Source organism: Rhodanobacter glycinis (genome assembly GCF_006438785.1).
Lineage (GTDB): Bacteria > Pseudomonadota > Gammaproteobacteria > Xanthomonadales > Rhodanobacteraceae > Rhodanobacter > Rhodanobacter glycinis_A.
This window is the reverse complement of record NZ_RCZB01000005.1, coordinates 171,636-282,296: the sequence shown is the minus strand read 5'-3', so window position 1 is coordinate 282,296 and position 110,661 is coordinate 171,636. Positions and strand designations below refer to the sequence as shown.

The window sequence follows — 110,661 nt, the reverse complement described above, 5'->3', positions numbered from 1 at the left end:
CGCGCCGCTTTCGCGTCGCGCTCAAAATCGCTCCTGCGATTTTGCCGAACCACGGCGATGGATCTCTTCCACCTCCACGGCCCTGCATGTCGGATCTCTACAAACTTGATTACCGATGGCACTCAAGCTGGTGGAGGGAGGTGGATTCGAACCACCGAAGGCGTAAGCCAGCAGATTTACAGTCTGCCCCCGTTGGCCGCTTGGGTATCCCTCCAACAAAGAACGCGTATTGTGTGGATCGGGCCCTGAGCTGTCAACACCTTGTGGCGCCAATCCGGCATGTGGAGGCGAATTTCCGCGGATATCCGGCAGCAATATCAGCCCGGTGATGCGCCGCGCAGGTCGACCAGTTGCTCCATGCCCTTGGACAATTCCAGCAACTGTTTCGCCTGCGACTGCAACCGGCGCTCATTGTCGTCGCGCGGTTCCCAATGCGGCACCGGAGTCGGCTTGCCGTCCGGGCTGTCCAGTGCCACAAACACCATCACGCAGCTGGTCGCCAGCCGCTGTTCGTCCTTGCGCAGGTCGCGTGCCAGCACGTCGACCGCCAGGTGCATGCTGCTGGTGCCGGTATGGATCAACCGCGCCCGCACCGTGACCAGGTCGCCGATGAGGATCGGCGCGACGAACTGGATGCCGCTGACCGATGCGGTGACGCAATACGCCCCGCTCCAGCCCACGGCGCAGGCGTATCCCGCCTGATCGATCCACTTCATCGCCATGCCGCCGTGCACCTTGCCGCCAAAATTGACGTCGGTGGGCTGGGCGAGAAAGCGGAACGTCACTTCGTGCTGCTGTCCTGACATCGGTCTGCTACTACCTGTGGGCAAGGTCCGAAAGCATGATTATGCATCGACTGCCGACCTCGCCACAGTTATCGCGCCTGCCGTCTTGCGGCCGGCATCGCTTCATGGCTAGATGCAAAGCGGGAGGGGGAAGCCGCATGGTCTTGCGCAGCATTGCATCGCGAATGGCGCTATGGGTTCTCGCCGGCTCGACCCTTGTGCTCGCTACCATAGGCGCGCTGTTGCTCAGCCTCACCCGTGCGCAGGTCCTGCAGCACACCCATCACGAAGCCGCCGCCCTGGCTGCCAGCGCCGGCAGCGAGATCCAGGCCCGGATCGACCGTGTCGCGATCTCGGCACAGATGCTCGCGACGATCATCGCCACGCGCCAGGACAATGCCGAGCCGCTATTGCGCGACACATTGCAGGCCAATCACGACATGGACGGGCTGGCTGCCGTATTCAGGCCCTCCTCGAACCCGGTCGACACCCCTCCCTACTCACCCTTTGTGAGCCGCGCAGACAACGGTGCGCTGGCCAGTCGCGATCTGTCCCGTGATGGCAGGCCTTACTGGAACAGCAACTGGTTCCTGGGCGGACTGAGCTGTTCGGCTGGTTGCTGGCAGCGTCCGTTCCTCTCACTGTCGCGACAACGCCAGCTGATCAACTATTCGGTCGCCATCAGCCACGAGGGGCATCCTGTCGGCATCATCAACGCCGACGTCACGCTCGACTGGCTGCATCAAATCCTCGGACATCTGGACAAACCGGAAGGCGCCTATGCCTTCGTGCTCGACAGTGATGGCAATTACCTGGCGCACGACAATCCTACCCTGGTGGGCAAGCGCGGCGCACCGGCCCTGCTCGAAGTATTGGCCAGCGACCAGGCTGAATCGGTGCGCCTGCCAGTGGCGCAGAACGCGCAGGTGCACGGCGCGGTGTGGGTGTACTCCGCGCCGATCGAAGGCACCCGCTGGCGGCTCGGCCTGGTGGTGCCGGAGGCCCAGATCTATGCCGGCGTGCGGCGCATCTTCCTGTGGAGCCTGCTGCTGGGCATGCTGGCGCTGCTGGGCGTTGCCCTGATCACCTTGCTGACCGTCCGCCGCACGATGGCGCCGCTGGGCATGCTGGCCGACCGCGCCGAACATGTCGCCCGCGGCGAACTGGATTTCGAGCTGCCTTCGACCAGCCGCCACGACGAAGTGGGACGGCTCACCCAGTCGTTCGACCAGATGCGCCACGAACTCGCGTTGCATCTGCAGGACCTCGCGCGGGTGGCACGGGAAAAACAGAGGCTGGCCAGTGAACTGGAAATCGCCCACCAGATCCAGATTGGCCTGTTGCCCAGCGAGCACTACCTCGACGCCGTCTGCGCCTACTTCGAACTGCATGCAGCGCTGCGCCCCGCGCGGGCAGTCGGCGGCGATCTCTACAGCTACTTCATGCTCGACCCGGAACGTTTCTTCGTGATGGTCGGCGACGTCTCCGACAAAGGTATCCCGGCGGCCCTGTTCATGGCACAGACCATTACCCTGGCCAAGGCGCTGGCGCCGCGCGCGCAGACGCCGCGGAATCTCCTGCGGTTGCTCAATCTCGAACTTTGCCGAGGCAACGACAGCTGCATGTTCGTCACCCTGCTGTGCGGCCTGCTCGACACCGGCAACGGCAGCCTGGAGCTGGCCAGCGCCGGGCATGAACCGCCCATCCTGTGTGGCCACGGTGCACCGCGGCTGCTGGATTTCATCACCGGCGCCGTGCTCGGTCTTTACGAAGATTCAGACTATCCCGAGCATCACCTGCGCCTGCGTCAGGGCGAGACCTTGCTGATGTATACCGATGGCATCACCGAAGCCAGCGACCACCATCAGCAGATGTACGGCATCGAACGCACCGTGGAATGCCTCGCGCAGGTTCCCCCAGCCGCCCCCACCGCGGGCTATATCGAACGGCTGCTGGGGGATGTCGATCGCTTCGTGGCAGACGCCGCGCAGGCCGATGACATCACCCTGCTGGCGCTGACCTGGCATGGTGCTGCGCAAGCGGACGCCGAGGTATGCGTCGCCAGCCGGCTGGCGGATGTATTCACCGGACTCGATCGCTGCGAACACCTGCTGCAGAAAGCCAATGTTCCATCCTCGCTGCGCGGCGACATGCGCCTGGTGCTGGAGGAACTCATGGTCAACACGATCGAATACGGCTACCCCGACGGAGGTGCCGGCCAGATCCGCGTCCTGCTGCAACCGCGGCCGGATGCCGTCATGGTCGAGTTGATCGATGACGGGATTGCCTTCGACCCGCTGCAATCCGTCTACCCGAGCCTCCCGGGCGATCTCGCTGACCGCGAACAGATCGGTGGCCTCGGCATTCACCTCGCACGCACCGTGACCAGCGAGATGCGCTATACACGGGACGCGCATGGCAACCATCTGCTGCTTCGTTTCATCTACCCGAACCAGAACGGATCTTCATCATGACGCTCAGTCTGCACAGCGAATTCCCGGCACCCGATCGTGTCATCGTTCAAGTGGGCGGTCGTCTCGACGCGATGACCTTCGGCGAACTCGACGAAGCCATGCTGGCCCTGCTCCCGCGGCTCGACGCCGGCGGCACCGTGGTGATTGATCTGGCCGGCCTCGAATATGTCAGCAGCGCCGGGCTGCGCAGTTTCGCCAAGATCCGCAAGAGCATGCGCGCCCGCGGCGGGCATACCTTGCTGCTGAACCCGCAGCCGCAGGTGCGCAAGGTATTCGACATCGTCAAGGCGGTGCCGGTGAGCGAGGTTTTCACCAACACGCAGGAGCTCGATGCCTATCTGGATCGCATGCAGCGCCAGATCATCGAAGGCGACAGCGACGCCTGATCAGCGTCGCGCCTGCCGTCAGCGCGACGACTGCGGCAAAACCAGTGGATCGCCGCTGTAGATCGCCACGTGCGGCACGCCATCGGCGCCGATCCAGCCGCGGTACATGCCTTCGGTGTTGAACGGCATCGACACGCTGCCGTCGGCACCCAGAATGATCGCACCGCCGTCACCGCCCATCTGCGGGATCTCTTCGTTGATCACCGCCTTGCCGGCCTGCTCCGCTGATTCGTTCAACTCGGTCATGCGCAGGCAGATCTCGCGTGCTGCGGAAACGCGGATGTAGAACTCGCCCCAGCCCGTGCCCGACACCGCGCAGCCGACGTTGGCGTAGGTACCCGCGCCGACGATCGGCGAGTCACCCACGCGTCCATACCGCTTGTCGGTCATGCCGCCGGTCGATGTGCCCGCCGCAAGCCGGCCCTGGCTGTCGCGGGCTAGCGCGCCGACGGTGCCGAAGTGCTTGAGCGCCAGCAGCCGTTCGGTCAGCGATACGCCGGCCGCATCGTCCTTCAATGCTTTCTGCAACTCCTGCCAACGCCGGTCGGTGCGAAAATACGACGGCTCGACCAGCTTGAATCCCTGTTCCGTGGCGAAGGTTTCCGCGCCGTCGCCGACCATCATCACGTGCGGCGAATGCTCCATCACGGCACGCGCCAGCAGGATGGGGTTTCTCACACGATGCACTTCCGCCACGGCGCCGGCGGCCATGGTCGAGCCGTCCATGATCGACGCATCCAGCTCGTTCTTGCCGTCGTGGGTGAAAACGGCGCCCTTGCCGGCGTTGAACAACGGATCGTCCTCCAGCACGGTGATTGCCGCCGTCACCGCATCGGTCGCAGCCTTGCCTGTCTTGAGTTCGGCGTAGCCCTTGCGCAAGGCAAGCTCCAGCGCCGCACGCGCGTCGGCTTCGATCCGTGGCGTCATGCTTGCACGTTCCACGCCCGCGCCACCATGAATCACCAGCAGCGGTGCGTGTTCGCCGTGCAGGGTCAGCTCGCCATCGTGGACATCGGCGATCGCGTCGAACACCGGCCGGCTGACCTTGAAATCCTTCAGGTCGATGCGGCTTTGCGCACCCACGCCGGTGATGTGCGTGCCGCGGTATTCGAGCGGCTTGCCGGCCTCGATCCGATCAGGCACACCCTTCGGCTGCACCAGCCAGGCGAAGCCGTTGTCGATGGTGAACAGCCGGCCGATGCCGTTGCCATCGACGCACAGCGCTGCATCCTGGTCCACGCCCAGACCGACGAGATCGGTATGCCCGGCATGGCGCAGGTTGGCGACGAATGCAATCAGCCGACCCAACCGGTCGCGCTTGTGAAAGTGCGTGTCGGTGACCACGCGCTGCATGTTCGGCAGGTGCATGAAATCGTCGACGAGTGTCATGGCCTTGCCGAGCGGATCGTGCATCGCCTCTTTCGAGGTGATGCTGCCGCCATCCATCGCACCATAGGCGTAAGCACCGAGGATGGCCAGTCCGGCGCTGGTGCCGCCGATCGGCTTGCCCTGCTCCACGTGCTGGTTCAGCGCCACGTTCAACGGCGTGCCCTTCCAGAAGTTCACGTAGTTGGACTGATCGCCACCGGCGATGAAGATGCCATCGGCATGCCGCACGATGTCCAGCACCTTCGGATCGCTGGCTGCCTCGCGACTGTGAAACACCAAGGTCTGCACCGAAGCGACGCCACCGACCTCGGTGTAGAGCTCCTTCTGCATGCCGTCTTCACCGGACGCGCGAAGGATCACGAAATGTCCGTGCCCGCCCTTGGCCGCGAACCAGGCGAATGCCTTGTGCGGCCATTTGCCCCCGCCCATCAGCATAAGAGCCGCCTCGGTGTGCCCCGGCGTCGGCGTTTTCAGATCACCGATCTGGTAGTACTCGTAGCCCTGGCGGACCGCCGCGGGATCCGGCGACGCCGCTGCCGCTGCGCTGCAGGTCATCAACAGGCACAGGGGAAACGCCAGGGGAAACGCCAGCGAAAAGCCGGTGCGGAAAAGGCGCTGCGAATGGCTGGGCGAAGTCATCGGTCAATGGTCCGTCGGGGGAGAAGACAAGTGGTTGTCCAAACGATTGCGCAATGCGAACGATCACGCGCAGTGCAATGGTCGGGACGAACGGGCGACGCATATCCCCCACCCGATGCACGTATCGCATGCCATGTGACCGGACTGGTGTCATGACGCTGTCATTGGCGCGTAGATTGGCGTTACTGTCCGCGCGTGGACGACTCACTCGACAACTGGTTCATACGCGAAATCCTCGTGCACGAGCGCGCGCTGATGCGCTATCTGCTGCGCAGCTGGTACCGCCGCGAGGAAATCCACGACCTGCGCCAGGACATCTATGTGCGCGTCTACGAGGCCGCCGCGAAAGCGCGCCCGGCGATGCCGAAGTCCTTCATGTTCACCACCGCGCGTCACCTGATGACCGACCGGCTGCGTCGCGCGCGTGTCGTTTCGATCGATGCCGTGGGTGATCTGGACGCGCTGAACGTCTTGGTAGATGAGATTTCACCGGAGCGCCGATTGAGCGCGCGGCAGGAGCTGAAACAGCTGACCGAAGCCTTCGACCGTCTGCCCGAGCGCTGCCGCGAAGTGCTGTGGCTGCGCCGGGTCGAGGAATTACCGCAAAAGGAAGTGGCACTGCGCATGGGTATCGGCGAAAAGACAGTGGAAAAGCAGGTTGCCAAGGGCATGCGGCTGATCGCGGAATATTTTTACGGTGGTGGCCACACGCACCGTTCGCGGCAACGCGCGACAGCGGACGCTGAGCATGGAGATGGCCATGGCCAGCAGCAGGCAGATTGAACTGATCGCCTCCGCGTGGCTGGCCAGGCGCGACGGAGATGGGTGGTCAACACAAGATCAGCTGCAGCTGGACGCGTGGCTGCGCGAATCCACCGCGCACCGCGTGGCGTATCTGCGCCTGGACGCCGCGTGGCGACAAAGCGATCGTCTGAAGGCGCTAGGCGCCGGCGTACCCGCAGGGGTTGTGCCCGAACGCGGAGCGTGGGGACTGGCCCCGCTGCCCGAGTCGCACGCGATGCCATCCGGATCCGGAACCGATGACGAGCCGTCTGCGCCGGCGAGAATCGCTGCGGCACATCGCTTCAGTGCTTCGTCGCGCGCCATGCGCAGGGCATCGAAGAGCCGGCCTCGCCGGCTGCTTCGCTACGCCGCGGCGGGCTTCGCGCTGGTCGTGCTGGCATCGCTGGCATGGGGCTGGCGGCACTACGCGGCGGTGGACCAGGCCTCGTATCGCACCGCCATCGGTGGCTTGCAGGATGTGCCGTTGCCCGACGGATCGATGATCACGCTGAGCAGCGACAGCCGCATCCTGGTCACGCTTTCCCGCAGCGAACGTCACATTGACCTGCAGCAGGGCGAGGCGTTCTTCAAGGTCGCCAAGGATTCCGGTCGTCCCTTCGTGGTCAGCGCCGGCGATCGCCGAGCGATCGCGGTCGGCACGCGCTACGATGTACGTCGCGACGCAGGCGATCTGCGCGTCATCGTGACCCAGGGCGTAGTGCGGCTGGAGTCGGACAACGGACCTGGCGGACACGATCGGCCGAGCACCCTTCTGCCTGCCGGCAGCATCGCATTGGCCAGCGATGCCGGCGTGATGGTGAATTCGGGATCGGTGCAGCGGGCGGAGGAATTGCTCAGCTGGCGCAGCGGCTTCATCTCCTTCCACGATACGCCGCTGGCTTCGGCTGCCGCGGAGTTCAATCGCTACAACACCCGCAAGATCGTCATCGGCGACGCCTCGATCGGTACCCTGCGGGTGGGTGGCAATTTCCGCTGGTCCAATGCAGAGACGTTCGTACGATTGCTGGAGCTGGGTTTTCCGGTTCGCGCCGTGCGCGGCAAGGACACCATCGTGCTGAAGAGTCGCTAACGGGCCTCGGACTTCACCGGCGGCTTTGGACCGCCGCGCGCACGAAGAAGCGACGGGCGGGATTTGCATCGCACGTTCGTCACGCTAATCAATCGGCGCCATCGTGCGCGCCGCCCTGGGGAGAGGGTGACCATGATCCGTTCGTTCCGCACTACCGTGCTCGCTTTGGCCTGCTCGCTATCGGTCGCCGCTTACGCGCAGACCAACCTTGTCCGGCCTGTCAGTATTCCCGCCGGAGATCTCGTCACGGCACTCGACAGCCTGGCCCGGCAATCGGGTGCGCAGTTCATCTATCAGGCGGATCAGCTGCGCGGCCTGCACACGCCGGGGGTCAGCGGCTCGCTGTCCACCGACGAAGCGCTGAAACGCCTGCTGGCCGGCAGCGGCTTCAGCGTGCACCACGATGCCTCCGGAGCCATGGTGATCGTGAAGGGCGATGGTCCGCGCGTTCCGCCGTCGTCGTCTCGTTCCACGTCAACGAGCCGACCCGTGCGCAGCGGTGCCGACCCGGCGTCGGCGACGAAGCTGCAGGCAATCGTTGTCACCGGCTCACGCATTCCGCGCGCGCAGATCGAGGGGCCGGCACCGGTCACTACCATCACCTCGCAGGACATCGCCCGCAACGGCTTTGCCACCGTCTCCGACGTGATGACCTCCCTGACCCAGAACCTCGGCGCGCTCGACAACAACCAGAGCACCGATGGTTTCTCGCCGGGTGCGCAGGCGGTCGATCTGCGTGGGCTCGGTCCCAACCACACGCTGGTGCTGGTCAATGGCCGGCGCATCGCCGACTACCCGCAGGCCTACGATGGCAACAGCAATTTCACCGACATTTCCAACCTGCCGACTTCGCTGATCGATCGCGTGGAAATCCTCAGCGGCAGCGCCTCGGCGATCTACGGCTCCGACGCGATGTCGGGCGTGATCAACTTCATCCTGAAGAAGAAGGTCGACGGCACCACCTTCGATTACCGCGTCGGCGACACCCAGCACGGCGGTGGCAGCTCGCAGCGGCTGCAGATCAGCAGCGGCTTCTCGAAGGGCAGGTTCGATTCGGTGTTCGGCCTGGAACTCTACGAGACCCAACCGATCTGGGACTACCAGCGCAGCTTCACCGATTCGCGTCTGGACAGTCCGGCCAAGCCTTCCCGTATCGTGGCCGGCCATACGTTCGTTCGCCAGGACGTCAACGGCAATTACCTCGATCCGGGCAAGGCCACCTGCGACAGCCTGTCCCATCTGGATCAGGGTTCGGTTTTCTATGCGTCGCGTTCCGGGTATGCGCCCGACAACAACGGCGGGCCCGGCTATTACTGCGGGAGCTACGACGACCTTGACTACGGCACGCTGGAGAACGGGCGCAAGTCCGCCAACTTCTTCGGCTCGGCCACCTACCACGTGAACGATCACATGGATCTGTTCCTGGACGTGCTGGCCAGCACGTCCCACCAGGACAGCTACAACACCTCCTTGAAGTGGCTGAACTGCGAGAAGCTCAACGGCGATTGCACGCCCACGCCGTTCTACAACCAGGCCACCGGCCAGGTCGAGCAGTGGGAACGCAACTATTTCACGCTCGAGGAAAACGGCGGCCTCAGGCCCGGCGAAATCCGCAACATCAACAACACGCTGTCGCTGACCACCGGCTTGAAGGGCAGCTTCGGCCACGACGACCAGTGGAATTACGAAGCCTCGTTCGGCCACTCGCAAAACCAGCTCAAGAGCAAATGGCCGGCGCTGATCGCAGCCAAGGCGCAGGCCCTGTACCTGGGACCGTCGCTGGGCGTCGATCCGGACAGTGGCTATCAGATCTACAACGCGCCGATCAGCCGCTTTTACACACCGCTGACCGTGGCACAGTTCCGCTCCATCACCCAGGACTCGATCGACCGGGACAAGAGCCGCTCCGAGGACTGGTCCTTCACCGTCAGCAACACCGAACTGTTCCATCTACCGGCGGGCTCAGTCGGTTTCGCTGCCGTGGCCGAATACGGCAACCAGTATTTCGGTTTGAAGCCCGATCCGCTCTCGCTCGATGGCAGCTATTACGGCCTGCACAACGCCGTCGCGGTCGGTTCGCGCGACCACTCCGGGCTCGGCGTGGAATTCAGCGTACCGGTGTTCTCGCAGCTGATGCTTACCGCTGCAGGCCGCTACGACAAATACGAGTACGGCGCCAACTCGTCGGGCAAGGCCACCTATGCGCTCGGCTTCGAATACCGCCCTTTCAAGACCTTGCTGCTGCGCGGCTCGCTGGGCACGGGCTTCCGCGCGCCCGATCTTGCCTATCTGTATGCCGGCGACAGCGGCTCCAGTTCCAGCGGAACGGACTATTACCAGTGCCGCCTCGATGAACCGGACACCGGCCCGGACTATTACGACAACTGCAGCAACGGCAATGTGGATTTCAACGGACGCAGCCACGGCAGTACCGCGCTGAAGGACGAAACCAGCAAATCCCTCACCTACGGCTTCGTGTATTCGCCGACGCCGAACCTGGACTTCACCGCCGACTACTACAACATCAGGGTGAACAACGAAGTCGAGTACCAGGACAGCGACAAGGTCCTGCGCGAGGAGGCTGATTGCCGCCTGGGTGTGGACGCCAACGGCGCCCCGGTCGACGGCAATTCGTCATTCTGCCAGCAGGTCGAAAGCCAGGTCGTGCGCAACTCACCGACCGCCGGCTACAACCCGAACGGCATCACCTCGGTGCTGGTACTTCCGATCAATGCCGCCACGGACCACACCGCGGGCGTCGACTTCGACACGCACTATCGCCTGGCCACCGACCGGTTCGGCAAGTTCGATTTCCACGCTGGCGCGACCTACGTGATCATGCATCGGACACGGCTTTCGCCCGACTCGCCGGTCGACAATGAAATGACTGACATCTACTACTACCTGATCCCGCGTACCAAGGCCAACGCCTCGGTGACGTGGACCTACCACGACTTCACCACCACGCTCTACGGCTCGCGCATGGGCGGCATACCGAACTACGACGGCACACTTCGCCTCGCTCCGAGCTTCAATTACAACGCGACGCTCAGCTACAACGTCACCAAGAACTTCAACCTGTCGCTGGCCATCGACAACCTGTTCGACACCAAGCCGCGGCGCGACCCCACCTGGACCAGCTACCCGTATTACTACATCCCCTGGAACAACCCGATCGGCCGCGCCATCTTCCTGGAAGCGAACATGAAACTGGGCGGCAGCCATAGTGAGTGAACCGGAGATGCAGCGAGATGCCTTGAGCGGCTTCTCGACCGGTGAATACGCATGAAATCCGCACGGTCTGCCATTCTCTGGATCGCATGTTTGCTGGCGTGCCCCGTGGGAGAGACGGCGGCAACGGCGCCCGTTTTCCAGCTGAGTGATCTGCAGCGGATCGTCTCCCTCGGCGATCCGCAGATTTCCCCTGACGGGAAAGAAATCGCCGTGATAGTTTCCACCCCGGATTGGAAAACGGATAAAGCCAAAAAAAAGATCGACCTGGTGGCTGTGGCGAACAGTACACGCCGCACGCTCGTCAGAAATCGCGAGAACCTTTCCTCGCCGCGCTGGTCAGCTGACGGCACGCGCCTGGCGTTCCTCGCGAAGGACCCGAGGACCGGGAAAACCCAGATCTTCGTGATGTCGATGAACGGTGGCCGCACATGGCGTGCGACCGACAACAAGCAAGGCGTGGATGACTATGCCTGGAGTCCGGACGGGAAAAGCTTCGCGTTCATCGCGCAGGATCCGCCGCTCCACGCAGAAGCCATCAAGGCGCACAACAAGGTGTTCCAGGTCACCAACGGCCATTTCCTGTTGACCAAGGATGTAGCGCCCTGGCAGTTGTGGGTGGCTCCGGCCGCGGGCGGGAAAGCCAGACAGCTGACCCGAGGCGCCTTCAGCCTCGGTACCGATCACGGAGGCGCGACGACGCCCATCTGGAGTCGCAACGGCAAGCGCGTCGCGTTCACCCGGTTTCCGGATGTGCATTGGGCGTCGTCGTTTCATTCCGTCATCGGCGAAGTGGATGTCGCGAGCGGCGAGATGCGGACGCTGGTTCCCGCGCCAGGCTCGGACCATATCGAATTCGCGCCGGTGGGCGACGCCCATGCGTTCTCGCGCCCGCGCGGCGGCGACCGGAACAATGGCGACGCCGTGTATGTGAACGTGGACGGCCGGACCTACGATGCAACGGCGGCACTGGCGCGCCATTTCAGCAACTACGTCTGGATGCCGGACGGCCGGACACTGATCGCCGCTGGTGGGCTGGGTACGCATACGGTGCTCTGGAAGCAACCGCTATCGGGGAAAGCCACGCTGCTCGACCTTGGCCACGTGGAAGCCAACAACGGCCTGGGCATCACGACGAGCAGCAGTACGACCAGCATGAGCGTTTCAGGAACCGGCGTCATCGCTTTTATCGGCACCACGGCCAATCATCCCTGTGAGTTGTACGTTCTGGATTCCATTAGCGCCAGGCCACGCCGACTCACCGACGTGAACGCCTTTACGGACAGTCTCGACCTGGGCCGCACCGAATCCATCGAATGGAGCGGCCCGGATGGTTTTCGCGAAGATGGCGTACTGGTCTACCCGGTCGGTTACCAGCAGGGCCGCAAGTATCCGCTGGTACTGGTGATCCACGGCGGCCCTCCGATCTCCTCCAACGCGGGTTTCCAGCAGCTGGCGCAACTGCTGGCGACCGCCGGCTTCCTGGTGTTCCAGCCGAACTATCGCGGCAGCACCAATCTGGGCGACGCATACCAGCACGCCATTTATCGCAATACGGGCGACGGCCCGGGCAAGGACGTGATGGCGGGTCTCGCCGCCGTGGAGAAGCTCGGCATGGTGGACGAGAGCCGCATCGGCGTGACCGGCTGGTCGTATGGCGGCTTCATGACCGCGTGGCTCACCAGTCATTACGACGTGTGGAAAGCTGCCGTCGCCGGCGCGCCGCTCACCGACTGGCTGATGGATTACAGCATCTCCTATTACCAGGAGGCCGACGCCCACCTCTTCGGCTCATCGCCCTGGACGAATGCCGGCTGGGACATCTGGCGTGCGCAATCACCGATCAACTACGTGCGCGACGTCAAGGCACCGACCCTGATCCTGGGCGACGCGATGGATTCGAACGTGCCGCTGGTGAACGCCGAGGAGTGGTACCACGGGCTGCGCGACAATGGCGTCACCGTCGAGTTCTACGCCTATCCCGAGACATCGCACCTGCCCCACGACATCGTGCAGGTCAGCGATGTCTACCGCCGGTGGGTGGGGTGGATGGAGAAATATCTCAAGTGACGGACGCCCCGCCTCGTCGCGAGGATCGGAGATCTGCGGTGCAGCCGACCTTCAGACGTTGAACAGGAAGTGCAGCACGTCGCCGTCCTTGACGATGTATTCCTTGCCTTCCTTGCGCAGCCGGCCGGCCGCACCGGCACCGGCTTCACCCTTGTACTGGATGAAGTCGTCGTAGCTGATCGTCTCTGCGCGGATGAAGCCGCGCTCGAAATCAGTGTGGATCACACCGGCGGCCTGCGGTGCGGTGGCACCACGCTTCACCTGCCACGCGCGCACTTCCTTCACGCCGGCGGTGAAGTAGGTCTGCAGATCGAGCAGCTTGTAGCCGGCACGGATCACCCGGTTCAGGCCCGGCTCGTCCAGGCCCATGTCCTTCAGGAACTCGTCGCGGTCGGCGTCTTCCAGTTGCGCCATCTCCTCCTCGATCGCCGCACACACCGGCACCACTTCGGCGCCCTCGGCGACGGCGCGCTCGCGCACGGCATCCAGCAACGGGTTGTTCTCGAAGCCGTCGTCGGCGACGTTGGCGATGTACATCAGCGGCTTCAGGGTGAGCAGGAACAGGTCGCGCACCAGCGCCTTCTCTTCCTCGTCCAGGCCCAGGCTGCGCGCCGACCTGCCTTCGTTGAGGCCGGCAGAGAGCTTCTGCAGCACCGGCTTCTTCGCCATGGCTTCCTTGTCGTTCGCCTTCGCCGCGCGCTCGGCACGGTTCAACGCCTTGTCGACCGACTCCAGGTCGGCCAGCGCCAGCTCGGTGTCGATGGTGTCGATGTCGGAGATCGGATCGACCTTGCCGGCGACGTGGATCACGTCGCCCTCGAAACAACGCACCACGTGGGCGATCGCGTCGACCTCGCGAATATGCGCGAGAAACTTGTTGCCGAGACCCTCGCCCTTCGACGCACCAGCAACCAGGCCGGCGATGTCGACGAACTCCACCGCAGTCGGAATCACCTTCTGCGGGTTGACGATGGCCGACAGCGCGTTGAGGCGCGGATCCGGCACCGGCACCACGCCGACGTTCGGCTCGATCGTGCAGAACGGAAAGTTCGCCGCGGCGATGCCGGCTTTCGTCAGCGCGTTGAACAGGGTGGACTTGCCGACGTTAGGCAGACCGACGATGCCGCATTTGATGCCCATGATGATTCCGGTGGGGAAACGCGTGTGGCGAACCGATCGAATGACCGGCCTGTAGCCCGCATTTGCCGCATGAATGGTGGTGTTACCTGGTTTTGCCGTCTTCTGTCGTATGCAACTGCTGCATTGCCTTGTCGAACTGGCCGTCGACCGCCAGCGGCAGCACGTCCAGCGCACGGGCGATGCCACCGAGGATCGCGTCTTCGTCCTGTGCCGATGGCCGGCCCAGCACCCATGGCGTGACCTGATCGCGGTGGCCGGGATGACCGATGCCCACGCGCAGCCGATGGAACTTGCCGTGACCCAGGTGGGCCATGATGTCGCGCAAGCCGTTCTGGCCGCCGTGGCCGCCGTCGAATTTCATCCGCACGGTGCCGGCAGGCAGGTCCAGATCATCGTGTGCCACCAGGCACTGTTCCGGCTCGATCTTGTAATAACGCAACGCCGAGACCACGGCGATGCCGCTCTTGTTCATGAAGGTGGCCGGCTTGAGCAGCCATACCTGCTGGCCGCCGATGCGTACCCGGCAGGTTTCGCCATGCAGTTTGCCGTCGAAACCGAAGCGCTCGCCCTGCCCGCTTGCCAGAGCGTCCACAAACCAGAACCCGGCGTTGTGCCGGGTTCTGAGATATTCGGCGCCGGGATTGCCCAGCCCGACGATGAGTTGCAATGCAGCCATGAGCGACCCGCCATGATGTCCCACGCTCGATGCGAGCGCGGGACACGGCATGACTTACTTCTTGTCGGCAGGCTTGGCGGCGGCCTTGGCGGCAGGCTTCGCAGCTGCAGCCTTGTTCGCCTCGGCTTCGGCCTCGGCGGCGGCGTCTTCGGCGGCGTCCGCGGCACTTTCCTTGACCACGTTCACCGTGACCACCGCGATATCGTGGGCCTCACCCAGCTGCAACGCCGGCAACTCGACATTGGCCGGCAGCTTGAGGTCGGACAGGTGAATGATGTCACCCGCCTGGAGCGCACCCAGATCCAGCTCGATGAACTCGGGCAGATGCTTGGGCAAGCAGAGGATTTCCACCTCGGTCAGGTTGTGCGAGATCACCACACCGGAGGTCTTGCCGGCGGTGGAAGTTTCCTGATTGAGGAAATGCAGCGGCACGTTCACGCGCAGCTTTGCATTCTCGTCGATGCGCAGGAAGTCCATATGCATCATCAGCTGCTTGAACGGATGCTTCTGCCAGTCGCGCACCAGCACCTTCTGCACCGCGCCGTCCACATTCAGATCAAGGACGGACGAGAAGAACCACTCGTGCTTGGCGGAGAGCAGGATGGTGTTGTGCTCGATCTGGATGCTTTGCGGATCCTGACCGGCGCCGTAAATGACGGCAGGCACGAAGCCGGCATGACGCAGGCGGCGGCTCGCACCTTTCCCCTCGTCCTTGCGGCTCTGCGCCTTGATTTCATGAGTCTTGGCCATTTCAGTATTACCTTGGGTTCTGAAGAACCGCCTCGCGGCGGTTTTGTGACTTTTCCGCGACCAGAAAAGCCGATAGTGCCGGGCGGCTACGCCGCCCCGGCGAAATCAATCCACGTACAACGAACTCACCGACTCGCCAAAGGCGATGCGGCGAATGGTTTCCGCCAGCAGCTCGGCGACCGAGAGCTGACGGATCTTGGCGCAGGCCTGCACTTCCGGGCGCAGCGGCAAGGTGTTCGTGACTACCAGCTGATCCAGCTGGGAGCCCTCGATATTGCTGATCGCGGCGCCCGACAGCACCGGATGCACGCAGTAGGCAACCACCTTGCGGGCGCCGCGCTCCTTCAGAGCTGCAGCTGCCGCACACAGCGTGCCGGCGGTGTCGACGATGTCGTCGACCATCACGCAGGTCTTGCCGTCCACGTCACCGATGATGTTCATCACGGTGGACACGTTCGCCCGGGGGCGGCGCTTGTCGATGATGGCCAGATCGGCGTCATCCAGCCGCTTGGCGATTGCGCGCGCGCGCACCACGCCACCCACGTCCGGACTGACCACGATCAGGTCTTCCATGCTGTGGCTGCGCCAGATATCGGCCAGCAGCACCGGCGAGGCATACACGTTGTCGACCGGGATATCGAAGAATCCCTGAATCTGGTCGGCGTGCAGATCCACCGTCAGCACACGATCCACACCGGCGGCGCCAATCATCCTGGCAGCCAGCTTGGCGGTGATCGGCACCCGCGCCGAACGTGGCCGGCGATCCTGCCTTGCATAGCCGAAATACGGAATCACTGCGGTGACGCTGGCCGCCGAGGCGCGCTTGAGCGCATCGGTGAGGGCCAATAGTTCGAACAGGTTCACTGCACTCGGCGCGCCGGTCGGCTGCAGCACGAACACTTCCTGCTTGCGAACGTTTTCCTCGATCTCGATCTGCACCTCGCCATCGCTGAACGTACCGACCAGCGCCTTACCCAGCGGCACGCCCAGACGATGGGCGACATCCTCCGCCAGGGTACGATGCGCGTTACCGGTAAACAGCATCATCGGGGTGGACGTGTCCACAGTGTTACCTCGAAACAAAAGCCATCATGAAGTGGCTGGGGCGGCAGGATTCGAACCTGCGTATGCGGGAATCAAAATCCCGTGCCTTAACCAGCTTGGCGACGCCCCAGTAGTATTTGTGTTCGCTCGTATCTGTCTCTGTCGACGGCCGTGATGCCCGTGGCCGTCAGGTTGTTCGTGTCGCTCGATCCGCGCCCCGGTGGCGCGCCAGTGCATCCTGCAAAGGTGAAACCTCGACACCCGTGGCCACCTGCGCCGTGAATGCCGTCGGACACTGTGCGGCCACAGTCCATGCCCGATGAAGTGAACCCGTTTCAAGAAACACGCAACCACCGCTACCGGATAGTCGCGCCTGACCGAAGCCACCGAGCCAGTCCAGTGCCGCTGCGACCCGCGGGTGCCGCGCCCGCACGACCGGCGTAAAGGCATTTTCCGTCGTTTCACCGGAAACAAAGGATGAAATTGTCGCCCGCGGGGCATTTCGTGTCAATTCAGGCGCTTGAAAAAGCGCAGCGGTTGGCACCGGCTCGTGCGGATCGAGCACGACATAGTGGCGTGGCGGCAAGGCCAGCGCAGTGAGCTTTTCGCCGATGCCTTCCGCCCAGGCCGAGCGTCCGCGCACGAACACCGGCACGTCCGCACCGAGCTGGCGGCCCAGTTCGGCCAACGCATCCTCACCCAGATCCAGTTGCCACAGCAGGTTGAGCGCCACCAGCATCGTGGCCGCATCAGAACTTCCGCCGCCCAGCCCGCCACCCATCGGAATGCGCTTCTCCACCTCGATATCCACGCCGGCGGCCGTGCCCGAATGCCGTTGCAGCAGCTGCGCCGCGCGCACCATCAGGTCGCTGTGCGCGGGCACACCAGGCACCTCATGCAGGCGGCGAATCGCGCCGTCCTCGCGCAAACGCAGGCGGATCTCGTCGCCCCAGTCGAGCAGGCGAAACACCGTCTGCAGTTCGTGGTAGCCGTCCGCTCGCCGCCCGGTGATGCGCAGAAACAGGTTCAACTTGGCCGGCGCCGGCCATACCGTCCACTCGTCGCGACCAGGCGCGGACAACGACCGGCTCATGAACACCCGCAAGTGATCGGGAAATCCATTCTCGCGATCGCGTTGGCGCGCATACGCAAATGCCGGACCGTCCTTGTCGACCACCGCGAAGCCGTGTTTTGCGTAGAACGGCGCATTCCAGCGCACATCGGCCAGGGTGCCCAGATCGACCCGTCGGTAGCCGGCCGCCCGCGCCCAGTCGCAGGCGTGCGCCAGCAGCGCCGCGCCGATGCCACGCTGGCCGTAATCCGGCAACACGTCGATTTCGGCGATGCCGATGGCACTACCGCCAGCGTCCGTATCCAGCCAGACAAATCCGACCGGGGCGGACGCTTCGTTCAACGCGACCCAGACCAGGCCACGACTGATCGCCTGCTGCAGCAACTCCGGCGGAATCGACATGACCGAGTAGCTCGCCCATGCCGGATGACCCCGGAACAACTGCACGGCCTTGCGCTCGATCGCGCACAGGGCGTCGACCTGACTCGGGTCTGCACGTTCGATGAGGAATGCCATCGTGATTCCGGAACTCGGGTAACGGTCGCGCCGCCTGAGGGGCGCAAAGCCTAACCCAATCGGAGCGGCGACGGGCTTACTGGAACTGCCACGACTCGATCGACAGCTTCACCTTGTACGGCAGTTTCTCGGCGTACACCTTCTTCGGCAGCGGCGGCTCCCGGGTGGCGTCCCATTCGCGATAATCGACCGCCCAGCCGTCCTGCTGCAGCAGCGACGGCAACCGATCCGCACCGAAACTCAATTCGGCCGGGCCGCTGTCGGCACGCAAGCCGAGCACCCAGGCACGCAGGTCGCGCAATGGCACTTCCCAGCCCAGCGCCTTGCGCATCAGCGCCTCGGCATCCGGCCCGCGCAGTGGGCCCGGATCGAGACCCTCCAGCAAGGCCCCAGCGGGATCGCCGCTCAATCGGAAACTCTTGCCGGTGATGGGCGCGCGCAGCACGAATTCGTATTGGTCGCCGTTCTGCGTCCAGCTGAAGCTGCCGCTGCCGCCGTCCTTGCCATCGGAAACACCGAGCCGGCCCTGCAGCACCCAATGATCGGCATGGGCCAGCGCCTGTTCGCGCGCCAGCTGGGCGTTGAGCAGGCCGGCGTCGCCCTTCATGCGTACGGCCGGCACGCAGGCGGCGAGCAGCAGCGGCAATGCGACTGCTGCGAGAACCCTCAATCGTTGCTTCATGGCTGCAACCGCTTCAGGGTTTCCTGCAGGCTGCGGCTCTTCGGATCGAGTTTGCGCACGTCGTCGAAGACCTTCTGCGCTTCCTGCTGGCGCCCCTGTTTCCACAACACCTCGCCCAGATGCACGCCGACATCGGCGTCCTTGCGCGCCGCCCACGCGTCACGCAAGGTCTGCGCGGCTTGCTCCAGATGGCCCTGGCGATACTGCAGCCAGCCCCAGGAATCGGCGACCGCCGGATCATCCGGCTTGGCCGCGCGGGCGGCACCGATCAGTCGCTCGGCCGCGGGCAGGTCGCGGTTCGCATCCGCCAGCGTGTAGCCCAGCGCATTGCTGGCGTCGACGTCACCGGGCTTGATCTTCAGCAACTGCTCGAAATCCTGTATCGCCAGATCGACCTGGCCGCCGTCGGCATAGGCCAGGCCACGGCCGTACAGCAGACCCGGATCGTTCGGCACCACCTGCAGGGCGCGGCTGAACGCCGTCTCGGCCTTGGCGTACTGCTGCTCGCCCAGATACAGCTCGGCGTCGGCCTGCCAGGCCTGGCGCAATTGCGCCGGCTGATCCAGAGAATCCAGCTGCAGCTGTTCCAGCAGCTGATGTGACTCGGCAAGCTTGCCTTGCGCATGCAGGATCATCGCGCTGCGCAGATCGGCATCGAACGCATGCACGTCGTCGTCGCCCACCTGGCCGTACCACGTCAGTGCTTCGGCGTCGCGATGCTGCATCTCGGCCAGTTGGCCGAGCAGATAGGCACTCTTCTCGCGCACGTCGGGCGCAGCCTTCTGCAAATCCTGATACAGCGCCGCCAACGCCTTGCCATCCTTGTTGTGGGCAGCGAGCCCCGCGCGCAGGGCATAGATATCGGCGTCCTGCGGGCCATGCTCAAGCAGTCTGGCCGCGCCCACGTAGTCACCAGCCTCGCTGAGCATGCCGGCGTAAGCCAGCCGCAGGCGAGCGTTTTGCGGCTCCTTGGCCAGTGCCTTCTGCAGCAACGCGCGAGCGCCCTCGCGATCGCCATCCCGGAACTTCATCTGCGCGGCCCACGCATAGGTTTCAGCGCTCTTGAAGCGCTGCATCGCCGCCTCGGCGATCTGCACGGCATAGGCGTGCCGGCCGAACTTGTCGCCCAGCTCGCTCATCGCCAGCCACGCCTGCACATCGCCCGGCAGGCGCTGCGGGGTTGCCAGTGCCTCCAGCAAGCGGCCAGCCTGGGCCTGATCGCGGGCACCCACCAGCACGCGACCGAACTGGCGCCAGGCATCCTTGGCGGTGCTGCCGGTCAGCAGTTCCAGCTGGCGCCGCGCCTCATCGGCGTCGCCACGATCCAGTGCCAGTTCGGCCCGCGCCTGCGCCATCTCGGCCGGCTTGGCATCCAGCACCTGCCAGCGATCCAATGCACGCTGGGCAGCCTCATTGTCGTGGATGGCGATGGCCAGACTGGCGGCCCGTTCAGCCACCTTGGGATCGCCGCTCAACAACATCGCCTTGCCGTAATGGCCTGATGCTGTCTTCAGGTCGGTGTGGTTCAGCGCCATCTCGCCCGCCAGCAACTGCGCCATCACGTCATGACCGGCGTCCGGCGTGGCGACCACCACCTGCGCCAGCGGCTGCGGCGTGGATGAGGTCTTCTGCGCGGTCCGCAGCGGCGTGGCGGCACACGCGCCCAACCCCAGCGCCAGCAGCGCTACTGCCGTAAAATGCCGCAGTTGCTTGAACTTGGTCGCCGCGCTGCGCACACTACTGTCCATCCACATGCCTGTTCTGGTCGCACTGGTCATCGCATGGCGACGTTGCGCCAAGCTTAGCCTACGCCGCCGGATCCCTGCCGCCGAGATGCTCCCCACACCATGCCGCTGATCGCCCTCGGGCTCAATCACCTCACCGCGCCGGTCAGCCTGCGCGAACAGGTGGCGTTCGACATGGACGCCGCCGGTGAGGCCCTGCTCGCGCTGACTCGCGAGCCAGGCGTGGAAGAGGCGATGATCCTGTCCACCTGCAACCGCACCGAGCTGTATGTCAGCGTGGCGGCCGGGGCCGAGGACATTCCGCGCGCATGGTTGAATCGTCATCATCATCTGACCCCGGGCAAACTGGATGAGTTCCTGTACCGGCACGATGAGCACGAAGCCGTGCGCCACATGTTCCGCGTCGCCACCGGGCTGGACTCGATGGTGCTGGGCGAGCCGCAGATCCTCGGCCAGGTGAAGGACGCCTACCAGCAGGCGCGCGAAGCGCAGGCGCTGAAGGCGCCGCTGGACCGGCTGATGCAGCACACCTTCGCGGTGGCCAAGCGGGTACGCACCGACACCCGCATCGGCGCGCATACGGTTTCCGTCGCGTTCACCGCGGTGCGGCTGGCCGAGCAGGTCTTTGCCGACATCAAGCAGGCCTGCGTGTTGCTGATCGGCGCCGGCGACACCATCGAACTGGCCGCCCGCCACCTGGCGGAAAAACAGGTGCGCCGACTGATCGTTGCCAACCGCACGCTGGAAAGTGCGCAGGAGCTGGCCGGCCGCTACGGCGGCTATGCGATCTCGCTGGCCGAGCTGCCGCAGCATCTGGCCGAGGCCGACATCGTGATTTCCTCCACCGCCGCGCGGCAACCGATCGTGACCCGCGCGATGGTCGAGCAGGCGATGGCGACGCGCCGGCGCAAGCCGATGTTCATGGTCGACATCGCGGTGCCGCGCGACATCGAGGAGGCCGTGGGCGAGCTGCCGGACATCTACCTCTACGGCATCGACGACCTGCATCAGGTGATCGACGACAACCGCCGTTCGCGCGCCGCCGCCGCGCACGATGCCGAGGCGATCATCGATCTGCAGGTGAATCGGTACATGGCCTGGCGCCGCGCGCTGACCCTGAAGAATCCGGCGATGGACATGCGCCAGCATGCCGAGGGTTACCGTGACGAAGTGCTGGGCAAGGCTCGCGCCATGCTGGCCAACGGCAAATCGCCGGAGGAGGCGCTGGCATTCCTCGCCAACACGCTGACCAACAAGCTGCTGCACCATCCCAGCGCGCGGCTGCGCGAGGCGGCGCTGAGCGGCGATCTCGACCTGCTCCACGCGGCCGGCCGGCTGTACGGGCTCGATGAGGAACAGGCAAAGCGGGACGCATAGCGAGAGCGGCTGGCTGCCGCTGTTCCGCTGTCATTCGCCACGGTGCAGGCTTCGCCTGCCCGTCACGCCACCCTCGCCCGTCGTCCTGTTCCCATGACTCCATCGATCCGTCGCAAGCTCGAAACACTGGCCGAACGCCACGAGGAAATCGGCCTGCTGCTGTCGCAACCCGACGTGCACGCCGACAACGTCCGTTTCCGCGAACTCTCGCAGGAATATGCGCAGCTCGAACCGGTCACGCGCTCGCTGCGCGAGCACGCTCAGGCCGAACGCGAGCTGGTCGATACCCGCGCCATGCTGGGCGACCCCGAATTGCGCGAGATGGCCACCGACGACGTGCGGCGGCTGGAACAGCGCCTGCTCGACCTGGATGGCGAGCTGCAACTGCTGCTGTTGCCGAAGGACCCGCGCGACCAGGCGAATCTGTATCTCGAAGTGCGCGCCGGCGCCGGTGGCGATGAAGCGGCCCTCTTCGCCGGTGACCTGTTCCGCATGTATCTGCGCTACGCCGAAGGTCGTCGCTGGCACGTCGAAATACTCAGCGAGCATGCCGGCGAACATGGCGGCTACAAGGAAATCGTGGCCCGCATCGAGGGTAACGGCGCCTACTCGCAGCTGAAATTCGAATCCGGCACCCACTGCGTGAAACGCGTACCGGCCACCGAGTCGCAGGGCCGCGTGCACACCTCCACCGCCACCGTGGCGGTGCTGCCGGAACTGGACGAGATCGAGGACATCACGATCAATCCAGCCGACCTCAAGACCGACACCTTCCGCGCCTCGGGCGCTGGCGGCCAGCACGTCAACAAGACCGACTCGGCGATCCGCATCACCCACCTGCCGACCGGCACCGTGGTGGAGTGTCAGGAGGAACGCAGCCAGCACAAGAATCGCGCCCGTGCGATGAGCTTGCTGAAGGCGCGTCTGCTCGATGCCGAACGCAGCAAACAGAGTGCCGAGCAAGCCGAGGAACGCCGGCTGCAGGTCGGCACCGGCGATCGCAGCCAGCGCATCCGCACGTATCGCTACAAGGACAATCTGGTCACCGACCACCGCATCGGCCTGAACCTCTACAGCCTCACCGAAATCATGCAGGGCGATCTCGGCGAACTGATCGACACGTTGACCCGCGAGCACCAGGCCGACCAGTTGCAGGCGCTCGGCAGCGTCTGAACCTCGCCGTCACGACAGGCTGGGTTACCCTGCGACGGCCCGTTCCCTTGTCGTCATTCCGGCGAACGCCGGAATGACCAGGCTGAGAGGTTTGGAGGCTGGACACTCATGAGCAAGCACTACCGCAAGACAATGAAGGAACTGCAGCTCGAACTGATCCGGCTGCAGCATGGTCTGCACTGCAGCGGTAAACGTCTGCTGGTGATCTTCGAAGGCCGTGACGCCGCAGGCAAGGGCGGCACCATCAAGGCCATCACCCAGAGCCTGGATACGCGCGGCTATCGCATCGCTGCGCTGCCGAAACCGAGCGAGCAGGAAACCACGCAGTGGTATTTCCAGCGCTACGTCGCCCACCTGCCCTGTGCCGGCGAGCTCGTGCTGTTCGACCGCAGCTGGTACAACCGCGCCGTGGTCGAGCCGGCGATGGGCTTCTGCAGCAAGGCGCAGTACGAGGCCTTCCTCGACGCCGTGCCCGCCTTCGAGAAGCTGCTTACCGACGACGGCATCATCGTGCTCAAGTACTGGCTGGCGGTGGATCAGGTCGAGCAGGAAAAGCGCTTTGCCGAACGCGCCGACGATCCGCTGAAGCGCTGGAAACTGTCGCCGGTCGATATGGTCGCGCGGCAGAAGTACGCCGAGATGGGCAAGCTGCGCGACGTGATGATCGAGCGTACGCAGCGCGAATACGCGCCGTGGTTCGTGGTCGACTTCAACGATCAGAAGCGTGGCCAGGTCAACCTGATCCACCACCTGCTGCAGCAAGTGCCACTGCACGACGAGCCAGTCCCGCAGGTGAAGCTGCCCAAACTCAAGGGCAAGCCGAAAACCGAGCACGTCACCGACGTGGCCGGGGGGGTGCCGAATACATTTTGACGCTCAGCCGGTATGGAACCCGCGCAGATCCTGCTCGGGCAACTCCTCGCGACTGACCGCCTCGACGCGCGCCGCCGGCGGTCCGCGCTGCAACCAGCGCTCCAGTGCATCGAGCGCGTGGGCCGGCCCACAGGCCAGCACCTCGACACAGCCGTCCAAACGGTTCTTCGCATGCCCGGTCAGCCCGAGGCTCAACGCCTGCTCACGGGCACTGGCGCGATAGCACACACCCTGCACCCTGCCGCTGACGATGAACCTCGCGCTCGGCATCACGGCATACCCATCACGGCTGGCCGATCAGGGCCGCCAGCGATGCCTCGGTGACCGGGCCCACGACGCGCTTGGCCACCTTGCCATCCGGACTGATCAGATAAGTGGTCGGCAGGCCACGCGGCTCGTCGAAATCCTTCAGCGGCTTGTCCAGGGTGACCTGCGCAATCGGATACACCACCGGATGCTTGGCCAGGAACGCCTTGATGTCGGCCGGCTCGCTGTCCTCGTAGGCCAGCCCGATCGCCGCGACATTTTTATGCGTGGCGACGAAGTGCGAGATGTCCGGCATCTCCTTGATGCACGGCACGCACCAGGTTGCCCAGTAGTTGACGATCACCCACTTGCCGCGCTGCGCGGCCAGATCGAAGGTCTTGCCATCCAGCGTGCTGACTTGCAGCGTGGGCTGGGTCGGCATGGCCGCTTGCACGGGCGCGGTCAGTGCCAGTGCGAACACCAGCGCGGCAGCCGATGTGGGGAGTGAGGGGAACAGGGTCATGCGGGAAGTACCTCGGTATCGGCTGCCGGTTCGGCAGTCGGGGGATAGATCTGGTCGAGCCGCGCACCCAGCTTGGCCTCGAGCGCCAGGGCCAGCTCCGCCAGCATGGCCAGCAACTCCGGCGGCAGGTCGATGCCCAGGGCAGCGGCCTCCTGCACCGGCTGCAGCGGCAGGCGATAGTCGGTATGCCGGTACACGCGCAGCAGGTCGGTACTGTCCAGGCTGCGGCAGAGCAGCCAGCCGCCCGCCTCGCCACGCCGGATCAGCTCGGCCTCCTGCAGATCCTCGAAATAGGCGGCGATCAGGGTGCTGCGCAGGTATGGTTCCTTCACGCGCACGTCGGCCGGATCCACGCAGTCGCCGCTCCGTTGCGCGTCGACGAAGTGCCGCAGCACCACCAGCAAGCCGAGGAACTCGGCGCCCTCGGGCAGCGTTTCCATCGGTGCGTGGTATTCGAACGCGGACGCCGAGGCAGCGATCGAAGCGGCCAGGATCACGATCACCCACGACAGGTAGATCCACAGCAGGAAGATCGGGATCGCCGCCAACACACCATAAATCTGCTGATAGGACTGCGCCTGCTGCACGAACACGGTGAAGCCCCAGCGCGCGATTTCGAACAGCACCGCGCCGAGCAGCGCGCCGATCGCCGCATCGCGGCGCGACACCTTGCAGTTCGGGATCACCGCATACATCAGCCACAGCGTGAAAAACGTCACCAGGAACGGCAGCACGCTCAGCAGACTGCGGGCGATGCCGCCCAGCTGGTCGGCGGCCGTGTGCAGCAACGGCGCCGCGGTCACGTAGGAGGTCACCGCAACGCCGCCGACGATCAGGATCGGTCCCAGCGTCAACGCCGCCCAGTACAACAGCAGGCGCGAACTCCAGCTGCGCGGCTGATGCACGCGCCAGATCCGGTTCAGCCGATCCTCGATGCTGATCATCATCGACAGCGCACTGAACAGCATCACCAGGATGCTGATGCCGGTGAGCTTGCTGGCGTTGGCGGCGAAACCCAGCATGGTGTTCTGCACCGCTTCGCCGGCCGACGGCACGAAGTTGTTGAACACGAAATTGACCAACGTGTCGCGCGCCGGCTGGAACACCGGGAACACCGAGAACATCGCGAACACCGCCACCGTCAGCGGCACCAGCGACACCAGCGTGGTGTACGACAGCGCGCCGGCCGTCTCGAAGCACTTGTCATCGACGAAGCGCTGCCAGATGAAGCGGCTGAAGCTCTTCGTGCGATCGCGATTGAAGCGTCGGACCATCGGTATCCTTGCGTCGGCAGCAGCACGCCACGGCCAACATGTGGGCATCGGTCGGTACACTAGCGTATTGCCGATGAATGTCCCAAGCACATGAGTCCCATCCCTATGAGCTGCAGCGCATGAACCAGGAAATCCTCGTCCTCTACTACAGCCGCAGCGGCCACACCGCCCAACTGGCGCGACTGATCGCGCGCGGCATTGAGGAAGTGCCCGGCATGCGCGCGCGCCTGCGCCAGGTGCCGCCGGTGGCGCCGGTGACCGAAGTCGCGCAACCGCCGGAACCCGAGGACGGCGCACCGTACGTGACCAGGCAGGACCTGCTCGACTGCGTGGGACTGGCCATGGGCAGCCCGACCCGCTTCGGCAACATGGCCGCGCCGCTGAAATATTTTCTCGACTCGACCGGTGCCGAATGGGCCAGCGGCGCACTGGTCGGCAAGCCGGCGGCGCTGTTCACTTCCACCAGCACCATGCACGGCGGCCAGGAATCCACCCTGCTGACGATGGCGCTGCCGCTGCTGCATCACGGCATGCTGATCGTCGGCCTGCCCTACACCGAGCCCGCACTCACCACCACGCAAAGCGGCGGCACACCCTACGGCCTCAGCCACGTGGCCGGCGCCAAGGGCGACAACGCGATCAGCGAACACGAACGCGAACTGGCCCGCGCACTGGGCCGGCGCCTGGCCGACGTGGCCCGCCGACTGGCGGACAGGCCATGACTACCGCCACGCGCGCACCCATCCTGCCGGTCTATCGCGTCGGCATGATCGCCTGGGCCTTGCTCATCGTGCTGCAACTCGTATGGCATGCCTGGCTGGTGCCGCCGCAGAGCATGCCGCTGACCTTGGTACTCGCGATCACCGTCGTCCCGCTGTTGCTGCCCCTGCTCGCCCTGCGCGACATGCGCCGCGCCCTGCTCTGGGTCGGCATCCTCAGCCTGTTCTACTTCTGCCACGGCGTGTCCGAGGCATGGAGTTCGGCAGGCGAGCGCTGGCTGGCGATCGCCGAAATCGTGCTGACCGTGTTGCTGATCGCGGCGCTGGGCGCCGGGGTGAAGCGGCGGCCGCCTGCTGCGCCGCCCGCGCGCGATTGACCGGCGGCGCCACGCCTGACCGCCGTCCGCACGGGAATCAGGGCGCGACGTCGGTGTTCGGCGATATGGCGTGCAACATGCTCCGATAGGACTCGAGCACGCTGTCGGGGATGTCCTGCGCCACCAGCAGCGCGTAAGTCTCCTCATGCTCCTGATGGAACTCGTAGATCAGCGCCGCCGGATTCGGATGCGACTTGGTCAGCGCCCGCAGTGACACCTGCAGGGCGGCCATCATTCCGTAGATCTTGTCGTTGGTCACCGGCTCGATGGGATCGGTCATGGCGGTCTCGATGCTGGAGTGGAATGGCGGGCGCTTGCGCGCACGGTGGAAGCTGGATGAATCCGGCGCCTGGTTTCCCCGACGTCGATTGAATTTCAATCGACGTCGAGTGCGTCGGCAGTCGAGCGCGAGTGCCCATCACCCGGCGCCGAGTGCCTGATCTCCGGCGTCGACAATGAAACCGTCGGCGCCGACTCCGCGCCAGTCGGCGGGGATGGAAAAACCCTCGACGGCGAGGTGCCGACACCCGGCGGGGAGTAGTGAACACTCGACACCGAGTGCGCCGCCCTTGGCGGGGATGGTCGAAGACTCGGCGGAGACTGCCGCGCGCTCGGCGGGGATGGCGCGATACCCGGCACCTGCTGCCTGATACCCGGCGCCGGGCACCCGATGCCCGGCAGGAAGCGGCAGCCGCCGCCCGCCGGGTCTGGCCGCTCAGGCGGTTGCCGGCTCCGGCGTGGCCTGGCTGGCGCGGGTGCCGGGGAAGCGCTGGCGCAGGTCATCGTAGATATCCTGCGCGCCGGCGCGGCTGCGGTGCGCCGCCTCGCGCACGCTCTGGTAGTAGGCCAGGTCGGCCATCCATACCTCGCTGGACACCAGCTGCACGGTGTCGTCCACGCTGGTCGCCAGCGTCTGCAGCTCCGCCGCAAAACGCAGCAACTGCGCACGCAGGGTGCGATCCTTCTGCACCTCGGCCAGCTCCACGAAACCGGGCACGAACTCCGCCCGGTTGCCCATGTAGGTCGTGCACTTCTCGTCGAAGCCGATCGACTTCGGCCCCATCTTCGGCAACTCGCGCCGCTCCTGCGCCGACAGCGTCACCAGAAACGGCAGCACCCCGCGGATCGCCGTCAACGCCCCCTGCACCGTCGCCACATCCTCATCCGACAGTACGGCGGAAATACGATTGTCATGGCTCATGAAAACACTCCCTTGCATCAAGAAAAAGCCGCCCGGATGGCGGCGTGGGGAGCGTAGCAATGAGGTGGCGTGGGGTAGGGGCGATGGGCGGTGTAGGGGGAGGAGGATGGGGTGTAGGCGGAGTGCCGTACCAGCGGCCTAATCAGGTCGCCGCGCTCAACACAGGTGCGTACTTGGTGAGCTACAGCCAGCCCACGCGTTTACGCCAAGCAAGCTCTTGTGCGTCTTTGGTTGCTTGATTCGTAGGGACGGGCGGCGGATTCATGCGGGCTCGAGCAATTATTTCTGACAGAGGCGGCAAGCCCAACGCTTGCCTCCGGGCATCCACGTTCTCTGCGTCCTCCAGGGGACGCGGCTCAACCCCGTTTTGACCTTCTTGCAGCTGTGTTCCGTACCGTTGAGGGAGGCCCTCGAAGAGTCTGATCCTGTCATCCATGTAAGCATGCTGCCATGGATGTGCATCACCGTTCGCGCTTGCCTGGCGCAAAAGATCGCGGCATTGACGCATGAACGCAGGTTCTCCGATTGAGTGTTGTGCAATACGCCAAGCCGCATGGGCGCCGCGCTCTCCAACTAACGAGAATCCGGGCCAGCCGTGATTCGCAATAATCTCCCGGAGTTGAGCGGCATTGGCGCGATGGACTGCCTCCATTTGCGGATGGTAGCCCTCAAACAGAGAACCGTCTGCCGCGAGATCTGCCCGCACTCGTTGATCCCAATCGTCGAGGTCGATTAGACGCTTTCCTAGGGCTTTATCCACAATGGTTCCTCTGCGCCCTGACGCCAGAATTAAGCCACGCCGCGAAGCGGCGTCGCCTGGAATGAATTGTTAGCGTCCACCTAGATATCCTGCCGGATCTGCTCTGTGGTGAGAATTCGCGTTGTAAGGCGGTCAATGTCTCTCTCAGAGTACTTCTTTCGCTTTGCGTTCCTGAGATGATCAACAAACTCATGTATCTCTGAGTCGTCCTTGATGATCACGTAGCGAATATCGTTTGGCTCGAACTCCAGGCGAACACTGTCGGCTACCTCACTAGATCGGGCCTGCCCTGCATCAGAGGTGAAGTGCTCCTCTGACATGATCGGGGTGACGCCATTCTGACTCGGCAGCACATAGCGCCACTCGCGCTCATCCGAGAACCGGTAGTCATTAGTTGTCGTCCCGTCTCTCCGGACGAGTTGTCCTTGATAGTTCTTGGTGTAGGAGAGCATTTCGCCGAGCGCTATTACAGCCCGGAAATAATCGTCTGATTTTGCCACTACATCTTTCTCTTCCCTGGCCCTTGCCAGGAAGTAGTTGGCAGCTGCCCGATAGCTTTCCGATAGTAGGGAATTTGGCTCCAAGTAGAGGACGGGGTTGAGCTTGTTGCGAATTCCCCACTCGCGAGTTAGCCCGATGCCGTAGTCACCGTACTTGGAGATATGGTCTTTGATTTGGGATAGCGGAATGTCACAAAAACTTACCATTGGAACATAGCACTTAGTCCCGAACCCGCCAAGCGTTGGAGCTTCCTTGCAGTATCCGACACGGAAGTTCTCAAGGAAGATTGATTTCAATCTCTCCTTGTCATTTGTGAAGTGAATTAGTGTGTTTGAACTGACAGGCATGGATCTCTCTGTGGGCGCTAACGCTGGAGTTAAGCGGAGGCGCAGCCGTCCGCCTTGAACGAGTAGTTAGATCTTGCTCTCACGCTTTGCCTGCATTGCGTCTGTGATGACCTTCATCATCTCAGGAGACATGGGGGTTTTTGGCTCATTGCGTGTCAACAACATGGAGATAACGTTGTCGATTGCGTCTGCCTTTCGATCATCGGGGAGATGATGCGTGGCCAGCCCCATGGCATACAACGTGTCCTGATGCCTTATAAGCTTTTCGTAGAAGACATTGAGTTGCTTGAGATTTTTTGAATAGAGAAGAAAGAATCCAGCGCCAATAAACTGAGTTAGTACGCCGCCAATTGTCACCAATTGTCCGGTGAGCCCCGCCGACCCCAAGAAGATTAAGCGGACGCCGATAACCAAGATTACTAGGCCAGTAGCTAGAGCGGCCAAGCTTGACCAGAAGGCAAATTGCAAGTGAAGTCTGTTGAGCTTGTAGTAGGCATTGAGCTTTTCTTCTTGATCCTTCTGATCCACGAAAATGTCTCCTGCAAGGTCTAACGCTATGTAGATTTCAAAATGAAGTGTATCCCTGCAGCCTATCCCGTGCTCGCCACCGTACACGACAGGGCTCAGGCATACACAGACCAACAAGTTGCTGCGCTTGGTGCAGCCTAATCCCGCCATTCAATCCCGCTGTGTTTCCACGCACACGATCACGGCACGAACGCCGTACGCGAAACACTCCGCCTCACCCAAACACAACCATACTCTGCCGGCTCAACGCCACCGGCTCCCCACCCGGCCCCCACAGCATCACGCTCTGGTTGGTGTAGCCGTCGCGGGCGGCGATCAGTTCCGCATCGACGCGCCAGTCGTCCAGGCCGAGGTCGTCGTAGCGATCGCGCAGCAGTTCGAGCATCCAGGTGAGCGAGCTGCCGGGGATGGGCGTGGCGAACATCGACAGGGCGATCGGCGGGATGAAGTCGGCGAAGGCGGGTACGTAGGTTTCGTCGACGGGGCCTTCGTCACGCAATGAAAGCTGCAGCACGTTGTCGCGCTGGCGGCCGCCGCTGAACGGCAGGTCGCCGCGCAGCCAGCTGGCGCGGAAGTGCTGGGTGAAGGCGGGCATGCGGCCTTCGACGTAACGCAGTTCCTGCGGCGTCACCGCCACGACGGGAGCTTGTTCGGGCTGGAAGTCCAGCGCCGAGGGGCGCGCACTGCCGAATACACCGAGCAGCCGGCATAGCGTCTGCTCGCCGTCGCACAGGCTGGCCTCGACCTGGATGACGCTACGCCCTGCGCGCAGGCATTGCGCGCGGATGGCCACGTTGCCGGCCGGCACCGGCGCGATGAAAGTCACCTGCAGGCTGCGTAGCGGCATGTCCGCCGGTACCAGCTCGCGCATCGCACGCAGGGCGAGTGCCGCCTGCAGTCCACCGAAGGCGCTGCGTCCCTGCAGCCAGTCCTCGCTGACCGTGGCCTGCCAGTGCTCGCCGTGGCGCGTCACGCTTCGCATCGCTTCGGAAAAGTGCATGGGTGGCGCCTGCGCCGGGGAATGGCTTTCGATGATGCCAGCGCAACGCGCCGAATGCCCGCATGCCTATACTCGACACCTCGACTCTGGGTGGAGCGCGCCATGGCCTTCCTGCAGGATTCACCGCAACTGTCGCACCCGTATCGCAGCGACCGTTTGCTGCTGGCCTTGCTCGATCGTGCGCTGCCGGCCGAGCGCCGCGCCGCGCTGGATGCCGACCTCGACGCGCTCGGCGACTACGCGCAGATGGCGTGGCAGCGCGCATGCACCACGACGCGGCGCAAGCCGGTGCTGACCCAGTGGGATGCGTGGGGGCAGCGCGTCGACCGGATCGAGCTGACACCGGCGTGGACGGAAGGCGCGGCGATCACCACGCGGCATGCGGTGCTGGCCGCCGGCCACATGGACAGCGAGCATGCGCGGCTGGAGGAGTTCGCCCGCGTCTACCTGTATCACCTGGCCAGCGAGTTCTATACCTGCCCGCTGGCGATGACCGACGGCGCCGCCACGGCGATCAAGGCGTCCGGCAATCGAGAGCTGACCGAGCGCGCGCTGTCGCATTTTCTCAGCCGCGATGCTTCGAACTTCTGGCTCAGCGGCCAGTGGATGACCGAGAACACCGGCGGCTCCGACGTGGGAAACACCGAGACCGTCGCGCGGCAAGATACGGGCGGCCAGTGGCGCTTGCATGGCCGCAAATGGTTCAGCTCGGCGGTGGTCGGCGAGGCCGCGCTGGCGCTGGCGCGTCCGCAAGGTGCACCGGCTGGCGCCGCGGCACTGGCACTGTTCTACGTCGAGACGATGGACGGCGCACGGCGCAAACCCGAGCTGATCATCGACCGGTTGAAGGACAAGCTCGGCACGCAGGAACTGCCCACCGCGGAGATCCATCTGGACGGCCTGCCTGCGTGGCCGCTGGGCGAGCTCGCCCACGGCGTGCGCCAGGTGGCGCCGATGCTCAACGTCACGCGCACCTGGAACGCGATCTGCGCCATTGCCAGCATGGCGCGCGCGATCAGCCTCGCGCGCGACTTCGCCATACGCCGGCAGGCATTTGGACGTCCGTTGATCGAGCATCCTCTGCACGCGCAGACGCTGGCCGACATGCAGGCCGAGTTCGAGGGTGCCTTCGCGCTGGCCTTCGAGCTCGCGCAATTGCTTGGTCGGGTTGAGCACGGCGTCGCCGCTCCGCACGAGGCCGCGCTGCTGCGCCTGCTCACGCCGCTGGCCAAGCTGTGGACCGGCAAGCTGGCGGTGACGATCTGCTCCGAGGCACTGGAGTGTTTCGGCGGCGCCGGCTACATCGAGGACACCGGCCTGCCGCAGTTGCTGCGCGACGCGCAGGTCTATGCGATCTGGGAAGGCACCACCAACGTGCTGTCGCTGGACAGCCTGCGCGCGCTGGCCGGCGACAGCTTTGCCGCATTGCGTATCGCGACGCAATCATGGCTCGACGGCAACGACGACATGCATGCAGCCAGCGCGATCCGACAAACGCTGGACGCTGCTGCGCGCTGGCTTGATCAGCACGCGACCACGCGCGAGATGCTGGAAGCCGGCGCACGCGGCCTTGCTTTCACGCTGGCGCGTTGCGCAGCGGCGGCATTGCTGGCGCGGCAGGCCAGCTGGTCGAACCGGCAAGCTGATCCACGCCCGTCTGCGGCGCTGCACCGCTTCGTCGGCCACGGCCTCGATCGACTGGTGTCGCCGGATGCTGCCAACACTGCGCTGCTGCTGGGCTAGCAACTTCCCGGTGGGAGCGGCTTCAGCCGCGATGCTCTTTGGGCAATTGGAAAAGCATCGCGGCTGAAGCCGCTCCCACAAACAAAAACCGCAGCGACCCGCTCTCTCCCGGCACGGGCTAAAATGCCCCGTCCCCCTCTTCGGCCAACCGCATGCAGCACCTGACCATCGTCACCACCGGCGGTACCATCGACAAGATCTATTTCGACGACAAGTCGGACTACAAGATCGGCGCGCCGCAGATCGGCGAGATCCTGGGCCAGCTCGGTGTGGCGTTCCAGTTCGACGTGATCCCGATCCTGCGCAAGGACAGCCTGCACATGGGCGCCGAGGATCGCACGCTGGTGCGTTCGACGATCGAGGCGCAGCCGCATCGCCATGTACTGGTCACCCACGGCACCGACACCATGGTGGAAACGGCGAAAGAACTGGCGACCATCAAGGGCAAGGTGATCGTGCTGACTGGCGCACTGAACCCTGCGCGCTTCCAGGGCTCCGATGCGGTGTTCAACATCGGCTGCGCGGTGGCTGCGGTGCAGACGCTGCCGGATGGGGTCTATATCACCATGAATGGACGCGTTTGGGATCCGGCCAAGGTGCGCAAGAACCGCGACGCAAACCGCTTCGAGGAAGTTGCCGGCTAGGCACGCATCGGCATTGCACGCTGCATGAGTTCTGAAAAAAGAAGGCCCGGTCATCTCGACCGGGCCTTCTGCATTGCAGTTGCGGTGTATGACACAACGGGTCATCCCTGACCCGTTGTGGGGCTTACCAGGTTGCCTTCAGCGACACGCCGGAGAACGCCGTGTAACCGCGCAGCTTGATGTAGTACGTGGCGGCTGCAGGCGAGTTGAACGTGCAGGTTTCCGTGTTGCCACTCACGTACGGACGGCAGTCGTAGCTGCTGGTGGTCGGTGCCGAACCCTTCTTGACGTACAGGTCCGCGTCACCGGTGCCACCCGAACTGGCGATGGTCAGCTTGGTGCTGCCGGCCGGGAGGACCACGGTGTAGCTCAGCTCCTGGCCCACGGCACCGGCCTGGCCGGTCACCGGCACGCCATTCTGCAGGCCGCCACCGCCACCACCGCCACCGACGGTATAGGAAGCCTTGACCGTGACACCGGAGTACGCCGCATAGGCATGCGCCTTGACGTAGTACTTGCCGGCGCTCGGCGCTGCCACGGTGCAGCTCTCGGCGTTGCCGCTCTTGTACGGGCGGCAATCGTAGACACTGGTGGTCGGCGCGGAGCCGAACTTGGTGTACAGGTCGGCATCGCCGGTGCCACCGGAGATCGACATCACCAGGTTGGTGGCGCCGGTCGGGACGGTGATGAAGTAGTCGTTGTCGGCACCCGTGGCTGCTGCCACACCCGTGACGCCCACGTTGTTCTGCAGCTCGGTGGTGGTGCCACCGCCGCCACCGCCGCCTGCACAGCTCACGCCCACGGCGCTGAATGCTGCGGTGACATCGGCCTTGGTGTAACCCAGATCGGTCGCTGCCGATTCCACGCCGCAGGCGCCGGAGTTGAACGTCGAGGTCGCCGTCCAGTACGACTTGTTCGCCAGTGCGTATACCTGGAACGCCTTCTTGGCATCCCAGCCGCTGGTCTTGGCCAGCAGGCAGAACGACTTGTTGTAGACGCCGCTGGAGTAATGCACGTCGAGACTGGAGTTGTAGTTGGCCGCGTTGTCGATCGAGCCGCCATCCTGCGGCGGGTTGCACATGTAGCGCAATGCGTCGCCGATACCCGCGCTGGTCTTGACGATGTCGCGACCGACCAGGAAGTCGGCAGCGCCACGGTCATAGAACTCGGCCGCTTCGCCGGCGATGTCCGAGTAGGCCTCGTTCATGCCGCCGGACTGACCGCTGTACTCCAGGCCCGAGTTCTGCTCGGTGTAGCCGTGGCTGATCTCGTGGCTGGTCACGTCCAGCGACACCAGCGGATAGAACGTGCTGGCGCCGTCACCGAAGTTCATCGCGGTGCCGTCCCAGAACGCGTTCTCGTAGTTGCTCTTGTAATGCACGTTCATGCGCAGCTGCATGTTCAGTGGAGCCGCGCCGGTGTACGCGGTGTACATGTCGTGCACGACGCCACCGAAATGGTGCGCATCATTGACCGGCGAATAGGCGCCGTTGATCGCATCCGTGTCGCTGTTCGGGCAGGTGAAGCTGACCACCGAGCCGCCGCTGGTGCCGTGGTTGAGGTTGTAGGTCTTGACGTTGGTGTTGACCAGCGTGCAGGTGCTGCCGGACTGGGTCACGTCGAGCGCGGCGTAGTCGGTGCCGTAAATGTATTTGCCGGTCTTGGTGTTGCCGCCGGGGCCAGTCGCCGATGCGTCGGTCAGGCCATCCCAGCTCTTGATCACGGCGCCGGTATTGGCATCGATGATCGCGGTCGGGCGAGTCGGGTTCGCACTGTTGACGAAATAGGAAGTGCGATAGACCAGACGTGCCGGACCATTGTCCTGCGGATACACGAACAGATCGGCCTGCTGATTGTTCATCGTCGAACCGGCGACGAGCAAGGTATGCGCGTGACCCTTGAGTGCGGCAATGGCAGCAGTCGGGGTCAGCTTCGGGGTGACCGAAGCCAGGTCCAGCTGCACGTTCTGCAGCAGCTCACCGGTGGCGCGCAGCGCATTGCCCTGCGCATCTTGCACCACTGCAATGCTGCGGCCGTATACCGGCACGCCGCGGAACATCTGTTGCTGACGCACGACATGGTGGCCGCCGGCGATGGCCACCGAACTGCGTGCAGCCAGCGTCATGTCCTGACCCAGGTTCAAGTGGGCAGCCAGCGAACTGGCGGGTACCGCACCGAGATTCTGTGCGCGCAGGGTCTGCGTAGTCGCGGCGGTAGCCACCGAGGCGGTAGCCATGCCGATCGCGGCAACCAGCAGTTTGAGACGGAAATGGTTGGGCATTCAAAACTCCTAGACAAGATTTTGGGAACAAACGGGCCCGATGCGGCCACGTAGACCCCATGCAAGAATTGCCGTGCAGGACACGGCCTCTGTGTGGTTTGCTGTCTAGCGATCCCAAAATACGTCCAGATTCGGCTGCCTTCCCCCTGGCATTCCCTGCATGGGCAGCGCGTGGACGCGTAACTGCAAAACGGCGATCACGCCGCTAAAGGATCATCCGTCAACCTCCCCGATGACGGATTCGGATACGTTATTCCTTGCGGCACACCGTAACCATCTGATTTTTTCCTACGCCGAGTGATGGCAGTCACAGCGCAGGAGGTCCACGCAATCACAAACGTGAAATTGCTGGCGAACCTGAAGAAGGTATTGCGCAATGACGGCACGGCAGTCGTTCGCGTCATGCAGGCGGATGACAACTGCACAGCTACGAAGTCGTAGCGCCACCGCGGACTGCACGCAGAAGGTTGCGGAAAGCGGAAGATTGCGAAAATCGACGTTGCCGTCGCAACCGCGCAGCGGACTCAGAGCATGCCGGTTTCGAGCTTGGCGGCATCGGACATCATCGAGTGGCTCCACGGCGGATCGAACACCAGATCCACGTCCGCTTCGGCCACCGTGGGAATCATCTCCAACTTGGTCCGCGCATCATCGACCAGGATGTCGCCCATGCCGCAACCGGGTGCGGTCAGGGTAAGTTTTACGTAGACCTTGCGCTGGCCCGATTCGGTCTGTTCCAGACTGAGGTCGTAGACCAGTCCCAACTCGACCACATTGACCGGAATTTCGGGATCGAACACGGTGCGCAGCTGATCCCACGCCAGCTTTTCCACATCCGCGTTGGTGGCATCGTCAGGCACCTCGATCGGTGTCGGCTGCGGCTTGCCAAGGGCGTCGGCGTCGTTGCCGGCAATGCGGAACAGATTGCCCTCGACATAGACGGTGAAGCTGCCACCAAGCGCCTGGGTGATGTAACCGATCTGGCCGGCAGGCAGACTCACCACGTCGCCTTGCGGCACCATGACGGCGCTGCAATCACGCGACAGGGTGAAGGGTTCGCTGCTCAGACTGAAACCACTCATGCCACTCGCCAATCCCGTATCTGCAAGGCACGACGATGCGTCGAACCCAGGTTGTCTATTATGCCGCCCGCGGAGCGGAATCGCTTGTCCCAGATCAGGGCGGAGTCACCGAACTCAAGCAGACAGCGCCGATATGCCGCTGCCGTCGGCCGCCGGCGTCACGTTATGATGGCCGCTTTGCCTGATGGATGAGCACATGTCTCCAGCTGTCCTGTCGTGCCGCCGACGATGAGCGCACGCGCCATTTTGCTGTTTGCATTCGCCCTGTTCAGTGCCGCGATGCTGGGGCTTGCCGCCGGCGCCGTATGGATGGTGGTGACGCTGTACCTGCGTCATCCGCTGCCGTGGCTGGCATTGCCCATGGGTGCGCTGCTGGCCTGGACCATCCGCAGCTTCGTGCGCCCTGCCGGGATCGGCGCAGCTGTACTGGCCGCGTGCGCCACGGCGCTGGCGGCAATCTACGTCAACATGCTGATTGCCGGCGTGCTGATTGCGGGCAACATGGGCATGGGCCTGATCGATGCGCTGCGCACCGCCGGTGCCGGCATGTTGTGGCAACTGGCCCGCATGGCGCTGTCGCCTGCCGACATGGGTTGGACCGTGCTGGCGATGTTGCTGGCGGCGTGGCTGGCCTGGCGCGCACCACGCAAGCGTTGATGCGCCCTCGAAGCTCGGTCCGGATCAGGCGTCGATCGCCTTCAATTCCGTGACCAGTTCACCCACGGCGGCCTGGCCGTCGCCGTACAGCATGCGCGTGTTGTCGGCATAGAACAGCGCGTTCTCGATGCCGGCGAAACCGGTGCCCTTGCCGCGCTTGATCACGATCACGTGTTTGGCGTTGCTCACGTCAAGGATCGGCATGCCGTAGATCGGCGAGGCCGGATCGGTCTTGGCCAGTGGATTGACCACATCATTCGCGCCGATCACCAGCGCCACGTCGGTGGCCGGAAATTCCGGGTTGATGTCGTCCATGTCGGCGATCAGGTCGTATGGCACGCCGGCCTCGGCCAGCAGCACGTTCATGTGACCGGGCATGCGACCGGCCACCGGGTGGATCGCGAACTTCACCTTCACGCCGCGCTTGATCAGGAGTTGCGCGAACTCCCACACCTTGTGCTGCGCCTGCGCCACCGCCAGGCCGTAGCCGGGCACGATCACCACGCGCTCGGCGTACGCCATCATCACGGCCGCGTCGGCGGCGTCGATCGGTTTCTGCGCCCCCTCGATCGACTGCGCCTCGCTGCCGGCAGCCGCACCGAAGCTGCCGAACAGCACGTTGCCGATCGAGCGATTCATCGCCTTGGCCATCAACTGGGTCAGCAGCGTGCCGGCCGCGCCGACCACCATGCCGGCGATGATCATCGCCTCGTTGCCCAGCACGAAACCCTCGAACGCCACGGCCAGTCCGGTGAACGCGTTGTACAGCGAGATCACCACCGGCATGTCGGCGCCGCCGATCGGCAACGTCATCATCAGCCCGAACAGCAACGCCAGCGCAAAGAACACCAGGATCAGCGGCAGGCTGGCATGACCCGTCGCCAGCAGGATTCCGACCACTACCGCCGCGGCCAGCAGCAGCAGGTTGACCGCGCGCTGACCGGCAAACACGAAGCGCTTGTCGAGCCAACCCTGCAGCTTGGCAAACGCGATCAGCGAACCGGAAAAACTCACCGCGCCGATCAGCGCACCGAGCACTCCAAGCGCCAGCTCGGTCGGCGACAGCGTGGGCGGCAAGCCGTTCACCGCCCAGCTCTCCGGCCGCAGCGGGGAGGTATCGGGCACCGCGTGCAGCAGCCCCAACCCGCGTGCGTAGCCGATCAACTCAACCGCGCCAATCGCCGCCGCCGCACCACCGCCCATGCCGTTGTACAAGGCCACCATCTGCGGCATCGCGGTCATCGCCACGCGCTTGCCGCTCCACCACGCGGCGCTGACGCCGATCAACACCGCGGCAATGATCAGGCCGCGGTTGTGCATGTCCGGCAGGAAGAACGTGGCCAACACCGCCAGCAACATGCCGTAGCCGGCCCACACGATGCCGCCGCGCGCGGTGCGCGGCGAGCTCATGCGTTTCAGGCCCAGGATGAACAGCAGCGCGGCAAGGAAATAACAGGCTTTGATCAAGGTGGGGAGCCAGCTCATCACTTCGCTCCCTTGCCGGCATCCGGCTTGCTGGACTTGAACATCTCCAGCATCCGCTCGGTCACCACGTAGCCGCCGGCGGCGTTGCCGGCGCCGAGCAGCACGCCGATGAAGCCGATCGCGATCTCGAACGGCGTCTGCGCGTGGCCTAGCGCAATCATCGCGCCAACCAGCACAATGCCGTGCACGAAGTTGGAGCCGGACATCAGCGGCGTGTGCAGGATCACCGGCACCCGCGCGATGATTTCATAGCCGGTAAACGCGGCCAGCATGAAAATGTACAGCGCCAGGAAACCGTCGATCATGACCCCACCCCGCCAGGACTCAGTTGTGCCTGCATCATACGGGAACCTCGAAGAACTTCGAGGTTCCCGTGCGCGCCGCGAGAACCCCTGCGCGACAAGCACCCATGCGCCTGATCAGCGCAGGCGCATCCGCGTGCGTACCGGCTGGGTCGACTCGGAAGACCGCCAGCGCGGCGGCTTCTGCAGGTTCGGATGCCTGTGCACGTCAACCCGTGCGAGCCTGCCGCGTTGAATACCGGAATCGAACCGCTGGAGCCCGACGATGCGCCACCCGACGATGCGGACGAGGCAGCCATGAACAGCGTAGCCGGGACGCTCGGCACGGATCTGTTCGGCGACGCCCGCGAAACGCCCGCCACGCTGGATGCATTCCTGGCGCAGGTCGAGCGGCGCGCGTTCCGCATGGCCGAATTGCAGCTGCGCCAGCGCGAGGACGCGATGGACGCCGTGCAGGACGCCATGCTGCGACTGGTCAAGCACTATCGCGACAAGCCCGCCGCGGAATGGTCGCCGCTGTTCTGGGGCATCCTGCGCCGGCGCGTGGTCGATCTGCAGCGTCGCCGCAAGGTACGCTCGATCGTGGTGGGATGGCTCGGTGGTGGCCGCGATGACGATGGCGACGAGTTACCCGCATGGGAGCCCGCCGACCACGGCCCAGGTCCGCTTGACCGGCTGCACGACATGCAGTCGTACGCGGACATGGTCACGGCGGTCAGACAGCTGCCGCCTCGCCAGCGCGAGGCGTTCATGCTGCGCATGCTGGAGGGACTGGATGTGGCGGAAACCGCGCGCGCGATGGGCTGCTCCGAAGGCAGCGTGAAAACCCATCTGTCACGCGCCATGCATCACCTGCGCGATCAACTGGAGGACTGGCGATGAAGTCGTCTGACAATCGGCCCGACAAACCTGTCGAACAGCGCGCTCGCGAGCAGCGCGTCCGTGAGCTCTGGCACGAGGCTGCCCAGCGCATCGACCCGGCCACCGTCGAGCGGCTGCGCGCGGCCCGCCGGCGGGCACTGCGTTCGGCGCAGACGCCCACGCATCGCACCGCTCGCTGGTTGATCCCGGCCGGCGCCTTCGCCGTCATCGCGCTGGCCGCGATAATGGTGTGGCAGCCGCCACGTCAGGCAGCAACGTCGATGCAGACCGCCAGTCCGACCGATCCAGTTGCGGAGCTGGACAACGAGTTGCCGCCGGACGCCGACAAGACTGATCCGAACCTCTACCAGAATCTCGACTTCTACGGCTGGCTGGCTGCCAACAACAGCCATTCGGCAACCCGCTGAGCCATGACCCGAATCCTCCGTCCGATCCTGCCCCTGCTGCTGGCCGCCCTGCTCGGCAGCATCGCCGTCACGCCGCTGCATGCACAGGCCGCCTCGCCGCACCCGTGGAGCAGTCTCGATCCGGCCCAGCGCGAAGTGCTGGCGCCGTTGCAGCAGAAGTGGAACAGCATGTCGCCACGCAAGCAGACGCGCATGCTGAAGCGAGCCGAGCGCTGGGTCACGCTGCCGCCGCAAAAGCGCGAGGAAGTTCGCCAGCACATTGCCCGCTGGCAGCTGATGACGCCGGGTGAGCGTCGGCAAGCGCGCGAAAACATGCGCAAGTTTCAGCAACTGCCGCCGCAGCAACGCGAACAGCTGCACAACACCTTCGAACGCTTCCAGCAGTTGCCGCCGGCACAGCGCGAAAAGCTCATACGCGAATGGCACGCGCTGCCTCCTGCACAACGCCTGCATTGGGACGAGCGACACGGCCACGATCGTCCACCGCCACCACCCGGCAGCCAGAACCACCGATGACATGCAACCGCCCCGCCTCGCGCGGGGCGGTTCGCCTTCAGACCGACATGCGGCTGCTCACGCCGTGAACCGGTTTTCGCCAGCGTGGCTCAGGCAGCTTTTGGCTACCAGGTCGTCGTTGAAGTCCGGTTGCAGCACGCCATCGTGAACCAGCAGCTCGATGAAATTGCAGACATTGCGTGCGTACATTTCCGACGCATGCAGCGGTGCACCGGCCGGCAGATTCAGCGGCCCCAGGATCACCACGCCGCCGTGCTCGACCCGTTCACCCGGCTTCGTCAGCTCGCAGTTGCCGCCACTCTCGGCGGCCAGGTCGACGATCAGCGCGCCCGGCTTCATGCCCTCGACCATCGCCGCCGTGAGGATCTTCGGCGCCGGCCGGCCCGGCACCGCGGCGGTGGTGACGATCACGTCGATCGACTTGAGATGTTCGCCCAGCGCCTGCTGCTGTGCAGCGCGTTCTTCTGCCGACAGCTCCCGCGCATAACCGCCGCTGCCGGCCGCACTGACGCCCAGCTCAAGAAACTTGGCCCCCAGCGACTCGACCTGCTCGCGCGTTTCCGGGCGCACGTCGTAGCCTTCGATCTGCGCGCCGAGCCGGCGCGCGGTGGCGATCGCCTGCAGGCCGGCCACGCCGGCGCCGATCACCAGCACCTTCGACGGCCGGATCGTGCCAGCGGCGGTGGTCAGCATGGGAAAGAATTTCGGCGATGCCTCGGCCGCGATCAGCATGGCGCGATAACCGGCCACCGCCGCCTGTGAACTGAGTACATCCATCGCCTGCGCCCGCGTGGTGCGCGGCAGCAGCTCCAGCGAGAACGCGGTCAACTTGTGCGCGGTCAGCGCAGCTACCCGGTCGGCGGCCCCGTAGGGGCGCAACTGGCCAACCACCACCGTGCCTTCGCGCAACCCGGCGAACACCGCGTCATCCGGCGGCAACACGCAGGCCAGCAGATCGGCCTGCGCCAGCACGGCGGCGGCATCGGCAAACTCGGCCTCGGCATAACTGCTGTCGGGAAAGCCGGCGGCACGGCCGGCGTCGTGTTCCAGCAACACGCGGAGGCCCTTGCCGCGCAGCTTCTTCGCCATCTCGGGCGTGATCGCCACACGCCGCTCCCCGGCAGCGGTCTCACGCAAAGCGGCTACGGTGATCGGCATGGTGCAATCCCCTTGAATGGTCTGGCCATCTTAGCGGACTCGCGGCTTTTGATCCGCGCCGGCCCAAACGGGTAAGCTGGCCCGCCGGCACACGCGGATCGCGTCATCCGGGGTCATCGCTGGAGATCCCGATGCCTGCATTACCCAACGCTTTTGACGATCTGCTGGCCTTCGCGCGGAGCGCGCGCGAGAAAGCCTATGCGCCATATTCAAATTTCCAGGTCGGCGCCGCACTGCTGACCCGCGACGGCCGCCGCTTCAGCGGCTGCAACGTGGAGAACGCCTCCTACGGCCTGTGCAACTGCGCCGAACGCACCGCGCTGTTCAGTGCGATTGCCGCGGGTTGCCAGCCCGGCGACTTCACGGCCCTGGCGGTGATCGCCGACACACCCGACCCGGTCAGCCCTTGCGGCGCATGCCGTCAGGTGATGTCCGAGCTGTGCGACGACGCCATGCCGGTGCTATTGGCCAATCTGGGTGGCAACACGCAGCAAACCACCGTGGCCGCGCTGCTGCCGGGCTCGTTCAAGCTGCCGCTGTCGGCGTGACGGTGCGCGCACCGTCGACCCGCCAGTTAGCATGGGCATCTGCGCACCGGAAGAGTTGATCCATGTTCACTGCCCTGTCCCTGCTCCAGCAACGCCATTCCGTCCCCTCGCGCCAGCTCGGTGAGCCGGCACCGGATGAGGCGACGTTGCAGGCGTTGCTGGAAGCGGCGATCCGCGTGCCCGACCACGGCAAGCTGGTGCCATTCCGGCTGGTCCGCCTGCAGGGCGAGGCGAAGCTGCATTTCGGCGAGCAGCTGGCCAGCATCGCAATCCGCAACCATCCCGACATGTCCGACGCGAAGCTCGAAAAGGATCGCCTTCGCTATACCTTCGCGCCGCTGGTGGTGGTGGTCGTCGCCTGCCTGCATGCCGACAGCAAGGTGCCGGAGATCGAGCAGAAGCTGTGCGCCGGCAACGTGGCCTACAACATCCTGCTCGGTGCGTACGCGCTGGGCTACGGTGCGCAATGGCTGACTGGCTGGGCCGCCTACGACCGCGAGGTGGCGGGCATCCTTGGCCTGGCGGAGCACGAACACGTCGTCGGTTTCGTGCACCTGGGCACGCCGCAGATCGAGGTGCCCGATCGCGACCGCCCGGCACTGGCCGACCTGCTCAGCACATGGACACCGTGAACGCGCCAGCGAACGGCATTCCAGCCGTCCATCTGGTGGACGGCAGCCTGTATGTATTCCGCGCCTGGCATTCGATGCCGGACGAGTTCTTCGACGCAGACGGCCATTCGATCAATGCCGTGCATGGCTACACCCGCTTCCTGTGCGAACTGCTGGAGCGCGCGCAGCCCGAGCACATCGCGGTGGCGTTCGACGCCTCGCTGACCAGTTCGTTCCGCAACGCGATCTACCCGGCGTACAAGGCCAACCGCGAGCTGCCGCCACCGGATCTGGAACGCCAGTTCGTGCAGTGCCGCGCGATCACCGAGGCGCTCGGCATCCACCTGATGATCGACCACAGCTTCGAGGCCGACGACCTGATCGGCAGCACCGTGTGGAACCTGCGCGCGCATGGCTGGCGCAGCGTGATCGTCTCCGCCGACAAGGATTTCGGCCAGCTGCTTGGCGAACACGACGAGCAGTGGGACTACGCCCGCGGCCTGCGCTGGGGCCCGGCCGGCGTGCATGAAAAGCTCGGCGTGCATCCGCACCAGGTGGCCGACTATCTCGCGCTGTGCGGCGACGCGGTGGACAACATCCCCGGCGTGCCCGGTATCGGCGCGAAAACCGCCGCCGCCCTGCTCACACATTTCGGCAGCCTCGATACCCTGCTCGAGCGCATCGACGAAGTCGCGTTCCTGCGCCTGCGCGGCGCGGCGGCGTGTGCCGCGAAGCTGCGCGAGCATGCGGAACAGGCGCGACTGTACCGCCGGCTCACCCGCATCGCGCTGGATGCCCCTGGCGCCAGCACCATCGAGGTTTTGCTGCGCGGCCACCAGCAGCCCGCTCAGCTCGATGATCTGTGCGAACAGTTGCGCTTCGGTGCATTCACCCGCAGCCGGTTGCGCGCGTTGCTGCGCTGAGCTTCGTCCGTCAAATCATTCCACCCACCGGTTGTCGCTGTCGGCTGGACAGTCCAACATGTCTGCTGGTTTTCCTGGCACGCGACCATCGATGAACGACTCCGCCAACCGCATCCCCGCCGACGCCAGCGCGCCGGTGGAAACCCTGTACGAAGGCCGCTGGCTGAGCCTGCGCAAGCGCGGCCGCTGGGAGTACGCCGAACGCAACAACCCCGGCGGCGCGGTGATCATCCTGGCGGTGACGCCGGACGACAACGTGGTGTTCGTCGAGCAGTACCGCGTGTCGATCCTGCAGAACACCATCGAGATGCCGGCCGGCCTGGTCGGTGATGAGGTCGATCAGGCCGACGAAAGCGCCCTGCTCGCCGCCCAGCGCGAGCTGGAAGAAGAAACCGGTTACCGCTGCCAGCGGGTGGAATTCGTCCACCGCGGCCCGTCGTCGTCCGGCATGAGTACCGAGATGATCACCTTCGTGCGGGCGTGGGAGCTGACCAAGGTCGGCCCCGGTGGCGGCGACGAAACCGAGAATATCGTGGTGCACGAAGTACCACGCCGCGAAGCCGGCGCCTGGCTGTTCGCCCGCGCCGCCGAGGGCTACTCGATCGATCCCAAGCTGTTCGCCGGGCTGTGGTTCATCGAGCACACCAGCCTGCCCTAGGCCCCCGGGACGGCCTCGGCCAACTCCGATCGCGTTGCCCGGATCGCCGCGGGCGCATTCATCTCCACGAACAGCCTAAAGGTTTCAGCGTTCCGGCCGATTTCCTGGGTGTCGGCCGGTGCTGTCCCACCGACCTGTTTCCCCTCCGGCTTCCCCGTATTGATGGATTCGTGCCCATGAAAACCACATTTCTTCTCGCCTCGTTGCTGCTTCTTCCGGTCGCCGCTCACGCCGCATGCGCGCCCACCGATTTCGTCATCAAGGACTTCAAGACTTCCATCAGTGGCGCGGGCGGAGGCGCACGCCTCATGCTCGCCGGGGAACTGGTCAACAATTGCACTGACTCATCGGCTGCGCAGATCCGGATCGACGCGAAGGATGGCGAAGGTAAAGTGATCCAGAGCAAGGACGGCTGGCCAGCCGGCACCGCCAACATCGCCCCCGGCGCCACGGCCAAGTTCGACCTGGGAAGACGGTTCCGCTATCAGTCCGACATGGCGACCTACACCGTCAGCGTGATCGCCGTACGCGCCTGGTAAATTTGCTGGAACGCGCAAGACGACAGGCCCCGCAAGGGGCCTTTCTGCTGCCTGCATGTCTCGGTGGCTATCGCGTCTGTACAGCAGCCGCCAGACAGGCACGCGTCGAATGCATCGCACGGATATGCCTGAATACTGGCGCGACCGCTTCGCGCTGGCCGGATGACAGGCTCTCAGTGCAGCACAAACAACTTGTCGAAGCCGGCCACACGCAGGGTGCTGCGCAATTCGGTGCCGGCATTGACGATACGGATCTCGGAGCGGTCGGCGCCGGCATGTTCGCGCAGCAGCAGCAACATGCCCAGCGCCGAGCTGTCCATGCTGGTTACTTCGCCCAGGTCGATGACGTAGCTGCGCGCGGCACTGCCGGTGCCGAGGCAGGCTTCGTGAAAATCGCGATGGATGCTGAAATCGAAACGCTCGCCCAGTTGCAGGGTCAGGCAATCGTGTTCGCTGTCGTGGTGGACGATCATGCTGTACTCCTCAAAACAATTCGATCTCGCCGGCATCCATGGAACTCTGCAAGGCCGGGCCACGGGAGCGCAGGCGCGCCTTCTCTCGCTGAATGGCCAGCCGGCTGCGCACCCGTTGCGCATGTTCGGCAAGGTTGTCGGCGTCGACCGGCGCGCAAGCCAGTTCCTCGATGTCGCGGGTGCATTCGCCGACCACTTCCTGCAACTCGACCAGCCGGGTGCGCGTCTGCCGCAGCAGCTGGCTGAGGATGTCCTCGAACTGCAGGGATCTGATCGTGGTGGATACGTCGCTGCCGAGGCCACGATTGATCTCGACCACCTGGTCGGCGACCGCGCTGGTGCGTGCGTCGCTCTCGGTGACGTGCGCCATCATTGCGTCGATGCCGCCCTTGGCCGACAGCGCCACGTTCAGATCCTGCGAGGCCATCGTGCCGACCAGCCCGCGCAGCTGTTCCATCGCGGTGCGGGCGCGCTCGACGTGACTGCCGATCTGCTCGTTGAACTGGTTGGAATTGCTGGCCAAATTACGGATCTCGCCGGCGACCACGGCAAAGCCGCGGCCGGACTCGCCCGCGCGCGCCGCCTCGATCGCGGCGTTGAGTGCCAGCAGGTTGGTTTCCTCGGCGATCGTGTTGACGTTCTTCAGCAGGCCGAAGACGGCGTCCATCTCCTTCGCCATGCCGTCGATGCGATAGACGATGCGCAGGCTCTCGCGCGACATCTGCACGATCATGCCGACGAAGTGCTGCAGCAGGTCGCCGGTGCGGGCCGCGAAATCCTGTACCGAGACACCACCGTTCTGTGCATCGATGATCTGCTTCAGCAGCGACTGCTGCAGCCCGGTCTTGTGCGACAGGCCATCGAAACCGCCACCCAGCTCGGACACTGCATCGCGCAGCAGGTCGAGTCCCTGATGCAATTCGCGGGTGGCGTGGCCGAGTTCGTCGACCAGCGCACCACGCACGTCCTCCAGCGCCTCGCGCACAGGTGTGCTGTTGCCGTTCACCGCTACCGGCGCCACCATCGGCGGCCGACGCCGGCTCTCGACGATCCATACCGCGGTGAGTACGACGATCAGCAGCGGCGCCAGCCATGTCGGGTGCCACAGCAGCGCCAACAGCAGCGCGAGCGTGCTGGCGATCCAGCCGTAGAGCGGGCGGTCAGCGAAGATCCGGGCAATGTGAGATAGGACAGCCATGAGCCGATATCCGAGGTCAGGTGCGTGAAGCACCGTCGTGGGGTTGGCGCGCCAGTGCGAGCAGGCGCGCAGCAATGTGATCAAGCGGCAGCATCTCTGCAGCCGCACCGAGTTTCCAGGCAGCACCGGGCATGCCCCATACCACCGAGCTGGCCTCGTCCTGCACCAGCGTCGCGGCGCCGGCCTGCTTCAGTTCGAGCAGGCCGCGCGCACCGTCGTCGCCCATGCCGGTCAGCAGCACGGCGATCGTGCCCACGCCGGCGCTGGCCGCCATCGAGCGGAACAGCACGTCCACGCTGGGCTTGTGCCGGTTGACCGGCGGGCCATCGTGCAGCCGGCAGACATACTTGGCGCCATCCCACATCACCAGCAAATGGTGGCTGCCCGGAGCGATGTAGGCATGGCCGGTCTGGATCGGTTGGCCGTCCTGCGCCTCGCACACGCGCATCGCCGAGCATCGGTCCATGCGTGCGGCAAACGGTCCGCTGAAGGCCTCAGGTATATGCTGGGTCACCAGGATCGGCGGCGCATCCGGCGGCATCGATTCCAGCACCACGCGCACCGCTTCGGTACCGCCGGTCGAGGCGCCGATCACGATGATCGGGCTGCCGCCGCGGGTGCCCGACGTCTGCACGCGCGGCAACACCGCATCGGCGGACAGGCGCGGCGGCACCTCCAGCTTGCGCACCGCGGTGCGTGCGCGCGGCCTGGCCGTGGCGGCCTGCTTCACCTTGGCGCAGATCTCCTGCGCACTCTGGCCAAAGCTGTTGGCCAGATCGCTGCTTGGCTTGGCCAGAAAATCCACCGCGCCGAGCTCCAGCGCGCGCAAGGTCACTTCGGCGCCCTGCACCGTCAGCGACGACACCATCACCACCGGCATCGGCCGCAGCCGCATCAGGTTTTCCAGAAACGTCAGGCCGTCCATGTGCGGCATCTCGACGTCCAGCGTCAACACGTCCGGATTGAGCAGCTTGATCTTTTCGCGGGCAATCAGCGGATCGGCCGCGGTGCCGACCACCTCGATCGCCGGATCGCAGGCAAGCATCGTCGTCATCAGCTTGCGAACCAACGCCGAATCGTCGACCACCAGAACACGCACTCTTTCCATTGCCATCCAATCTCGTTGCCATGAAGCTCGAGCCGCGTCGCAATCGACAGCGGCCTTGCCGGTTTTCCGCGATGAAGCCGCTGCTAGAAAAGCTCGACCTCACCCTTTATCGGGTCATTTGCCAAACGCTTGAGGTAGCCGGGCTCATCGGCCACCAGCTGCGCGTCGTCGTGGCGACGCAGCAGCCGCACGCGTGCACGGCCGGTGCTGGGAAAGAACTGCACCTGTCGCGGATACACGTCGCCGAGATCCGACGCACACAGGTTCAGTCTTTCGGTGGAGATGTAGTGCTGCACGAAATCGATATTGCGCTGGCCGATATCGGTCAGCTGCGCCAGCACCCGGCCACCGCCGAATATCTTGACCTGCAGGTCGGCGCGCTGGCCGCCGGCAACGAGGATCGCGTTGATCAGCTGCTCCATCGCGTCGCTACCGTAGCGGGCCGCGCGGCCCACGGTGGCGGTCCAGCTGTCGCGCTCGCCGCGCGGCTCCGGCAGCATGAAATGATTCATGCCGCCGATGCCGCGGCGCGCATCGTGGATGCACGCCGATACGCACGATCCGAGCACGGTAGTGACCAGCTCATTCTGCGTGCTGACGTAGAACTCGCCAGGCAGCACTTTCACCGTCATGCATGACTGCGCCGGATCCCAGTACCGCCGCAAGTGCTCGAAACCCGGCAGCACCGAAGCCTGGCTTGCCGCACTGGTGCGGCGATCGGCGAGCAAGGTCATCCGCCGATCTTCCGGTGGACCGTGCGGCCGATGAGCTCGAACTCGTCATTGACGCCGTGCAGTGATTCGGAGTGACCGAGAAACAGATAGCCACCTGTCGGCAGCAATTCGGCGTAGCGGCGAAACAGCCGCTGCTTGGTCGGCTGGTCGAAATAGATCACCACGTTGCGGCAGAAGATCGCGTCGAACGGACCGCGCATCGGCCACGGATGCAGCAGGTTCAGCGGCTCGATGGTGACCAGCTCGCGCAGGCGCGGGTGCACACAGGCCAGCCCGTCGTACTCGCCCTCGCCGCGCAGCATCCAGCGCCGGCAGCGCTCGGCGCTGATGCCGGCGAGGCGCTCCAGCGGGTACACGCCTTTGCGCGCGGTTTCCAGCGCCTGCGGTGACAGGTCGGTGGCCAGGATTTTCGCATCCAGCTTGCTGCCGCTCTGCTCGATCGCCTCGGCCAGCACCATCGCCAGCGCGTAGGGTTCTTCGCCGGTTGAGCAACCCGCCGACCATATCCGCAAGCGATCGCCTTCGCGTCGCTTCTCGTGCAGCCAGCGCGGCAGCAGCTCGTCGACCAGCAGGTCGTAATGGTGCACTTCGCGGAAGAACGCCGTTACGTTGGTGCTGATGGCGCTGGCCAGCTCGCCAAGTTCGCTGTACGGATCGCGCCGCAGCAACTCGCAATAACTGGTGAAGTTCGACAGGCCCAGTGCGCGCAGCCGGCGGAGCAAACGCCCCTGCACCAGCTGATGCTTGTGCTCGCCCAGCGCGATACCGCAATGCTCCAGCACGAAATTCCGCAGGTACTGGAAGTCGGCATCCCCCAGCAACGGGCCAACGTGGCCCGTCGTGGTGGTGCTGTCTTCAATCGCGCCGGACGCCGCATTCACTTCAGAATTCCTTCCACACGCCGGCTGCGCTGGCGGGTTCAACCGGCGCGCGCGTCGGGCGGACGGCCATTGGCGCGGTGTTGCGCACGGCGGCGAATACCGCCTCGGCTTCCGCCGCCACGGTCTGCGCCCGCGTCGGCGCCGCTGGCGCAACGGATGTCGCACCGTCGTCGCTCAACTGGAAGAAGCCGACCTGGCGGGTCAGTTCACCGGCTTGCTCATGCATGGCGCGGGCAGCCGCCGCAGCCTCCTCGACCAGCGCGGCATTCTGCTGGGTCATCTCGTCCATCTGCATCACGGCGTTGTTGACCTGGTCGATGCCCGCGGATTGTTCCTGGCTGGCCGCGGCGATCTCGGCCACGATGTCGGTGACCTTCTTCACGCTCTCGACGATTTCGGCCAGCGCCTTGCCCGACTGGTTCACCAGCTCCGAACCGCTGCGCACCTTTTCCGCGCTGTCGTTGATGAGTCCCTTGATCTCCTTCGCTGCACCGGCGCTGCGCTGCGCCAGGCTGCGCACCTCGGTGGCCACCACGGCGAAGCCGCGGCCCTGCTCGCCGGCACGGGCCGCCTCGACGGCCGCGTTCAGCGCCAGCAGGTTGGTCTGGAAGGCGATCTCCTGGATCAGCCCCACGATGTCGGCGATCTTGCCGCTGGAGGCGTTGATCTCGCTCATCGCGAGGATCGCCCGGCCGGCCACTTCGCCACCGCGCTCAGCCTGTTCGCGGGCACCGCGGGCAAGCTGGTTGGCGTGGCTGGCGTTCTCGGCATTCTGCTTGACGGTGGAAGTCATCTGCTCCATCGACGAGGCGGTTTCTTCCAGGCTGGAGGCCTGCTCCTGCGTGCGCTGGCTGAGGTCGTCGTTGCCGTGCGCAATCTGCTGCGCCGCCGTGCTGACCGCATCCGAGCCGCGACGCACTTCGCCGACGGTGAGGGTGAGCCGGTCATCCATCATGCGGAACGCTTCCAGCAGGCGTCCCAGTTCGTCCTTGCGATGGGTGACGATGTGGTGGCCCAGCTGGCCCTGCGAGATGGCGTTGGCCACACGCACGGCACGGTTGAGCGTGCCCACGATGGAGCGGATCAGGAAGAACGCCATCAGCACCGCCAGCAACATGCCGGCGCCTAGTGCGGCAAACGTCATCAGGCGGATGCGCTCATAGCTGGCCAGCGCGGATTCGTAATGCTGGCGGCTTTCGTCGACCTGCATCGCGATCAGCTTGTTCATTTCCGAACCCATGATCGACACGTTGGGCAACACGTCGGAATACAGCAGCGCGTTCGTGCCGTCGTCGGCCTGGTTCAGCGCATCGGTGATCTCGCTCATCGACGAGGCGACGTCGCCTCGCGCGCTCTCGAACGCGGTCCACTGCTTCTTGACCGCCGGCGTCATGGCAGTCGCACCCAGTTTCTTCAGCAGCACCGCATCGGTGACCTGGGTCTTGGCGACCTCATCGAGCTTCTGCTTGACGATCGCCTTGTCGTCCTTGTGGAAAGCCGCCTCGCTCAGCGAAATGAAGCTGTTCAGCGAGCCGCGCGCCACTTCGTTGATGCTGGTCAGCGGTATCAGTTCTTCCTGGTAGATCTGGCGCGCGCTCTCGTTCGCCCGGGCCATGCCGCCCAGCCCGATCCAGGCGCCCACCAGCAACATGGTGCACAACAGGCCAAGCACGCCGATGAGACGGGCCTTGACGGTCAATGTGGTCAGGCGGGACAGGCGCGCCATCAGATTCTTCATCTTCATCTCGATTCCCGGGTCAGGCCGCAACTTCAACTTCCTGGATGGCCGGCAGCGCGGCATCCAGCGTTTCCACGTCCTCCGGACGCATCAACTTTTCCACATCAAGCAGCATCACCATGCGTTCTGCATACGTCGCGAGCCCTTTCAGGTAACGCGTATCGACCACCGCGCCCATATCCGGCACCGGCTTGATCGCCGCCGGGTCGATATCGACCACGTCGGAAACCGCGTCCACCACGATGCCGAACAGGCGCTCGCCAATGGCCACGATGATCACCACGGTGTCGTCGCCATAGCTTTCGCGCTGCAGGCCGAAGCGCAGGCGCAGATCCATGATCGGCACGATCGCACCGCGCAGGTTCAGCACGCCCAGCACGTAATCCGGCGTCTGCGGAATACGGGTGACGCGCGTCCAGCTGCGGATCTCGCGTACGGCCAGGATGTCCACGCCATACTCTTCGTCGGCCAGGCTGAAAGTGAGCTGCTGCGACGGTGCCGCGGCCTGTTTGTCTTCGTACATGGGGCGGTAACCTCGTAACGGACGTCTGCGAGCGTCCTTCTGCCTTGACTGTGTCGGCCCGTGCGGCGGGAACTTGAGCACTCGTCCAACAGTGGATATCGATCAGAACGCGAACTCGCTCCACACGCCCGCCTCGTTGCCGCTGCGCAGCTCGCGGCCCTCGCGGCGCAAGGCATTGCGCTTCATCACCAGCGCCAGTCGCAGGCGCTTGACTGGTTGCCATTGCACGCCGGCATCGGCATAGATGGTGTGCCGGGTGGGATCGCGCAGGCTGGCCGGCTGGCCATGGTCGTAGCGGGCGAACACGCTCCACTGCGCGGCCACCCGCACGCTGACCCACGCAGACCAGCTGCGCGTGCGCTCACTGTTCGTGCTGTACAGGCTGGCCCAATTGCTGGCGTAGCTGTAGCGCGTACCGATGCGCCAGATGTCGCCTGCATACGCGGCCAACAGGTCGATCCGGCGGGCGGTGTGGTACGGCGCCCGCGGCTCGTCGCCGGCAGCCAGCTGGCCGTCATAGCCACCCAGTGCCAGCAGCGTATGCGCACTGGTGTGCCAGGCCAGCAGCGCCTCCACGTCGGCTCGCCGGCCATGGGTCGGCTGCTTGTAGCCACCGCCACTGACCACGGACACGGCGTAATCCAGCCGCGGCGCCAGCACGCCTTGCAGGTGCAGGCCCCAGTCCGCTGCGCTGTCGATCTTCTGCAGCGAGGTGGCGATCGGGTCGATGTAGCGATAGCCGTACCACTGGCTGGTCAGCGCCATCATCGGCATGTCGTCAACGCCCACGCGCAGCAGCGCGGCGTTGCTGAATTTGCGCTGCAGATACGCGTGTTTCACCCACACATCCGGGTCGCGCTGGCCGCGCAACCAATTGACGTCGGTGGTGAGATGCGCCGACCACGCCGGGTCAAACGCGTAGTCCGCATCCAGGTACAACCGCTTCAGATCGGCGTCGCTGGCGTGGCTGTCCGCATGCGCCGTGCGATCGTGCTGGCGCAACTGGCTGAAGTCGGCGAACAGCTTGCCGCCGAACGTGAAATCGCCGGCACTGACCGCCGGAACGGCGGTGACCAGCGCCAGCCCACATACCAGGCTCAGGCGCCGGCTCGATGCCCACAGGGAGTTCATGAATAGTTTCCATCGGTGAAATGGCGGCGCCGCGGCGCCGCTGAAGTAGGTTTCGTGCCATGAGACAGCGGAACCGGATCAGAACTCGGTCCACGCTCCGCCTGTCGCGGCCGCGGTGCGCCGCGTCCGCGATCGGGCAACGGGCGGGCGCGACGCCGTTGCGGCGCGCGCCACGCTGGCGACGGCCACGGCCGGCGCGGGTACGTTGTCGCTGGCATGCAGATGGAAAAACGTCATCTGACTCTGCAGTTCGTTGGCCTGCTCCTGCATCGCGCGCGCTGCTGCGGAAGCCTCCTCGACCAGCGCCGCGTTCTGCTGCGTGACCTCGTCCATCTGCATCACCGCGTGGTTCACCTGGTCGATGCCGCTGGACTGCTCCTGGCTGGCCGCGGCAATCTCGGCCACGATGTCGGTGACCTTCTTCACGCTGTCGACGATGTCGGCCAGCGCCGCGCCGGATTCGTCGACCAGCGCGCTGCCGGCCTGCACCCGCGCGACGCTCTCGTTGATGAGCGCCTTGATTTCCTTCGCTGCCGCCGCGCTGCGCTGGGACAGGCTGCGCACTTCGGTGGCCACCACGGCAAAGCCGCGGCCCTGTTCACCGGCACGCGCAGCTTCCACGGCCGCATTCAGCGACAGCAGGTTGGTCTGGAACGCGATCTCGTCGATCAGCCCCACGATGTCGGCGATCTTGCGGCTCGATGCGTTGATCTCGCCCATCGCCGCTACCGCCCTTGCGGCCACCGCGCCGCCGCGTTCGGCCTGCTCGCGCGCGCCATGGGCAAGCTGGCTGGCCTCGCTGGCGTTCTCGGCGTTCTGCTTGACGGTGGAGGTCATCTGCTCCATCGACGCGGCGGTTTCCTCCAGGCTCGACGCCTGCTCCTGCGTGCGCTGGCTCAGGTCGTCGTTGCCCTTGGCGATCTGGCTTGCCGCCGTGCTGACCGCCTGCGAACCGTGCTGTACCTGGCCGACGATGCCGGTGAGACGCCCGCGCATCCGCACCAGTTCATCCAGCAGGCTGCCGCTGACGAACGTCTTGCCGCCGTCATCGCCGCTCAGGTCACCGTTGGCGATGCGCGTGGCCATCGCCACCGCAAAATCCGGCTCGCCACCGATGCTGCGGCGAATGCTGCGCATCGAAAGCCAGACCATCAGGATCACCAGCAGGCCGACCAGCCCCGCCTTGCCCAGGTTGGTCGCCAGCGAATGCTGAAACTCGGCATCGATGTCGTCGAAATACGCTCCTGCCGCGAAGTTCAGCTTCCACGGCTTGAACAGCTGTGCGTAAGTGATCTTGTCCTTGGTTCCGCCATCGGGCATTTTCTGCGTGTAGCGGATCAGGGTGTGCCCGAACTGGACATCGCCCTCCATCATCTTGCGGTAATGCGGCACGCCGTTGGCATCGGTTTCGGCGCTGATGTCCTTGCCTGCCCAGTTCGGCCGCAGCGGATGCAGGCGCATGATCAGGCTGGTGTCGAAAACGAAGATGTAGCCGGTGCCGTTGTCCCACTGCATGTCATGGATCTGCGCCAGCGCCAGACGCTGGGCCTCCGCCTCGCTGAATTCGCCGTTGGCCGCTCGCTTCTGGAAACCGCTGGCCACCGTGATGGCTGCCTCGATCTCGCTGCGCAGCGTGCGCTCCAGCCCGCTCATCTGGCGGCTGCGGCTCTCGAACGCATTCATCACGGTAAGGCTTGCGAGACCCGCGATCACCACCACGACCACCCACGCCACCCGCGCATTCAGGCTCAGGCGACTCAACGACAAACTCTTTAGGGACAACATTGCTCAACCTCAAGTGGAAAGACTCAAACAGGGGAAACGCCACGCACAGGACTGGCCCGTGTGACCACCGACAGCGGCGGTCAACGGCGCAAAGGGAAATCGGGTATTCGCGCGATGAACCCGCCATCGCTTGCGTCAATCGTCACGGCATCAGCCGACGCCGCCTTCAGGCTGCCTTGCTGCGCTGCCCCAGCCGCACCACGCCACCCACGTCGACGATCAGTGCGACCGAGCCATCACTGAGGATGGTCGCGCCGGAGATGCCCTGCACGCGCTGGTAATGCGCTTCCAGCGATTTGACGACCGCCTGCTGCTGGCCGAGCAGGTCGTCGACCAGCAGGCCCACGCGCCGGCCGTCCTCCTCGATCACCACCACGATGCCGTGTTCGATGTCGGTGACCGCATCGTTGCAGGCAAAGGCACGATGCAGGCGCATGATCGGCAGGTATTCGTCGCGGAAGTGGAACACCTCGCCGCCGCCGGCGATCCGGCGCACCGCATCGGCGCGCAGGCGCAGCGACTCGACGATCGAGGTCAGCGGCACGATGTAGCGTTCGCTGCCGACCGCCGTGACCAGGCCATCGATGATCGCCAGGGTCAATGGCAAGGTGATCGTGAACGTGCTGCCCTTGCCGGACACGCTGCGCACGCCGACGCTGCCACCCAGATCGCGCACGTTGCGGCGCACGACGTCCATGCCCACGCCGCGCCCGGAAAGATCGGTGGCCTGGGCGGCGGTGGAGAAGCCCGGCTGGAAGATCAGCTCGGCCACCTCGGCGTCGCTGAGCTCCTGCCCCGCGGCGATCAGGCCGCGCTGCTGCGCCTTGGCCACGATCGCGGCATGGTTGAGGCCCGCACCGTCGTCGCTGATCTGCACCACGATGTTGCCGCCCTCGTGGTACGCGTTGAGCTTGAGCGTGCCGGTTTCGGATTTGCCGGCGGCCTTGCGTTGCGCCGGCGACTCCAGTCCGTGGTCGATCGCGTTGCGCACCAGGTGCACCAGCGGGTCGCCGATCTTCTCCAGCACCGTCTTGTCCAGTTCGGTGTGCTCGCCATGCAGCTCCAGCTTGACCCGCTTGTCGAGCTTGCGCTCCAGGTCGTGCACCAGGCGCGGAAAGCGGTTGAACACGGAGCCGATCGGCAGCATGCGGATGCGCATGACGCTTTCCTGCAACTCGCGCGTGGTGCGTTCGAGCTGCACCAGCCCGTCGCGCAACCGACCCAGCTGGGACAGTTCGAATTTCTCGCCGATGTCGCTAAGCATCGACTGGGTAATCACCAGCTCGCCCATCATGTTGATCAGCGCGTCGACCTTGTCGATGCCCACGCGGATCGAGCTGCCCTCGCCGGACGCGGCGGCCGTCTCGCGTATCGGGCGCGGCGCGGCCGTGGCGACCGGCAACGATTCGCCCGCTGCCTGCGCCACGGGGCCGGCAACGGCCACTTCGGCCAGCGGCGCGATTGCCAGCTCGCAATCGCCATCGAGCCAGTCGAACACCGCATCGATCTCGGCACGTGCCACGGCGCCATGCAGGCGCAATTCCCAGCCCAGATAACACTGGCTCGGATCGAGCTCGGCCAGCTGCGCCGGCGCACTGTCGGTGATGAACGCGCGCACGACCTCCAGGCGACCCAGTTGCTGCAGTTCGCGGAACAGCCGCAGGGGATCGTTGCCGGTCTGCAGCAGGTGCGGCAACGCGGTGAACGCAATGTTCCACCCGCTCACCGGTGCAACCATCGACGCGGCAGCCACTACCGGCGCGGCAACCTCGCCGCTGACCAGCTGCACCAGCTCGACGCGCAGCGCCTCGCTTTCGGCGTCGGCCACCGGCTGACCCTGGCTCGACCGCTCCAGCATCGCGCGCATGCAGTCGACCGAGCATAGCAACACCTCGATCAGCCCGGCGTCCACTGCACGCCGCTCGCTGCGCACCTCTTCCAGCAGTGATTCGGCGACATGGGTGAACGCGGCCACGTCGGCGAACCCGAATGTCGCGGCGCCGCCCTTGATGGAATGCGCCGCGCGAAAGATGGTGTGCACCAGCTCGTGGTCGGTCGCGCCCGAATCCAGCGCCAGCAGCGCAGCCTCCATCGCGTCGAGCCCTTCCCGGCTTTCCTCGAAAAAGGTCTTGTGAAACTGAGTCAGGTCGACCGCACTCATGGTGTTCCTTAACCCAGCACGCGCTTGACGGTGGCCAGCAGTTGTTCCGGATCGAACGGCTTGACCAGCCAGCCGGTAGCGCCGGCGGCCTTGCCTTCCATCTTCTTCTCGGTATGCGACTCGGTGGTCAGCATCAGGATCGGCACGCCCTTGTACGCATCCATCGCGCGCAACTCGCGCACCATCGCGATGCCGTCCATCACCGGCATGTTGACGTCGGCCAGCACCAGCTCGAAGGAGCCGCCGCGCGCCGCGTCCAGCGCCAGCTGTCCGTTCTCGGCCTCGGTCACTTCATGGCCGGCGCCGCGCAGGGTGAACGCCACCATGCCGCGCATCGATGCCGAATCGTCTACCGCAAGAATCTTTGCCATGCCACCACCTCGTTCAGGCCAGCGCTGCCGCTGGCAGGTTCAATAACTGCGCCAGCCCGAGCAGGCCGGCTGCTTCGTTCAGAGCATCACTCGTGCCATGCCAGCCCAGCGTGCCGCCGCGCGTGTCCAGCTCGCGCCGGAACAACACCAGCAACTGCAGCGCGGCGGTGTCGACACGCTCCACCTGGCCGCCATCCAGCACGATGGCGCCAGCATCCAGCGCACCCAGCAACTCCGCCTTCAGGGCAGCCTGGGCCGCCATGCGGCAATCCGCCGGAAGCAGCACCCGTGCTGCATCGTCGACGCCCACCGACGCTGCAGCGGATGCCTTCGCCGGCTGTTCGTCCGTATCCTGTTGCCTCGCCGCCCGTTTGCCGGCCATGCCTCGACTCCGCTCGCGCTGTATGCGCTGACGTTGGGCTTATCGGCCAACCGGGTGATCGCTTTAGCGCTATCGTGATGCGGCCTGTCGCCGCCGGTGTCGGGCATTTGGCGCCGGTCGTCCGGCACCGTGTCGGATTCCCGCTGGGCAGATCCTCAAGTTTGTCCGCGCGCCGCCGATGACCTTCAGGACGACCCCACTGCCCAGCACCCGCGCCCGGCGCAGGAATCAACTTGAACATCCAACCGATCAGCCTTGCCGCGCTTACCTGGGCTGGTGCCGCCTCCGGCACCACCGCCCAGAGCTGGCGTATCGGTACCGTGCTGTCGGCGCGGCCACTGGGCGTGAACCCGCTGGGTCTGCTGATCTTGCAGATCGGCGCCCTGACCGTCGAGGCGGATGTCTCCAACAGCCAGCTGCCGTCGCAGTTCCAGGTGCGCGTGTTGAGCCTGGGCGCGCAACCGCAACTGGAGATACTTTCACACCCGGCCGACCCGACCTTCCAGCGTGTCCTGCGCGAACGCCTGCCGCAGCAGAACGGCTACGCGCCCTTGCTGGCCACGCTGGGCGCACTGGCCCAGCGGCCGGTCTTGCGCCAGCTGCCGCCGGAGCTGCGTACAGCGCTGGCACTGCTTGAACAATCCCTGCGCACGCCGGCGGAAATCACCCGTGGCGAAGGCCTGCGCGAGGCGATCAGCCGCAGCGGCATGTTCTTCGAATCCAAATTGCTCAGCCCGCACGGCAACACGCCGGCCCAGGCCGGCGACGACTGGAAAGGCGCGCTGTTGCGTCTGGCCGGGCTGCTCGACCGGCGCGCGGCAGCACCCCCGCCACCGAGCCGCAGCGACACCGAGCCACCGTTGCTGCAGCGAGGCCTGCAGGCACAACCGCGGCTGCCGTTGCCGCCAGTGCTTGCCGAGGACGGCATGGAGCCGCTGCTGGACCGGCTGCATGGGGACGTGAAGGCTGCGCTGGCGCGGGTGGAAGTCGCCCAGCTGGAAGCCAGCGCCAGCCAGCTGTCGGCCTGGATCATCGAGATTCCGCTGCAGGGTGATGGCGGCCGCGATGTATTGCAGGTCCAACTGGAATACATCAACGATGCAGCCGAGGGCAGCCATGGCTGGACGCTGGGTTTCGCGCTGGATCTGCCGGCACTGGGTCCGGTGCAGGGCGAATTGCAGCTGCGCGAACCGCGGCTGTCGGTGCGCTTGTGGGCCGAGCGGGCGGACACCGCCCAGCGGCTGGAACGTCAGTTCACTCCGCTGCGTCAGCGACTGGCGGCGTGTGGGGTCCTGCTCGACCAGCTGAGCTGTCAGGTCGGTCTGCCGCACTCGCCGGGCCGGCACAGCGCCGTGCTGCTGCAGGCCACTGCATGAACACGCTGCCGGCCCCCCTGCGCCGAGTCAGCCTGCGGCTGGCGAGTGGCAGCGGCGAGATCGCCGCGATGCCGCCGGAATCACTGGAAACCTTGCTGGCACGCGCGCAGGCACTGGGCGTGCCGCTGCATCACGACCCTCAGATTGCCGCCTTGCTGGCCGCGCTGCGGCTACGTGACGATGTACCGGTGTTGCTCTACGCCGCCGCCGCCTCGGTGCTGGCGGCGGTCTATGACGCGGCGGAAGAGTAGCCGGCTGGATCGGCGGCACGCGGCTCGCGCAGCGAACCGGCTTACGGGTTGACCGGATGCATCTGCAGGACCAGCTTCGCCTCGTCGCGGGACAAGCCGCAGCGGATGATCAGCTGCTCGACATCGGCACCTTCGCGCGCCAGTTGCTGGGCCAGCTCATAGGATTGCCGTGGCAGCGCTGGCTGCTGCTCGATCAGGCCCACCTGTCGTTCCAGCCGCCCCAGCGCCGTCACCAGCATCGAGGTCGGGACATCGGTGTACGCATGCGCCGCACCATGCGACAGCGCGTCGATGCGTTGCTGCAGCTGGCGTGACTGCCGCCACAGATGAAACAGCAGGGCCGATTGCGCCAGCGTCAGCAGCAGCAATACCGCTATTCCCGCTTCAAGCCACATGATCACCTTCTCCACTCAGTCGGCACAGTCGACGTACATCGAGCAACGCCACGAACCCGCCCTGCCAGGAGAGTACGCCGCTGACCGGATCGTCGCTGCGGCTGGCCCGGCCCGGAGGCGGCGGTGCGATGTCGATGCCGTCACTGCACAGCAATTCTCCGACCGCGTCCACCCGTACGCCGACCAGTTGGCCGGCATGCGCCAGCATCACGATGCGCACCATCGCCGGATCCGGCGCCGGCAGTGCCGGAAGCCCCAGCCGCTTGCAGCCGTCCAGCACCGGCACGATCCGTCCGCGCAGGTGGCGCACGCCCAGCAGGTCGGTGGCGGCGCCGGGTACGGGCGTGATGTCGCCATCGCGGATGACCTCGCTCACGTCGACCAGCGGTGCCGCATACAGCTGCGTGCCGATCCGGAACGACAGCCAGTGCTGACCGCCTTGATCAGTCGCGAAGACGAGAGCGCTCATGCGTGGATCCCACAATCAGCTGACAGGTTCATCGAAATCATCGGGTCGAGGTGGCGCGGCGGGACATGCCGACAGATGGTTCGTCTACGGCGGGCGTGGACGCCGAGCGCTCCAGTTTTCCCGTCGCGTACGGTGGCGTGGCGGTCGGTGTGACGCCGTTGTCGGCGACCGCTGGTGGTGGCACGGTGCCATGCACGCGCACGGTCGGCAGCATGTCGACCGCCGGTACCGGGGGGTTCCCCAGCGCCGCGATTTCAGCCGCACGCGCGGGATCGCTCTGCTCGCGCTTCGGTGTCGTGCGATTGCTCATCACCACCACCAGCACCCGTCGATTCTGGTTGCGGCCTTCGACCGTGGCATTGTCGGCCTTCGGCCGCACTTCGCCCCAGCCGATGATGCCAAGCCGATCCGCAACGACGCCGCTCATGGCGAACAGGCGCGCCACGCTGGCTGCGCGCGCCGCCGACAGCTCCCAGTTCGACGGGTACTGTGGAGTGTTGATCGGCACGTCGTCGGTAAAGCCTTCCACCCGCAGCGGATTGGGGAAGCCCGCCAGGATCGTTGCCAGATCGCGCAGCACCGCATTGGCCGGCGTCGACAGCTGGGCCACGCCACTGGGGAACAGGATGTCGGTGCGGATCTCGATCTCCAGCCAGTCCGGCTTGAGTCGCACGATCACCAGCTTGCGATCGATCAGCGGCTGCAACGCCTTGCGCACCTGATCCTCGATGCGCCCCAGGTTTTCCTGCGGGCTCGATGGATGGCCCGGGTCGCGCCCCTTGCCGCCGTGCATCGGCACCGGATGCGGCGGAATCGGCACGGCGATCGGCACGATCGACGAACCGGGCTGTCCGGCCGGAGCGGCTATCGACGGGTTGATGTTGTGCGGCCGGACCTTCGTCGGCGGCAACGGCGCGATCACGTGGCTGGAGCCGTTGAATGCCTCGATCAGCGATTCGGACATCACCCGGAATTTGCCTTCGTTGACCACCGAAACGGCGTACATCACCACGAAAAACGCCAGCAGCAAGGTCATCAGGTCGGCATAGGGGATCGCCCACGCCTCGTGATTGGTGTGCTCTTCATGCTTGCGCTTTCTCATTCGACGTAGCCCTGCAGGCGCGCCTCGATCTGTCGCGGATTGTCGCCCTGGGCAATCGACACCAGTCCCTCGATCAGGATTTCGCGCATCTGCGTCTGCTTGCCGATCAAGCCCTTCAGCCGCGCCGACATCGGCAGCATGAACAGGTTGGCCAGCGCCACGCCGTAGATGGTCGCCACGAAGGCCGCCGCGATGCCGTGGCCGAGCTTGCTGGGATCGGCCAGGTTCTGCATCACCGCCATCAAGCCCATCACCGCGCCGATGATGCCCAGCGTGGGCGAATAGATGCCGGCGTTCTCGTAGACCTTGGCGCCGGCCAGATCGATCGCCTCGCGCGTATCCAGATCCACTTCCAGCACGCTGCGGATGGCGTCCGGTTCGCCGCCATCGACCAGCAGCTGCAGACCCTTGCTGACGAACGGATCGGTTTCCGCCTCGATCTGCGGCTCCAGCCCGAGCAGGCCCTGCCGGCGGGAGATCTCGCTCCAGCCGACGATGCGGCTGATCAGGTCGCTGGGCAGGTGCTGCGGTGGCCGGTAGACCATCTTGATCATCGACAGCGCATGCTTGAGCACCCGGCCCTGGTTCTGCACCAGCAACGCGGCAAGCGTGCCGAAGAACACGATGACGAACGCCGCTGGATTCCACAATGCGCCGACCGTGGATCCCTTCAGCACGGTGCCGATGATGATCACCAGGAAACCCAGGATCGTGCCGATGATGCTTACCATGTCCATGGTGATCAGCCCGCCAGTTGCAACGAAGTGAACAGTTGGCCGGCGCCGCCGGCCAGGCCTGCCAGATCCATCACCAGCGCCAGCCGGCCATCGCCGGTGACGGTGGCGCCGGCGATGCCCGCTACATCGGCGAACAGGGGGCCGAGCGGCTTGACGATGACATCCTCGCGACCGAGCACCTCGTGCACCAGGCAGCCCAGTCGCTGGTGGCCGATGTGCAACACCACCACATGGCGACCCACCCCCGTGGTGGCGCCGGCCCAGCCGGCCAGATCGGCCAGCGGCAGCGCGCGACCGCGATGTTGGGCGACCAGACGGCCATCTAGCAGGCGATCCTGCCCATCGATGAGTTCAAAAACCTCTTCCACATTGCTCAGCGGCAGCGCCAGCAGGCGCGCCTCCACCCGCACCATCAGCACGCGCAGCACTGCCAGGGTCAGCGGCACGGTCAGTTCCAGTTCGCTGCCATGGCCCCAGCGGGAATGCACCTGCAAGGTGCCGCCAAGTTCGGCCACACGCGTTTTCACCACGTCCATGCCGACGCCGCGGCCGGAGATGTCGGAGACCGTCGCGGCGGTGCTGAAGCCGGGGCGGAAGATTAATTCGTAGCATTCGCTTTCGGTCAGCCGCGCGGCCTGCACTGCATCGATCACACCCTTCTCCACTGCCTTTCGGCGCAGGACCTCCGGATCCATGCCGCGGCCGTCGTCGCTTACCGAGATCACGATCCGCTCGCCGCGCTGGCTGGCCGACAGACAGATGCGACCCTTGCGCGGCTTGCCGCCGAGTTCGCGTTCGGCGGGCATTTCGACGCCGTGATCCAGCGCGTTGCGCAGCAGGTGGATCAATGGATCGGCCAATGCCTCGACCAAGCTGCGATCGAGGTCGGTGCCCTCGCCTTCCAGCACCAGCTCCACGTCCTTGCCGAGCTGGCGGGCCAGGTCGCGCACGATCCGCGGAAAGCGCTGAAACAGGCGCCCCACCGGCTGCATGCGCATGCCCATCACGGCGGTCTGCAATTCGTCGGCGATCCGATCCAGCTCACCAGCGGCGGTGACCAGCGCCTCGCTGCCGTCACGCGCAGCCAGGCTGAGCAGACGGTTGCGCACCAGCACCAGCTCGCCGGCATGGTTGACCAGCACGTCGAGCCGAGCCGTATCCACCCGCACGGTGTTTTCCACCGGCACCGCGTGACGCGCCACGGCTGCGGCCGGCGCGCTTTCCGGTGCGGACGCCATCGCTGTAGCAGGCGCCGCGACAGGTGCCGCGGCGGGCTGACCACCCTTACCGTGCAGTGCATCCAGCAACGCCTCAAACTCGTCGTCGTCGATTCCGGAACTCGCGCTGGGCGCAGCCGTCGGCACCACCGGCGCCACGGTGCCGGGTACGGCGGTGCCGTACATGCTGTCCAGCAAGGCCTCGAATTCGCTGTCGTCGATCGCGGCGCCTTCTGCCGCAGGTGCTGCCGGCGTCGGCATCACGGCGGTCACCGGCGCTGGTGCTCGCGGCAGCAGTGAGGTCAGCAGAGCAGCAGGTGGCGTGCTCAGCGGCGCATCCGCACTCACCGCGGCCATCATGTCGTTGAGCAGGTCGAGTGCTTCCAGCAACGCGTCCATATGGCCGGTGCCGAGCACCACGCTGCCGTTGCGGGCCTCGTTGAGCAGATCTTCGGCGTGGTGGCACAGCACGACCATGGTGTCCAGCGCCAGGAAGCCGGCGCCGCCCTTGACGGTGTGGAATGCGCGGAACACGGCATTCAGCAGCTCGCTGTCGCCCGGTGCCGTTTCCAGCCCGACCAATTGCTCGCCGAGCCGCCGCAGCAGCTCGCCGGCCTCGACCAAAAAATCCTGGCGCAGCTCCAGATCGAATTCCGCATTCATCGCGGGCCTGCCTTCAAAACCCGAATTCGCTGAGCAGGCGGTCGGCGTCATCCTGGCTGGACACCTTTTCCACACTGGCCGGCGCCTCGCTGCCGGCCAGCGCGCCGGTCAGCCGCACCAGCTCCAGCAGCGACGATTCGACCGTGCCGATGAAGCTGGCGACCTTCTTGATGCGCTGGCCGGTGAGGTCTTGCCACGATTGCGCCAGCACCATGTCGGCGAGGCCGTCGCGGCAGTTGCCGGCGAACTCCACGGCTTCGCGCGCCAGCACGGCGGCGGCGTCGTTGCCGTTGGTCCACTCCAGAACTTCGCCCGCGTTGTGCGCCAGCGATTCGGCCTGAGGCCGCATGCGTTCGGCGAAATCGAGACTGCGGTGGGCAGCTTGCGCGCTCATTTCCAGCGCGTCCTGCAGATGCTGGCGCGCGTCGGCGACACTACCTGGCAAACCGTCCTGCGCCAGGTCTCCACCCAGCCGGCGCACGGCGTTGTGCAGGTCGCGCGCGAGCTGGCCGAGGGCGCGGAACAGGCGCTGCTCGCGCTGGCGCACCATCACATCCAGCGCCTGTTCGAACGCAAGGCCATCGGGGCTGTTCAGCAGATCGCGCAGTTCGGCAGGCAGCGTATCGTCGATGGCGAGGGGCGAAATGACGTTCATGCGCTGGCTCCGCTGGCGGCGATCCGCTCGAAGATCTTGGTGAGCTTTTCCTTGAGGGTGATCGCGGTGAACGGCTTGACGATGTAGCCGTTCACGCCGGCCTGCGCCGCCGCGATGATCTGGTCGCGGTTGTTCTCGGCCGTGACCATCAATACCGGCAAGCCTTTCAGAGGGCCTTCCGCACGGATCGCGCGCAGCAGGTCGATGCCCGTCATGTTGGGCATGTTCCAGTCGGTCACCACCAGGTCGAATGGCAGGCTGCGCAGCATCGCGATCGCGCTCTCGCCATCGTCGGCCTCCTGGATCAGCGGGTTGCTGAAACCCAGCTCGACCAGCAGGTTGCGAACGATTCGCCGCATGGTGGAAAAGTCATCCACCACCAGGATTTTCATGTTCTTGTCCAAACGCTCTCTCCACATGCAATTCAGGCCACTGCGCGGCCTCGGGATTTCTTTCCGGAATTTCTGGATGCCGCTCGATCAACCACGCCAGCCGGTGAGCCTTGAACGCAGCCGTATGACTGCCTGGCCATGGATCTGGCACACGCGCGACTCGCTCACTCCCAGCACGGCGCCGATCTCCTTCAGGTTCAACTCCTGCTCGTAGTACAACGACATCACCAACTGCTCACGCTCCGGCAGACCGCCGATCGCCTCGGCTAAGGCATCGCGCATGCCGTCGCGCTCGATGTTCTCGTGAGGGCTCAGGCCGCTTTCGTCGACCACGTCGAGCACCCCACTCTCCTCGTTGTCGTCCGAGGCGGTCAGGCTGAGCAGGCGCACGCAGGACGCATCGGCGAGTACCTGGTGATACTCCTCCGCGCTGATCCCGAGCCGCCGCATGACTTCTGCGTCATCCGCCTCGGCACCGGTCTCGGTCTCGATCTGGCGGATCACCTCGGCCACTTCGCGGGTCTTGCGATGCACCGAACGCGGGGTCCAGTCGGTGCGGCGCAATTCGTCCAGCATCGCGCCACGAATGCGGATGCCCGCATACGTCTCGAAGCTGGCCCCCCGGTCGAGGGCAAAGTGGCGCGATGCTTCCAGCAAACCGATCATTCCCGCCTGGATCAGATCACCCACGTCGACGCTGGCCGGCAATCGCCCCATCAGGTGATAGGCGATCCGCCGGACCAGCGGCGCGTGCCGACGTACCAGTTCGTCGGCACTTTCGCGGGAAAGTTGCAGATATTCCGAAGCCACACTCATCTCGGGACCCCATCGGCCGGTACGGTCCGGCCACCAAAGAAGGCGATCCGGTCGAGACCTGCGCGGTCGGGTTCCGCCCATTTATCGACCACACCAGCCATTTTCTTGAATGCCAGCGCCGATTGGCTCGATGGCCACAGGTCGACGACTGCGCACTGCCTGCGGATGGCCTGGCGCAGACGTTCGTCGTGCGGCACCCATCCACTGAAATCGATCACCACGTCGAGGAAGCGGTCGCTGACCCGCGCAAGCTTCTGGTGCAGCGCTCGCGCGTCGCCCTCGTTGCGCACCATGTTGGCGACCATGCGTACACGACGCACGCCGAAATCGCGGCTGAGCACCTTGGTCAGTCCGTACGCATCGGTCAGCGAGGCGGGTTCGTCACACACCACCAGGATCACTTCGGAAGCGGCGGCGGCAAACATCGTCACGTTGTCGGACAGCCCGGCAGCGGTGTCCACCAGCAGGAATTCCGGCGGCCGCGCCAGTTCATCGAACGCGCGGATGATCGCCGCGTGCTCGCCGTTGTCCAGCTGCGCCAGCCGGCGCGTGCCGGAGCCGGCGGGCACCACCTGCAGGCCGCGCGGCGCCGGCAGCAGCAGTTCTTCCAGCGTGCAGTTGCCATCGAGCAGGTGCCCGATGTGGCGCGACGGCGTGAGGCCCAGCATCACGTCGACATTGGCCAGCCCCATGTCGGCATCCAGCAGCATCACGTCGCGCCCAGCCATTGATAACGACATGCCGAGGTTCACCGCCACGGTGCTCTTGCCGACGCCGCCCTTGCCACCGGCCACGGCAATCGCGCGGCAATGCCGGCGCGCGGCCGGTGCGGCAGTCAGCAGGCTGCTGGCCTGGTGGTCGCTGGTCACGGCCGACGGGGGCGTAGCGCGGCCGACCATGTTCGACAACATGTGCATCAGCCCCGAGGCTTGATCCATTGCAAGTACTCCGCTCATGCGCTGGCCACGGCAAGGCCGAAGCGTTCGGCCATCAGCCCATCGTCGGGCACATGGCTCTTCAGCGACTGCGCGGCGCGGCAAACCAGCACGCGCGCATCCGCCGTGGCGATGTCCTCGGGCACGCGCTGGCCGTCGGTGGTGTAGTCAAGTGGCAACCGGTGACGGATCAGCACCGATAGCGCGCCACCGAGGTTCGGCGCCTCGTCGAGCTTGGTCAGGATGCAGGCATGCGGTTTCAGCGGCAGATAGGCGCGCACCGCATCGTCCAGCGATTGCGATTGCGCATTGGCCGCCAGCACCAGGCAGGCGCGCAGGTCGCTGGCGTCGGCCAGAATTTCCAGTTGCTGGTTCAGTCGCGGATCGCTGCCCGCCACGCCGGCGGTGTCGATCAGCACGGTGTGACGGCTGCGCAGCATCTCCAGCACCTTGCGCAGGCTTTCCGCGTCGTAGGCCGGATAGACGCGCACGCCGAGCAGGCGTCCGTAATGTTCCAGCTGGGCGGCGGCGCCGATGCGGTAATGATCGGTGCTCACCAGCGCCACCTGGTCGGCGCCGTGACGCATCACCGCGCGCGCCGCCAGCTTGGCGATGGTGGTGGTCTTGCCCACGCCGGTGGGACCCACCAGCGCGGTGACGCCGCGATCGTCGCCGGACAAGCCGCGCCCGCTTACCGCCAGATGGCGGCTGAGCATGCCCAGCGGCAGGTAACGTGCCTGCTCGGCGTTGATCTGGTCGGGCAGTTCGTCCACCAGCGCGCGCGCCACATCCGCCTCGATGCCCAGGCGGGTCATCTCGCGAAGCACGCGCGCACGCAACGGCTGGCGGCGCTCCAGGTCATTCCAGGCCAGGCTCGACAGCTGCATCTCCAGCATCTCGCGCATGCTGCCCAGTTCGCTGCGCAGCTGTGCGGTGTCTTGTGCAGCCTGCTCCATCAGCGGCCGCATGCCCGGCGGTTCGACCGCCACCGCGACGGGCGCGGCTGACCTGCGCGGCGTGCGCACGATGGGTTCGGCTGCCGCGACGTGAAGCTTCGGCGGCGCCACGTCGTCTTTGTCGACCGGCAGCGTCTCCGCGGCCGGTGCACCGTGGCGGGACGCCTCGCGCATCAGTGCTTCGTCATAGTCGATGGCGGCGATGACCTCGATGCCGTCCTCCATGCGCCGGGTGGACAGGATCACCGCTTCGGGTCCCTGCTCCTCGCGTACTTCGCGCATCGCCTGACGCATGTCGGCGGCCACGAATCGTTTGATCTTCATGTCGGGTTGCTCCACGCCAAATTGCTCCACGCCAGATTGCTCCACACCGGATTGCTCACGCGGATCGCGACGCGGGTGCGGCGGGAAAGCCGCCGAGCAGGAGTTCCGGTTGCACGTTGCTGCCTGACCATCGCCATCTCATCCATCCTGTTCATCGCCCCAGCGCCTGTACCAAACGCACGCGGCGGTTGTCGGGCACTTCGTTGTAAGCGAGTACGTGCAGGTTCTGTGCCACGTGACGAGTGAACCGCGCGAGCCATGGCCGCAACAGCGGCGCGACCAGCAAGACCGCGGGTTCCCCACTCAATTCCTGCCGTCGCGCTGCTTCGGCCACGCTCTGTTGCAGGCGGTCGGCCAGGCCCGGTTCCACCGCGGCGCCAGCCACTCCGCCGCCGCTGGCGAGCGAGCCGAGCAGGATCTGTTCGAGCTCCGGCGCCAGCGTGATCACCGGCACTTCGGTGCCCAGTCCGGTGATCTCCTGCAGGATCTGCCGGCCCAGCGCCACACGCACGGCGGCGGTCAGAACGCCGGGATCCTGACTCTGCCCGGCGTGCTCCGCCAAGGATTCGACGATGCTGCGCATGTTGCGGATCGGCACGCGCTCGGCCAGCAGGTTCTGCAGCACCTTGACCACCACGCCCAGCGACAGCCGCTTGGGCACCAGGTCCTCGACCAGCTTCGGCGCCGTGGCGGTAAGCCGGTCCAGCAGCTGCTGCACGTCCTGGTGGCTGAGCAGCTCGTGCGCGTGACCCTGCAGGATGTGCGACAGATGGGTGGCGATCACCGTGGCCGGATCGACTACGGTGTAGCCATAACTCTGCGCCAGCTCGCGCTGGCCCACCTCGATCCACACCGCTTCCAGACCGAACGCCGGGTCCTGCGTGGCGATGCCCTGCAAGGTGCCGTGCACCTGGCCCGGATTGATCGCCATCAGGCGCTCGTTGTGCACGTCGGCCTCGCCCATCGGCACGCCCATCAGGGTGATCCGGTAGGTGTTCGGGCCGAGGTCCAGGTTGTCGCGGATATGCACCGCCGGCACCAGAAAGCCGAGCTCCTGCGACAGCTTGCGGCGCACCGACTTGATCCGCCCCATCAGCTCGCCGCCCTGATGCACGTCGACCAGCGGAATTAGCCGGTAGCCCACTTCCAGTCCCAGTGGATCGACGCTGGCGACATCCTCCCAGCCCAGCTCCAGCCGCTCGGTCGGCGTGGTGGGCGCGGGTGCCTCGGCAATCGACTCGGCCAGCTTGGTGCGGGTATCGCGCTCGCGCTTGAGCAGCATCCATGCCGCGCCGGCGCAGGCCGCGCCGAGCAGCAGGAACGCCACGTTCGGCATGCCCGGGATCACGCCCATCACGATCAGCACCACCGCCGCCACGCCGAGCGCGCGCGGCTGGCCGAACACCTGGCCGATCACCTGCTTGCCCATGTCCTGCGATTTCGACACGCGGGTGACAATGATCGCCGCCGCCACCGACAGCATCAGCGCCGGCACTTGCGCGACCAGGCCGTCGCCGATGGTCAGCAGGGTGTAGGTCTTGGCCGATTCGCCCGCCGAGAGGCCATGCTGGAACACACCGACAAAGAAGCCGCCGACGATGTTGATGATCAGGATCAGGATGCCGGCGGTGGCGTCGCCGCGCACGAATTTCGAGGCGCCGTCCATCGAGCCGTAGAAGTCCGCCTCCTCGCGCACTTCCTGGCGCCGCTCGCGCGCCTGCTCCTGGGTCAGCAGGCCGGCGTTGAGATCGGCGTCGATCGCCATCTGCTTGCCGGGCATCGCATCGAGGGTGAACCGTGCGGTCACCTCGGACACGCGCGTGGCGCCCTTGGTGATCACCACGAAGTTGATAATGGTGATGATCGCGAACACCACCAGGCCGACCGCAAAATTGCCGCCGATGACGAACTCGCCGAACGCCTCGATCACCTTGCCGGCGGCACCGGGGCCGTCGTGCCCGTGCAACAGCACCACGCGGGTGGAGGCGATGTTCAGCGCCAGCCGCAGCAGGGTGGCCATCAGCACCACGGTGGGGAACGCGGCGAACTCCAGCGGGCGCATCACGTAGACCACCGCCAGCAGGATCACCAGCGACAGCGCGATGTTGAAGCTGAACAGCATGTCGAGCAGGAACGGCGGCAGCGGCAACATCAGCATCGCCAGCATCACCAGCAGCATCACCGGAGCGCCAACACCACGTCGCGCCAGGTGCTTGAAATTGCCTAGTACGTCTGCACCCGTCATGGATTTGACTCGTCGTTATTCGCGGTAAGGCCCCATCAGGTCGGGATCGACCTCAGGGGTTGGCGCTGCCGGTGGTGTCTCGCCCTGCGCCGCGGCTTGCTTCAGCTGGTAGACGTAGGCCAGGACCTGGGCCACCGCCACATACAGCGCGGCGGGGATTTCGCGACCCAGTTCAGTGGTTGCATACAAGGCGCGTGCCAACGGCGGCGACTCGACCATCGGGATGCGATGACTGCCTGCCACCAGGCGAATCTGCTGGGCCAGCACGTCGACGCCCTTGGCGATCACGCGTGGCGCACCCATGCGGCCGTCGTCATAACGCAGCGCCACGGCGAAGTGGGTGGGGTTGACCACCACCACGTCGGCCTTGGGCAGTTCCTCCATCATGCGGCGGCGCGCCTGCGCCTGCTGCACCTGGCGGATGCGTCCCTTCATCTCGGGGTTGCCCTCGCTCTCCTTCATCTCGTCCTTGATTTCCTGCTTGGCCATGCGCAGGTTCTTGGCATGATCGAATTTCTGGTAGAGGGCATCGATACCGCCGATCAGTGCCAGCATCGAACCGAACCACAACGCCGCACGGCCAAGCAGGCCGATCGACTGCGCGATGCCTGCCACCACCGAGCCACGGCCGGTGGCCTGCAGTTCGTCCTGCCAGTGGTGCAGCAGCATGCCCAGCACCGCACCGATGAACAGCAACTTCAGCAGCGCCTTGCCCAGTTCGACCAGGCCGCGCAGCGCGAAGATCCGGCCCAGTCCCTTGATCGGATCGAGCCGCTCGAACTTCGGCTGTAATGCCTGCGCGCTGAAATTCAGCCCGCCCAGCAACAGCGGTGCGGCCAGCGTGGCCAGCATGGTGGCCACCGCCACCGGTGCGAACAGACTCAGTGCCTCGCTCATCGCCGCATGCAAGGTGCGGCCAGGCAAGGCGTCGGAGAACAGCGCCTCGCGCGAATAACCAAGGCCCAGCGCAAAGATGCGCCGGGCATGCAGGAAAGCGCTCTCGCCGCTGTTCATCAGCGCCGCCACGCCGGCCAGCACCACGATCGCACCAGACAGGTCGCGCGAGCGCGGAACCTCGCCCTTCTCGCGCGATTCGCGCAGCTTTTTTTCGGTAGGTTCTTCGGTTTTTTCCTGGTCGCTGTCGTCCGACATCGGCGTCAGCTCCCCAGCAGGTTGCGCATCATCGACCAGGCGTCATTCTGCAGTGCCTCGAACGCGCCCGGAAGGCTGCGCAGCGCCAGCCAAAGTGCGATGAAGCCCAACGAGACGGTGATCGGAAAACCGACGGCAAAAAGATTCATCGACGGTGCCGCACGGCTGATCGCGGCAAAGCCGATGTTCACCACCAGCAACGACGTCATCGCCGGCAGCGCGACCCGTACCGCGCCGGAGAACAGCTCCCCGCCGAAACCGACCACGGCATGCAGCGCGTTTGCATTGATCGCCGGCATGCCCGGCGGCAGGCTGTGGAAACTGTCAGCGAGCAGCGCGATCAGACGCAAATGGCCGTCCATCGCGATGAACAGCAGCGTCACCAGCAGCAAGTAGAACTGGCTCAGCACGGTCGAGCTGCCGCCGGCCTGCGGGTTGACCACTTCGGCAAAGCCAAGGCTCATGCTCTGCGCCACCAGCTCGCCGCCAAAGGACACCGCCTCGAACACCAGCTTCAACACGAACCCCACCGCGGCACCGACCAGCACCTGCCCCGCCATGGTCGCCACGCCGTCACCGCTCAACGGGTCGATCGTCGCCGGCGCCAGCGGTGCTAGCACCAGGGTCAGCACCACCACCAGGCCAATGCGGATGCGCACCGAGATCACCGTGGCGCTGAACACCGGTGCCACCAGGCACAAGCCGGTCACCCGACCCATCGCCCAGAACAGGCTGCCCAGCCACATCGGCAACTGCGCCAGATCCAGCGCTGTCATCTGACCGCACCGGGCAGGCTCTCGATCAACTGAGTGGTGTACTGCACCAGCAGCCGCAACATCCACGGCCCGGTGATCAACGCCACCAGCGCCATCGCGATCAGTTTCGGGATGAAGCTCAGGGTCATCTCGTTGATCTGCGTGGCCGCCTGGATCACGCCCACCAGCAGGCCGACGGCCAGCGCGGTCAGCAGCAGCGGCGCAGCCACCAGCATCGCCACGTACAGCGCGTGCTGGCCGATTTCCATGATGGATTCGGGGGTCATGGGATTGGTCCTGCGACTGGGAGCTTCAGAGCGAAGAGCTTTCGTCCTCCTTCGGAGGGCGAGTCACTTTTCTCTGGGTGGCCAGAGAAAAGTAACCAAAAGAGAGGCCACCCCGATGGCGCGCCCTGCGGGCATCCTGCCCTCCGGGTGCGCGGGCGAGCTACGGGGTTTTTCGACAGCACATCCTGTGCTGGCGAAAAACTGGCCGGCATCCTTGCCGGCCACCCTGCGGGCTTTCCTACGCTCACCCGCCGCGCCATAGGGGCCCCGGGTAGAGCGGCGCGCTCCCGGCGCGCACTCTTCAGAAGAGCCAGATCAACAGCAAAACAGGAGCAGAACCGTGCTTCGTAGCTGTTGCTGGTTTTGTTGCTGGTTTTGTTGCTGTTTTTGTCGCTGCTGTTGTTGTTGCTGTTGCTCCTGAGCTTTTCAGCCTTCCACTGAGTGCGGGCCAGGAAGGCCCGCTGCTCTACCGGGGCCCCTGTGCGGCGGTGAGGCGGGGTCGACAGGCCGCGTAGCGGGAATCGACAGGGATGTCGATTCCTTTTCGCCAGGGCAGGATGCCCTGTCGAAAAGCCCGGCCCCGACTCACGGACTTGCCGGGCAGGATGCCCGGCAAGCGCCAAGCGGGGTGGCCTTTCTCTTTGGTTACTTTCTCTTTGGCCACGCAAAGAGAACGTGACTCGGCTGCCAAAGGCAGACGAAAGCTCTTCGCTCTCAATAGAAGGCAACCAGACCATCGCCCGCAAGCGGGCTCCTAAGAAGGCCTCGGTCAGCCGCTGCGCGGTCACGTGTAAAAACTCCCCGCCAACGTCCCCAGCAACAATGTCCACCCATCGACCAGCACGAACAGCATGATCTTGAACGGCAGCGAGATGATCATCGGCGAAACCATCATCATGCCCATCGACATCAGCACGCTGGCCACCACCAGATCGATGATCAGGAACGGGATGAACAGCAGGAAGCCCATCTGGAACGCGGTCTTCAACTCGCTGGTGAGAAACGCCGGCATCGCCACCTTGAAAGGCACGTCGGCCTTGCTGGCGTACGGCTTTTCCTTCGCGAGCCGGGTGAACAACTGCAGGTCGGCCTCGCGGGTCTGATCGAGCATGAAGCGCTTGAACGGTGCCGACGCCGCCGGCAGCGCCTGCTCGGCGGTGATCTGGCCGTCCATATATGGTTTCACGCCGTCGTCGTAGGAACGCGTAAGCACCGGCGACATCACGAACAGGGTGAGGAACAACGCCAGCCCCAGCAGCACCTGGTTCGGCGGCGTCGACTGCGTGCCCAGCGCCTGGCGCAGAAAGCCGAGCACGATGATGATGCGGGTGAACGAAGTCATCATCAGCGCGATCGCCGGCAGCAGCGTCAGCGCCGTCATCAGCGCCAGCACCTGCAGCGACATCGTCCAGTTCTGGCCACCACCGGGCACGCTCTGCACGTTCACCAGCGGGATGCCGGGCGGCGGTGCCGCCAGCACCGCCAGCGGCAGCGCCAGCAACAGGGCGGCGATGATCCAGCGCCACGTCCTCATGCGCCGCGCTTCCAGCGTGCCAGCAGGTCGCCGAACGCCGGTACCGGCGCGGCGGCCGGCTGTTCCACCGGCGCGGCCTGGGTGCCGTCGTAAACATGCAGCGTGCGCATGCCACCCGGTCCCATGCCGATCAGCAGGCGCTTGCCGTCGGCATCCAGCAACAGCAGCCGGTCGCGCGCACCCACCGCAAACGATTCCACGCAGCGGATGCGCCGCCCGGCCACGCCGTGACGGCGCTGCATGCGGCGAGTCAGCCAGCCGGCAGCCAGGATCAGGCCGATGATGCCGAGCAGGCTCAGCACGACGCGCACCAGTTCACCGGCGGCATTGAACTCCGGCGCGGCCGCCGGTGCCGCGGCGAGCATGAGGGCAAACGTGCTCATCAGCGCAGCTTGCGCACGCGTTCGGCCGGGCTGATCACGTCAGTCAGGCGGATGCCGAACTTCTCGTTGATCACCACCACCTCGCCATGCGCGACCAGGGTGCCATTGACGAACACGTCCAGCGGCTCGCCGGCGGCGCGGTCCAGCTCCACTACCGAGCCCTGGTTCAGTTGCAGCAGGTTGCGGATGCTGATGCGGGTGCGCCCGACTTCCATCGCCAGGGTCACCGGCACATCGAGGATCATGTCGAGGTTGACGTCGCCGCTGTCGCCGGCGGCGCCCTGCAACGGGTCGAATTGAACACGCTCGCCGGCGTCGGCGAAGGCACCATCAGTGGACTGGCTCATGCGGGGGTCTTCTCTCTGGAATGATCGCCGGCCGTGCGCCTTTCGCGCCGGCCAGCCTGGACATGAAAACGGACGGCGTTGCGGCCGTTGGACTGACCGTAGCGGCCGCGAAATACCGGCACATCCTCGGCATAGACGGTGGCCAGTTCGGGCAACTGCACCGGGATCACATCACCCGGCCGCAGATGCAGAAACTCGCCGAGACTCAGTTGCGCTTCCAGCAGCAGTGAACTCAGGCCCACCTCCGCGTCGAGCACTTCTTCGTGCAGCATCTCGGCCCAGCGGTCGTCGCGATCGACGCGATCGCTCTGCACGCCGGCGTCGAGCAGGTTGCGGATCGGTTCGACCATCGCGTAGGGCAGGGTCAGGTTGATGTCGCCGCCACCGCCGTCGAGTTCGACGTGAAAGCGCGACACCACCACCGTCTCGGTCGGGCTGACGATGTTGGCGAACTGCGGGTTGATTTCCGAACTCAGATATTCGAACTGCAGATCCAGCACCGGTGCCCACGCCTCGGACATCGCGCCGAACAGTGCGTCCAGCATGATCTGGATCACGCGGTTCTCGGTGGCGGTGAAATCGCGACCTTCGATGCGCGCATGGAAACGACCATCGCCGCCGAAGAAATTGTCGATCACGGTGAACACCAGGCGCGGTTCGAACAGCACCAGTGCAGTGCCGCGCAGCGGCTTGATGCGTACCAGGTTCAGGTTGCTCGGCACCGCCAGCCCATGCACGTACTCGGCAAACTTGACCATCTTCACGCCAAGCACCGAGACCTCGCAGGTCTTGCGCAGCACGCTGAAGATGGCCGTGCGGAAGAACCGCGCAAACCGGTCGTTGACCATTTCCAGCGTGGGCAACCGACCGCGCACGATGCGGTCCTGCTGGGTGAAATCGTAGGAGATCACCGCATCGGTCGGCGGCGCGTCGTTGCCGGTGCTTACCGAGCCGGCGGTGACGCCATCGAGCAGTGCATCGATCTCGTCCTGGGAAAGCAGGTCGCTCATGTGCGTGGCATCCCCATCACTGCATCACGAAACTGGTGAAATACAGTGCGTCGATGCCGGGGCGGCCGAGCCGCGCCTGGACAACCTTGCGCACCGTGACCAGCGCCTGCTCCTGCAGCTTCTGGCGGCCGGCGACATCGCTGATGATCGAAAAGTTCTGATTGCTGAAAAGCGCCACTAGGCCGTCGCGGAGTACCGGATCGGCGGCTTTGGCCACGTTGATCGCCTCGGGATCGTGCGACATCAGGGTGACCCCCACCTGCAGATAGCGCAGCGAGTCGTTGTCGCGAAAATTCACCACGAAGGCAGGCTCTAGCGGCAGATAAAGTTCGGCCTTGCTGAGTTCCACAGCGGCGACTTTGCCGGTCGTGGCATGCGCGGCCCGGTGTGACTGCCACAGATACCCGCCGGCGCCCAGCGCCACCAGCACCACCACTACGCCGATCACCAATGGCATGCGGCTGCGGCGCTCCACCGGAGCGTCCGACACCACTTCGGGCTGTTCTTCGTCGACCATGAAAACTTCGTCCTTCGCTGATGGGGCGAGCGCGCCTGTTAACGCGCTCAGCTGATGGGAGGCACGTCTGACAACGCGCCAAGCAGCAAATGCAATCCGCGTGCCATCGGCGAAAGACGTTGTTGCAGCTGGGTTCTCGGCCTTGGCGAGCACGCCGGACCGGGCTCGCGGCACTTTCTTGACGCCCGTCGGAGCAGCGTCGCGACGCGATCACGGCGAAGCCAGTGAACACACGCATGCAAGATGGCATCGCCATCCACCGGCCGTTTTCAGGAAGACGACGGGCGCGGGTTTGCGCGGCGCGAACAACGCGCCGCGAACGATCAGGCAAACGCGTCGAGCAGGCCGATCTGGCCCAGTGATGTCGTCATGTTGATGGCGTGGATATCGCCGGGCTCATCCAGCGCGGCCTTGCCCGTATCCCCGGCATGGCCGTGACGGTCACCGCGATCCTGCTGCCCCACTTCGGCATGACCCAGTGAAAGGCCATGCTGGGCCAGCATGTGATCGAGCTGCGGCAGGCTTTGCTGTACGGCCGCCACGGCAGCAGGGTGTTGCGCGCTGAACACCACGTCGACACGCCCGTGCGTCACGCTGACTTTCACGTCGAGCGAGCCCAGTTCTTCGGGATGCAGCCGGATCCGCGCCTGCTTGATGCCCTGGCCACCGAGCCACGCCACCTGCTGGCCCAGGTCCTGGGCAAACGTCTGGCTGCCGACCGGCAACTGCAACACGGGCGGCGCGGTCGGTGCGGCGGGTGTCGACGGAGCGGACAGTGCGGCGGTCGGCGTCGCGTCGGCTGGCGAGGAATCCTTGCTGGTCGTGGCGAGCGGCAGCAAACCATCTGTTGCCGCCAGCATGCCGGCTACCACGGCGGGCGCGGGATTGGCGGTCGCCGTGGTCGCGCTGGTGGCATCGCCGAGCTGCAGCAGCATGGCTGCGCTGGCATCCGTCGCCACGGTCTTGCCCGCCTGCGCCAGCACCTCGACGGTCTTGGCCGCCGCAGCGGCAGGCCGCAACACGCCGGCCACCGACGGTCCGATCAACGCCAGCATGGCGCCGGCCAGCGCAGACGCCGCCTGGTCGTCCATGTCGATCGTATCGGTCGGTGCCTTCGCATCGGGCGCGCTGGCCTGGACGGCCGCAGCGGCTTGTACCGGCGCGGCCGGTGGCGCGGTCGTTGTCATCGTTGATGCTGTCGTTGCCGGGATCTGCGAATCGGTCGCCTTCGCCGTGTCCGGCTGACGGTTGGTCGATGGCTGCGGCTTCGAGCCCAGCTCGCGAGCATGGGTCGGCGAGGGATCGGGATTGCGCGATGCGTTGCGCTGCTTCGCGGCATGCAGCTGATGATCGAAATGGCCCGGCGCGGCCGGGTCCGGCGCGCCGCCGGTAGGCGTACTGCGCGGCGCCGACGGCGCAGCGGGAGTGGAACCAACGGCGTGGGCGGTCATGAGGCGGTCGCTCCTTCAATGCATTGATATGCGGCGGACAACAGCACGCAGGCGGAAATGGTATTCATCGTAGCCGCCGATGCTGCATGCGCTCATCGACTTCGGCCTGCTCCTGCCGATCCTCGGCGCGGCGCTCATGTTCGCGATGCTGCGCGACGACGCTGCCGAGTGCGCTTTCGCGCGCATGGGTCTGCTTCCAGTGATCGCGCACCTGCTCCAGCTGGCGAGCCTGGCGGGCGATCTCGGTGGTCTGCTGCACGATCGCCTGATCGATCCGTTCGATGAAGGTCTGCCGATTGAGCAACGCGGTCACGCTCAGTGCGCCAGTGCCGCTGGTTGCGTATTCCTGTCGGTAGCGCTGCAATTCGCTGAGCTGGTGCTCAGCCTTGGCCAGGTGCTGCTGCTGTGCGGCCAGCTTCGCCAGGGCATCTTCGCTGCGCTGCCTGGCTTGCTCTACTGCCGGCTGCAATTGTTTCGCGCGCGAGCTCATTCGGTCACCTGCGCGGCGAGGAGCGCGAGGTTGGCGATGGCCACCTCAAGCGTCATCGGTTCGTCCACTTCCTGCTGCAGGAACGCACGCAGCTGCGGCCACATCTCGATCGCCTGATCGACCTGCGGATCGGAACCCTTCTGGTACGCGCCTACCGCGATCAGGTCGCGCTGCTGGCGGTAGGCGGAATAGACCTGGCGGAAACGTTGCGCGGAGCGCAGATGCTCGCGCGTCACCACCGCCGGCATCACGCGACTGATCGAGGCCTCGATGTCGATGGCCGGATAATGGCCGGCTTCGGCCAGATCGCGCGACAGCACGATATGGCCGTCAAGAATCGCCCTCGCTGCATCCGCAATGGGATCGTGGCGGTAATCGTCACCCTCGGTGAGTACGGTGTAGAACGCGGTGATCGAACCGCGCCCTTCGGCATCGTTGCCGGCACGCTCGACCAGCGCAGGCATCATCGCGAACACCGATGGCGGATAACCCTTGGTCGCCGGCGGCTCGCCGATCGCCAGCGCGATCTCGCGCTGCGCCTGGGCGTAGCGGGTCAGCGAATCCATCAGCAGCAGCACGCGCTGGCCACGGTCGCGAAACCACTCGGCGATGGCGGTGGCGTACTGCGCACCACGCAAGCGCTTGAGCGGCGGCGCGTCGGCCGGCGCCGCGACGATCACCGCACGCCGATGACCTTCCTCGCCCAGCGTGTGCTCGACAAATTCCTTCACCTCGCGACCGCGCTCGCCGATCAGGCCGACCACCACCACATCGGCGTTGGTGTACTTGGTCATCATGCCGAGCAGGGTCGATTTGCCCACACCGGAGCCGGCGAACAGGCCCAGTCGCTGGCCACGCCCCACCGTAAGCAGCGCGTTGATCGCGCGCACGCCAACATCCAGCGGTGCGTCGATCGGTTTGCGTGCCATCGGGTTGATCGGCTCGCGCTTGAGCGCGGCATGTTCGTCCGAATCCAGCGGACCGAGCCCGTCCAGCGGTACGCCATCGGCGCCGATCACCCGGCCCAGCAAGCCCATGCCCACCGGCAGGCCGCCGCTGTGAATGCACGGGCGAACCCGAGCATTCGGCAGCACGCCGTGCATGTCGCCAACCGGCATCAGCAGCAGGCGTTCGTCGGCAAAACCGACCACTTCGGTTTCGAGCTTGGCGCCGTCAGCCGTATCGACCAGGCAACGCGCGCCAAGTGCAGCCTCGCAGCCTTCCGCTTCCAAAGTCAGGCCCACCACGCGGCGCAGGCTGCCTTCCACGGTCAGCGTGTGCGCCACCTTGGCCCGCGCGCTGCGCCGCGCAAGCTGCTGTTGCCAGCGCGCCTGCCGCGCGACGTCAGTGACGTCGATGCTCATGCATCGGGTCCGGCATGCCCGGCGTCATCGCCGAGCACGGCATCGATGATTGCCGCCAGACGTGTTTCCACTCGCGCATCGAGCCGCGAACGCGCGCTTTCCAGCTGGCAATCGCCGCGAGCCAGCGCGGGGTCGGCCAGCAGCTGCCAATGACTTTCCGCCGCGCCGAGTTCCTGCAACAGGGCCAGGTCATCCGGATGCACATGCACGCGCAGCTCGCGGGTGGCGGCCGGCAGCGCGCTGGCCGCCTGACGCACGACCTTTGCGATCAATCCCGGCGCCAGTTGCAACTCGCGCACGATCACCCGGCTGGCCACGATGGTCGCCAGCCGGGCCAGCTCCTGCTCGGTCTGTTCGTCGAGCGCCTGCAGCGGGCGCGCGGCCGATTCGTACAGCGCATCGAGCTGGGCCATGCGCTGGCGCAACTGCTGCTGTGCCGCGGCCTTGCCTTCGGCGTGGCCGGCGGCATAGCCCTCCTCGCGCGCCTGCCGTTCGAGCGCTGCCAGTTCGTGCACGGTGGGTTGGGGCGATGTATTGGCCGCCTTCGATGCGGTTGGCTGGGTGCCCACGTTCGGCAGCTCCCAGCGCTGGAAATCCTGTTGCGCCATGGTGTGGATCGCAGCGGCCATCAGACGAATTCATCCCCGCCGGCGGCAAGGCTGAGCTGACCGGCATCGGAAAGTTTGCGGGCGATCGCCAGCACCTCTTTCTGCGCCGCGTCGACCTCGCTCAGGCGCACCGGCCCCTTCACTTCGAGATCGTCGCGCATCATGTCGGCAGCACGCTTGGACATGTTGCCGAAGATCTTTTCGCGAATCTCCGGCTCGGCGCCCTTCAGCGCAGTGATCAGGGTGCCCGATGGCACCTCGCGCAGCAGCGTCTGCATGCCGCGGTCGTCCAGCTCGGCCAGATCCTCGAACACGAACATCAGATCCTCGATGCGTCCGCCCAGTGCATCGTCGTGACTGCGGATGGCGGTCATCAATTCGGTTTCGCGGCTGCCCTCCATCGCGTTGAGAATGTCGGCGGCAGCCTTCAGGCCACCGACGTTGGCGGACTTGAGCTTCTTGTTGCTGCCCGAGAACTGGCGCTCCATGATCTCGTCCAGTTCGTTCAGCGCATGCGGCTGCACGCCGTCCAGCGTGGCGATGCGCATCAACGCATCGGAGCGCACGCGCAGCGGCAGGTAACCGATCACCTCGGCCGCCTGATCCGGCTCGAGGTGCGCCAGCACCAGCGCGATGATCTGCGGGTGTTCCTGGTTGATCATCTCGGCAATGGCGCGGCTCTCCATCCACTTCAGCGATTCGAGGCCCTTGCTGCTGCGGCCAAGCAGGATGCGATCGATCAGGCCGCCGGCCTTGTTCTCGCCCAGCGCGTTGACCAGGATCTTGCGGATGTATTCCTCGGTGCCCACGCCCAGCGATGTTTGCCGGCCCATGTCCTCATTGAGCTTGTCCAGCGCGTGCTCGACGTGTTCGCGCGACACGCTGGAGAGCGCCGCCATCGCGGAGCCGACTGCCTGCACGTCGCGCGCACTGAGGTGCTTGAGCACCTCGGCGGCATCCTGCTCGCCCAGCGTAAGCAGAAGTATTGCTGCGCGTTGCGCGCCATTGATGGGCGCCTCGGGACGATTAGCTGCCATCTTCACTCACCCAGTTCTTCACGACCTGCGCCACCTGTTTGGAGTTTTCGCCCACCATCCGCCGTGCCTGGCCGATGCGTTGCTCGTACGCGAGCACCGGCGCGGCGGCGAGCCGGGCCGGTTCGTTGGCGGCGGGCTCGTCATCGACGCGCACCGAGATCTTGGGCATCGGCGCTGGCAACGCGCGCGATGCGGTTTCACCGCGCGCCAGCCCCTTCAGCAGCGGACGCAGCAGGCCGAACGCCACCAGCAGCGCGATCAGCACACCGAGGCCCTGCTTGAACAAATCCATCGCGCCGGGACGTTCCCACAACGGCGTCTCCGGCAGCGCATCAGGCACGGGACCATGATGGAACGCCTGATTGACCACGCTGACGCTGTCGCCGCGGTTGGCGTCGAAACCCACCGCGTTCTTGGTCAGCTCGGTCAGACGCTGCAGCTCTTGCGCACTGAACGGCACGCTGTTCGTCGCGGTCGACGAACTGCTGGCCGGAGCTGCTGCGGGATTGACCAGCTTGTCATCCAGCACCACGGCCACGGTCAGGCGGACGAGGCGTCCGGCCGGATCGCTGACATGGCTGATGGTGCGGTCCAGTTCGTAATTGCGCGTGGCGCTGCTGGAGCTGTCGCCTGTATTGGTCGTGGTCGTGGTCGTTGCCGCCGCGCCGGTGGTTGTCGCTGTCGCCTTGCCGGCATCCGGCTTGGCCGCGGTCGGCTGCGCCACCAGTGACGGCGGCTGGTTGCTCAGCGCGCCGGGCACGCCGCCAGCGGCGGCAGCTCCGCCGCGCTGCTCATTGCTGGTCTGCTCGCTGCGCAGGGACGGATGATCGTGACCGAAGGTTTCGGTGGCTTTTTCAGTTTGGCTGAAATCCAGATCCGCATAGACCTGCGCGCGCACCCGGCCCGGCCCAACCAGCGGCGTCAGCAGTTCCTCGATGCGTTGGGCATAGGTGTTCTCGATCCGCGTCGCCATGCGCAGGCGGTTGTCATCCACCGCGCCCGGGCTGTTCGGATCGGTGGTCAGCAACTGGCCTTGCTGGTCGATCACGGAAACCTGGCTGGCATCCAGGTCCGGCACACTGGCTGCCACCAGATGCACGATCGCCGCCACCTGGCCTGCGTCGAGCTGACGCCCCGGATACAGCGTGACCAGCACCGAGGCACTGGCCGCACGATTGTCACGGATGAATGCCGAGGGCTTGGGCAAAGCCAGATGCACGCGCGCGGCACGCACCGACTGCAGACCGCCGATGGTGGTGCCCAAGTCGGTTTCCAGCAGTTGCTGATAACGGGTGCGTTCGGCCAGGTCGCTCATGCCAAACGGCGAATCGGTGGCGGGCAGCGCGCTGCTGGCAGCGCTGCCCTGCGGCAGTCCCTTGCTGGCCAGCTTGAGCCGCAGCGCGGCCAGATCGGCGGCCGGCGCCATGATCGAAGAACCGTCGTTGCTCAGCTGGTAAGGCGTGTTGGTCGTCTGCAGCTCCTGCGTGATCGCGGCGGCGTCCTTCTGCTCCAGCCCGGCATACAGCAAGCCGTAGTTCGGCCCGCGCGACCACAGCACCACCGCCACTCCCAGCGCCACCGCCGCGGCAACCGCCACCAGCAGAACGAGCTGACGCGTCGCCGGATTGCGGGCGATCTGCTTGAAGGGATCCAGGCGCGAACCGTTGTTGCCGGTCGTCGCGAGGGCGTTGTCTGCCATGGTACTGCTCGTTTGCTAAGGGCGGAGTCGAAGTCGACGCGAAGGCGTCAGACCGGCATGTTCATGATGTCCTTGTACGCATCGACCAGCTTGTTGCGCACCTCGACCATGGTGCGCAGCGAAAGGTCGGCCTTCTGCACCGCGATCATCGTGCGGCCAAGATCGGCACCGGGATCGCCACGCTCGAAACTCGCGGCCATGTTGCCTGCCTCCATCTGGCTGCGGCCCACCGCGGAAATGGATTGCTTGAGTACGGCGGAGAAGTCGGACTGCGCGCTGACCGGCGCCGCCTTGAACGCCGTTTCCGGCGGGCGCACCTGCGCCGTCATCTGGCGCATCTGGGAAAGCAGGTTGTTGACGTCGATCGTGCTCATGACACTTGCCTCATGACGGAATCCCGGCGCGTGACGGGTTTACAGGGGTAAAAGCACGAGCCGTGCCATCGGGATGGAGGGAAAAACACGATGCGGGAGAGACCTGCCGAGTGGCGCGCGCCGGGGGACGCGTGTCGCGCCACCCAGCTCGCCGTTCCCTTTCGCCCGCATGCAACTAGGCCGCCAGGCTGTTCTGCAAGCCGTACTTGCGCAGCTTTTCCACCAGCGTGGTGCGCTGCATGTGCAGCAGGCGCGCGGCATGAGCCACCACGCCGCCGGTGGCGTCGAGCGCCTGGCGGATCAGACCCACTTCGATGTCGGCCAGGTGATCCTTCAGGTCGAGCCCGTGCTCGGGCAGCATGCGCAGCGATTCGGACACCGGGTGCACCATGCCTTCGCCCGTGTGCAGCTCATCGTCCATCAGTGCCAGCAGCGCGGCACCGTGAACTTCGTCGCCGGCATGCTGGCCACGATATTTTTCCGGCAGGTCGCTGCTGCGGACTTCACCGTGCGGAAACAGGATCGCCATGCGCTCGACCAGATTGGAAAGCTCGCGCACGTTGCCCGGCCATGCGTGCGCCCGCAGCGACTGCATCGCGCCGGCGCTGAAGCGCACCACGCCCAGGCCGCGACGGGCCAGCCGCTGGTTGAACTCGGTGATCAGTGGCGGCAGGTCTTCCAGGCGTTCACGCAGCGAGGGCAACTCCAACGGAAATACACTCAGGCGATAGAACAGATCTTCGCGGAACTGGTCGTTGGCGATCGACTGCTCCAGGTTGCGATGCGTGGCCGCGATGATGCGGACGTCGCAGCGCTGGGTCTTGTTGCCGCCCACCCGTTCGTAGGCGCGCTCCTGCAGCACGCGCAACAGCTTCACCTGCATCGGCAGGCTCATGTCGCCGATCTCGTCGAGAAACAGGGTGCCGCCCTCGGCCATTTCAAAACGGCCCTTGCGCGCCGTGATCGCGCCGGTGAACGCACCCTTTTCGTGACCGAACAATTCGCTTTCCAGCAGCTCGGCCGGAATCGCACCGCAATTGATCGCCACGAACGGCTTGTCGCGGCGCGGCGAACTTTCATGGATCGCGCGCGCCACCATCTCCTTGCCGGTGCCCGATTCGCCCAGCACCAGTACGCTCGAATCGAACGGCGCGACCTGACGGATCAGCGCGTTGACGCGAACCATCGGCGCCGAGTTGCCGACGAAACGCAAGCCGCTGGACTGGCCGCCGAGCAGGCGCGCATAGATATTGCGCATGGCTTCGGCCATCTTCTCGTAGCGCAGCGGAAAGGCCAGCGTGGCCACCCGCGCCGCAAACGGCGAGGTCGGCGCGCTGAAGCGCTCGGCCCAGGGAGAATCTTCGGCCAGCAGCACCGGTATGTGGGCAGCTGTCGCACCGAGCAGGGAAAACTGACGCTCTGCCTCGGCCACGTCATCGATGCCGCCGATGTACACCGCACGCCAGGCGTGGGTGGCCTCGTCGATCTCGGTGCAGGCGGCGCCATGCTGCGGCCGGTAGCCCAGGAAATGGAGCGCCGAGAGCACGGAGTTCACACGCGTCTCGTCGGACTCGATCACCAGGAAGTCGAATTTCTGCATCGCTTTCTCCGTGTTGCACATATGGCAATCCCATGCTTCCAGCGGGACTGCTTTTTCATCGATGCCGACTTTCCGTCGCCGGCCTGATGAACCATGAGCAATAAGAGGGCCAGTTTCCCGGGTCGTCGCGACGTCAAAACGTCACTTGCCGGAAAAGCTGGTATCGCGATTGCCGCCCCGCATACGCAGCGGTTTGCTGTAACCACATGAAACAAGGGGAGATTGAATGAAGCCCGCCACGTGACGGAGCACGACTGGCATACGTGACGCGTGTCAAAAGAACTACACGGCGATGCTCATATGTGCGAACTGCATCACATAGAAAATGTCGACTCGATTCGCATCGATTCGCATCGACTCGCCGTTCAACCGGGCAGCTGACGCGCCTCTGCCACTTTGCGTCGGTGATGGCGAAAAACCAGCCGCTCAATTGCGTCACCCAACACATCGCCGAGCGGTGTGAACACCACGAACACTCGACCATCGTCGAATTGACGTTCCATTTGCGCCGGCAATTCCAGCGGCAGACTGCGGCAGAAGTCGAAGCGCAATCGCAACAACATGCCATCGCCTGCGGGCACCAGACTGGCGGGCAACAGTGCGCCGACTGCATTGAAGCGCAACAGCTGGCGCGGCGGCAGCGTGCTGGCGGGCACCAGCAGCTGGTTGACGATATCCACCAGCGCGGTGAGCTTGGCGTCCATCCGCAGCATTTCCTGCATCAACGGACTGTCGTCATCGGCCAGATCGGCGCGACGCTCCTCCAGCGCAGCAATCGCCGCCAGCGTGTTCGCGTTGCGTTCGGCCAGCCACAGCAATTGCGCCTGCGGCGGTGGCCAGGCGAGTGGCTCGCTGTCGACGTGCAGACTCTCCTCGACACTCACCCGTTGCTCGAACGCATCCCACCGATCGGTATTCATCGTGCAGCTCCACGGTATCCGCTGAAGATCAGAAACCCGCCACACTGGGGAGTTTTCGACGCCATGCAGGGCGGGGCCTGAGTGGGGCAGCGCAACCTGCGACTGCCTCCCACGGATGGTTCAGACCAGGATCACGACTGCTCGTAGGCGGCAATCGCCTGGGCTCGGCCGTTTTCGCGCTGCCACTGCTGGGCAACGCTATCACGTGCCTGGCCCACCAACGCCTGCAGTTCGCGATCGTACGCCAGAACCTCGCCCAGCTGGGCGTGGCTGACCGCATCCGCCGGATGCTGGCGACGCAACAGCGGCTCACGCGTTGCTTCCAGGGTGGACAGCTGCTCCCAGTCCTGGGCGTGCGCGGCAGCCAGCATCGTGCGGGTGATGGCGAGCGCCTGCGCCAGCGGCGATCCCGTCGGGAACAGCGTCACGGTCACGCACCCACCGCGCGAGCAACCGGCGCGATCTGCACCCAGCTGTCGCGCAGCTGCTGCAACAATCCGCTGACCTCATCGAGAATATCCGCGTCGTCGCGCAGGTTGGCCTGCAGCAGGCGCCGGCTCATGTATTCATAGAGCGAGTCGAGACGCTCGACCATCGCCGTGTCGACCTTGGGATCGAGGCTGTCGCGCAACCCACCGATGATCTCGATGCAACGCGAGATCGTCTCGCCCTTGGCGGCCACCTCACCGCGCAACATGTGCGCGCGGGCCTTCACCAGGCGCTCGAGCGCGCCATCCATCAACAGCGTGATCAGCCCATGCGGGTCGGCCGACTCCACGCCGCCGTGCGAACGAACCTGCTGGTAGGCGCCTGCGCCGTAGCCGAATCCCATGATCGTGATCTCCTGCCTTGAGGTTTTTCGGATTACTTCTTGTTGCTGTTGTTGAGCGCGTCGAACTGCTGCTGCAGGTAGCTGCTGGTGCTGTTGAGCTTGCTCATCAATGTGTCGAGCGCAGTGAACTGCGCCTGGTAGCGTGCGGTGAGATCATCCATGCGGCTGTTCAGCGTGGTCTGCTGGCTCGACAGATCTTTCAGCTGCTGGCTGAGGCTGGTGGTGCGTCCTGCCAGCAGGCCGGAATCGCCGACCCAGTTGCTCAGCGACCCATTCAGTTTGGCGGCGAAGCCGCCGGTGCCGGCGAACAGGTTGCCGACGGTCTTGCCGCCATCGGACAGCGCCGTGGCCAGCTTGCCGCTGTCCAGCTTCAAGGTGCCGTCCACCTGCAGCGAAATGCCGATGGACGACAGCGTCGTGCCGTTGGCAGTGCCGCCGACAATGCTCGACAAGGTGCTGTTGATACTGTTCAGCGTGGCGTCGCCGATCATCGCGCCGGCGGTTCCGCTGGTGGCATCGTATTTGGTTAGGTTCTGGTAGATCCCGACGAAGCTGTTGTACGTATTGACCAGATTGGTCAATGCGCCGGTAGGCTTGGAGGAATCGCTGGACACGCTGAGCGTGCTGCTGCCGACCTTGATGAGATTGAGTGTGAGCCCGTCGATCGCCGTGCTGATGGTATTGCTCGCGCTGTTGGCGGCCAGTCCGTCGATGGTGTAATTCGCATCGCTGGCCGCGTTGATCACGCTCAGCGCATTGCCGCTCGGGGCAGCCACGTCGTAGTTCAACGCGGCCAAGCCGCCGTCACCGCCGCTGCTGCTGACCTTGAAACCATTGGCCGCGCCGGTCTGCGTGCCGCTCAGCACCAGATGCGCACCGTCGGAGCCGGTGACGATGGTCGCCGACACGCCGGGATTGTCGCTGGCCTTGTTGATCGCATCGCGCACCGCGGCGAGCGAGTTGTTGGTGCTGTCGAGCGTGAGACTCATCGACTTGCCTGCCACCTCGAGGGTGAGCGTGCCGGTTCCCACCGCGGTACTCGAGCTGGCGAATGCGCCGGATGAAGCCTTCAACGAACTGGCCAGCTTGCCGACGACGATGTTGTAGCTGCCATTGACGGCGGTGCCGTCGCTGCCTGCGCCCAATACTGTGGTGTCACTGCTGGTCACGGTGCGGCTGGCAAATGCGCTGCCATCGGTAAGCGTCGCCATCGCCGACTGCAGTGCGGAAAGCGCGGCGCCGATCTGGCCCAGCGCGGAAAGCTGGGTATTGGCAGCGGCGGCCTGGTTGCTGATCTGGTTCTGCTGCGGCGCCTTCTTGGCGGCCACCAGCTTGTCGACCAGCGTGGCTACGTCGAGCCCGGAACCCACGCCCAGTGAAGTCAGCAAACCCGTGGTTGGTGTGGTGGAGCCTACGGTAATTGCCATGAGCGGAGTTCCTCAAAATAAGGGAAACGGCCGCCATCTCTGACGGCCGTTTCGGGTCAAGCTATTAACCCAGCAGCTTCAACACGCTCTGGGTGGAAGCGTTGGCCTGCGCCAGTACCGAGACACCGGCCTGTTGCAGGATGTTCGCACTGGACATGTTCGCCGTTTCCGCAGCGAAGTCGGCATCCTGGATCTGGCTGCGCGACGAGCTGAGGTTCTGCGAAATGGTCTGCAGGTTGGCGATGGTGGAGCTGAAACGGTTCTGCACCGCGCCGAGATTGCTGCGCATGCCACTGACCGTGGACAGCGCCGCGTCGATGCGGTTGATCGTGGAGTTGGCGCCAGCCACGGTCAACACGTTCGCCGAGGCCAGGGTCTTGGTGGTGTCGAGCGCGATATTCGCCGAGAAGCCGATATCGGCCGACTGCGAACCGGAGAACGTGATGGCGGATGCGGCACTCAGCGAGAGTGTGCCATGAGTATTCGCAACCATGCCTGCGGCGAGGCCGCCCGTGGCACTGCCGCCCAGCGTCTGGGTGACGTTGATATCACGGCCGTCGACAGTCGACAGGGTCATGTTGCCGCCCGCGTCCACAGCCGCGGTCACGCCGGTCTGGGTGGAGTAGGCATTGATCTGCGCAACCACCTTGTCACCCGTCAACGCGGCGCCCGAGGTATCGGTACCCGCGGCGTAGATGTCCTGGCCGTTGATGTTCAACGCGTAGGTGTTGCCGGCGGCACCGCCGGTGCTGGTGAATGCGCCACTGACCGAGCTGCTGGCCGTGGCGGTCAAACCGGAAACATTGGACGCGTTGATCGCTGCAGCTTTCGCGTACGCGCTGCCGGCGCCCTGGCCGGCCGAGGGACCGGCCACCGAGGCAGCGATATTGGTGACTGCACCAGTACCCACCTGGATTTTCAGATTGCTGGCCACCAGAGCGTTGGTCGTTACGGCGGTGCCGGTGCCGGCGGCAAGCGAACCCATCTGGTCGGCACGTGCACCCTGGCTGAGGTTCACCGAAATCGTTTCACCGACGTTGGCGCCGACCTGGAACGCGGCGTTGCCGAAGCTGCCGTCGAGCACATGGCGGCCGTTGAAGCTGGTCTGGGTCGAAATACGGGTGATTTCCGCCAGACGCTGCTGCACTTCGGCGTCGAGCGCGGCGCGGTCGCTGTCGGAGTTGGTGGCGTTGGCGGACTGCACGGCCAGCGTACGGATGCGCTGCATGTTGTTGGTCACCTCGTTCAGCGCCGACTCGGTGGTCTGCGCCAGCGAGATGCCGTCGTTGGCATTGCTGACAGCCTGGTTCAGGCCATTGATCTGGGTGGTGAAGCGGGTCGAGATGGCGAGGCCGGCGGCGTCGTCCTTCGCGCTGTTGATGCGCATGCCGGACGACAGGCGCTCGATGGCGGTTGCCAGTTTGCTCTGCGAGGTGGCCAGATTTTTCTGGGCATTCAGCGAGCTGATGTTGGTGTTGACACTCATGACCATGGGAATTCTCCGAATCGGGGTGATGTGCCGACAACCGTCGGCTCAGACAATCCGGCGGGGATTCACCATTGAATGCATCCGCCTTGTGAACTGTTTCGACCCCCACCACTGAAACTTGAGCCTTGTCAACGCAAATAATCGAACAATTTTGAACCCTGGATTTTGGTGAATGTCTGCTGCGCCGCCTGCAGTGCGGTGGTCTGCGCACCGAGCTGGCTGATCGCGTCGTAGTAGTTCACGTCTTGCACATCCGTCAGTGCGCTCTTGTACTGCAGTGTCAGGTCGTCGTTGAGTCCGCTTTGCTGATCGAGCGCATTCATGCGCGCACCGACCATCCCGCGCGTGCGCGTGATGTTGTCGATCGCCTGATCGAGATTCGCGAACTGCGTGTTGATGTTGTTCTGCATCTGCGCGCCGCCGCCATTGGGTGTGCGCAGCGTGTTGATGATGTTGTCCAGAGTGGTGAACATGTCCTGTTTGGTGGACGCCCCCAGCGCGAACTTGTCGCCCACGGCGGGCGCGCCGCTGAATGCCACCTGGGCACCGCGAAAGGTGATGCTGCCGCCATTGGTCGCGTCGTAGCTGCCGCTGTCCAGCACGGCGCCGCCGCCGTCGCGCACCTCGTACGCATTGGCGGCGGTAAACACGATGCTGTAGTTGCCACCATCCCACGCCGAAGGACTCGCATTGGGGTTGCTGACGCTGCTGGCGCCGGCCACGGCAGTACCCGTATTGGCCGGGTCGGCACTGATCGCGAAGGTACCATTGCCGGTGGGAATATCGACGAACACGGCGCTGCCCGGATCACCGGTGGCCACCTGCAGACCAGCGCCAGCGGCGACCATGCGCTGGCCGTTGTCGCCCAGATAGCTCACGCTATTCTGCGAAGCAAAGGGTTCGGTGCCCGTACGATTGCCGGCAAAAATGTAGTCACCCTGGCCGTCTTTGCCGTTGGCCTGGCCGAGCAGTTGCTGGCGCAGCTGCACCATCTCGGCGGCAATGTCGCCGCGGGTGCCGTCGCTCTGGGTGCCGTTGGCGGCCTCCAGCAGCAACGTGCGCACACGGTCAAGCACGTTGGTGGTGTTCGACAGGCTCTGGTCTTCCAGACCCAGCCGCGCGTTGGCCGAGGTGATGTTGCGCTGATACTGCGCGGTGTCGGCGGTGAGGTGCGAAAGGTCCAGCGCACGCGCCGCACCGACCGGATCGTCCGATGGCTGGTTGATGCGCTTGCCGGTGCTCAACTGCGTGTTGATATCGGACAGGTCGCTCTGGCGATCCATCATGCTGCCGACCGACTGCTGTTGTATCCAACTGGTGGAAACGCGCATGAGTTATCCCCGCACGGCGCTGAGCAGCGCGCCGAATATGCTGTTGGCCGTGCTGATGACCTGGGCCGAGGCCTGGTAGGCCTGCTGGAAACGCACCAGGTTGGCAGCCTCTTCGTCCAGGTTCACGCCGGACACACTTTGCTGCGAACTCATCGCCTGGTTGTACACCGCGGTCTGCGTGGTCAGGTCGTCCTTGGCCAGCGCGCCAGCGCCGCCGACCTGGCTGACCAGCTGGCTGTAGGCACGGCCGGTACTGGTGACGCCGCCATCGAGTACGCCGAGATTGGCGACCTTGCCCAGCATCAGCGCGTTGCTGTTGTCGCCATGCGCATTGCTGTTGGCCTGCAGGCTGAAACTGTCGCCGGCCTGCGGCGCGCCGCTGAGCTGCATGCTCCAGCCGTTGTGCACGATGGGCTGGCCGGGCGTGAAGGTCTGCGCCGCGCCACCGTCGATGCTGTAGCTGGTGGGTGAGCTGAACACGACGGAGCTGGCGTTGAACAGATTGGCGTTGCTGCCGTCGCTGATGCTGACGCTGGGCGAACCCGTGCCGGTGTTGCCGGCAGCCGCCGTGGCCGTGAACGGTGCGGCGGCGGCAACCTTGTCGGGGTCATCGATCGCCATCGAAAAACTGGCGGCCGCGTTGCGGCTGGGCTGCACGCGAAAGCTGTCGCCGGCGCTGGCAGTGCCGCCCACCACCAGGCTCAGCCCGGCCGCCTTGAACGGATCGGCGACGGTGCCGGTGCCGCTGAGCGCGATGCTGCTGCCATTGGTGTCGCGCATGCTCCAGTTGCTGCCGTCGTAGCTCAGCACGTAATCCTTGCCGGTCAACCCACCGATGTCGCTGATGCTGGCATCCAGCGTGCCGCTGCCGCTGTTGGTGCTGGCCGCCTGCACAGTGGGGCCGGCGACGTTGAAGAACGTGCCGCCGACCTTGCCTTGCAGGTCCACGCCCTGCGCATGCTGCGCATTGAATGCGCTGGCCATCGCCTGCGCGGTGCGGCCCAATTGGGCCTGTGCCGGGTCGAGCACGTTGCTGCGGAAATCCAGCAGCGCGCCCAGTGTGCCTCCGCCGATGCGGCCGCTGAGTACATTGCCCGACGCCGCACCCACCACTTCCTGACGGGTGGCGTCGTAGATGTTCGGCGCAGTGCCGAGTGCATGTGCCTCGGTACCGGTGACCAGGGCCTGGCCGTTGCCGACGAAGACGCTGATGGTGTTGTCGTTCTGCGGCACCACGCTCACGCCGACTTCGCCCGCCAGTTTCTTCACCAGCGCGTCGCGCTGGTCGAGCAGGTCGGCCGGCGGCGTGCCGTCGGTGGCCGCGGAGGAACGGATCAGTCCGTTCAATTTGGCGATCGACTGGCTGTCGCTGTTGATCGAATCGACCGTATCGCTGACCTGCTGCTGCACCTGGCCGGACAGCGCATTGAACTGGCCGGACAGCGCGCGAAACGTCGTGGCCAATCCGCCCGCGCGGGCCAGCAGCACCTGGCGCGACGCGGTGTCCGATGGCGCGTTGGCCATGTCCTGCACGGCGCCATAGAAACTGTCCAGCGAGGTTTGCAGGTTGTTGCTGCCGGACAGCTGGTTGTTGAGCTGACCGGTGAGACCGGCCATGGTGCTGGCACGCCCCTGTCCGGAACTGGCCGACCACAGCGAGCTGTTCAAGAACTGGCTGTAGGCACGCTGGACCGCCACCGTGTTGACGCCCGTGCCGATGTAGTAGCCACCCTGCCCTTCGGGCAACCTGGCACCGAACGACACCACCTGACGGCTGTACCCGTCGGTGTTCACATTGGCCACGTTGTGGCTGACCGTACTGAGCCCGATCTGCGAGGCAAGCAGCCCGGACACGCCGGTCGAAAGCATGTCAGCCATGGAACATCCTCAACACCTGGGGCACCGCCGGCAACGCGCGGTACGTGGAAACGGTAACGGCTGCCGGGGCATTCTCTTGAGTGCACTGTCCGGCAACGCGTCGCGGGCGACGATTCGAAAGAGCGGCATTGGCGATGTGCGCAGCTCTCACCCGCCCCGGCACATGGCGGTTGAAGTCGGCGCTGCATGGCGCGACGACATTCATTCGGCGCCGCCATCCGCGTGGAGGCCGGCCAACGCCTCGCGCATCTGCGCGCTGTTGGCGATCGCGGTGATCTTGGCAACGTACGACGGGTCAGTCGCATAGCCGCCATGCACCAGCGCCCGCGCAAAGCCCGCGATGTTTTCGCCCTGGCCCAGCGCCTGCGCATAACGCGGGCTCTCGGCCAGCAGGCGGGCGTAATCGGAGAACGATTCGGAAGGCGAGTCGTAGGCACGGAACTGATCGCGCTTGCGCACCGCCACGCCGTTCTCATACTCCAGCGTGGGTACGCTGACCTTGTCGCCGCCCCAGCTGCTGCCGGCCTTGATGCCGAACAGATTGTTGCTGCTGCTGCCGTCGCCATGGCTGGGCAGGTGCTTGCCCCAGCCGGTTTCCAGTGCCGCTTGCGCCAGCAGTGCACGCACCGATACGCCAAGCTGCTTCGCCGCCACCGCCGCATGCGGTGCCAGTGCGCGAACGAAATTCACCGGGTCACCACCTGGCAGCAGCTTCGCCGCCGTGCCGGCCACGTCCAGCGCACCCTGCGCCATGCGATCGAGCGCTTGACGCCAGGATGAACCGACATCGGCCGTCGATGGCACGCCCGACATGCCGAAACCATCGGCTGCATCACCCGCGCCATCGCCGCCGGCCGCTGTGCGGTCGGCACCCAGTTGCAGCAGTGCGCGGACATTGGCATTGAGAACGCCAGCCGTGGACAACGGCAGCCCCTGGCTGGCATCTGCAGCGGTGGCAGCGGTGGCAGCGGTGGCAGCGGTGGCAGCGGTGGCATCCGGTTTGCCGCCAAGCTGGCGTACCAGCATCTTCGCGATACCGAGGCCGTTGTGGCCGTTTGCCAGGCTCAGCGACAGCTGCTGGTCGAACATGTCGCGATACGAATTGACCTGCTCGCTGCCGGCGATGTCGCTACCCATGCTGGCGTTGGCGTCGCGCATCGATTTCAACATCATCTGGGTGAAGATCGCCTCGAACTGCTTGGCCACCGCTGGCAGCGCACCCTTGCCGCCATCGCTGCGCGCCTGTGCGCGCAACTGATGGAAGCCGGACAGTTCAGTCCAGGTATCGAGTGCCGGCGAGGTGCTGTTGATCGGGGTCATGAGCTTTTCACCTGATCAGATCACGACCAGATCCGCATGCAGCGCACCGGCCTGCTTCAGTGCCTGCAGGATCGAGATCAGGTCGCTCGGCGTGGCGCCGACCTGGTTCACCGCGCGGACAATAGTGTCCAGGCTTACGCCGGGGCCGAACTTGAACATGTGCGCGCCGTCTTCGCTGATCTGCACGCTGCTGCTCGGCACGATCGCGGTCTGCCCCTTGCTGAAGGGTGCCGGCTGGCTGACCAGCGCCTGCTCGCCGATGGTGACCTGGATCGCACCATGCGCCACCGCAGCCGCGGTAACCCGCACGTCCGAACCGATCACCACGGTGCCGGTGCGCGAGTTCACCACGATGCGGGCCGGTGCATCGCCCGGCTGCACGTCGAGGTTCTGGATCGCTCCCAGCCATGCCACTTTCTGCGCAGGATCCTGCGGCCCGCGCACCGACACCGAACCGCCGTCGAGCGGTTGTGCGGTGCCGGCCCCATAGGCCTGGTTGATCGCGGTGGCGATCCGCGCAGCGGTGGTGAAATCGGCGGTATTGAGGTTCAGCGTCAAATCGCCGCCGCCGGCAAACGACGAGGCCACGATGCGCTCCACCGAGGCACCATTGGGAATGCGCCCACTGGCGGAAATATTGACCTGCACGCTGGAGCCGCTCTTGCCCTGGGCGCTGACACCGCCAACCACCACGCTGCCCTGCGCCACTGCGTAGACGTTGCCGTCAGCGCCACGCAACGGCGCCATCAACAACTGGCCGCCGCGGATGCTCTTGGCGTTGCCGATCGAGGCGACCGTCACGTCGATCGCCTGACCGGGCTTGGCGAACGGCGGCAACTCGGCCGTGACCATCACGGCCGCGGCATTCTTCAGCTGCGGCCGGGCACTGGCCGGCACCGTGATGCCGAACTGCTGCAGCATGTTCTCCAGACTCTGGGTGGTGAACGGCGCCTGCGTGGTCTGGTCGCCCGAACCATCCAGGCCCACCACCAGGCCGTAACCGATCAACTGGTTGCTGCGCACTCCGGCCACCTGCACCAGATCGCGGATCTTGTCGGCATGGGCCGGCGTGGGCACGAACAGTCCGAGCAGGCACACAAGTGCGGTCGCACCGAAGGCATGCCAGCGCGATGCGGCGGCGCGGATCGCCGCGCGGCGGGATTCCGCCGCCTGGCGCGCGTACTGCGGATCGGACGGACGCATCGGCGGCGCCAGCCAGCTCACGCTCCCGCCCGCTTCACGCATGGGGCTTCCATTGCACTGGGCGAGCTGCGGTGGCGGCGTACTGCAAGGCGTCTTCATCAGAACGGCATCCACTTGGAATTGAAGAAGCGCGACAGCCAGCCGCGCGTGTTCGCGTCAGCCAGGGTGCCGCGTCCGGTGTAGCTGATGCGCGCATCGGCGACGCGGGTGGATGGCACCACGTTGTCCTGGCCGATGTCCTGCGGACGCACGATGCCGGAGATGCGTACCAGCTCCTGGCCCTGGTTGATGGTCAGCCATTTCTCGCCGCGCACCAGCAGATTGCCGTTGGTGAGGCGCTGCGCCACGGTGACGGTGATCTGGCCGGTGAGTTGGTTGCTCTGGCTGCTGGAGCCGGTGCCGTCGAAGCTGCGCTCGCCATCCAGGCCGATGTCGGCTACCTTGCCGCCGATCGACAGACCCTGCCCCAGGATGGTGGGCGAGGCGATCTTGGCCTTGTCGGTCTTGCTGGTGCTGGTGGTGGCCTTCTTGCTGGCCTGGGTGCTTTCCACCAGCGCCACGGTGAGGATGTCGCCCACGCGGTGGGCGCGCGGATCGGCAAACAGCTCCATGTTTTGCGAGTCGTGATAGATCGAGCCGTCGGCCTGCGTCGGCGCCACCTGCTGCGCGGGTGGCGGCGTCGGTGCCCACTCGGCATCGTCGTGCGAACGCGGCGCGCTGGCGCAGCCGGCCAGCAGGGCCAGCGCACACAACAGCAGTGGCAAGCGGAAGCGATTCGACATCACGGCATTACTCATGTCTTGTTGGTGAGGAACTGCAGCATCGAGTCAGCGGCCGACACTGCCTTGGAGTTCATCTCGTAGGTGCGCTGGGTTTCGATCATGTCGACCATCTGTTCGACCACGTTGACGTTGGAGCTTTCCAGCGCACCCTGCGAAAGCGTGCCCAGGCCGTTCAGGCCCGGCTGGCCGATCTGCGGCGAACCGCTGGAGGCGGTTTCCAGGTAAAGGTTGTCGCCGTTCGGCTGCAGGCCGGCGGGGTTGATGAAATCGGCCAGTTGCACGGTGCCGATCTGCTGCGTCGCGGCCTGTCCCGGCAGGCTCACGCTGACGGTGCCGTCGCTGCCGATGGTGATGCTCTGCGCGTTGGCCGGAACGCTCACCGCCGGATCCACTGCATAGCCGTTGGCGGTGACGATCTGGCCGTTCTGGTCCAGGTGCAGCGAACCATCACGGGTATAGGCGATGGTGCCGTCGGGCATCGTGACCTGCAGGAAGCCGCGCCCCTGCACGGCCACGTCCAGCGAGTTGCCGGTCTGCTCGATGTTGCCCTGAGTAAACAGCTTCTCGCTGCCGACCACGCGCACGCCGGTACCCAGCATCAGGCCCGATGGCGACTGGGTCTGCTCGGTGGTCTGGCCACCGGGCTGGCGCAGGTTCTGGTAGACCAGATCCTGGAACGCCGCACGCGCGCTCTTGTAGCCGGTGGTGTTGGCATTGGCCAGGTTGTTCGAGATCACGTCCATGCGCGTTTGCTGCGCATCTAGGCCGGTCTTGGCTACCCACAGGGATGAAAACATGTCGATGGACTCCGTTTGGACGTCTGGATGTCTTTATGAAAAATCGCGTCGGGCTTGTCAGGTCATCTGCAGCAGCCGCGAGGCGGACTGCGCGTTCTCGTCGGCGCTGTGGATGGAGCGGATCTGCAATTCGTACTGACGCGACAGCTGGATCATCTGCACCAGCGTCTGCGACGGATTGACGTTGCTGGACTCCAGCACGCCTGATTTCAGCGTGACCGCCGGATCGGCATCCGCGGTGCCGCCATCGCTCAGGTGCATCAGCCCGTCGCTGCCCAGCGCAAGCCGATCGGCGCCCGGATTGACCAGCTTGATGCGACCGACCGCGGCGATGGTTGCGGGGGCCTGCCCCATCGGCACCACCGAGACGGTGCCGTCCGCACCGATGTTCATCTGGCTGCTCTGCGGCACGCTGATCGGGCCGCCATCGCCCAGCACCAGATTGCCGCGCGAATCGGTGAGCAGGCCGTCCGGGGTGAGCCGCAATTCGCCGGCGCGGGTGTAACCCTCGCTGCCGTCGGCGCCCTGTACCGCGATCCAGCCCTGCCCCTGCACCGCCACATCCAGCTCGCGACCGGTCTCGACCTGGCCGCCCTCGCGCATGTCCACACCCAGGCCCTGCGCCACGCCGTTGATCCGCGTGGGCATGCCCGGCCCCTGCACCGGCAGCGGCTGGAATGCCGACAGCTGCGCCTTGAAACCGACGGTGTCGGCGTTGGCCAGGTTGTGTGCCACCTCCGACTGCTCGCGCATCATCTGCGTGGCACCGGTCATGGCTACATAGAGCGAACGATCCATGGGAAAAACCTCAATGGCGATGACCCCGGCACGCCGGGACGGTTCTTTCACTAGATCCCGGCCTGCGCCGGGATGACCTCACGCTGCGTGTGAGGTCAGTTGCGGATGTTGATGATGGTCTGGGTCAGCTGGTTGTCGGTGGAGATCACCTGCGCGTTCGCCTGGTAGTTCCGCTGTGCCTTGATCATGTTGACCAGCTGGGCGGTGAGGTCGGCAGTGTTGGACGCCTCCAGCGCACCGGCCTGCACGCTGCCGAATGTGCCGTTGCCGGCAGCACCCATGATCGGCGTGCCGGAGTCGTAGGACGCGGCCCAGTTGGTGTTGTCCAGCTGGCGCAGGCCCTGCTCGTTGGAGAACTGCGCCATCGCCAGCTGGCCCAGTGCGGTGGTCTGGCCGTTGGAATATTTGGCCTGCACGACGCCTTCGCCGGACACATCAATGCTGGCCAGCACGCCGGTGGGAAAGCCATCGGGGTTGATCGCACTGGCTGCGTAGGTGTTGCCGAACTGGGTCGCCTTGCTCATGTCCAGGGTGAGCTGCATGGGATTCGCGCCGGGACTGACCGATACCGCCGGAAAGGCCAGCTTGCCGTTCGCCGGGGCGATCAATGCGCCGCTGCTGTTGAACGTGAGCGCCTGCGACGCGCCGGTCGAGGCGCCATCGATATACAGGTGCGCATTCCACACGTTGGCGGCCGGGTCCTTGACGAAATACACCGTGCCGCTGTGGGTGGCGCCGAGCGAGTCGTAGGCGGTGAACGGGGTCGACTGGTTGTAGCTGGCCGGGTCGTTGACCGGATCGAACGCGGTGGCGGGCGCCACTGCATTGGAGGGCAAGTTGAGTGACATCTGCACGTTGCCGGTGGCCTTGGCCGCGTTCTGCGAGGTGACCAGTTGCAGATCGGTCATCGTGCTGTTGTCGAAGGTACCGTTGGACAGTGCCGGAAACACCTGCAGGCGCTGGTGATTGGCATTGGTCACGTAGCCGTCCTGGTCCTTTCCGAACGCGCCGGCGCGGGTGTACGAGTAGCCCTTGCCATCGCGCAGCGTGAAAAAGCCCTCGCCGCTGATGGCGAAATCCAGGCTGTTGTTGGTGGTCTCCACACTGCCTGCGGTGAACTGCTGGGCCACGTTGGTCAGGCGCACACCGCTGCCAGTCTGGGTGGCGCTGAGGTTGGGACCGGCGGCGTTGAACAGCTCGGCGAACTGCGCGCGCGAGCCCTTGAAGCCGGTGGTACCGGTGTTGGCGATGTTGTTGGCGGTGACCTCGAGATCCGAGGAGGCCGCGTTGAGACCGCTCAATGCAATGTTGAAAGGCATCCGAGTAATTCCTCTGTATTGAAGCCCCGCGGGGCCATCAGTTGATCTGCGCGACCTGGCTGAGCAGGACGCCACCAAAACCATCCACATCCAGATAGGCGCCGTCGCTGCCGGTCATGCCGACACCGCTGACCTTGCCGCTCACATAGGTCGCCACGGCATCGTTGCCGATCTGCGCCTTGAGTCCGTAAGTGCCTTCGGCCAGCGCCGTGCCCCCGTCGTCCTTGCCGTCCCAGTGGAATGCCGCCAGACCCGCCGCGGGCGTACCCAGGTTCAGCGTGCGCAGCACGTTGCCGTCCTTGTCGGTGACCTGTACCAGCACGGTGCCGCCGCCGTCGGGCACGTTCACCGCGCCGTCCAGACCAGCGGCCTGCAACTGACCCGCTGCCGACGGCACGGTCACGCTGCGCCCGACCATGCTGCTTGCCTGCAACATCTGGTTGCCTTGCAGCGACTGGCTGAGGCTGTCGAACGAGGTCTGCAGCGATTGCGTCGCAGAAACCTGGCTGATCTGTGCCAGCTGGCTGACCATCTGCGATGAATCCATCGGCTTGGTCGGATCCTGGTTGCGCATCTGCTGCACCAACAGGCTCAGGAAATCGGCCTGGCCGAGGGTTTTCTCCTTGCCCGCGCTGGCCGCCTTTGCGGTGTTCGAAGCGGGACCGCCAATCGCCATGTCACTCATGCCACGTTCCTCACCTGTGCGTGTTTCATCTGTGCGGACCTCATTTGCCGAGGTCCAGCGTCTTCTGCATCAGCTGGCGCGTCGAGTTCATCACTTCGACGTTGTTCTGATATGAGCGCGAGGCCGAGATCATGTTGACCAGCTCGTCGACCGGATTGACGTTGCTGCTGTAGACGTAACCGTCGGCGTCAGCCAGCGGATTGCCCGGCTCGTAGCGGCTCGGGATGGCGGCCTGGCTCTCGGTGACGCCGAGCACCTGCACGCCTTCGCCCACGGCATTGCTGCCGCTGTCCTGCTGGTTCTTCACCGCGGCGAACAGCGGCTCGCGCGAGCGGTAGGCGCCGTCGGGCGTACTGGCGACGCTATCGGCATTGGCCAGGTTGCTGGCCACCGTGTTCAAGCGCAGCGACTGCGCGGCCATGCCGGAGCCGGCAACATTGAAAATAGAGAAAAGAGACATCAGCTCGATGCTCCGGTGATCGCCGTCCGCAGCATGCGGATCTGCGCGGTGATGAAGGAAAGGCTGGCCTGGTAATGCACACCGTTGGCGGCAAAGGCAGCCTGTTCGGCCTGGGCATCGACGGTGTTGCCGTCCATGCTCGGCTGGGTCGGCACGCGATACGCCAGCCCGTCCGCCGCCTGACCGGCGGTACTGATCTGACCGGGCGTGGTCGTCTGCAATGGCAGGCCATCCGGGCCGCCGCCCGCGGCGGCCAGCACCTTGCGGAAGTCGACGTCGCGAGCCAGATAGCCCGGGGTATCGGCGTTGGCCAGGTTGTTGGCAAGCACTTCGGTACGGCGCTGCCACAAATCCAGCGCACGGGTGTGGATGCCGAACAGGTTGTCAGGGGTCAGGGTCATCGCTTCGCTCCGCGTGCAGTTGCCGCACGGAGCTGGAGGCAAATTGCATGCCAGCGACTGGAAACCCTTGCTGTTGCTGGGTTGGGGCGACAACCACCGGCGACACCGGCGCAGCGACGCCACCGAAAGACGGATTGTTGACGCCAGGCGCAGCGAGCCGCCGGAATGTCAGTCCGCTGGCGCTGGCGCTGGCGTTAGCGCCGACTCCGGCAACAATTCCAGCACCACCTGTGCCAGCACGTCCGGCTGGAACTTGGCCACGAAACGATCGGCCTTGACCTCCTTCACCATCGCCTCGTTGAACATGCCGCTGAGCGAGCTGTGCAGCACTATCTTGAGCTGGCGCAGGCTCGGCGCCTCGCGAATGGCGCGGGTGAGCGCATAGCCGTCCAGCCGCGGCATCTCGATATCGGACACCACCAGCTTGACCCCTTCGGCGGGGTCGGCGACGGCCAGTTCGAGCAGACGATCGAGCGCCTCGCGACCGTCCTTTGCCACCACGCACTCGATATTCATCTGCTTGAACAGGCTGACCAGGCGACGACGGGCAATCACCGAATCATCCACCACCATCACGCGCCGTGGCGCCAGCGAACGTGCACCGGCAACCCGCCGCATCTGCATCGACAGCTCGGCCGGCCTCGCATCGATGCTGGCCAGCACATGCTCCACGTCGACCACCGCCAGCAGCGCGCCATCGACCCGGGTCACCGCATTGACCCGCGCACCGAAGCCCAGTGCGCTGGACGGGGCCACCAGTGTTTCGCCCTCGCACTGCACCATACGCTGCAGGTCGGCCACCAGAAATCCCTGCATCGAGCGACTGAACTCGGTGACCATGAGGTGGGCCGAATCCACATCGCGCAGCGGCGCATAACCAAGCGCGGCGGCCAGGTCGATCACCGGAATGGTCTGCCCGCGATAGTCGCAACTGCCGGCCAGCAACTCGTGCACGCCCGGCATGCGCTCCAGCGGCGGGCGCCGCAGAACCTCGCGCACCTTGAATACATTGATGCCGAACAGCTGCTCGTCGCCCAGCCGGAACAGCAGCATCGCGACCCGGTTGTGGCCGGCCAGCCGGGTGTGTCGCTCCACCTTTTCCAGCAATGTGCCGCCCATGCGGACTCCTCGGATGCGTTGCCGCCGCAGCGACTGTCTGCGGGAACTATCGGCCGCGCAGCCGCATGCTTTAGTGCGGTTGCGCTGGCATGCGACTTGCTTCCTCAAGTTTCGAAAGTTTTTGACGATGCAGCAGTTGCACTCCCGCACTCCATAGAGGTGATGCCCGCCCCATGAGCTTGATCTGGAACCAGCATATCGCCGCCCTGGTCGAAGCCGCCGCCAGCGGCAACGACACACAGGTCGCCGTATTGCGACGCAGGTATCCGCGCGCCGCGCTGGTGCTGGCGCCATTGCTCGCCCGCGTCGCCAGCCGCCCACCCAGCTCGGTGGCGCTGCAGACCGTGGAACAACAAAGCCTGGTGCTGGGCGCGGTGCAGCAGCTGTCACGCGAACAGACCGCACTCGACAAGGCCGCCGGCGACAGCCGTGGCAGTGTCGATCGCTTGACGGATGGCAGCGCCGGTATCTCGACGGCATTGCAGCAGGTCAGCGCCGACCTGGACCAGGCCAGCCAGGCCGGACTGGCCGGCGCCGGTACCGTCAGCGAGCTCGATGGCCAACTGCGGCTATTGCGCAGCGCGTTGTCGGCGATGAACCGCAACCAGAGCAAGCTGGCCGAGCAGGTCGCGCAGATTCGCAAGCTCACCGGCACGGTGCAGGAGATTGCCCATCAGACCAACCTGGTGGCGTTGAACGCGGCAATCGAGGCGGCGCGCGCCGGCGAGGCGGGCCGCGGTTTTGCGGTGGTCGCCGACGAGGTCAAGCAACTGGCCGAAAAGACCGCGCTCACCACTACCGAAATCGAAACCGTCACCGGTTCGATCGGCGATTTCTCGCTGCAGCTGGACGGCGACGTGCAACACGGCCTGCAACAGCTTGAACGGGCGCAGACCGGCGTGGGCCAGTCCGGCGCCACCCTGGGCGAGGGCGCCACGGTATTGCGCACCGCCAGCGAGCGCATCCACAAGCTGCAGCAGACGCACGATATCCAGCACGCCCGCGCCACTGCTTCCCAGGCGGCGCTCGGCGCATTGCAGCGCCGCGGCAACGAGGCGCGGCGCCAATCCGAATCACTCCATCGCGCCGCGCTGCTGGCCCACCGGCTGGGGCTGGACTGGCTGGAGGGGGTGAGCGGGAGCGATCCGGCCAGCCTCAGTCTGACCGTGCGCGAGGCCGCGTTGAACCTGCGCCAGGCCATGGAGCTGGCGCTGCTGGAACCCGGTGCCCTGGACCGGCGCTGGTTCGATACACATACGATCAGCCGCAGCATCGGCCGACTGGCTGCGCTGCATCAGGGCTCGCGTGACGTCAGCGGCCTCACCGATGCCAGCACGAAATTGAGCGAACAAGGCAGTCGCTTCGTCACCCTGCTGTGCGACGGCCAGCTCGAACAGGCCACCCAGCTCTCGCAGCAGCTTGAATCCGGCCGCGAAGCCCTGCTCGGGCAGCTTGGCGCCTTGTTGGCAGACGCATGAGAGCAAGGCGATCCGCCGCCGTTGGGCTGGGAATCGCCATGCTGTGGCTCGGCGCACCGTGCGGCAGCACGGTAGCCGCAGCCACCGCGACGCAGTCGCTCGACAGCGTGCGCGCAGCGGCCGAGCAGGCCGTGCGCGAACGCTATGCGATGCCGGGCAGTCGCATCGAAGTCACGCCGGGGGCGCTCGACCTGCGCCTGCAATTGACCGAATGCCAGCAGCCGCTGCGCGCGCTGGTCGCCGGCAACGCCCCGGCGGCGTCGCGCATGACCGTGCCGGTGCAGTGCCCGCAGGATGGCGGCTGGACCGTGCGGGTGCCGCTGCAGCTGCAACTGTTCCGGACCGTGCTGGTGACCAACCGCCCCCTGCTGCGCGGCGACGGCGTCAGCGCCGCGGATGTGCACGGCGAGGAGCGCGACATCACCCGGCTCGGTTATGGCTACATCGAGAATCTGGACCAGGTAGCCGGCCGTTCGCTGGCCCGTGCCTTGGCCCGCGGCAGCGTGCTCAGTCCCGGCGCGCTGGGCGGTCGACGCATGGTGCGTGCCGGGGATCACGTACAGATGGTGGCTCGGCTTGACGGCATCGAGGTGCGCGCCGACGGCGTGGCGCTGGGCAGCGGCGACAATGGCGCCCGCCTGCGGGTACGCAACGAGAACTCCGGCAAGGTGGTCGACGCCATGGTCAGCGCACCCGGCGTGGTGGTCGCACTGCCATGAACCCCGGCGAATCGAGGCCGACAGCACTACTCTTTCCCTTTGCCCCTAAAGTTTCCGCGAAACCGGCCGATCTGACAGTTACAGGGCCACACCCCAGCGAGAACGGACCCATGAATACGACTATTTCCAACAACGGCTTGCCGAAGTTTCCCCAGGCCACCAACAGCCCGGGCACCGGCTCGGCAACGACGGCAGCCGCTTCGGCGGGTTCCACTGCCGCTGCGCCGACGTCCGACGACCAGCTCAAGCTGACCGATTCGGCGCTGGCCCTGCAGAAGGCCGCGCGTCCAGGCGACACCGCCGCGGTCGACCCGCAGCGGGTGGAGCAGGTGCGCAAAGCGCTGGCCGACGGCAGCTACAAGATCGATGCCAGCCGCATCGCCGATCGCATGCTCACGCTTGAGCAGCAACTCGGCGGCACGGGCAAGGCATGAAGACCCCGCTGCAGCACGAACTGAACGATGCGCTCACGGCCGTTCTGGGCGACATGCAGCAGGCCGTCGACCAACTCGTGCAAGTACTCGAGGCCGAGCGCACCGCGCTGGACACCTCCAGCAGCGATGCACTGGATCACGCTGGCGCGCGCAAGCAGGCCATCATGCAGCAACTGGAACAGCTCGATGCCGAACGCCAGTTGCTGTGTCGTGAACAACCAGCCATGACCGCCGCACTGGAGCCCGTCTGGGTCCGGGTGGTGCAGTCGCTGCGCCACTGCCATCTGCTCAACCAGCGCAATGGCAGCACGGTCAACCAGCGCCTGACCCAGGTGCGCCAGGCGCTGGCGGTGCTGACCGGCCATGCCGGCGAAAGCGAGCTGTACGGCCGTTCCGGCGAGTTGCATGCCAGCCTGCGCTCGCAGGTACTCGCAGCGGCATGAGATCAGATATTGAAAGAGACGGCACTGCCGCCTGCCTGCGCAGACGGTCCTCCCACTGACTGCGAAGCAGCCTCCGGCATGCTTTTGCGTTAATCGCGATGACTGATCATGAGCAATCCCAACACCTCCTCCGCCATCTCCCCCGAATCCCCCGCCCCCGGCTCTCCAGGCAACGATGGCGCGCCCCTGTCGATATCGATTCCGCTGCCGGTACTACGCGTGCCCATGCTCGATCGCGAGCGTCAGCTGTTTGCCTACGAGATCGTCTTTCACCGCGAACTCGGTGACGAGAAAAACCTGCTGCAGAACGTACTGTCGACCATCACTGATGGCGCATTGACCCGGCTGGTACGCGGCAACCGCGCGTTCCTCAACATGCCCGCCGAATTGCTGCCGGAAGACTCCGACGTGTTGCTGCATCAGCCGCGGCTGGGCGTGGTGCTGCAGCCAGGCGTGGCCACCGACCTGCCGCTGATGAAGCGTCTGCAGCAGATGGCGCAGCGCGGTTGCCAGTTCATGCTGGACGCCAACGATGTCGACCTGGAAAGCAGCCTGCCATTGCAGACCCTGCTGCAGATGGTGCAGCTGGTGCGGCTGGACGCCAGCCGGATGACCCCGGAAACCCTGATGGAGCGCGCCGAATACCTGCACACGCGGGGCATCCGGGTGGTCGCCGGTCAGGTCAATGATCACCAGACCTACGAGCGCTGTCTCGAACTGCCGCTGCAGGCGATCCAGGGACGTTACCTGCTGATCCCTCAACCGGTGGCAGTACCCGTGCTCACCGCCAACCGGCTGAGCATGCTGCGGTTGATGCGCGTGCTGCAGGAAAGCAACCCGGGTCCGGTGGAACTGGGCAACATCATCCGCGACGATGCGGTGCTCAGCTACAAGCTGCTCAGCTGCGTCAACTCGGCCTACTTCGCGTTGCCGCGACAACTGAAATCGGTGCAGCAGGCGGCCATCTTTTTCGGCGTCACGCGCATGCGCAACTGGATCGACACGATGTCGATGTGCGGCATGGACGACCGCCCGCCGGAGCTGCTGCGCGCCGCACTGATTCGCGCGCACATGTGCGAGAAACTGGCCAGTGGCATGCCCAGCGGCCATTCGGAGATGGCATTCACCGTGGGGCTGTTCTCGTTGCTGGACACCTTGATGTGCGCACCGATGGAGTTCCTGCTGACCCATCTGCGGCTGGTGCCGGAAATCAGCAATGCGCTGACCCGCCGCGAAGGCCCGTTCGGCCCGCTGCTCGATCAGATCATCGCGTGGGAAGCTGGCGAGTTGACCAGCGAGCGTGTGCTCCCCCAGCGCATCCACCGGTTGGCCGGCGTCTATCTGGAAGCCACGCAGTGGGCCGATCAGGTCTACGCCACGGCCAACGAGAAACAGGCGAACTGACCCAGCGCCTGCGAGTGCTCAGCGATGGCGGCGCAGCCGCCATACCGTGAGCAGAAGGCTGAGCAACGCGACTGCGAGCCAGCCACACAGGGTGCGCGTGTCGCCACCGATCCACAGCACGCTGGCCACGATTCCCACCGCGAGTCCGCCGAGCCCCAATGCCAGCAGCACGTCGCGCTGGTTGCGCTGGGTGGAAAGCAGCAGAAATGCTCCAAGCACCGCCAGCAGCACTGCCAGCAACCGTTCGCTCATCACGGACTCCGGTGGCACCGGCAGGTCCGGAAACATGTCCAGCACCGGGACATCGCCGACCTGCACGTCGTAACCCTTGCCATCGGCCGCGTCCGTTGCCGCCACCAGCTGGTCGCCGTCGAGACGGCCAACGACGGTCACCTGCTGCAGCGGCACCTCGTCCCAGCTCACGCGTACATCGCCCAGGCGCGGGTCGCCCGGACTCGCGCTGGTCACCAGGTAATCCTGATGGCGACTGAAGCTCGCCACGAGATTTTCCGGCAGTGATTTCGGATCGGGCGTGACGCGCTGCGAACCGGGCAGTGCTTGCACCAGCACGGGCCCGAGCTTGAATCCACCCATCTGCACCAGCCCGGCATCGAACTGTTTGCCACCGATCGGAAAGCTGGTCGGATTGGCGTGTCCGGCCGGTTCCTTGAAGCGGCTGGCATCGAGCAGCCGATCGACCCAGTCCAGCTCGTAATGCACGCCGTCGCCGATGCGCACCTCGCGCCACTGGAACATCTCCACATGGCGTACCAGTACCGGCGTATTCACGCGCAGGTTGAACTCCGGGTCATGTGGCGCCTCCACCACCGTCGGCGTGCCGACCAGGCGCACCATGTAACCGTGCTGGCCGGCCTGCGGCTGGGCATCGATGCCCAGGTTCATCACCTCACCGCCGTGCCGCGTGGCAGCCGCGCGATAGTTGAGCAGGCCCCGCGAAGTCATCGCCACCAGCCCGACCCCGGCCAGCACCAGCAAGGCACCCGTCATGTTCATTGCCAGCCCGCGCATGGATATGCCTTTGCGCAAGTCCATCAACTTGCCCCGGCCGCAGCTTGCGGCGGCGCGCCGTGCAGCACGCGTTGCTCGTCGGCGGTGCCGAAGCGTCCGCGTTCATCGCGGGTGACCCGTGCCAGCGCGCAATCATGGTCGTGGGTGAAGAACAGCCTCACGCCACGGGCCAGCCTGTCTTCCAGAAACACGCGCTTCTCGTCAATGAGCTTCTCCGGCCAGCGGTCGTAACCCATGGTGATCGGCAGGTGCACCCAGAAACGACCGGGGATCAGGTCGGCGCAGAACACCACGCCAGCGACCTCGGCCAGCATCAGGCCCGGCGTATGGCCGTCCGAAAAACTGAAGCGCACCGACTTGCCCAGCGTCTGCGAATACTCGCCATCGACCAGCTCCAGCCGACCGCTGGCTTCCAGCAGCGGCTGCAGTTCGGGCACGAACGAGGCGCGATCGCGCGGGTGCGGATCGATCGCCCGACGCCAATGTTCGGCACCCACCACGAAGCGCGCGTTCGGGAACAGCAACCGTGGCGGCTGGCCCTCCTCCCACGCGGCCAGCAAGCCGCCAGCGTGATCGAAGTGCAGATGCGAGAGCACCACCACGTCGATGTCCGCATCGGTCAGGCCGACCTCGGCCAGCGAATCCAGCAGCACATGTCGCGACTCGACCACGCCATAACGCTCACGCAGCGCCGGCTCGAAGAACGCGCCTATGCCGGTCTCGAACAATACGTTCCTGCCGTCGAGATCTTTCACCAGCAGGCAACGACAGGCCAGCGGAATGCGATTCTCTTCATCCGGCGCAATCCAGCGTGACCACAGCGCCTTCGGCGCGTTACCGAACATCGCGCCGCCATCGAGTTGCTGCGAATTGCCAATGAGCGAGAACAATTCCATGGTCTGACCTTATTGCACCTTGCCCAACCCCGACGGCCGGCGCGGATCGCTGGCGGCGTCGAGCTTGTTGGTCTTGCGGTCCCAGGTGACCACGTTCATGAAGCCCCACGATTCGCGCTGCTTCAGCGTGTAGCCCATCTTCGTCAGCGCCTCGCTGGTGACCGGGTCGAACGTGCCCTGCTCCACCATGACCTCGTCAGGCATGTACTGGTGATGGAAACGCTTGTGCGCGGCGATCTGCTGCGCGCTCTCGCCGTCGATGAAATGCAGGATGCCTTCCAGCACCTGGGTGATGATGGTCGAACCACCGGGCGAACCGATCACTGCGGTGCGGTCGGCGCCGATCACGATGCTCGGCGACATCGACGACAGCATGCGCTTGCCGCCCTCCGGCGCATTCGCGGCGCTGCCGAGCAGGCCATAGACGTTCGGCTTGTTCGGTACCAGCGCGAAATCGTCCATCTCGTCGTTCAGCAGCACGCCGGTGCCCTCGGCGACGAAGGTGGAGCCCATCGTGTAGTTCACGGTCGAGGTCACCGCCGCCATGTTGCCGTCGGCGTCGATGATCGAGAAATGGGTGGTGTGCATGCCCGGCTCGGCAGCCTCGGCGCGGGGCAGCATCGACGATGGCGTGGCCTTGTCCGGCAGGATGCCCTGACGCAAGCCGTCGGCGTAGAACGGTGACAACAGCATGTCCAGCGGCATCTTCACGAAATCCGGATCACCCAGATAATCGTTGTGGTCGCGGAACGCACGGCGCATCGCTTCGACGATGTAATGCACGCGCTGTACCTGGTCCATCTTCGACAGATCGAAGCCGGCCAGGATGTTGAGGATCTCGGCGATCGCCACGCCGCCAGACGACGGTGGCGGTGCGGTGACGATGCGGTAGCCGCGATAGTTCACGATGATCGGCGTGCGTTCCTTCGCCTTGTAGCTGGCCAGATCCGCCAGCGTCCAGTTGCCGCCGGCAGCGCGCACTGCGGTGACGAGCTTGTTCGCGGTTTCACCACGATAGAAACCATCGTCGCCATGTGCGGCGATCAGCTCCAGCGTGCGCGCCTGATCCGGGTCGCGCCAGATCGCGCCCTCCACCGGCGATTTGCCATTGGGCAGATATTTCGCCACCGAGGCCGGCCAGCGTTGCAGGTCCTTCTGCTCTTCGGCAATCGCGTTGCGCAGGCGCGAGTCCGGCTTGAAACCATCGCGCGCGATGCGGATCGCCGGGGCCAACGACTGCTGCAGCGGCAGGCGACCGTAGCGCTTCGCGATCAGCGCCAGACCGGCCGGCTCGCCCGGAATACCGGCCGAGAGCGGTCCCTTCAGCGCGGTATCACGATTCGGGCTGCCGTCCGCATTGAGGTAAGCCTTGCGGTCGACCGCTGCCGGCGCGGCTTCGCGAGCGTCGATGAAAACATCATGGCCGTCCTTCGCCCGATGCAGCACGGCCATGAAGCCGCCGCCGATGCCGGAACTCTCCGGTTCCACCACCGACAAGGTGGAGGCCACTGCAATCGCCGCATCGAATGCGTTGCCGCCATGGGCCAGCACTTCGAGACCGGCATTGGTGGCAAGGAAGTTGGCGCTGGCGATGGCCGCATGCCCGGGACGCTGCTGCATCGACGACGGATGAACCGGGCTGGCCGCATTCGGCGTGCCATCGGCCGCGACCGCCGTACCGGCGACCAGCAGCATGCTCAGCAATGCGTGCGACAGCGACAGCCGCCAGGTCGGGAAAAACCTCATGCCGCGGACTCCTTCGCCATCAGATGGCGGTATTTGAGATCGAGCTGCGCGGGCGACTCGACATGCTCAGGGTCACTGATGATGCATTCGACCGGGCACACCACCACGCATTGCGGCTCGTCATGATGACCGACACACTCAGTGCACAACGCCGGATCGATCACATAGAACTCTTCGCCCAGGGTGATGGCCTTGTTCGGGCAAGCAGGTTCACAGACGTCGCAATTGACGCAGGTGTCGAGAATTTTCAGGGCCATGACCGTCGATACTACATGCTGGGATGTGACGCCTGGGGAGAGCGTGCCGGCGCGCTGGTGA

General features: G+C 65.3%; 112 protein-coding genes, 2 tRNA genes and 1 pseudogene. 29 read left to right on the top strand and 86 right to left on the bottom strand.

What is annotated here, in order from left to right; genetic code table 11:
* Positions 1-128: 128 nt before the first annotated feature.
* Together EAH75_RS17010 and EAH75_RS17005 are read right to left on the bottom strand one after the other, a co-directional pair.
* A tRNA-Tyr gene (locus EAH75_RS17010) sits at positions 129-214 on the bottom strand.
* A gap of 103 nt (positions 215-317) precedes the next feature.
* Entirely contained in the window at positions 318-806 is a 489-nt protein-coding gene (locus EAH75_RS17005) for an acyl-CoA thioesterase (RefSeq protein ID WP_140653567.1), read from the bottom strand.
* Positions 807-943: 137 nt separating this feature from the next.
* Between EAH75_RS17005 and EAH75_RS17000 the strand changes: the two genes are divergently transcribed.
* Both EAH75_RS17000 and EAH75_RS16995 read left to right on the top strand, forming a co-directional pair.
* Positions 944-3,259: a SpoIIE family protein phosphatase gene (locus EAH75_RS17000; RefSeq protein ID WP_140806313.1), complete on the top strand. Its 2,316-nt coding sequence runs from the start codon at positions 944-946 to the stop codon at positions 3,257-3,259.
* Entirely contained in the window at positions 3,253-3,645 is a 393-nt protein-coding gene (locus EAH75_RS16995; protein WP_428993522.1) for an STAS domain-containing protein, read from the top strand. The genes EAH75_RS17000 and EAH75_RS16995 overlap by 7 nt, the downstream gene beginning before the upstream one ends.
* Before the next feature lie 18 nt (positions 3,646-3,663).
* Here EAH75_RS16995 and EAH75_RS19995 read toward each other — a convergent pair whose 3' ends face one another.
* Together EAH75_RS19995 and EAH75_RS19990 are read right to left on the bottom strand one after the other, a co-directional pair.
* Positions 3,664-4,677 carry an isoaspartyl peptidase/L-asparaginase family protein gene (locus tag EAH75_RS19995; RefSeq protein ID WP_241668983.1) on the bottom strand — a complete coding sequence of 338 codons (1,014 nt, stop codon included), beginning with the start codon at positions 4,675-4,677 and terminating at the stop codon, positions 3,664-3,666.
* Between the two features lie 180 nt (positions 4,678-4,857).
* Positions 4,858-5,364 (bottom strand): annotated as a pseudogene (locus EAH75_RS19990) (cyanophycinase); the annotation flags it as partial.
* Between the two features lie 504 nt (positions 5,365-5,868).
* Between EAH75_RS19990 and EAH75_RS16985 the strand changes: the two are divergent.
* From EAH75_RS16985 to EAH75_RS16970, 4 genes are all read left to right on the top strand, one after another.
* The gene (locus EAH75_RS16985; RefSeq protein WP_140653561.1) at positions 5,869-6,456 is read left to right on the top strand and encodes an RNA polymerase sigma factor; all 588 of its coding nucleotides are present in this window, start codon (positions 5,869-5,871) and stop codon (positions 6,454-6,456) included.
* A complete protein-coding gene (locus tag EAH75_RS16980; RefSeq protein WP_140806310.1) occupies positions 6,434-7,546 on the top strand; it encodes a FecR family protein in 1,113 nt (370 codons plus the stop codon). Before EAH75_RS16985 ends, EAH75_RS16980 begins: the two co-directional genes overlap by 23 nt.
* A gap of 132 nt (positions 7,547-7,678) precedes the next feature.
* Positions 7,679-10,780, top strand: a complete 3,102-nt coding sequence (locus tag EAH75_RS16975; protein WP_140806308.1) for a TonB-dependent receptor — start codon at positions 7,679-7,681, stop codon at positions 10,778-10,780.
* Between the two features lie 51 nt (positions 10,781-10,831).
* Positions 10,832-12,847 carry a S9 family peptidase gene (locus EAH75_RS16970; protein ID WP_140806307.1) on the top strand — a complete coding sequence of 672 codons (2,016 nt, stop codon included), beginning with the start codon at positions 10,832-10,834 and terminating at the stop codon, positions 12,845-12,847.
* 51 nt (positions 12,848-12,898) lie between these two features.
* On the opposite strand, the gene ychF is transcribed toward EAH75_RS16970, so the two are convergent.
* From ychF to EAH75_RS16930, 8 genes are all read right to left on the bottom strand, one after another.
* Positions 12,899-13,987, bottom strand: coding sequence for a redox-regulated ATPase YchF (ychF, locus tag EAH75_RS16965; protein ID WP_140653551.1), 1,089 nt, complete (start codon positions 13,985-13,987; stop codon positions 12,899-12,901).
* A gap of 82 nt (positions 13,988-14,069) precedes the next feature.
* Entirely contained in the window at positions 14,070-14,663 is a 594-nt protein-coding gene (pth, locus tag EAH75_RS16960; protein ID WP_140653549.1) for an aminoacyl-tRNA hydrolase, read from the bottom strand.
* Between the two features lie 54 nt (positions 14,664-14,717).
* On the bottom strand, positions 14,718-15,413 hold the full coding sequence (locus EAH75_RS16955; RefSeq protein WP_140806306.1) for a 50S ribosomal protein L25/general stress protein Ctc: 696 nt from the start codon (positions 15,411-15,413) through the stop codon (positions 14,718-14,720).
* 105 nt (positions 15,414-15,518) lie between these two features.
* Positions 15,519-16,460: a ribose-phosphate diphosphokinase gene (locus EAH75_RS16950; RefSeq protein ID WP_193557813.1), complete on the bottom strand. Its 942-nt coding sequence runs from the start codon at positions 16,458-16,460 to the stop codon at positions 15,519-15,521.
* A gap of 50 nt (positions 16,461-16,510) precedes the next feature.
* Positions 16,511-16,587, bottom strand: a tRNA-Gln gene (locus EAH75_RS16945).
* Positions 16,588-16,644: 57 nt separating this feature from the next.
* The gene (gene ispE / locus EAH75_RS16940; protein WP_140806305.1) at positions 16,645-18,045 is read right to left on the bottom strand and encodes a 4-(cytidine 5'-diphospho)-2-C-methyl-D-erythritol kinase; all 1,401 of its coding nucleotides are present in this window, start codon (positions 18,043-18,045) and stop codon (positions 16,645-16,647) included.
* Positions 18,046-18,121: 76 nt separating this feature from the next.
* Positions 18,122-18,727, bottom strand: a complete 606-nt coding sequence (gene lolB, locus EAH75_RS16935; RefSeq protein ID WP_140653542.1) for a lipoprotein insertase outer membrane protein LolB — start codon at positions 18,725-18,727, stop codon at positions 18,122-18,124.
* Positions 18,724-20,481, bottom strand: coding sequence for a tetratricopeptide repeat protein (locus EAH75_RS16930; protein WP_140806304.1), 1,758 nt, complete (start codon positions 20,479-20,481; stop codon positions 18,724-18,726). Before EAH75_RS16930 ends, lolB begins: the two co-directional genes overlap by 4 nt.
* 93 nt (positions 20,482-20,574) lie before the next feature.
* Here EAH75_RS16930 and hemA point away from each other — a divergent pair, with 93 nt between their 5' ends.
* The 3 genes from hemA (at position 20,575) to ppk2 (ending at position 23,895) form a co-directional block, all read left to right on the top strand.
* Positions 20,575-21,849 (top strand): glutamyl-tRNA reductase, encoded by a 1,275-nt coding sequence (hemA, locus tag EAH75_RS16925; RefSeq protein ID WP_140806303.1) that lies wholly within the window; start codon positions 20,575-20,577, stop codon positions 21,847-21,849.
* A gap of 93 nt (positions 21,850-21,942) precedes the next feature.
* A complete protein-coding gene (prfA, locus tag EAH75_RS16920) occupies positions 21,943-23,022 on the top strand; it encodes a peptide chain release factor 1 (protein ID WP_140806302.1) in 1,080 nt (359 codons plus the stop codon).
* Between the two features lie 108 nt (positions 23,023-23,130).
* Positions 23,131-23,895: a polyphosphate kinase 2 gene (gene ppk2 / locus EAH75_RS16915; RefSeq protein ID WP_140806300.1), complete on the top strand. Its 765-nt coding sequence runs from the start codon at positions 23,131-23,133 to the stop codon at positions 23,893-23,895.
* A 3-nt stretch (positions 23,896-23,898) separates the two neighbouring features.
* Here the strand turns inward: ppk2 and EAH75_RS16910 are convergent, their stop codons facing one another.
* From EAH75_RS16910 to EAH75_RS16900, 3 genes are read right to left on the bottom strand one after another with little or no spacing between them, the layout of a single operon-like run.
* Positions 23,899-24,165, bottom strand: coding sequence for an acylphosphatase (locus EAH75_RS16910; protein WP_140806299.1), 267 nt, complete (start codon positions 24,163-24,165; stop codon positions 23,899-23,901).
* Positions 24,166-24,178: 13 nt separating this feature from the next.
* A complete protein-coding gene (locus EAH75_RS16905; protein WP_140806298.1) occupies positions 24,179-24,664 on the bottom strand; it encodes a TlpA family protein disulfide reductase in 486 nt (161 codons plus the stop codon).
* Entirely contained in the window at positions 24,661-25,938 is a 1,278-nt protein-coding gene (locus EAH75_RS16900) for a YihY family inner membrane protein (protein WP_140806297.1), read from the bottom strand. Before EAH75_RS16900 ends, EAH75_RS16905 begins: the two co-directional genes overlap by 4 nt.
* Before the next feature lie 119 nt (positions 25,939-26,057).
* Here EAH75_RS16900 and wrbA point away from each other — a divergent pair, with 119 nt between their 5' ends.
* Both wrbA and EAH75_RS16890 read left to right on the top strand, forming a co-directional pair.
* A complete protein-coding gene (gene wrbA / locus EAH75_RS16895; RefSeq protein WP_140806296.1) occupies positions 26,058-26,660 on the top strand; it encodes an NAD(P)H:quinone oxidoreductase in 603 nt (200 codons plus the stop codon).
* The gene (locus tag EAH75_RS16890; protein WP_140806294.1) at positions 26,657-27,034 is read left to right on the top strand and encodes a DUF2069 domain-containing protein; all 378 of its coding nucleotides are present in this window, start codon (positions 26,657-26,659) and stop codon (positions 27,032-27,034) included. The genes wrbA and EAH75_RS16890 overlap by 4 nt, the downstream gene beginning before the upstream one ends.
* 37 nt (positions 27,035-27,071) lie before the next feature.
* On the opposite strand, the gene EAH75_RS16885 is transcribed toward EAH75_RS16890, so the two are convergent.
* From EAH75_RS16885 to EAH75_RS16865, 6 genes are all read right to left on the bottom strand, one after another.
* Positions 27,072-27,314 carry a hypothetical protein gene (locus tag EAH75_RS16885; protein ID WP_140806293.1) on the bottom strand — a complete coding sequence of 81 codons (243 nt, stop codon included), beginning with the start codon at positions 27,312-27,314 and terminating at the stop codon, positions 27,072-27,074.
* A 435-nt stretch (positions 27,315-27,749) separates the two neighbouring features.
* Complete coding sequence (locus tag EAH75_RS16880) at positions 27,750-28,235, bottom strand: hypothetical protein (RefSeq protein ID WP_140806292.1); 486 nt, start codon at positions 28,233-28,235, stop codon at positions 27,750-27,752.
* Between the two features lie 181 nt (positions 28,236-28,416).
* Positions 28,417-28,995 (bottom strand): DUF6624 domain-containing protein, encoded by a 579-nt coding sequence (locus EAH75_RS20180; protein WP_428993518.1) that lies wholly within the window; start codon positions 28,993-28,995, stop codon positions 28,417-28,419.
* A gap of 80 nt (positions 28,996-29,075) precedes the next feature.
* On the bottom strand, positions 29,076-29,843 hold the full coding sequence (locus EAH75_RS16875; protein ID WP_140806291.1) for an abortive infection system antitoxin AbiGi family protein: 768 nt from the start codon (positions 29,841-29,843) through the stop codon (positions 29,076-29,078).
* Between the two features lie 66 nt (positions 29,844-29,909).
* Positions 29,910-30,371, bottom strand: a complete 462-nt coding sequence (locus tag EAH75_RS16870; RefSeq protein ID WP_140806290.1) for a TRADD-N-associated membrane domain-containing protein — start codon at positions 30,369-30,371, stop codon at positions 29,910-29,912.
* 214 nt (positions 30,372-30,585) lie between these two features.
* Positions 30,586-31,371 (bottom strand): acyl-CoA thioesterase, encoded by a 786-nt coding sequence (locus tag EAH75_RS16865; protein WP_140806289.1) that lies wholly within the window; start codon positions 31,369-31,371, stop codon positions 30,586-30,588.
* 102 nt (positions 31,372-31,473) lie between these two features.
* Between EAH75_RS16865 and EAH75_RS16860 the strand changes: the two genes are divergently transcribed.
* Together EAH75_RS16860 and EAH75_RS16855 are read left to right on the top strand one after the other, a co-directional pair.
* On the top strand, positions 31,474-33,114 hold the full coding sequence (locus tag EAH75_RS16860; protein ID WP_140806288.1) for an acyl-CoA dehydrogenase family protein: 1,641 nt from the start codon (positions 31,474-31,476) through the stop codon (positions 33,112-33,114).
* A gap of 152 nt (positions 33,115-33,266) precedes the next feature.
* The gene (locus EAH75_RS16855) at positions 33,267-33,758 is read left to right on the top strand and encodes an asparaginase domain-containing protein (RefSeq protein WP_140653518.1); all 492 of its coding nucleotides are present in this window, start codon (positions 33,267-33,269) and stop codon (positions 33,756-33,758) included.
* Between the two features lie 124 nt (positions 33,759-33,882).
* Here EAH75_RS16855 and EAH75_RS16850 read toward each other — a convergent pair whose 3' ends face one another.
* Together EAH75_RS16850 and sufT are read right to left on the bottom strand one after the other, a co-directional pair.
* On the bottom strand, positions 33,883-36,039 hold the full coding sequence (locus tag EAH75_RS16850; protein ID WP_140806286.1) for a M4 family metallopeptidase: 2,157 nt from the start codon (positions 36,037-36,039) through the stop codon (positions 33,883-33,885).
* 524 nt (positions 36,040-36,563) lie between these two features.
* Entirely contained in the window at positions 36,564-37,121 is a 558-nt protein-coding gene (sufT, locus tag EAH75_RS16845) for a putative Fe-S cluster assembly protein SufT (RefSeq protein ID WP_140653513.1), read from the bottom strand.
* Between the two features lie 228 nt (positions 37,122-37,349).
* Here sufT and EAH75_RS16840 point away from each other — a divergent pair, with 228 nt between their 5' ends.
* Positions 37,350-37,778: a hypothetical protein gene (locus tag EAH75_RS16840; RefSeq protein WP_140653511.1), complete on the top strand. Its 429-nt coding sequence runs from the start codon at positions 37,350-37,352 to the stop codon at positions 37,776-37,778.
* Positions 37,779-37,802: 24 nt separating this feature from the next.
* On the opposite strand, the gene EAH75_RS16835 is transcribed toward EAH75_RS16840, so the two are convergent.
* Positions 37,803-39,263 carry an NAD(P)(+) transhydrogenase (Re/Si-specific) subunit beta gene (locus EAH75_RS16835; RefSeq protein ID WP_140653509.1) on the bottom strand — a complete coding sequence of 487 codons (1,461 nt, stop codon included), beginning with the start codon at positions 39,261-39,263 and terminating at the stop codon, positions 37,803-37,805.
* On the bottom strand, positions 39,263-39,568 hold the full coding sequence (locus tag EAH75_RS16830) for an NAD(P) transhydrogenase subunit alpha (RefSeq protein WP_008435546.1): 306 nt from the start codon (positions 39,566-39,568) through the stop codon (positions 39,263-39,265). Before EAH75_RS16830 ends, EAH75_RS16835 begins: the two co-directional genes overlap by 1 nt.
* Before the next feature lie 294 nt (positions 39,569-39,862).
* Between EAH75_RS16830 and EAH75_RS16825 the strand changes: the two genes are divergently transcribed.
* Genes EAH75_RS16825 through EAH75_RS16815 form a run of 3 tightly spaced genes read left to right on the top strand, consistent with a single transcriptional unit; the run spans position 39,863 to position 41,370 of the window.
* Positions 39,863-40,447 carry an RNA polymerase sigma factor gene (locus tag EAH75_RS16825; RefSeq protein ID WP_140653610.1) on the top strand — a complete coding sequence of 195 codons (585 nt, stop codon included), beginning with the start codon at positions 39,863-39,865 and terminating at the stop codon, positions 40,445-40,447.
* A complete protein-coding gene (locus EAH75_RS16820) occupies positions 40,444-40,854 on the top strand; it encodes a hypothetical protein (RefSeq protein WP_140806285.1) in 411 nt (136 codons plus the stop codon). Before EAH75_RS16825 ends, EAH75_RS16820 begins: the two co-directional genes overlap by 4 nt.
* A 3-nt stretch (positions 40,855-40,857) precedes the next feature.
* A complete protein-coding gene (locus EAH75_RS16815) occupies positions 40,858-41,370 on the top strand; it encodes a DUF3106 domain-containing protein (RefSeq protein WP_140653505.1) in 513 nt (170 codons plus the stop codon).
* 57 nt (positions 41,371-41,427) lie between these two features.
* Here EAH75_RS16815 and EAH75_RS16810 read toward each other — a convergent pair whose 3' ends face one another.
* Positions 41,428-42,528, bottom strand: coding sequence for an NAD(P) transhydrogenase subunit alpha (locus EAH75_RS16810; RefSeq protein WP_140653503.1), 1,101 nt, complete (start codon positions 42,526-42,528; stop codon positions 41,428-41,430).
* Between the two features lie 131 nt (positions 42,529-42,659).
* On the opposite strand from EAH75_RS16810, the gene cdd reads away from it, so the two are divergent.
* From cdd to EAH75_RS16785, 5 genes are all read left to right on the top strand, one after another.
* The gene (gene cdd / locus EAH75_RS16805; protein WP_140653501.1) at positions 42,660-43,076 is read left to right on the top strand and encodes a cytidine deaminase; all 417 of its coding nucleotides are present in this window, start codon (positions 42,660-42,662) and stop codon (positions 43,074-43,076) included.
* Between the two features lie 62 nt (positions 43,077-43,138).
* On the top strand, positions 43,139-43,708 hold the full coding sequence (locus tag EAH75_RS16800; protein ID WP_140653499.1) for a nitroreductase family protein: 570 nt from the start codon (positions 43,139-43,141) through the stop codon (positions 43,706-43,708).
* On the top strand, positions 43,696-44,610 hold the full coding sequence (locus tag EAH75_RS16795) for a 5'-3' exonuclease (RefSeq protein ID WP_140653497.1): 915 nt from the start codon (positions 43,696-43,698) through the stop codon (positions 44,608-44,610). Before EAH75_RS16800 ends, EAH75_RS16795 begins: the two co-directional genes overlap by 13 nt.
* Positions 44,611-44,701: 91 nt before the next feature.
* Positions 44,702-45,268 carry an NUDIX hydrolase gene (locus EAH75_RS16790; RefSeq protein ID WP_140653495.1) on the top strand — a complete coding sequence of 189 codons (567 nt, stop codon included), beginning with the start codon at positions 44,702-44,704 and terminating at the stop codon, positions 45,266-45,268.
* A gap of 176 nt (positions 45,269-45,444) precedes the next feature.
* The gene (locus EAH75_RS16785; RefSeq protein ID WP_140653493.1) at positions 45,445-45,807 is read left to right on the top strand and encodes a hypothetical protein; all 363 of its coding nucleotides are present in this window, start codon (positions 45,445-45,447) and stop codon (positions 45,805-45,807) included.
* A gap of 173 nt (positions 45,808-45,980) precedes the next feature.
* Here the strand turns inward: EAH75_RS16785 and EAH75_RS16780 are convergent, their stop codons facing one another.
* The 12 genes from EAH75_RS16780 to EAH75_RS16725 all read right to left on the bottom strand — a co-directional run bounded on the left by EAH75_RS16780 (position 45,981) and on the right by EAH75_RS16725 (position 58,292).
* Positions 45,981-46,280 carry an STAS domain-containing protein gene (locus tag EAH75_RS16780; protein WP_140653491.1) on the bottom strand — a complete coding sequence of 100 codons (300 nt, stop codon included), beginning with the start codon at positions 46,278-46,280 and terminating at the stop codon, positions 45,981-45,983.
* 10 nt (positions 46,281-46,290) lie between these two features.
* On the bottom strand, positions 46,291-47,478 hold the full coding sequence (locus tag EAH75_RS16775; RefSeq protein ID WP_140653489.1) for a methyl-accepting chemotaxis protein: 1,188 nt from the start codon (positions 47,476-47,478) through the stop codon (positions 46,291-46,293).
* 16 nt (positions 47,479-47,494) lie between these two features.
* Positions 47,495-48,586 (bottom strand): protein-glutamate methylesterase/protein-glutamine glutaminase, encoded by a 1,092-nt coding sequence (locus tag EAH75_RS16770; protein ID WP_140653608.1) that lies wholly within the window; start codon positions 48,584-48,586, stop codon positions 47,495-47,497.
* A gap of 83 nt (positions 48,587-48,669) precedes the next feature.
* A complete protein-coding gene (gene cheD / locus EAH75_RS16765) occupies positions 48,670-49,320 on the bottom strand; it encodes a chemoreceptor glutamine deamidase CheD (RefSeq protein ID WP_140653487.1) in 651 nt (216 codons plus the stop codon).
* Complete coding sequence (locus EAH75_RS16760; protein ID WP_240046285.1) at positions 49,317-50,201, bottom strand: CheR family methyltransferase; 885 nt, start codon at positions 50,199-50,201, stop codon at positions 49,317-49,319. The genes cheD and EAH75_RS16760 overlap by 4 nt, the downstream gene beginning before the upstream one ends.
* 1 nt (position 50,202) lies before the next feature.
* Entirely contained in the window at positions 50,203-51,945 is a 1,743-nt protein-coding gene (locus EAH75_RS16755) for a methyl-accepting chemotaxis protein (protein WP_140653485.1), read from the bottom strand.
* Positions 51,946-51,958: 13 nt separating this feature from the next.
* A complete protein-coding gene (locus EAH75_RS16750; protein ID WP_140653483.1) occupies positions 51,959-52,462 on the bottom strand; it encodes a chemotaxis protein CheW in 504 nt (167 codons plus the stop codon).
* 102 nt (positions 52,463-52,564) lie between these two features.
* Positions 52,565-53,593, bottom strand: coding sequence for a hypothetical protein (locus tag EAH75_RS16745; RefSeq protein ID WP_140653481.1), 1,029 nt, complete (start codon positions 53,591-53,593; stop codon positions 52,565-52,567).
* A 78-nt stretch (positions 53,594-53,671) separates the two neighbouring features.
* The gene (locus EAH75_RS16740) at positions 53,672-55,378 is read right to left on the bottom strand and encodes a methyl-accepting chemotaxis protein (RefSeq protein ID WP_140653479.1); all 1,707 of its coding nucleotides are present in this window, start codon (positions 55,376-55,378) and stop codon (positions 53,672-53,674) included.
* Between the two features lie 166 nt (positions 55,379-55,544).
* On the bottom strand, positions 55,545-57,539 hold the full coding sequence (locus tag EAH75_RS16735; protein ID WP_140806284.1) for a chemotaxis protein CheA: 1,995 nt from the start codon (positions 57,537-57,539) through the stop codon (positions 55,545-55,547).
* 8 nt (positions 57,540-57,547) lie between these two features.
* The gene (locus EAH75_RS16730) at positions 57,548-57,910 is read right to left on the bottom strand and encodes a response regulator (protein WP_140653475.1); all 363 of its coding nucleotides are present in this window, start codon (positions 57,908-57,910) and stop codon (positions 57,548-57,550) included.
* Positions 57,911-57,923: 13 nt separating this feature from the next.
* Positions 57,924-58,292: an STAS domain-containing protein gene (locus EAH75_RS16725; protein WP_140806283.1), complete on the bottom strand. Its 369-nt coding sequence runs from the start codon at positions 58,290-58,292 to the stop codon at positions 57,924-57,926.
* Between the two features lie 233 nt (positions 58,293-58,525).
* Here EAH75_RS16725 and EAH75_RS16720 point away from each other — a divergent pair, with 233 nt between their 5' ends.
* Complete coding sequence (locus EAH75_RS16720) at positions 58,526-59,668, top strand: flagellar hook-length control protein FliK (RefSeq protein ID WP_140806282.1); 1,143 nt, start codon at positions 58,526-58,528, stop codon at positions 59,666-59,668.
* Positions 59,665-59,919, top strand: coding sequence for a flagellar biosynthesis protein (locus EAH75_RS16715; protein ID WP_140806281.1), 255 nt, complete (start codon positions 59,665-59,667; stop codon positions 59,917-59,919). The genes EAH75_RS16720 and EAH75_RS16715 overlap by 4 nt, the downstream gene beginning before the upstream one ends.
* Positions 59,920-59,960: 41 nt before the next feature.
* Here the strand turns inward: EAH75_RS16715 and EAH75_RS16710 are convergent, their stop codons facing one another.
* The 44 genes from EAH75_RS16710 to EAH75_RS16495 all read right to left on the bottom strand — a co-directional run bounded on the left by EAH75_RS16710 (position 59,961) and on the right by EAH75_RS16495 (position 102,194).
* Complete coding sequence (locus EAH75_RS16710; RefSeq protein ID WP_140653465.1) at positions 59,961-60,314, bottom strand: DUF2802 domain-containing protein; 354 nt, start codon at positions 60,312-60,314, stop codon at positions 59,961-59,963.
* On the bottom strand, positions 60,304-60,783 hold the full coding sequence (locus EAH75_RS16705; RefSeq protein WP_140806279.1) for a chemotaxis protein CheW: 480 nt from the start codon (positions 60,781-60,783) through the stop codon (positions 60,304-60,306). The genes EAH75_RS16710 and EAH75_RS16705 overlap by 11 nt, the downstream gene beginning before the upstream one ends.
* Positions 60,784-60,820: 37 nt before the next feature.
* Entirely contained in the window at positions 60,821-61,885 is a 1,065-nt protein-coding gene (gene motD / locus EAH75_RS16700; RefSeq protein ID WP_140806278.1) for a flagellar motor protein MotD, read from the bottom strand.
* The gene (locus tag EAH75_RS16695) at positions 61,882-62,622 is read right to left on the bottom strand and encodes a flagellar motor protein (protein WP_140806277.1); all 741 of its coding nucleotides are present in this window, start codon (positions 62,620-62,622) and stop codon (positions 61,882-61,884) included. The genes motD and EAH75_RS16695 overlap by 4 nt, the downstream gene beginning before the upstream one ends.
* A 5-nt stretch (positions 62,623-62,627) precedes the next feature.
* The gene (locus EAH75_RS16690; RefSeq protein ID WP_140806276.1) at positions 62,628-64,502 is read right to left on the bottom strand and encodes a chemotaxis protein CheA; all 1,875 of its coding nucleotides are present in this window, start codon (positions 64,500-64,502) and stop codon (positions 62,628-62,630) included.
* Positions 64,503-64,515: 13 nt separating this feature from the next.
* Positions 64,516-65,157 (bottom strand): protein phosphatase CheZ, encoded by a 642-nt coding sequence (locus tag EAH75_RS16685; protein ID WP_140653457.1) that lies wholly within the window; start codon positions 65,155-65,157, stop codon positions 64,516-64,518.
* Positions 65,154-65,561, bottom strand: coding sequence for a chemotaxis response regulator CheY (locus EAH75_RS16680; RefSeq protein WP_140653456.1), 408 nt, complete (start codon positions 65,559-65,561; stop codon positions 65,154-65,156). Before EAH75_RS16680 ends, EAH75_RS16685 begins: the two co-directional genes overlap by 4 nt.
* 75 nt (positions 65,562-65,636) lie before the next feature.
* Complete coding sequence (locus EAH75_RS16675) at positions 65,637-66,365, bottom strand: RNA polymerase sigma factor FliA (protein ID WP_140806275.1); 729 nt, start codon at positions 66,363-66,365, stop codon at positions 65,637-65,639.
* Positions 66,362-67,303 (bottom strand): MinD/ParA family protein, encoded by a 942-nt coding sequence (locus EAH75_RS16670; RefSeq protein WP_140806274.1) that lies wholly within the window; start codon positions 67,301-67,303, stop codon positions 66,362-66,364. Before EAH75_RS16670 ends, EAH75_RS16675 begins: the two co-directional genes overlap by 4 nt.
* A 14-nt stretch (positions 67,304-67,317) precedes the next feature.
* Entirely contained in the window at positions 67,318-68,580 is a 1,263-nt protein-coding gene (gene flhF, locus EAH75_RS16665) for a flagellar biosynthesis protein FlhF (RefSeq protein ID WP_140806272.1), read from the bottom strand.
* A gap of 151 nt (positions 68,581-68,731) precedes the next feature.
* The gene (flhA, locus tag EAH75_RS16660; protein WP_140653452.1) at positions 68,732-70,825 is read right to left on the bottom strand and encodes a flagellar biosynthesis protein FlhA; all 2,094 of its coding nucleotides are present in this window, start codon (positions 70,823-70,825) and stop codon (positions 68,732-68,734) included.
* Positions 70,826-70,840: 15 nt separating this feature from the next.
* Entirely contained in the window at positions 70,841-71,977 is a 1,137-nt protein-coding gene (flhB, locus tag EAH75_RS16655; protein ID WP_140653451.1) for a flagellar biosynthesis protein FlhB, read from the bottom strand.
* A 5-nt stretch (positions 71,978-71,982) separates the two neighbouring features.
* On the bottom strand, positions 71,983-72,753 hold the full coding sequence (gene fliR / locus EAH75_RS16650) for a flagellar biosynthetic protein FliR (protein ID WP_140653450.1): 771 nt from the start codon (positions 72,751-72,753) through the stop codon (positions 71,983-71,985).
* Positions 72,750-73,019: a flagellar biosynthesis protein FliQ gene (fliQ, locus tag EAH75_RS16645; RefSeq protein ID WP_140653449.1), complete on the bottom strand. Its 270-nt coding sequence runs from the start codon at positions 73,017-73,019 to the stop codon at positions 72,750-72,752. Before fliQ ends, fliR begins: the two co-directional genes overlap by 4 nt.
* Before the next feature lie 784 nt (positions 73,020-73,803).
* Positions 73,804-74,553 (bottom strand): flagellar type III secretion system pore protein FliP, encoded by a 750-nt coding sequence (fliP, locus tag EAH75_RS16640; protein ID WP_140806271.1) that lies wholly within the window; start codon positions 74,551-74,553, stop codon positions 73,804-73,806.
* Positions 74,550-74,936 carry a FliO/MopB family protein gene (locus tag EAH75_RS16635; RefSeq protein ID WP_140806270.1) on the bottom strand — a complete coding sequence of 129 codons (387 nt, stop codon included), beginning with the start codon at positions 74,934-74,936 and terminating at the stop codon, positions 74,550-74,552. Before EAH75_RS16635 ends, fliP begins: the two co-directional genes overlap by 4 nt.
* The gene (gene fliN / locus EAH75_RS16630) at positions 74,936-75,283 is read right to left on the bottom strand and encodes a flagellar motor switch protein FliN (protein WP_140806269.1); all 348 of its coding nucleotides are present in this window, start codon (positions 75,281-75,283) and stop codon (positions 74,936-74,938) included. The genes EAH75_RS16635 and fliN overlap by 1 nt, the downstream gene beginning before the upstream one ends.
* Complete coding sequence (gene fliM, locus EAH75_RS16625) at positions 75,280-76,293, bottom strand: flagellar motor switch protein FliM (protein ID WP_140653443.1); 1,014 nt, start codon at positions 76,291-76,293, stop codon at positions 75,280-75,282. Before fliM ends, fliN begins: the two co-directional genes overlap by 4 nt.
* 16 nt (positions 76,294-76,309) lie before the next feature.
* Positions 76,310-76,963: a flagellar basal body-associated FliL family protein gene (locus EAH75_RS16620; protein ID WP_241668982.1), complete on the bottom strand. Its 654-nt coding sequence runs from the start codon at positions 76,961-76,963 to the stop codon at positions 76,310-76,312.
* Positions 76,964-77,133: 170 nt separating this feature from the next.
* Positions 77,134-78,261, bottom strand: coding sequence for a flagellar hook-length control protein FliK (locus EAH75_RS16615; protein ID WP_140653441.1), 1,128 nt, complete (start codon positions 78,259-78,261; stop codon positions 77,134-77,136).
* 64 nt (positions 78,262-78,325) lie between these two features.
* Positions 78,326-78,751 (bottom strand): flagellar export protein FliJ, encoded by a 426-nt coding sequence (fliJ, locus tag EAH75_RS16610; RefSeq protein ID WP_140653439.1) that lies wholly within the window; start codon positions 78,749-78,751, stop codon positions 78,326-78,328.
* Positions 78,748-80,115 (bottom strand): flagellar protein export ATPase FliI, encoded by a 1,368-nt coding sequence (fliI, locus tag EAH75_RS16605; RefSeq protein ID WP_140806268.1) that lies wholly within the window; start codon positions 80,113-80,115, stop codon positions 78,748-78,750. Before fliI ends, fliJ begins: the two co-directional genes overlap by 4 nt.
* Positions 80,112-80,744, bottom strand: a complete 633-nt coding sequence (locus tag EAH75_RS16600) for a FliH/SctL family protein (RefSeq protein WP_140653435.1) — start codon at positions 80,742-80,744, stop codon at positions 80,112-80,114. Before EAH75_RS16600 ends, fliI begins: the two co-directional genes overlap by 4 nt.
* Positions 80,744-81,733, bottom strand: a complete 990-nt coding sequence (gene fliG / locus EAH75_RS16595) for a flagellar motor switch protein FliG (protein ID WP_205043252.1) — start codon at positions 81,731-81,733, stop codon at positions 80,744-80,746. Before fliG ends, EAH75_RS16600 begins: the two co-directional genes overlap by 1 nt.
* A gap of 16 nt (positions 81,734-81,749) precedes the next feature.
* Positions 81,750-83,459, bottom strand: a complete 1,710-nt coding sequence (gene fliF, locus EAH75_RS16590) for a flagellar basal-body MS-ring/collar protein FliF (protein WP_140653433.1) — start codon at positions 83,457-83,459, stop codon at positions 81,750-81,752.
* A 47-nt stretch (positions 83,460-83,506) separates the two neighbouring features.
* On the bottom strand, positions 83,507-83,833 hold the full coding sequence (gene fliE, locus EAH75_RS16585; protein ID WP_140653432.1) for a flagellar hook-basal body complex protein FliE: 327 nt from the start codon (positions 83,831-83,833) through the stop codon (positions 83,507-83,509).
* A 175-nt stretch (positions 83,834-84,008) separates the two neighbouring features.
* The gene (locus tag EAH75_RS16580; RefSeq protein WP_140653431.1) at positions 84,009-85,433 is read right to left on the bottom strand and encodes a sigma-54 dependent transcriptional regulator; all 1,425 of its coding nucleotides are present in this window, start codon (positions 85,431-85,433) and stop codon (positions 84,009-84,011) included.
* 365 nt (positions 85,434-85,798) lie between these two features.
* Positions 85,799-86,353, bottom strand: coding sequence for a PilZ domain-containing protein (locus EAH75_RS16575; protein WP_140653430.1), 555 nt, complete (start codon positions 86,351-86,353; stop codon positions 85,799-85,801).
* A 131-nt stretch (positions 86,354-86,484) separates the two neighbouring features.
* Positions 86,485-86,787, bottom strand: a complete 303-nt coding sequence (locus tag EAH75_RS16570) for a flagellar protein FliT (RefSeq protein ID WP_240046283.1) — start codon at positions 86,785-86,787, stop codon at positions 86,485-86,487.
* Positions 86,784-87,185 carry a flagellar export chaperone FliS gene (fliS, locus tag EAH75_RS16565; RefSeq protein ID WP_140653429.1) on the bottom strand — a complete coding sequence of 134 codons (402 nt, stop codon included), beginning with the start codon at positions 87,183-87,185 and terminating at the stop codon, positions 86,784-86,786. The genes EAH75_RS16570 and fliS overlap by 4 nt, the downstream gene beginning before the upstream one ends.
* Positions 87,186-87,217: 32 nt before the next feature.
* Entirely contained in the window at positions 87,218-88,612 is a 1,395-nt protein-coding gene (gene fliD / locus EAH75_RS16560) for a flagellar filament capping protein FliD (RefSeq protein WP_140806267.1), read from the bottom strand.
* A gap of 64 nt (positions 88,613-88,676) precedes the next feature.
* A complete protein-coding gene (locus EAH75_RS16555) occupies positions 88,677-90,104 on the bottom strand; it encodes a flagellin (RefSeq protein ID WP_140653427.1) in 1,428 nt (475 codons plus the stop codon).
* A 125-nt stretch (positions 90,105-90,229) separates the two neighbouring features.
* The gene (gene flgL / locus EAH75_RS16550; protein ID WP_140653426.1) at positions 90,230-91,432 is read right to left on the bottom strand and encodes a flagellar hook-associated protein FlgL; all 1,203 of its coding nucleotides are present in this window, start codon (positions 91,430-91,432) and stop codon (positions 90,230-90,232) included.
* 3 nt (positions 91,433-91,435) lie between these two features.
* Positions 91,436-93,310 carry a flagellar hook-associated protein FlgK gene (gene flgK / locus EAH75_RS16545; protein WP_140806265.1) on the bottom strand — a complete coding sequence of 625 codons (1,875 nt, stop codon included), beginning with the start codon at positions 93,308-93,310 and terminating at the stop codon, positions 91,436-91,438.
* 201 nt (positions 93,311-93,511) lie between these two features.
* Positions 93,512-94,630, bottom strand: coding sequence for a flagellar assembly peptidoglycan hydrolase FlgJ (flgJ, locus tag EAH75_RS16540; RefSeq protein WP_140806264.1), 1,119 nt, complete (start codon positions 94,628-94,630; stop codon positions 93,512-93,514).
* A 15-nt stretch (positions 94,631-94,645) separates the two neighbouring features.
* Positions 94,646-95,875 carry a flagellar basal body P-ring protein FlgI gene (locus EAH75_RS16535; protein ID WP_241668981.1) on the bottom strand — a complete coding sequence of 410 codons (1,230 nt, stop codon included), beginning with the start codon at positions 95,873-95,875 and terminating at the stop codon, positions 94,646-94,648.
* Positions 95,876-95,931: 56 nt separating this feature from the next.
* Complete coding sequence (gene flgH / locus EAH75_RS16530) at positions 95,932-96,630, bottom strand: flagellar basal body L-ring protein FlgH (RefSeq protein ID WP_428993517.1); 699 nt, start codon at positions 96,628-96,630, stop codon at positions 95,932-95,934.
* On the bottom strand, positions 96,627-97,412 hold the full coding sequence (gene flgG / locus EAH75_RS16525) for a flagellar basal-body rod protein FlgG (RefSeq protein ID WP_140653420.1): 786 nt from the start codon (positions 97,410-97,412) through the stop codon (positions 96,627-96,629). The genes flgH and flgG overlap by 4 nt, the downstream gene beginning before the upstream one ends.
* A 57-nt stretch (positions 97,413-97,469) precedes the next feature.
* On the bottom strand, positions 97,470-98,210 hold the full coding sequence (flgF, locus tag EAH75_RS16520; protein ID WP_140653418.1) for a flagellar basal-body rod protein FlgF: 741 nt from the start codon (positions 98,208-98,210) through the stop codon (positions 97,470-97,472).
* Between the two features lie 95 nt (positions 98,211-98,305).
* Positions 98,306-99,529, bottom strand: coding sequence for a flagellar hook protein FlgE (gene flgE / locus EAH75_RS16515; RefSeq protein ID WP_140806263.1), 1,224 nt, complete (start codon positions 99,527-99,529; stop codon positions 98,306-98,308).
* Positions 99,530-99,566: 37 nt separating this feature from the next.
* Positions 99,567-100,214, bottom strand: coding sequence for a flagellar hook assembly protein FlgD (locus EAH75_RS16510; protein ID WP_140806262.1), 648 nt, complete (start codon positions 100,212-100,214; stop codon positions 99,567-99,569).
* Positions 100,215-100,254: 40 nt separating this feature from the next.
* Positions 100,255-100,674 carry a flagellar basal body rod protein FlgC gene (gene flgC / locus EAH75_RS16505; RefSeq protein WP_140653412.1) on the bottom strand — a complete coding sequence of 140 codons (420 nt, stop codon included), beginning with the start codon at positions 100,672-100,674 and terminating at the stop codon, positions 100,255-100,257.
* A complete protein-coding gene (flgB, locus tag EAH75_RS16500) occupies positions 100,674-101,075 on the bottom strand; it encodes a flagellar basal body rod protein FlgB (protein WP_140653410.1) in 402 nt (133 codons plus the stop codon). Before flgB ends, flgC begins: the two co-directional genes overlap by 1 nt.
* Positions 101,076-101,243: 168 nt before the next feature.
* A complete protein-coding gene (locus EAH75_RS16495; protein WP_140806261.1) occupies positions 101,244-102,194 on the bottom strand; it encodes a chemotaxis protein in 951 nt (316 codons plus the stop codon).
* Between the two features lie 173 nt (positions 102,195-102,367).
* On the opposite strand from EAH75_RS16495, the gene EAH75_RS20075 reads away from it, so the two are divergent.
* The 5 genes from EAH75_RS20075 to EAH75_RS16470 all read left to right on the top strand — a co-directional run bounded on the left by EAH75_RS20075 (position 102,368) and on the right by EAH75_RS16470 (position 106,672).
* Positions 102,368-103,672 carry a methyl-accepting chemotaxis protein gene (locus EAH75_RS20075; RefSeq protein WP_140806260.1) on the top strand — a complete coding sequence of 435 codons (1,305 nt, stop codon included), beginning with the start codon at positions 102,368-102,370 and terminating at the stop codon, positions 103,670-103,672.
* Positions 103,673-103,710: 38 nt separating this feature from the next.
* Positions 103,711-104,391: a flagellar basal body P-ring formation chaperone FlgA gene (flgA, locus tag EAH75_RS16485; RefSeq protein WP_241668980.1), complete on the top strand. Its 681-nt coding sequence runs from the start codon at positions 103,711-103,713 to the stop codon at positions 104,389-104,391.
* 110 nt (positions 104,392-104,501) lie between these two features.
* Positions 104,502-104,825: a flagellar biosynthesis anti-sigma factor FlgM gene (gene flgM, locus EAH75_RS16480; RefSeq protein ID WP_140653401.1), complete on the top strand. Its 324-nt coding sequence runs from the start codon at positions 104,502-104,504 to the stop codon at positions 104,823-104,825.
* A complete protein-coding gene (locus EAH75_RS16475; protein WP_140806257.1) occupies positions 104,822-105,268 on the top strand; it encodes a flagella synthesis protein FlgN in 447 nt (148 codons plus the stop codon). The genes flgM and EAH75_RS16475 overlap by 4 nt, the downstream gene beginning before the upstream one ends.
* A 108-nt stretch (positions 105,269-105,376) precedes the next feature.
* On the top strand, positions 105,377-106,672 hold the full coding sequence (locus tag EAH75_RS16470; RefSeq protein ID WP_140806256.1) for an EAL and HDOD domain-containing protein: 1,296 nt from the start codon (positions 105,377-105,379) through the stop codon (positions 106,670-106,672).
* Positions 106,673-106,690: 18 nt separating this feature from the next.
* Here the strand turns inward: EAH75_RS16470 and EAH75_RS16465 are convergent, their stop codons facing one another.
* From EAH75_RS16465 to EAH75_RS16450, 4 genes are read right to left on the bottom strand one after another with little or no spacing between them, the layout of a single operon-like run.
* Entirely contained in the window at positions 106,691-107,725 is a 1,035-nt protein-coding gene (locus EAH75_RS16465; protein WP_140806255.1) for a TMEM43 family protein, read from the bottom strand.
* The gene (locus EAH75_RS16460; protein ID WP_140806254.1) at positions 107,725-108,597 is read right to left on the bottom strand and encodes an MBL fold metallo-hydrolase; all 873 of its coding nucleotides are present in this window, start codon (positions 108,595-108,597) and stop codon (positions 107,725-107,727) included. Before EAH75_RS16460 ends, EAH75_RS16465 begins: the two co-directional genes overlap by 1 nt.
* 9 nt (positions 108,598-108,606) lie before the next feature.
* Positions 108,607-110,343 carry a gamma-glutamyltransferase gene (gene ggt, locus EAH75_RS16455; RefSeq protein WP_140806253.1) on the bottom strand — a complete coding sequence of 579 codons (1,737 nt, stop codon included), beginning with the start codon at positions 110,341-110,343 and terminating at the stop codon, positions 108,607-108,609.
* Complete coding sequence (locus tag EAH75_RS16450) at positions 110,340-110,600, bottom strand: YfhL family 4Fe-4S dicluster ferredoxin (protein WP_140806251.1); 261 nt, start codon at positions 110,598-110,600, stop codon at positions 110,340-110,342. The genes ggt and EAH75_RS16450 overlap by 4 nt, the downstream gene beginning before the upstream one ends.
* Between the last annotated feature and the right edge of the window lie 61 nt (positions 110,601-110,661).

What these genes read in the sequence shown, in the direction of transcription:
- EAH75_RS16675 (WP_140806275.1), bottom strand. Translation starts at nt 66,365, where the DNA reads ATGAGTGTGGCTTCGGAATATCTGCAACTTTCCCGCGAAAGTGCCGAC.
- fliR (WP_140653450.1), bottom strand. Translation starts at nt 72,753, where the DNA reads ATGACAGCGCTGGATCTGGCGCAGTTGCCGATGTGGCTGGGCAGCCTG.
- EAH75_RS16730 (WP_140653475.1), bottom strand. Translation starts at nt 57,910, where the DNA reads ATGGCAAAGATTCTTGCGGTAGACGATTCGGCATCGATGCGCGGCATG.
- wrbA (WP_140806296.1), top strand. Translation starts at nt 26,058, where the DNA reads ATGAACCAGGAAATCCTCGTCCTCTACTACAGCCGCAGCGGCCACACC.
- cheD (WP_140653487.1), bottom strand. Translation starts at nt 49,320, where the DNA reads ATGACCTTGCTCGCCGATCGCCGCACCAGTGCGGCAAGCCAGGCTTCG.
- fliJ (WP_140653439.1), bottom strand. Translation starts at nt 78,751, where the DNA reads ATGAGCTCGCGCGCGAAACAATTGCAGCCGGCAGTAGAGCAAGCCAGG.
- EAH75_RS16970 (WP_140806307.1), top strand. Translation starts at nt 10,832, where the DNA reads ATGAAATCCGCACGGTCTGCCATTCTCTGGATCGCATGTTTGCTGGCG.
- EAH75_RS16775 (WP_140653489.1), bottom strand. Translation starts at nt 47,478, where the DNA reads ATGGCTGTCCTATCTCACATTGCCCGGATCTTCGCTGACCGCCCGCTC.
- EAH75_RS16885 (WP_140806293.1), bottom strand. Translation starts at nt 27,314, where the DNA reads ATGACCGATCCCATCGAGCCGGTGACCAACGACAAGATCTACGGAATG.
- flgB (WP_140653410.1), bottom strand. Translation starts at nt 101,075, where the DNA reads ATGACCCTGACCCCTGACAACCTGTTCGGCATCCACACCCGTGCGCTG.
- EAH75_RS16835 (WP_140653509.1), bottom strand. Translation starts at nt 39,263, where the DNA reads ATGAGCTGGCTCCCCACCTTGATCAAAGCCTGTTATTTCCTTGCCGCG.
- flgJ (WP_140806264.1), bottom strand. Translation starts at nt 94,630, where the DNA reads ATGACCCCGATCAACAGCACCTCGCCGGCACTCGATACCTGGACTGAA.
- cdd (WP_140653501.1), top strand. Translation starts at nt 42,660, where the DNA reads ATGCCTGCATTACCCAACGCTTTTGACGATCTGCTGGCCTTCGCGCGG.
- ychF (WP_140653551.1), bottom strand. Translation starts at nt 13,987, where the DNA reads ATGGGCATCAAATGCGGCATCGTCGGTCTGCCTAACGTCGGCAAGTCC.
- EAH75_RS16555 (WP_140653427.1), bottom strand. Translation starts at nt 90,104, where the DNA reads ATGGTCATGAGTGTCAACACCAACATCAGCTCGCTGAATGCCCAGAAA.
- EAH75_RS16740 (WP_140653479.1), bottom strand. Translation starts at nt 55,378, where the DNA reads ATGTTGTCCCTAAAGAGTTTGTCGTTGAGTCGCCTGAGCCTGAATGCG.
- EAH75_RS16785 (WP_140653493.1), top strand. Translation starts at nt 45,445, where the DNA reads ATGAAAACCACATTTCTTCTCGCCTCGTTGCTGCTTCTTCCGGTCGCC.
- EAH75_RS16710 (WP_140653465.1), bottom strand. Translation starts at nt 60,314, where the DNA reads ATGTGGCTTGAAGCGGGAATAGCGGTATTGCTGCTGCTGACGCTGGCG.
- ppk2 (WP_140806300.1), top strand. Translation starts at nt 23,131, where the DNA reads ATGAGCAAGCACTACCGCAAGACAATGAAGGAACTGCAGCTCGAACTG.
- EAH75_RS16535 (WP_241668981.1), bottom strand. Translation starts at nt 95,875, where the DNA reads ATGCGTGAAGCGGGCGGGAGCGTGAGCTGGCTGGCGCCGCCGATGCGT.
- EAH75_RS16860 (WP_140806288.1), top strand. Translation starts at nt 31,474, where the DNA reads ATGGCCTTCCTGCAGGATTCACCGCAACTGTCGCACCCGTATCGCAGC.
- EAH75_RS16450 (WP_140806251.1), bottom strand. Translation starts at nt 110,600, where the DNA reads ATGGCCCTGAAAATTCTCGACACCTGCGTCAATTGCGACGTCTGTGAA.
- EAH75_RS16790 (WP_140653495.1), top strand. Translation starts at nt 44,702, where the DNA reads ATGAACGACTCCGCCAACCGCATCCCCGCCGACGCCAGCGCGCCGGTG.
- flgE (WP_140806263.1), bottom strand. Translation starts at nt 99,529, where the DNA reads ATGCCTTTCAACATTGCATTGAGCGGTCTCAACGCGGCCTCCTCGGAT.
- EAH75_RS17005 (WP_140653567.1), bottom strand. Translation starts at nt 806, where the DNA reads ATGTCAGGACAGCAGCACGAAGTGACGTTCCGCTTTCTCGCCCAGCCC.
- EAH75_RS16735 (WP_140806284.1), bottom strand. Translation starts at nt 57,539, where the DNA reads ATGAGTGCGGTCGACCTGACTCAGTTTCACAAGACCTTTTTCGAGGAA.
- EAH75_RS16830 (WP_008435546.1), bottom strand. Translation starts at nt 39,568, where the DNA reads ATGATCGACGGTTTCCTGGCGCTGTACATTTTCATGCTGGCCGCGTTT.
- EAH75_RS16955 (WP_140806306.1), bottom strand. Translation starts at nt 15,413, where the DNA reads ATGGCCAAGACTCATGAAATCAAGGCGCAGAGCCGCAAGGACGAGGGG.
- EAH75_RS16460 (WP_140806254.1), bottom strand. Translation starts at nt 108,597, where the DNA reads ATGGAATTGTTCTCGCTCATTGGCAATTCGCAGCAACTCGATGGCGGC.
- sufT (WP_140653513.1), bottom strand. Translation starts at nt 37,121, where the DNA reads ATGAGTGGTTTCAGTCTGAGCAGCGAACCCTTCACCCTGTCGCGTGAT.
- fliN (WP_140806269.1), bottom strand. Translation starts at nt 75,283, where the DNA reads ATGAGCCAGTCCACTGATGGTGCCTTCGCCGACGCCGGCGAGCGTGTT.
- fliS (WP_140653429.1), bottom strand. Translation starts at nt 87,185, where the DNA reads ATGGGATTCGGCTACGGCGCAGGCGCCTACCAGCAGGTTCGTTCGCAC.
- EAH75_RS16690 (WP_140806276.1), bottom strand. Translation starts at nt 64,502, where the DNA reads ATGAATGCGGAATTCGATCTGGAGCTGCGCCAGGATTTTTTGGTCGAG.
- EAH75_RS16715 (WP_140806281.1), top strand. Translation starts at nt 59,665, where the DNA reads ATGAACACGCTGCCGGCCCCCCTGCGCCGAGTCAGCCTGCGGCTGGCG.
- ggt (WP_140806253.1), bottom strand. Translation starts at nt 110,343, where the DNA reads ATGAGGTTTTTCCCGACCTGGCGGCTGTCGCTGTCGCACGCATTGCTG.
- EAH75_RS16800 (WP_140653499.1), top strand. Translation starts at nt 43,139, where the DNA reads ATGTTCACTGCCCTGTCCCTGCTCCAGCAACGCCATTCCGTCCCCTCG.
- EAH75_RS16810 (WP_140653503.1), bottom strand. Translation starts at nt 42,528, where the DNA reads ATGCCGATCACCGTAGCCGCTTTGCGTGAGACCGCTGCCGGGGAGCGG.
- fliQ (WP_140653449.1), bottom strand. Translation starts at nt 73,019, where the DNA reads ATGACCCCCGAATCCATCATGGAAATCGGCCAGCACGCGCTGTACGTG.
- EAH75_RS17000 (WP_140806313.1), top strand. Translation starts at nt 944, where the DNA reads ATGGTCTTGCGCAGCATTGCATCGCGAATGGCGCTATGGGTTCTCGCC.
- fliP (WP_140806271.1), bottom strand. Translation starts at nt 74,553, where the DNA reads ATGAGGACGTGGCGCTGGATCATCGCCGCCCTGTTGCTGGCGCTGCCG.
- hemA (WP_140806303.1), top strand. Translation starts at nt 20,575, where the DNA reads ATGCCGCTGATCGCCCTCGGGCTCAATCACCTCACCGCGCCGGTCAGC.
- EAH75_RS16890 (WP_140806294.1), top strand. Translation starts at nt 26,657, where the DNA reads ATGACTACCGCCACGCGCGCACCCATCCTGCCGGTCTATCGCGTCGGC.
- EAH75_RS16875 (WP_140806291.1), bottom strand. Translation starts at nt 29,843, where the DNA reads ATGCCTGTCAGTTCAAACACACTAATTCACTTCACAAATGACAAGGAG.
- flgM (WP_140653401.1), top strand. Translation starts at nt 104,502, where the DNA reads ATGAATACGACTATTTCCAACAACGGCTTGCCGAAGTTTCCCCAGGCC.
- EAH75_RS16475 (WP_140806257.1), top strand. Translation starts at nt 104,822, where the DNA reads ATGAAGACCCCGCTGCAGCACGAACTGAACGATGCGCTCACGGCCGTT.
- fliM (WP_140653443.1), bottom strand. Translation starts at nt 76,293, where the DNA reads ATGAGCGACCTGCTTTCCCAGGACGAGATCGATGCACTGCTCGATGGC.
- EAH75_RS16975 (WP_140806308.1), top strand. Translation starts at nt 7,679, where the DNA reads ATGATCCGTTCGTTCCGCACTACCGTGCTCGCTTTGGCCTGCTCGCTA.
- EAH75_RS16825 (WP_140653610.1), top strand. Translation starts at nt 39,863, where the DNA reads ATGAACAGCGTAGCCGGGACGCTCGGCACGGATCTGTTCGGCGACGCC.
- fliE (WP_140653432.1), bottom strand. Translation starts at nt 83,833, where the DNA reads ATGAGCACGATCGACGTCAACAACCTGCTTTCCCAGATGCGCCAGATG.
- EAH75_RS16910 (WP_140806299.1), bottom strand. Translation starts at nt 24,165, where the DNA reads ATGCCGAGCGCGAGGTTCATCGTCAGCGGCAGGGTGCAGGGTGTGTGC.
- flgH (WP_428993517.1), bottom strand. Translation starts at nt 96,630, where the DNA reads ATGAGTAATGCCGTGATGTCGAATCGCTTCCGCTTGCCACTGCTGTTG.
- EAH75_RS16705 (WP_140806279.1), bottom strand. Translation starts at nt 60,783, where the DNA reads ATGAGCGCTCTCGTCTTCGCGACTGATCAAGGCGGTCAGCACTGGCTG.
- flhA (WP_140653452.1), bottom strand. Translation starts at nt 70,825, where the DNA reads ATGACGGGTGCAGACGTACTAGGCAATTTCAAGCACCTGGCGCGACGT.
- EAH75_RS16865 (WP_140806289.1), bottom strand. Translation starts at nt 31,371, where the DNA reads ATGCACTTTTCCGAAGCGATGCGAAGCGTGACGCGCCACGGCGAGCAC.
- EAH75_RS16900 (WP_140806297.1), bottom strand. Translation starts at nt 25,938, where the DNA reads ATGGTCCGACGCTTCAATCGCGATCGCACGAAGAGCTTCAGCCGCTTC.
- EAH75_RS20075 (WP_140806260.1), top strand. Translation starts at nt 102,368, where the DNA reads ATGAGCTTGATCTGGAACCAGCATATCGCCGCCCTGGTCGAAGCCGCC.
- EAH75_RS16750 (WP_140653483.1), bottom strand. Translation starts at nt 52,462, where the DNA reads ATGTACGAAGACAAACAGGCCGCGGCACCGTCGCAGCAGCTCACTTTC.
- EAH75_RS16580 (WP_140653431.1), bottom strand. Translation starts at nt 85,433, where the DNA reads ATGCAGAAATTCGACTTCCTGGTGATCGAGTCCGACGAGACGCGTGTG.
- EAH75_RS16575 (WP_140653430.1), bottom strand. Translation starts at nt 86,353, where the DNA reads ATGAATACCGATCGGTGGGATGCGTTCGAGCAACGGGTGAGTGTCGAG.
- EAH75_RS16930 (WP_140806304.1), bottom strand. Translation starts at nt 20,481, where the DNA reads ATGTGGATGGACAGTAGTGTGCGCAGCGCGGCGACCAAGTTCAAGCAA.
- flgK (WP_140806265.1), bottom strand. Translation starts at nt 93,310, where the DNA reads ATGGCTGACATGCTTTCGACCGGCGTGTCCGGGCTGCTTGCCTCGCAG.
- fliD (WP_140806267.1), bottom strand. Translation starts at nt 88,612, where the DNA reads ATGGCAATTACCGTAGGCTCCACCACACCAACCACGGGTTTGCTGACT.
- EAH75_RS16855 (WP_140653518.1), top strand. Translation starts at nt 33,267, where the DNA reads ATGCAGCACCTGACCATCGTCACCACCGGCGGTACCATCGACAAGATC.
- EAH75_RS16840 (WP_140653511.1), top strand. Translation starts at nt 37,350, where the DNA reads ATGAGCGCACGCGCCATTTTGCTGTTTGCATTCGCCCTGTTCAGTGCC.
- EAH75_RS16770 (WP_140653608.1), bottom strand. Translation starts at nt 48,586, where the DNA reads ATGGAAAGAGTGCGTGTTCTGGTGGTCGACGATTCGGCGTTGGTTCGC.
- EAH75_RS16745 (WP_140653481.1), bottom strand. Translation starts at nt 53,593, where the DNA reads ATGAACTCCCTGTGGGCATCGAGCCGGCGCCTGAGCCTGGTATGTGGG.
- EAH75_RS16465 (WP_140806255.1), bottom strand. Translation starts at nt 107,725, where the DNA reads ATGGACTTGCGCAAAGGCATATCCATGCGCGGGCTGGCAATGAACATG.
- EAH75_RS16755 (WP_140653485.1), bottom strand. Translation starts at nt 51,945, where the DNA reads ATGAAGATGAAGAATCTGATGGCGCGCCTGTCCCGCCTGACCACATTG.
- EAH75_RS16980 (WP_140806310.1), top strand. Translation starts at nt 6,434, where the DNA reads ATGGCCAGCAGCAGGCAGATTGAACTGATCGCCTCCGCGTGGCTGGCC.
- EAH75_RS16600 (WP_140653435.1), bottom strand. Translation starts at nt 80,744, where the DNA reads ATGGCCGCTGCGATCCACACCATGGCGCAACAGGATTTCCAGCGCTGG.
- EAH75_RS16470 (WP_140806256.1), top strand. Translation starts at nt 105,377, where the DNA reads ATGAGCAATCCCAACACCTCCTCCGCCATCTCCCCCGAATCCCCCGCC.
- EAH75_RS16495 (WP_140806261.1), bottom strand. Translation starts at nt 102,194, where the DNA reads ATGGGCGGCACATTGCTGGAAAAGGTGGAGCGACACACCCGGCTGGCC.
- prfA (WP_140806302.1), top strand. Translation starts at nt 21,943, where the DNA reads ATGACTCCATCGATCCGTCGCAAGCTCGAAACACTGGCCGAACGCCAC.
- EAH75_RS16795 (WP_140653497.1), top strand. Translation starts at nt 43,696, where the DNA reads ATGGACACCGTGAACGCGCCAGCGAACGGCATTCCAGCCGTCCATCTG.
- EAH75_RS16950 (WP_193557813.1), bottom strand. Translation starts at nt 16,460, where the DNA reads ATGATGCTGTTTACCGGTAACGCGCATCGTACCCTGGCGGAGGATGTC.
- EAH75_RS16685 (WP_140653457.1), bottom strand. Translation starts at nt 65,157, where the DNA reads ATGAACGTCATTTCGCCCCTCGCCATCGACGATACGCTGCCTGCCGAA.
- EAH75_RS16695 (WP_140806277.1), bottom strand. Translation starts at nt 62,622, where the DNA reads ATGGACATGGTAAGCATCATCGGCACGATCCTGGGTTTCCTGGTGATC.
- flgG (WP_140653420.1), bottom strand. Translation starts at nt 97,412, where the DNA reads ATGTTTTCATCCCTGTGGGTAGCCAAGACCGGCCTAGATGCGCAGCAA.
- flgA (WP_241668980.1), top strand. Translation starts at nt 103,711, where the DNA reads ATGCTGTGGCTCGGCGCACCGTGCGGCAGCACGGTAGCCGCAGCCACC.
- EAH75_RS16780 (WP_140653491.1), bottom strand. Translation starts at nt 46,280, where the DNA reads ATGATCGTCCACCACGACAGCGAACACGATTGCCTGACCCTGCAACTG.
- flgC (WP_140653412.1), bottom strand. Translation starts at nt 100,674, where the DNA reads ATGTCTCTTTTCTCTATTTTCAATGTTGCCGGCTCCGGCATGGCCGCG.
- flhB (WP_140653451.1), bottom strand. Translation starts at nt 71,977, where the DNA reads ATGTCGGACGACAGCGACCAGGAAAAAACCGAAGAACCTACCGAAAAA.
- flhF (WP_140806272.1), bottom strand. Translation starts at nt 68,580, where the DNA reads ATGAAGATCAAACGATTCGTGGCCGCCGACATGCGTCAGGCGATGCGC.
- EAH75_RS16725 (WP_140806283.1), bottom strand. Translation starts at nt 58,292, where the DNA reads ATGGCCGGCAAACGGGCGGCGAGGCAACAGGATACGGACGAACAGCCG.
- EAH75_RS16815 (WP_140653505.1), top strand. Translation starts at nt 40,858, where the DNA reads ATGACCCGAATCCTCCGTCCGATCCTGCCCCTGCTGCTGGCCGCCCTG.
- EAH75_RS16820 (WP_140806285.1), top strand. Translation starts at nt 40,444, where the DNA reads ATGAAGTCGTCTGACAATCGGCCCGACAAACCTGTCGAACAGCGCGCT.
- EAH75_RS16510 (WP_140806262.1), bottom strand. Translation starts at nt 100,214, where the DNA reads ATGAGTGACATGGCGATTGGCGGTCCCGCTTCGAACACCGCAAAGGCG.
- EAH75_RS16880 (WP_140806292.1), bottom strand. Translation starts at nt 28,235, where the DNA reads ATGAGCCATGACAATCGTATTTCCGCCGTACTGTCGGATGAGGATGTG.
- flgL (WP_140653426.1), bottom strand. Translation starts at nt 91,432, where the DNA reads ATGCGCGTTTCCACCAGTTGGATACAACAGCAGTCGGTCGGCAGCATG.
- motD (WP_140806278.1), bottom strand. Translation starts at nt 61,885, where the DNA reads ATGAGAAAGCGCAAGCATGAAGAGCACACCAATCACGAGGCGTGGGCG.
- fliI (WP_140806268.1), bottom strand. Translation starts at nt 80,115, where the DNA reads ATGAGCATCGACGTCACTGACGTCGCGCGGCAGGCGCGCTGGCAACAG.
- ispE (WP_140806305.1), bottom strand. Translation starts at nt 18,045, where the DNA reads ATGGCATTCCTCATCGAACGTGCAGACCCGAGTCAGGTCGACGCCCTG.
- EAH75_RS16905 (WP_140806298.1), bottom strand. Translation starts at nt 24,664, where the DNA reads ATGACCCTGTTCCCCTCACTCCCCACATCGGCTGCCGCGCTGGTGTTC.
- pth (WP_140653549.1), bottom strand. Translation starts at nt 14,663, where the DNA reads ATGGCTGCATTGCAACTCATCGTCGGGCTGGGCAATCCCGGCGCCGAA.
- fliF (WP_140653433.1), bottom strand. Translation starts at nt 83,459, where the DNA reads ATGGCAGACAACGCCCTCGCGACGACCGGCAACAACGGTTCGCGCCTG.
- EAH75_RS16635 (WP_140806270.1), bottom strand. Translation starts at nt 74,936, where the DNA reads ATGAGCACGTTTGCCCTCATGCTCGCCGCGGCACCGGCGGCCGCGCCG.
- EAH75_RS16850 (WP_140806286.1), bottom strand. Translation starts at nt 36,039, where the DNA reads ATGCCCAACCATTTCCGTCTCAAACTGCTGGTTGCCGCGATCGGCATG.
- EAH75_RS16615 (WP_140653441.1), bottom strand. Translation starts at nt 78,261, where the DNA reads ATGACCGCCCACGCCGTTGGTTCCACTCCCGCTGCGCCGTCGGCGCCG.
- lolB (WP_140653542.1), bottom strand. Translation starts at nt 18,727, where the DNA reads ATGAAGCAACGATTGAGGGTTCTCGCAGCAGTCGCATTGCCGCTGCTG.
- EAH75_RS16670 (WP_140806274.1), bottom strand. Translation starts at nt 67,303, where the DNA reads ATGGATCAAGCCTCGGGGCTGATGCACATGTTGTCGAACATGGTCGGC.
- flgF (WP_140653418.1), bottom strand. Translation starts at nt 98,210, where the DNA reads ATGGATCGTTCGCTCTATGTAGCCATGACCGGTGCCACGCAGATGATG.